Genomic DNA, 113,061 nt, shown 5'->3' on the forward strand with positions numbered 1-113,061 from the left:
ACCGCGGCCAAGCTGCTGTACGGCGAGATCCCGCAGCTGGAGAAGGAGCTGGAGGCCGCCTCCGCCGCCGAGGAGGAGGTCGCCCGCGGCGGCGGCCCCACCTCGTACGGCCCCGCCTCCGGCTCGACCGCGTACGGCGCGGCCCCGTACCGCGGCCAGGGCAACGGCCGGCCGGGCAGCGCCTCGAAGGTGGTCCCGTCCCCGGCGCCGGGCCGGTCACTCCCCGCCGTCCGCCAGCCGTGCCTCCGCCGTGGCCAGGATCTCGGTGACCCGGAGGCCGAACGCGGCGTCGCAGGCGTGCGGGCGGCCCGTGCGGGCCGCCCGCACCAGCGCGTCGGCGGCCCGGGCGAGCGCGGGGACCGCTCCCTCGGAACTCCCCGGCAGGACCGTCACACCCGCCTCGCCGCGCAGTTCCACGTCGGCCCCGGCCGCCGCCGGCGGGGCCGTCAGGCTCAGCGTGAGGGTGCTCGACGCGCCGGTGGAGTGGTCGAGCACCAGGTGCACGGTGTCCGCCGGACCGTGCGCCGCCGCCACGACCTGCCGTACGTCGCCGAGGACCGGGAGCAGCACCGACAGGGCGTGCGGGCCGACATCCCACAGCGCGCCCTTCTCCCGCCGCCACGGCGAGGCCGCGAACGGGCTGTCGCTCGTGAACACCGCCCCCAGCCACTGCGCCCGCGCCGTGAACCAGCCCGCCACGGCCGCCTGTTCGTCGATCCAGGCCTCCGGCTCCTTCTGGAAGCGCGCGGTGAAGAACACCACCGACGCCACCCCGGCCTTCTCCACCGCCTCCACGACGGCCCGCCCCTGCGCGGCCGTCACCGCCAGCGGCTTGTCCAGCAGCAGATGGCGGCCCGCCCGGGCCGCCCGCACCGCCAACTCGGCCTGCACGGACGGCGGCAGGGCCACCGCGACCGCGTCCACGTCGGCCAGCAGCGCGTCCACGTCGGCGTACGCGGCGACGCCGTACTGCTCCGCGAGCTCCGTGGCCGCCTCCGGCCGGCGCCCCCACACCCCGGCGAACTCCAGGCCGGTGTGCCCGGCGAGGGCGGGGGCGTACGCCGCCTTGGCCCACGGGCCCGTTCCCAGCAGTCCGATGCGCATGTCGCGTTCCTTTCTCCGAGCCGATGCCGGCACCCTCACGATGCCGCGCTGCGGTCGCCGTCCGCGCACCCGCGGCCGGCACCGCCCTCGTCCGCCAGCCACCGGGCGATGGCCGCGGCGATCGGCTGACCGGTGTCCATCTCCACGAAGCCGAACTGGCCCGACTGGTTGCACTCCAGGAACCACCAGATCCCGTCGGCGTCCTCCGCGAAGTCGAATGCCCCGTAGGCCAGTTCCGCGCCCGCCATGTAGCGCCGCACGCCCTCGGCGACGCGCGGCGGCACGTCCGCGGGCAGCCAGGGGGAGACCGACGGGGCGAAGCGGACGTCCACGTCGTCCGGGTGGGCGTCCGGGTCGGCGGGCTTGCGCGCGGCCAGCAGCGTGCCGCCGACGACGGTGAGCCGGATGTCGGCCCGCTTGGCGATCCGCCGTTGCAGCAGGGTCGGGCCGAAGGCGACCGCCGTGAAGTCGGCGTCCGGCGCGACCCTGCTGGTCGGCACCGCCCGGGGCGGCTCCTGCGGGTGCGCTCCGGAGACCGGCTTGACCACCAGGTCCGGGAAGCGCTCCGCGAACTCCCGGGCTGCCTGCGGGAACGTCGTGATGAGCGTGGCCGGCACCGCGAGGCCGCTGCGCTGGGCCAGGCGCAGCTGCCAGGGCTTGTGCCGGGCCCGGCGCGCGGCGTCCGGGTGGTTCATCCAGCGGGCGTCGGTGCCGCGCAGCATGCCGTACAGCGCCTGCGAGGACTCCTCGGTCAGCCAGGCCGACGGCTGGGCGGCGCGGGCGGCCGGGTCGCCCGGTCTGCGCACCCAGACGGAGCGCAGACCGTTGATGCTCACCAGGCGCCCGCCGACGGACAGATGCCCCCGGCAGGCGCCCCGCACGTACTCGCCCGACAGCGCCACCCCGTTGGTGAGATCGGCGGGGTCGAGCCGGACGACGGGCACGCCCGCCTCGCCCAGCCGGAGGACCACCATGTCCGCCGTCACGTCCTCTTCACTGGTCAGGATGAGCACGGTCATCTGTGGAAGCCCGCGGGTCAGTCGTCGAAGTGCGTCTTGGAACCGGCGGTCGAGGTCGTGGTCCCGAGTGCTCTGAGGGTCGCGTGGTCGGTGGCGGCGATCCGCCCGTCCGGGAGGACGTTCAACTGCAGTCCGGAGTCGTACGCATACGGAGCGGTGACGTCCAACTGCACTGTGGGCCGCGCGTAGTTGAGCGTGAACGGTTGCATGGTCTCTCCCTGATTCGGCCTTCACGTCCTTATACGAGTCGAACGGGTGATTGGTTTCCTCACGGTGCGTGAGCACGCTTCGGAGGCATTCCTTCGGGGTCATCGCGCGAGCGCGTCCCGTGCCGCCGCCAGCGCCTGTTCGGCGTATCCCCGCCCGAACAGCACCGCGTGCACCAGCAGCGGGAAGAGCTGGTGCAGCCCCACCCGGTCCCGCCAGCCGTCGGCCAGGGGCGCCGCTTGCCGGTAGCCGTCGAGGACGCGGTCGAGCTGGGGGCAGCCGAACAGCAGGAGCATCGCCAGGTCGGTCTCCCGGTGTCCGCCGTGCGCGGCCGGGTCGATCAGCCGGACCTCGCCGTCCGCGCCCCACAGCACGTTGCCGTTCCACAGGTCGCCGTGCAGCCGTGCGGGCGGCTCGGCCGGCCCCGCTAGCTCGGGCAGCCGCGCGCAGAGCTGTTCGAACACCGCCGCCTCGCCCGGCCGCAGCGTGCCCCGGTCGACCGCGCCGCGCACGTACGGCAGCACGCGGTGCTCGGCGTACCAGCGGGGCCAGTCGGTGCCCGGCGCGTTGCGCATGGGGGCGAGGCCGATGAAGGCGTCCTCGGGCCCGCCGGGCGGCGGTGCCCCGAAGCGGGGTGCGCCGGCCGCGTGCAGCGCGGCCAGGGCCTGGCCGAAACGCAGTGCCGCCGCGGGGTCCGGGGAGCCGGTGGGAACTCGCTCGGTCACCATCCAGTGCTCGTCGTGCCCGAGCACCGCCGGTACCCGGACCGCGTCCGCCGCGGCCAGCCAGCGCAGCCCCGCGACCTCGGCGCGCACCGCCCCGGGGCCGTCGCCCCGCTTGACCATCACCGGTGTCCCGCCGTCCAGCAGCACTTCGGCGGGCGAGCCCGAAGACCGCCGGGCCCCGCTGACCGGGCGCCCGGTCAGCCGGGCCGCCACCTGTCCTGGATCCTCGTCTCGGTTGACCACGGCCCCAGCGTACGACCCCCGTCGAGGCCGCTCACCAGGCGATTCACGCGGTGGTACGGCTGTTCTCGGCCGAAGCCGGGCGGTCGCTGCCCGTACCGGCCCCGCCCGCCGTCACCTCGTCGCGGTCGCGGACGCCCTCGACCTGTACACCGCCGCGCACCCCGCCGACGCCCTGTGGCCCCTGGTGCTCACCGGCCAGCGTGCTCGTCGACCTGTCCGGCGTCGGCTTCCCGGACTCCACCGGGCTCACCTGCCTGATCGCGGTCTACCGCACGGCCCGCACCGGCGCCCGCCTGGCGCTGACCGCACCAGGGAACGCATACGGTGGATGCTCGCGCTGACCGGTACGTCTGGTGCGGGGGGCGCCGCGTCACCGCACCGGGGCCCTGGGCGCCGGCGCCGTACCCCCGCCCGCGTCCCCCCGGCGCTGCCGGCCCTCGCACCCGCCGCCCCGCCGGGCACGTCCCCGGCCCGGCGCCCTCAGCCGCCGACGGGGTACGTCACCCGGGTCAGCCCCACCGGGTTCCCGGGCGGCAGCAGGCCCGACCCGTCGACCGTGCGGGCCAGCGGCTCCAGCAGCGCGGCCAGCCGCCCCGTCCGCTCGGTGCCCAGCGCGGTCCACGGTTGCCCGGCCGCCGCGTCGGTCAGCGCCTCGGCCTCCGCCCGCAGGGCCTCGCCCGCCGGCGTCGGCGTGCCGTCCGCCGTGAGCCGGCCGTCCGCGCGCAGCCGGGCCACGGCCGCCGCCCACTCGTCCCGCGGCCACTTCCGGGTCTCGCGCAGCAAGGCCCCGTCGGACTCGCCGGCCGCCGCCTTGAGCACCATGGCCTCCACCGGTCCGAGGCCCAGGCCGACCAGCACCGCCACATGGGAGTCGCCTCGCTGCTCGCGCAGGGTCGTCAGGGCCTGCCACAGGCGGGCGGCCGGCTTCCGCGGCCGTTCCAGCGCCTGGTTGGCGGCGCCGAGCACCCGGCCCGCGGTGTCCGCGCCCGCGGCGGCCTCCCAGGCGAGGTCCGCGGCCTCCGCGAACGCGGCGGAAGCGACGGTGTCCGCCCCGAACAGGCGGGTCATCGCCGCGTCCATCGCCTCCAGCCGGGCCGTCAGCGCCTCCGCCGGCGTGGCGTACGACCAGGCGTCCGGCAGCGCCCGCGCGACCCGGGCCGGATGGAAGACGTAGAAGCAGCTCGTCACCACGGCCGGGGACACGGTGCCGAGCGGGGCGGCGCGCAGCGCGAAGTAGCCCATCCAGAACCCGCGCAGTCCCAGGTCGTCGGCGGCCCGGCGCGCCTCCGGTGCGAAGTACACGAGGCCGTGCACCGGCTCGTACCGCTCCCACAGGGCCCGTGCCATCCCGTCCGCCATTGCTTCCTCCCACCGCGTCGGCCACGACGTGCTGTCGGCACCAGCCTGCGTTATGACAGTCGTCATAACAAGAGGGCGGAGGCAGGCGGAGGAGGGCCGTCACGAGGGCTCACCGGGCGGGGACCCGGATCCGGCCGACGGCGTTGCCGAGCAGTTCCGTGAACCACACGGTTCCGCCGGGCCCGGCCGTCACCCGCAACGGCACCTTCTCGCCGCCGTCCGGCACCGGGAAGGTGGTGACGGCGCCGGTCGCGGTGATCCGGCCGACGCGGCCGGCCTGGTCGGCGTACCAGACCTGGCCGTCGGGCCCGCGCGCGATGCCGCCGGGCAGGCTGTCCGCACCGGGCAGCGGAAACCGGGTGACGTGCCCGGAGTAGTCGACGCGGAGCACCGCACGCCCGCCGGACGCGGTGAGCCACATGCCGCCCGGCCCGGCGACGATGCCACCGGGGAAGCCGGAGGCCCCGCCGGGCAGCGGGAACTCCGTGAGCCGCCCGGCGGGCGTGATCCGCCCGACCTTGCCGCCGCTCAGTTCGGTGAACCACAGCGCGCCGTCGCCGCCCGCCGCGATGGAGTGGGGGGAGGCGTCCGGGGTGGGCACCGGGTACTCGGTGATCCGGCCCGCGGTCGTGATGCGGCCGATCCGGTTCCCGGCCGCCTCGGTGAACCACAGCGCCCCGTCCGGGCCCGGCGCGATCCCGTCCGGGCCGCTGCCGGCCGCCGGCAGCGGGAACTCGGTGAGCGGCCCGGCGGGAGTGACGCGGCCGATCCGCCCGGCGGTCGTCTCGGTGAACCACAGGGCCCGGTCCGGACCTCGGACGATTTCCGACGGACCGGTGTCCGGGCCGGAGGTCGGGACGTCGGTGACCGTGCCGTCGGCCGCCATCCGCCCGATCCGCCCGGCGCCGTGCTCCGCGAACCACAGCGCGCCGTCCGGACCGGCGGTGATGCCGACGGGCTCGGCACCGGCCGCCGTGGTCACCGGATACTCCGTCACCGTCTCCGCCCCGGCGCGGGCGGGAGGGGCGCCGGCGGTGAGGGCGGTGAGGGCGGTGACGGCGAGCAGGGCACCGGCCCGCCCGGCGGCCGGCCGCAGGCCCCGTCGCCCGCGGCGGGTGTTCCTGGGCATGGGCTGCCTCCTTCGGGCGTACGGCCGCGTCGGCGGTTGAGCCGGACGAGGGGCCCCGGAGCCGGTGCGCTGGGGCAGACGGGTGGCGTGGTGACCCGGCTGGGCGGCTCGGATGGTGGGAGTCAGGGGCCTCACTGACGGTGGTTCATGTCGGGGCCGGGTCCATCCAGCTGATGAGGTATCCGCTGCCCGGTCACGGCGGAAGGACATCACTATGCGCTCTGCCCGCATGCTCGTGGCAACGGCGGCTGCCGCCGCCGCCCTATCCTTCGCCGCACCCGGCGCCGCGTTCGCCGTGGCGGCCGGGCACGACAGCGGCGGCCGGGACGGCTCCTCGTACAGCAAGGAGCAGGACAACGGCTCCGACGAGGACGAGGGATCCGACGGCGACCAGGACAAGGGATCCGGCGGCGACCAGGACAAGGAGTACGGCAACAAGCGCGGCGGCGGCGGGGAACACGACCGGCCGCGCGGCGGAATGCACACGGGTGGCGGAGCTCTCGCCACGCTGCGCAGCGAGGGCTGGAGTTCGGGCGGCGACAGCCGGTTCGACCCCGAGAGCTACCGCGACAAGGACGAGGGCGGGAGCGAGAAGGGCGACAAGGGCGACCGCGGTGAGAAGGGCGAGAAGGGCGACCGGGGCGACAAGGGTGACAAGGGCGACTGGGGTGACGACCACGACAAGCCGCGCGGTGGCATGCACACCGGTGGCGGCGCGCTCGCCGCGCCCGGTGTCACCGCGGGCGGTCTCGCCGTCCTGGCCGTAGGCGCCACCGGTGCCTTGGCGCTGCGCCGCAGGAAGGCCGCCCAGCCGGCGTCCTGACGGGCCGTACGTCCCAGGGGCTGCGGACGCCGCCGGCGCGCCCCCGCGCCGGCGGCCCGCGCCCCCTGCGCCCCCGCCCCGGACGCCGGTCCCGGCGCCGTCTTCCCCGCCCTGATCCCCGTGCTGCCGTGCCCGAGTGAGGTGGTGTCCGATGGCAGCAGATCCCTCTTCCCCGACCCCGTCAGGACCGGCAGCGGACGAGCAGCGCGCCGGCTACGGCGGGCGGCTGACGCTGTGGGGTGTGGCGGCCGTCTTCCTCGCCGTCAACATGTTCGGCGGTCACCCGCAGCCGGACGACAAGCCGGAGGCGCACCCGGCCACGGGCACCTACGCCCCGCCCGCGGCCGACTCGCGGCAGCCCGACGAAACGCTGCCGAGGTCCGCACCGACCCGGCTGCGCATCCCGAAGATCTCCGTGGACGCCCCCTTCACCACGCTGGAGCTCGGCGACTCGGGCCAGTTGCAGCCGCCGCCCGCCGCCGACACCAATCTCGTCGGCTGGTACGCCGACGGGGCCGCGCCCGGTGAGCCGGGCACCGCGATCATCGCCGGACACGTCGACACCGTGACCTCCCCGGCCGTCTTCGCCGACCTCGACCGGCTGGAGCCCGGCGACCGCTTCTCGGTGCAGCGGGCCGACGGGCGCACGGCGCAGTTCGTCGTGGACAGCGCCGAGACCTTCGCCAAGGACGACTTCCCCAGCGAACGGGTGTACGCGGACGCGTCGCGCCCCGAGGCCCGGCTCATCACCTGCGCCGGGGACTACGACCGCACGGTGCGGGACTACACCGACAACCTGGTGGTCTTCGCGCACCTGGTGTGAGGGGGTTTCCGGCGCGCGCCGGGGCGCCGGTCCCCGCCGGTCAGGCGGCGCGGTCCGCGAAGGGCCCGTCCCCGGCGAACGCCAGCGCCGCGAACCGCTCGCCGATGCGGCGGTGACCGGCGGCGTCCGGGTGGAGGCCGTCGGGCAGCGGCAGCTCGGCGAAGTCGGCCTCCCCGTACAGCTCGCGGCCGTCCGCGTAGTGCAGGGCCGGGTCCCCGGCCGCCCGTTCGCGCACGATCCGGGCCAGCTCCTGCCGGACGACCTCCAGGGTGAGCTTCCCGGCCGCCCGCTCGGCCGGATCGCCGGCGGCCCGGTACCGCAGGCGCCCCTCGCCGAGGGCGGTCGGGTCCATGACGGTGGGACCGGGCGTGTCCTCGTGCAGCGGGCACAGCACCGGCGAGACGACGAGCAGCGGGGTGCGGGGGTGCCCCTCGCGGACGGTGTCGAGGAAGCCGTGCACGGCGGGGCCGAAGGCGCGCAGCCGCATCAGGTCGGTGTTGACCAGGTTGATGCCCAGTTTGACGCTGATCAGATCGGCGGGCGTGTCGCGCAGCGCCCGCGCGGTGAACGGGTCGAGCAGCGCGCTGCCGCCCAGCCCGAGGTTGACCAGCTCCACCCCGCCCAGGGCCGCGGCGAGCGCCGGCCAGGTGGTGGTGGGGCTCGCCGCGTCCGAACCGTGGCTGATCGAGCTGCCGTGGTGCAGCCACACCCGGCGGCCCCGGTCCGGTACGGGCTCGACGGGGGCGTCGGCGCGCAGCGCGACCAGCTCCGTCGTCTCGTTGTGCGGCAGCCAGATCTCCACGTCCTTGACGGTGCCCGGCAGGCCCGTGAAGCGCACGGTGCCCACCGGGCCGGGCCGGTGCTCGGCCGAGCCGGTGCCCAGGTCGATGGTGAGGGTGTCGCCCTCGGTGAGGGAGGCGCTGCCGGCCGGCCGTCCGTCGACGAGCAGGTCGTACACGCCGTCCGGGCGCGGCGGTGCGCCGGCGTACACCCGCTTGGTCGGCACGGTGTCCAGCTCCACGGTGGTGGCGCGGGTGCGCAGCGCCAGCCGTACGCCGGAGGGCTGGGACTCCGCCAGGGCCAGCTGGGGGTCGGCGCACTGGGCGCGGGCCCGGGCGGGCAGCCGGTGCGGCAGCAGGCCGCGCGCGGTGCGCTCCAGTTCGAGGGCACCGCGTATCAGGCCGGCGGTGAGGGGGATGGTGAGCATCGTGTCTGCCTGCGTTTCGAGGGGGATCGCCGTGGGGGAGCCGCGCGGTCAGGGCTGGGCGGGCCAGTCGCGCAGCAGGGAGTCGAGGGCGTCCAGGATCCGGGTCCAGGACTCCTGCGGGTCCGGCGCGCTGTGGCTGAAGCCGCCGGCCGCCTCCAGGCTGACGTAGCCGTGGAAGACGCTGCCGAGGAGGCGGACCGCGTGGGTCTGGTCCGGCTCGGTCAGGTCGTAGCCGCGCAGGACCGCCCGGGTGAGCTGCGCGATCCGCACGCCCGCGCTGCCGGCCGCCGTCTCGGCGTCCAGCGGGTGCCGGGCCGCCGCGTAGCGGCCGGGGTGCGCGCGGGCGTAGTCGCGGTAGACGTTCGCGAAGGCGCCGAGTGCGTCCTTGCCGGACCGGCCGGCCAGGGCCTCGGCGGCTCGGTCGGCCAGCTCCGCGAGGGCGAGCAGCGCGATCCGCGTCTTGAGGTCCTGCGAGTTCCTCAGGTGCGAGTACAGGCTCGCGACCTTGACGTCGAACCGCCGGGCCACCGCGGACACCGTCACCTGGTCGAAGCCGACCTCGTCGGCCAGCTCCGCGCCCGCCCGCACCAGGCGTTCGGTGGTCAGCCCCGCACGCGCCATCACTGTCTCTCCCGTCTGCCGGAAAGCCATTGTGCAGCTTCCTAAAGCCTTTAGGCAAACAGGATAGTCATTTAGGTCGACTCGGCCGCCCGCCAGGAACTCCCTCAGGAGCGGGCACGGTGCCGAACGCCCACTTATTTGTGGGTACTTGGCAGCTCACGTCCGTCCGGGAGAAGCTGTTTCCCGAGGCCGGGGGCCGCCGGAGAACGGACGGGAGGCGACAGCGGCAGCGGCCTCAGCATGTCGCGGCGCACCTCAGGAGGCCGCTTCGCGCTCGCGGAGCCGCTCCAGGCGCCGGTGGCCCCACTCGGCCAGCGGGTCCAGCGCCGCCGCCAGATCGCGGCCGAACCCGGTCAGCGAGTACACGGTCTTCGGCGGCAGCACGTCGTGCGCCTCCCGGTGCACCAGACCGTCCTCCGTCATCTCGCGCAGCGCCTGGGTCAGCACCTTCTCGCTCAGCCCGGGCAGCCGGCGGCGCAGTTCGGCGGGCCGGTGCGGGCCCGACTCCAGCAGCCACAGCAGCGACGTCTTCCACTTGCCGTCGATCACGGCGATCGCCGTGGTCACTCCACAGACGTTCGGGTCCTGGGCACGGCCGCGCGTCATCCTCGTCCTCTTCGTTTCCGTCGCGTCTCTTGTTCTTCCTTACCGACCAAGGAGCTGCAACATGTCCACACCTTCCGGTCTTCCTGCCGTCACGGTGCTCGGTCTCGGCCCGATGGGCCGCGCGCTGGCGGGCGCCTTCCTGACGGCCGGGCTGCCGACCACGGTCTGGAACCGCACACCGGGCAGGGACCGGGAGCTGACCGGGCGCGGGGCGAACGCCGCCGGGTCGGCAGCGGATGCGGTCTTTGCCGCCGAGCTGACCGTCGTCTGCGTGATGAACCATGACGCCTCCGACGCGGTCCTGCGCCCTGCCGACGTCACCCGCGCGCTGGAGGGCCGTACCGTCGTGAACCTGACCGCCGGCACCCCGGAGCGTGCCCGGGACACCGCGCAGTGGGCGGCGGCCCACGGCATCGGCTACCTGGACGGCGCGATCATGACGCCGGCGCCCAGCATCGGCACCCCGCAGGCCGTCTTCCTGCACAGCGGCCCGCGCGACCTCTACGAGCGGCACCGGCCGGTGCTGGAGGCGCTCGGCGGGACGCACACCCACCTGGGCGAGGAGATCGGGCGCGCCGCCACCTACGACATCGCGCTGCTCGACATCTTCTGGACCGCGATGGCGGGGTACGCGCACGCCGTGGCCGTCGCCCGCGCGGAGGGCGTCACCGCCGGGGAGCTGGCCCCCTTCGCCCGGGGCATCGCCGCGATCCTGCCGCCGCTCTTCGAGAAGTTCGCGCAGGACGCCGACAGCGGCACCTACTCCGGCGAGATCAACCCCGTCACCTCCGCCGCCTCCACCATGGCCCACGTCATCGACGTCTCCGAGTCCCACGGCATCGACGCGGGCGTCATGCGGTCCGTGGAGGGGCTGGCCCGCCGTGTCATCGGCCTCGGCCACGGCACGGACGGGTTCATGCGGGCGGCGGAGGTGCTGGGCCGGCACTGAGGCGGTGCGCCCAGGGTGAGGAGGCTCGCTCTCGTCCGGCGGGAGCCGGTGCAGGGCTGCCGCTGCCCGCGGAATCTCCGCCGCGCCGAGTCGGCGTTCCGGCACGGGCGCCTGCCGGCGGGATGTCCGCCGGCTCGGGCTCCTGCCGGCGCGGACGTCGAGGTGCGGCCGGGGCCCGGACGCCGGGCGTCCGAGGAGTGGGCCGCCTCGCGGCGCGGCGGCCGCCGGCAGGCGTCCGTGCCGGCGGATCTGCGGCTTGTGTCCGGGAGGGCACAATGGAACGCTGCGGTCCGCCGGTCGTGAGCGCGGCCGGCGACGGCTGGGGCGGACCGGAGTGATCGGCGGCCGGTGCGCGGGCGCACCGGGAACCGGCGGGGAGTGGAGCGATGGAGCTGGAGCTGCGGCACCTGCGGGTGCTGTGCGCGATCGCCGACGCGGGCAGCGTGGGCCGTGCCGCCGCGCTGCTGGGCTACTCGCAGCCGGCCGTCAGCACCCAGCTGCGGCGCATCGAACGCCACCTCGGCGAGCCGCTCTTCGAGCGCGGTCCCGGCGGGGTCCGGCCGACCCGGTACGGCGCCGAGGTCGTCGAGCAGGCCCGGGACGTCCTCGCGCGGGCCGCCGCGATCGGGCACCGTCCGCCCGCCGACCGCCCCCGCCGCCCCCTGCGCGTGGCCGCGACGAACTCGCCCATGCTGTCCGGCACGGTCTCCCGGGTCCGTGCGCGGCTGCCGGAGCTCTCCCTCTCGGTCACCAGCGTCTACGCGTCCTCGCGGATCGTCGAGCTGCTGGAGGAGGGCGCGGTGGACGCGGCCATCGCCGCCGACTACCCGGGCATGGAGCTGCGGCACTCGGCCGCCGTCCGGCACCGCGGCATCGTCACCGAGCCCACCTTCGTCGCCCTGCCCGCCCGGCACCGGCTCCGGCAGAGCGCCCAGGTCCAGCTCGCCGACCTCGCCGAGGACGCCTGGTTCGTGACCCCGGACGACGGGGCCGGCTGGCCGGGGGTGTTCTACGACGCCTGCGCCGCGGCCGGGTTCACCCCGATGACCGTCCACGAGTGGCTCGGTGACCAGACCCAGCTGCAGAGCATGATCGCCGATGGTCTCGGGGTGTCCCTGGTGCAGCCGACGCTGCGGCCGATCCCGCACGTCACGGTCAAGCCGCTGGTGGGCTCCCCGCTGTGGTGCCGCTATGTGCTGGCCTGGCGGCCGGCCACCGTCACCGACGACGTCGTGGAGACGGTGTTCCGGTCCGCCACGGACGCGTACCGCGACCTCGTCGTCCAGGCCCCACACCTGCGCACCTGGGCCTCGCGCACCTGGAGCGCCACCGGGACGTAGCGGCGGGTCACGGGTGCGCCGCGATGTTATGAGCGCTCGGTGCCATGTGCTATGTCACACGCCATTGTTGGCGGGTGCGGCGCGCTGAGACAGTCCCTCACACGCCTCGCACCCCACAGAGGCGCATCCCTTCGTGGAGGAATCCCGATGCGCTATCGCTTCGCGCTGCCCGGACGCGTGCCGAGGGGCACGGCCGGCCGCATCGCCGGCGCCGCCGCCGTCTGCGTCACCCTGGCCGGCCTGCTGTCCACGCCGGCATTCGCCGCGCCCCGCCCGCACACCGCCCCGGCCACCGCACCCCGGGCGCACCTGCCCGTGCCGTCGCCCGCCGCCGCGTCCACCGTCGCGACCGAGTACCCCGCGACCCAGGCCAGGAGGCTCAGCCCGGCCCAACTCCCGCCTCGGCAGCCCGCGTTCGCGCAGAGCACAGGGCCGCGTACGGCGACGGCGGCCTCCTGCGCCCCGGCCGACTTCGGCAGCCGTACCGGCTCCGCCCTCGTCTCCTACGTCAGGGCCGCGACCCCGGACTGCGTCGACACGCTCTTCGCGGTCACCGGCACCGACGCGCGCGCCGTCTTCCGCCAGGCCCAGATGCTGAGCGTCGCCCGGGCGTTCACCCGCACCGCCGGGCGGTACCGGGGCGACAACTCCGGCGGCCTGCTGCAACTGGTCCTCTTCCTGCGCGCCGGCTACTACGCGCAGTTCAACCACCCCGGGGACGTGGGCCCGTACACCTCCCGCCTCACCACCGCCGTCACGAGCGGCATGGACACCTTCTTCGCCCGCGCCCACTCGCGTGACGTCACGGCGGCCAACGGCGACATCCTCGGCGAGACCGTCATCCTGACCGACAGCGCCGACCGGCAAGGCCGCTACCTGGACGTCTACCGGCGGCTGCTGAACGATTACGACAGCTCCTACGACGCGGTCGGCAGCATGGTCAGGGCCGTCAACGACGTCTACACCCCGCTGTGGCGCGGCAACTGGAACCCGGCGTACGTGCGGGCGGTCGAGGACGACCCGCGGATCGCCGGCACCCTGCACGACTTCGCGCTGGCCAACACCGGCCGGCTCGGCACCGATCTGGCCTACCTGGACTCCAACGCCGGGATGAACCTCGCCCGTTACACCGAGCACCCCGGACTGCGGGACAGCGTACGCCCGTTGGCCAAGGACCTGCTGGACCGGACGGCGGTCACCGGCCCGACGGCCGCGCTCTGGGTGGCCGTAGCCACCCAGGCGGACCACTACGACTCGGCCGACTGCGACTACTACGACGTCTGCGGCCTGCCGGAGAAACTGGACAAGGCCGTTCTGCCCGTCACCCGGCACTGCGACGCCGATGTCACCCTCCGCGCCCAGGCGCTCACCGCCGCCGACCTCGACGCCGCCTGCGCCAGCGTGCTCCGCCAGGACGCCTGGTTCCGCTCGGTCGTGGGGGCCGACGGCGCGATACCCGGCCAGTACGCCTCCACGGTCCGGCTCGTGGTGTTCGCGAGCCGCGCCGACTACCAGACGTACGCCGGCGCGATGTACGGCATCAGCACCGACAACGGCGGCATGACGCTGGGCGGCGACCCGGCGGACCCGGCCAACCAGCCGGTGTCGGTCATGTACCAGAAGGACCACGACGACGGCTTCCCGGCCCGGATCTGGAACCTCAACCACGAGTACACGCACTTCCTGGACGCCCGCGACGACATGCGGGGCGACTTCGCGCGGCAGATCTCCGTACCGGACGTGTGGTGGATCGAGGGCATCGCCGAGTACGTCTCCTACGGCTACCGCGGTCTCGCCGACGACCAGGCGGTCCAGGAGGCCGGCCGGCACACGTACCGGCTGAGCACCCTGTTCGACAGCACCTACGACAACAGCGACGTGACCCGCACCTACCCGTGGGGCTACCTCGCCGTGCGCTACATGGTCGAGCGGCACCCCGACGACGTCCGGCGCATGCTCGCCCGCTTCCGCGTCGGTGACTACGCCGGCGGGCACGCCGTCTACCACGACGGCATCGGCACCCGCTACGACGGCGACTTCGACCAGTGGCTCACGGCGTGCGCCGCGGGCGCGTGCGGCGGGCCCGTCCCGGCCTGAGCGCACCCGCCCGGTGGAGCGGCCGCCGGCCGGGGTCCCGGCCGGCGGCCGTACGCGTCACCAGGGCCCGGGGATCAGACCGCCGGCGCGGGGTACGTCGGGTACTCCACGCCCGACACGTGCTGGACGACGCGGACGACCTGGCAGGAGTAGCCGAACTCGTTGTCGTACCAGAGGTAGAGGATCGCGTTGTCCCCGTCCACCTTCAGCGCGCCGGCGTCCACGATCGAGGCGTGGCGCGAGCCGATGAAGTCGCTGGAGACCGCGTCGGGCGCCGTGATGAAGTCGATCTGGCGCTTCAGCGGCGAGGTCAGCGACACCTCGCGCAGGTAGTCGTGGACCTCCTCGCGGGTGGTCTCGCGGGCCAGCTGGAGGTTGAGGATCGCGATCGACACGTCCGGCACCGGGACGCGGATCGAGCTGCCGCTGATCTTGGCCTTGAGGCCGGGCAGCGCCTTGGCGACGGCGGAGGCGGCGCCGGTCTCGGTGATGACCATGTTGAGCGGCGCGGAGCGGCCCCGGCGCTCGGACTTGTGGTAGTTGTCCAGCAGGTTCTGGTCGTTGGTGAACGAGTGGACGGTCTCCACGTGGCCGCGCAGCACGCCGTACTCGTCGTCCATCGCCTTCAGCGGCGGGACGATCGCGTTGGTGGTGCAGGAGGCGCAGGACAGGATCTGCTCGTCCGGCTTGATGGTGTCGTGGTTGACGCCGTGCACGATGTTGGGGACGTCGCCCTTGCCCGGCGCGGTCAGCACGACCTTCTCGATGCCGGGGCGCAGGTGCTTCGACAGGCCCTCGCGGTCGCGCCACTTGCCGGTGTTGTCGATGAGGATGGCGTCCCGGATGCCGTACTCGGTGTAGTCCACGTGCGACGGGTCGTCGGCGTAGATCACCTTGACGGCGTTGCCGTTGGCGACGATCGTGCTGCTGTCCTCGTCCACGGTGATGGTGCCCTGGAACTGGCCGTGGATGGAGTCGCGGCGCAGCAGCGAGGCGCGTTTGACGAGGTCTTCGGCGGCCCGGCCGCCGCCGCCGCGCACGACGATGGCCCGCAGCCTGAGGCCGTTGCCCGAGCCGGCCTTCTCGATGAGCAGGCGGGCGACGAGCCGGCCGATGCGGCCGAAGCCGTACAGCACGACGTCGCGCGGCTCACGGCGCTCGATCTTGTTCGCGCCGGTGGCTCCGGCAACCGCCTCCGCGGTGAACTCCGCCACGCTCAGGCCGCGCTCGTCGGTCTGGTAGGTGGTGGCCAGCATGCCGAGGTCGATCTGCGACGGACCGAGGTCGAGGGCCGTCAGGGCCTGGAGGAACGGCATGGTCTCGGTGACCGACAGCTCGGCGCCGGCGATCTGCCGGGCGAAGCGGTGCGTCTTCAGGATGCTGACCACCGACTTGTTCACCAGGGAGCGGCTGTGCAGCAGGACCGTCACGTCCCGTTCGCGGTGCAGCTTCCCGATGAGCGGGATCATCGACTCCGCGATCTCCTCGCGGATCTTCCAGTTGGTGAACGAGTCGTCGTTGACAGTCACAGATCCATCTTTCGAGCTAGGCAGCGCTCATATGATAACCACACCCTTTGAGGGGCCCTTTTGAGGGGGTGAGCGGTGTCTGAGACGCGTCCGGACGCGTGAAAACCGGGGGCGGGGCGGCGGAAACCCGGGTCGCGCGTTGCACCTCCCCACCGGTGTGCCCAAGGTCGACGCCGTGAGCACCTCCTCCGTCCCCCGGCCCGAGCCGACGGCGCCCTCCGGGCCCCTCGGGCGCCTCCGGCCGCCCCGGCCGGCCGGACCCGGCCGGCCGCAGGGCGTCCTGCCGGCGCTCGTCCTGTTCGCGGCCGTCCGGCTCGCCGGGATCCTCACGGTGATCCTCGCGAACGCACTCCGGGGACACCCGCTGGTCAGGAACCTGGCCCACTCCTGGGACTCCCGCTGGTACCTGCACATCGCCGGCCACGGCTACGGCCGCCTCGTCTGGATCTCCCCGGAGGGCGCCGTCCAGACCGACTGGGCGTTCTTCCCCCTGTATCCGGCGCTCATCCGAGCGCTGACCACCGTCCTGCCGCTCACCCCGGGCCGGTCCGCCCTGCTCATCGCCTGGACGGCCGCGGTCGTGGCCGCGTACGGCGTCTACCTCGTCGGCCACCACCTGTACGGCAGGGGTGTCGCCACCACCCTGGTCGCCCTGTGGGCCGCCCTGCCGCACGCCGTCGAGCTGACCATCGCCTACACGGAGTCGCTGTTCGCCGCGCTCGCCGCGTGGGCGCTGTACTGCGTGCTCAGGGGCCGCTGGCTGTGGGCCGGAACCCTGGCCGCGCTGGCGGGTCTGGCGCGGCCCAGCGGATTCGCGGTGGCGGTGGCCGTCGTCCTGGCCGCCGGGCAGCAGGTGCTGCGGCAGCGCGGCCGGGCCCCGGCGCGGCTGTGGGCCGGGGCGCTGCTGGCCCCGGTGGGCTGGCCGGCCTACGTGCTGTGGGTGGGGAGCCGTACGGGAGACCTCCTCGGCGGCTACTTCACGGTCCAGCGCGCCTGGGACTCCCGCTTCGACTTCGGCGCCGGCTCGCTGCGCTTCCTCAAGTCCCTGCTCCTGCACGGCGGGGCCGTCGTGTACCCGGCGGCCCTCCTGGTCGTCGTGGCGGGCGTCCTGCTGTTCGCCCTGCTCTGCCTGGACCGCCCCCCACTGGCCCTGGTCGCCTTCTCCGGCGTCCTGGTCCTGCTCGCGGTCGGCGGTTCCGGCTCCTTCTCCTCCAAGCCGCGGTTCCTGCTGCCGGCCTTCCCGCTGCTCGTGCCGGTGGCCCGCGCACTCGCCCGTACGTGGTGGCTGCGTCCGCCGGCGGCGATGGTCGTCTACGGCGCCCTCGCCCTGGTCTCCCTGCTGTTCGGCGCCTATGTGACGGCGGTGGCGCACTCCCCGCTGTGAGCCGCCGGCGCGGCCGTGTGAGCGGTTCCCCCGGGACCTGGTCTCAGCACCGCGGGGTCTGGCGGCATCCGATCCCGTCCGCGTGGCCCTGGGCGGACATGGTGCCCGGTGACGGTTCCGGTTTCGGCGAGGGGGTGGTGGCCGGGCCGGGGTGGCGCAGTTCGATGTGCGGCGGGTCCGGCGGCGTGAACAGCTCCTGCGCTCCGAGGAGGCCGAGCAGCCTGTCGAGCATGGGGCTGCCGACACGGATGACGACCGTCTTGCCCTGGCTGCCGGCCCGCTGCCGCAGCTCCATCAGGACGCCCAGGCCGGCGCAGTCGCAGAAGCCGAGCCCGCCCAGGTCCAGGTCGAGGCCGCGCTTCGACGTGGCGAGCGCTTCGTACAAGCCGGGGCGGAGCCGGCTCGCGGAGTCGCAGTCCAGCTCACCCAGGATCCGGACGCGGACCCGGTCCCCGATCGGCGTGCAGGAGGCGGTGGCCAGGCCGGTCGGCAGGGTCGCGTCCGGGGCCTGCCGGCTTCGCGGGCGGGGCAGATCGGCCCCGCCCGCGAGCCGGGGCCGGTGGATGCTGTTGTACATGGCTTGCTCCCGCCTGTGTGCGCAGGGACTGGACTCAACGTTGCCCCCTCACCCTGATGTACGTCAACTAATACACGAATGGCAATACGTGTTTTTGGGTGCATGAAAGTTTTGTCGGTAGACTCGGGGCATGGATGGAGTGCCTGAGTCGCACAGCGGGTGGACCTTCCTCACGAACCATGCCCGCGTACTTGCGGCCATCGCGGACAACCCACACGCGCGCATACGCGACATCGCCGCGCGCTGTCGGCTCACCGAGCGCGCTGTGCAGAAGATCATCGCGGATCTGGAGCAGGATGGTTACCTGTCTCACACCCGGGAGGGGCGAGGCAACACCTACCGGATCGATCCCAGCAAGACCCTGCGGCATCCGGCCGAAGCCGGAATCGGCCTGACGGTGGCGTCGCTCCTGTCGATGCTCGTCCAGGACGAGGCGGAACGTTCGGGTCAGAGCGATTCGACCAGTGTGATGACCGCCTGAGCGCGGCCGCCGCACTCCGGCCGGGACCGGGCCGGTCGAAGCCGGGTCCGTCCGCGCCGGCGGTTCGGCGTGCCCCGGCGGGCTCGGCCGGGGCGCAGGGCAGGGCCCGAGCCGCCGTGCCGGCCGTCGCGCGGTCAGGCCCCGCGCCGTGGCGTACTCCGGCATGCGCCGGATCGCCCGGGGCCGGGGCGAGTGGGTGAAAGCCACCGGGCGGCCGGTGGCCGCCGTCCGGATGCCCCGGGCCGGACGTGCCGGTACGCCGACGTGCGGACACGGGCCCGCGCCACCCGGATTCCCGCGTCACGCGCGGGACGAGGGACGCCGGCCGGCCACCGGTGTGGCGCGGATCCGGCACGCGCCGTGATGACATGATCGGCCGGAGGACGACGGGGAGGCGGCGCCGATGAGGCTGCACACGCACGAGTGGGGTACCGGCGACCGGATCGCCGTCCTCGTGCACGGAATCATGTCCGACCACCGCACCTGGCACCGGGTCGCACCGGTCCTCGCCGGCAAGGGATACCGGGTCGTCGGCGTGGACCTGCGCGGGCACGGCGCGAGCGGCCGGGGCGAGTACAGCCCCGAGGCCTGGGCGGGCGACCTCGTCGACACCCTGCCCGAGCGGCCGGAACTGGTGATCGGCCACTCGCTCGGGGCCTTGGCCCTGGCCGGCGCCGTCGAACGGCTGGTGCCCGCCCGGGCCGTCTACTGCGATCCCGCCTGGGACATACGGCCCAGGGTGGTCGAGGCGTCCGCGTACTTCGCCGTCTTCAAGTCCGCGAACCGCGCGATGGTCAAGAGCCTCAATCCGCGCTGGGACGAAGCCGACGTGGACGTGGAAATGGCCACGCTCGCCGACTGGGACCCCGCCTCGGCCCGGGTCCTGCCGGGCATCTACGCGGTCAGCCGGACACCGGCGCGCCCGGTGGTGCCCTCCCTGGTGGTCCTGGCCGGCGCCGGCGACCTCCTGCGGCCGGGCCTGGACGAGGAGCTGGTGCGGCGGGGCTTCGAGGTCCGGACGGTCGAGGGAGCCGGGCACTGCGTCTACCGTGACGACTTCGACGGCTTCATGGGCGCGCTCGACGGCTGGATCTGAGGGGCCCACGCCTCCCCGGGGAGTGTGCGGAACGGTCAGCGCGGGTTGAACACCACGCTGGCGAAGCGGGCGTTCGCGGGCGCCGACCGGCCGGGGGCGAGCCGCAGCGCCGCCCCCCGGCACTTCTTCCTCGGGTAGACGACGAGCGGCTTCCTCGTCCCGTTGCGGGCGCCGCGCGCCTCCTGGGCATGGGCGTGGCCTTCCTGACACGGGCGAGTCCTGCGTCGAGCGGGGCGGGGGAGAGGCGGTCCGAGGGGCCGCGGCCGTAATCTCCCACCCCGCCGCACCGGGCCCCGGAGCCGACATGGGCACGTCCACCGTCCGGGCGACGCCGGCGGTACCCGGGGTGGCGCGTCCCGCCGCCCGCTGTGCGAAGTCCGCGAATCGGGGTAGACGGGCGTACGCCCGAGGAAAGGACCGTCTCATGACGACCTACGTGATCAGCGTCCCTGGCACCTTCACCACCGGGATCGAGGCCGACACCCGCACCCGGCTGGCCCAGGCGCTCCGGCCCGCCGATCCGCACGGCACGCACATGGGCAGCGCGGAGGACCTGGACGCGCTCAGCGTCAACGACGACAACACCTTCACCCTGCGCCTGACCGTGGACGCGGACACCGGCCGGAACGCAGAGGAGGAGGCCCGCAGGCTCGCGGACTCCGCGCTCCAGCAGGCGGGGCTGGACGAGCGGGCGGCACCGCTCGGGCCCGCGGTGATCACCGGCATCGACTCCGAGGTCCGCTGACGGCACGTACGGCCAGGACACCGGGCGGGCCGGGGCCGGGCCCGCCCGGCCATTTCGTCGGAAGTGATGCCGTCGCCCTCCAGCGCGGCATGCTCCCCCGGGACCTGCCGGCCGCGCCCGGAGTCCACCTCGCGGTGCGGTACACCCCCGCCAACCTCGTTTTAACGTGGGCGGCGACTGGTACGACGCCTTCACCCTGCCCGACGGCCGGACCGGGCTGGCCATCGGCGACGTACAGGGCCACGACATCGAGGCCGCGGCCTTCATGGGCCAGGTCAGGGCCGGACTGCGGGCGCTCGCCTCGGTCACCGGCGATCCCGGGGAACTGCTGGCCCGCACCAACGGCCTGCTGCTCTTCCTGGGCGGCGACCTCTTCGCCACCTGCACCTTCATGCGGCTCGACCCGGCCACCGGGGTGCTGGAGAGCGCCCGGGCCGGTCACATCCCGTTCGTCTGGGGTCGTGGGCCTGGACGGCCCGGCCGCCCTGGCCTGATGACCACCCGTGTGCGCGGCCTCTTACTCGTTCAGCGGTTGTCGTAGGCCGTGCGAGCGGCGTCGATGTGCGGCAGGTGCGTGATGCTCCATTCGAGCAGCGGCGCGGTGGCCTCGCGCAGGCTGCGGCCCATCGCGGTCAGTTCGTAGCTGACGTGCGGCGGCATGACGTTGCGGACCGTGCGCGTCAGGATCCCGTCGCGTTCGAGGTCGCGCAGCGTCACGGTGAGCATGCGCTGGCTGATGCCGTCGATGGCCCGCTTCAGTTCGGTGAAGCGCAACGGCCCGTCCTTGAGCATGCGCACGATCAGCAGCGCCCACTTGTCCCCGACGATCCCGAGGACTTCGCGGGCCTGGCACGGGTCCTGCACGGTTACCTCCTGAGAACCGGGGCACCGAAAAGTGCCGTATTGCCCGGGGAGCGTCGTGGGGATCACGATGTTCGCGGTTACCAAAGAGTACCGGGGCACGAGGAGGAACCACACGACCATGACCACATTCCTACTGGTACACGGCGCCTGGCACAGCGGGCGAAGCTGGGACCGGGTGGTCCCGCTGCTGGAGGCGGCCGGGCACCGGGCGCTCGCGCCGTCGCTGACCGGCCACGGCGACAAGGCACACCTGCTGAGCCCCGAGATCGGGCTCAGCACCCACATCGACGACGTCGCCGGCCTGATCGGGGACGAGGACCTCCACGACGTCGTGCTCGTCGGGCACAGCTACGCCGGGATGGTCATCTCCGGAGTCGCCAACCGGGTCCCGGAGCGGATCGCGCATCTGGTGTTCCTCGACGCGATGGTCCCCGAAGACGGCGAGAGCGCCGTCGACGTCCTCCCTGTCACCAAGCAGCTCATCGACCACGCCGTGGACGGCTGGCGGGTTCCGCCGATGCCCGAGCAGCCGCCGCCGCTCGGCTTGTTCGGCGTCACCGATCCCGACGACCTCGCCTGGCTGCGCTCGATGCTGTCGGACCAGCCGGTGCGGTGCCTGCGGGAGCCAGTCAAGCTGGACGACCCGGCCGCGCGTACGATCCCGCGCACACACATCCACTGCGTCGAGGGCCGGCCGGCGGGCATCACCCGGCGTCCCGTCCCGGCAGGCGAACGAGTACGCGAGCTGCCGACCGGCCACGACTGCATGATCACCATGCCCGTCGAACTCAGCGCGCTGCTGCTCGAGACGGTTTAGACGTGCCGTCCCGGGACGTCGGTGACACGCGTGCCGGGTGCTTGAACAGGTGAGGGCCTTCTCTGGGATCGGTGTGCAGCCGGTCCCGTTTCGAGGAGCTGCGCCGGTGGCCGTCCAGCTGCCGGCCGTCGCCGCCTGCTACTACGCGGCGGCCCGGCTCGGTCTGCTGCGCCGGCTGACCGTCGAGGGCGCCGTCGTCACCCCGATCTGGCCGCCGACCGGCGTGGCCGTCGCCGCGCTGCTCATCCTGGACCTGCGCTGCCGGCCCGGCATCACGCTCGGCGCCTTCTTCTCCGTCCTGTCCCTGACCGCACCCGGACCCGACGTGCTCGGCATCCTCCTCGGCAACACCGCCGCACCACCGCCGCACCCCTGTGCGCGGCGGTGCTGCTGCGCCGGGCCGGGTTCCGCACCGACCTCAGCCGGCTGCGCGACGGCCTCGCCCTGGTGTTCCCTGGGGCGCTGGGCGCCATGCTGGTCAGCGCGTCCGTCGGCGTTCGGAGCGGTTCACCGGCCCCTCGTCGTCGCTGCCCGGCTCCGCGGCCGGCGTCCCCGCCGACGTGGTGCGGTGCTCACGGGACGGCGGGTGGGCGGCACCGGCGGCGCCGGGCTGGCCGCCACCCGTCGTGCCGTAGCCGCCGGGAATCCCCGGCGGTGTGTCCGCGGCGGCCTGCGCCTCGCTGATGTGCCGCCGGGCCCGGACGTTCGCCCGGCGCTCCGGGTACGGGTAGTCGAACGGCTGGGACGCGGCGCGCTCGCGGTCCGCCTCGCGCTGCCGGCGCGCGGCCCGCTCGGCCGCCGTCGCGTTCTCGTCCTGTCGCTTGTCCTCATGGTCCTTCATGCGGCGCCGGGTACCCGGGCGACGGCCACCGCCAACGTCCGTTCCGGCGTGTCGGACGGCCCGCCGGGGGCACTGGGAGACGATGGGCCGAGTCCGTACGGGCACAGGGCCGGACCGGGAGGACAAGGGCGGAATGGAACAGCGGCCGGCAGCAGGGGGGACAGCCGAGGACGGCCCGCGCGGCGCGCCCGTGACCACGGACCCGCCCCGGCAGCGGGACGCGGCCGGCGACGCGCGCCGCCGCATCCCGCGCACCGACGCCCTGCTGCGCGACCCCCGGCTCGCCGAGGCGGTGGAACGGCTCGGCGCGCACCGGGTGAAGGCCGCCGTACGGCAGGCGCAGGAGCGGGCCCGCGCGGGCGGCATCCCGCCCGAACAGGTTCCGCGGACGGCCCTGGACCTGCTGCCCGGCACCGCGAGCGGGCTGCGCCCGGTGCTCAACGCCACCGGCGTGCTGCTGCACACCAACCTCGGCCGGGCCCCGCTGTCCGAGGCAGCCCGGCGGGCCGTGCGGGAGGCGGCCGGTCCCACGGACGTCGAACTTGACCTGACGACCGGTGTCCGGGCCCGCAGAGGACGCTCCGCGCTCGCCGCCCTGCGCGACGCGGTGCCGGCCGCCGGCGCCGCGCACGTCGTCAACAACGGCGCCGCCGCCCTCGTCCTCGCCGCCACCGCCCTCGCGGCCGGCAGGGAGATCGTCGTCAGCCGGGGCGAGATGGTGGAGATCGGCGACGGCTTCCGCCTGCCCGACCTGCTCGTCTCCACCGGCGCACGGCTCCGCGAGGTCGGTACCACCAACCGCACGGTCCCCGCCGACTACGCATCCGCCATCGGGCCGGACACCGGGTTCGTGCTGAAGGTCCACCCGTCCAACTTCCGGATCACCGGCTTCACCCGGTCCGCCGAGGTCGCCGAGCTCACCGGCCTCGGCGTGCCGGTCGTCGTCGACATCGGCTCCGGGCTGCTCGCGCCCCACCCGGCCCTGCCCGAGGAGCCCGACGCCGACACCCAGCTGCGCGCCGGTGCGGCGCTCGTCACCGCGAGCGGCGACAAACTGCTCGGCGGACCCCAGTGCGGGCTGCTGCTCGGCCGGGAGGACCTGGTCCGCGCCCTGGCCCGGCACCCGCTGGCCCGTGCCCTGCGCGTCGACAAGCTGACCCTGGCCGCCCTGGAGGCCACCCTCACCGGCCCGCCCACCCCGACCGCGCTCGCCCTCACCGCCGACCCGGCCCTGCTGCGGGCCCGCGCCGGCCGGCTGGCCGCCGGGCTGGCCGCCGAGGGGATCGACGTCCTGGCCGTCGAGAGCGCCGCGACGGTCGGCGGCGGGGGCGCCCCCGGCGTCACCCTGCCCAGCGCCGCCCTCTCCCTGCCCGAACCGTACGCCGCCGCGCTGCGCACCGGCTCCGCCCCGGTCGTCGGCCGTCTGGAGACGGGGCGCTGCCTGCTGGATCTGAGGGCGGTGCCACCGCAGGACGACGACCGGCTGGCCGGGGCCGTACGGGCGGCGCGGGCCGCCGTGGAAGGGCGGGGGCGGTGATCCGTGCGGCGCGGGGGACACGGTGCCGGGTCCGCGCGGAGGGACGAGGGGCGCCGATGGCCCCGTGGAAGCGTGGACGGTGTGATGCTGGTCGTGGTGGGGCGCGGAAGGCCGGCCGGCACGCCCCGGTGCCCGCGTGAGGTGAACGGCGCGGCGCCGAGCGTCCGGGGCGGGACGCCGGCCCCCTGCGAACGGGAGGTGTGATGCACGTTCTGGCCACCGCCGGGCACGTCGATCACGGCAAGTCCGCGCTGGTCCGGGCCCTCACCGGGATGGAGCCCGACCGGTACGAGGAGGAGCGGCGCCGCGGGCTCACCCTGGACCTGGGCTTCGTGTGGACCCGGCTCGGCACGGACCACCTCGCGTTCGTCGACGTACCCGGTCACGAGCGGTTCGTGCCGACCATGCTGGCCGGTGTCGGCCCCGTACCCGCCGTGCTGTTCGTGGTCGCCGCCGACCAGGGCTGGCAGCCCCAGTCGCAGGAGCACCTCGCCATCCTGGACGCGCTCGGCGTCCGCCACGCGGTCCTCGCGGTGACCCGCAGCGACCTCGCCGACCCCGAGCCGGTCCGCGCCGACGCCGTCGAGCGGCTGGCCGGCACGTCCCTCGGCAAGGTGCCGCAGGTCGCGGTCAGCGCGGTCACCGGCGCGGGACTGGACGACCTCCGCGCCGAACTGGCCCGGATGGCCGCCGAGCTGCCGGCGCCCGACACCGAGGCCGACGTACGCCTCTGGCTCGACCGGGCGTTCACCGTCCGGGGCCACGGGACCGTGGTGACCGGCACCCTCGGCGCGGGCACCCTGCGCGTCGGCGACCGGCTGGTCACCCCGGACGGATCGGCCGTGCGGGTGCGCGGCCTGCAGAGCCTGCACGAGGAGCGGACGGCCGTCGGCGCGGTGGCCCGCGTGGCCGTGAACGTCCACGGCCGGCAGGACGCCGCCCTGGGCCGCGGCCAGGTGCTGCTCACCCCGGACCGCTGGCTGAGCACCGAGGTGGCCGACGTACGGGTCACCGGGGAGCCGGTGGCCGACCTGCCCCGGAACGTCACCCTGCACATCGGGACGGCCGCCGTGCCGGTGACCGTCCGCCCGCTCGGCCCGGACACCGCCCGGCTCACCCTGCGCCGCGGGCTGCCCCTCCGGGTCGGCGACCGCGCGGTGCTGCGCGAACCCGGCGGCACCCGCCCGCCCTGCGGCGTCACCGTCCTCGACGTACGGCCGCCCCGGCTGACCCGGCGCGGCGCCGGCCGGGCCCGCGCGGCCGAGCTGGAGACGATGACCGGCCGTCCGGACGGCGCCGCCGAACTGCGCCGCCGCAAGCTCGTCCGCCGCGCCGACCTGCGGGCGATGGGCGTCCCGGCGCCCGCCGACCCCGTCGCCGGGGACTGGCTCGCCGACGCGGCGCACTGGAGCCTGCTGAAGGGCCGGCTGGCCGGCCACGTCCTGGAGCACGCCCGCGCCCACCCGCTGGACCCCGGCCTGCCCGCCGAGGCGGCCCGCCGGCTGCTCGGCCTGCCCGACCGCGCCCTGGTCGACGCGCTGGCGGCGGCACAGCCCCGGCTCCGGGCGGGACAGGGCCGGCTGTACCCCGCCGACAGTCCCGGACCGGCCCTGCCCGCACCCGTCCGCGCCGCCGTGGACGCCCTGCGCCGGGACCTCGCCCGCACCCCGTTCCGCGCACCCGAGGCCGGGCGGCTCGCCGAACTGGGTCTCGACCGCCGGGCGTCGGCCGCCGCCGAGGCAGCGGGAGCCCTGCTCCGGATCGCCGACGGGATCGTGCTGCTGCCCGGGGCGGACGCCGACGCCGCCGCCGTCCTGCGCGCGCTGCCGCAGCCGTTCACGCTCAGCGAGGCGCGGCGCGCGCTCGGCACCACCCGCCGGGTGGCCGTACCGCTGCTGGAGTTCCTGGACGCCCGCGGGTACACGGAACGCGTCGACGACCAGCGCCGGCGCTGCCGTACCGCGCCGGGGGAGGGGGACGGAGGCGGACGGGAATCGAACCCGCCTGCCCGAGATCCTCGGGCACCTCGGTTTTGAAGACCGGGAGGGCCACCAGGCACCCACACGCCTCCACCGCTCGCCAGGCTAATGCCCCAGGAGACCACAGGTATGACCACGACACCGGCCCGTCAGGCGCCCGTACGGCTCACGCAGTTCGCCCACGGTGGCGGCTGCGCCTGCAAGATCCCGCCCGGGGAGCTGGAGGAGGTGGTCGCCGGGCTGACCGCACCGCCGCTCGCCGGCGGCGACACCCCGCTGCTCGTCGGCCTCGCCACCGGCGACGACGCGGCCGTCGTCACGCACCGGGGGACCGCCCTGGTGGCCACGGCCGACTTCTTCACCCCGGTCGTGGACGACCCCTACGACTGGGGCCGGATCGCCGCCGCCAACGCCCTGTCCGACGTGTACGCGATGGGCGGCCGGCCGGTGCTGGCCGTCAACCTGCTCGCCTGGCCGCGCGACCGGCTCCCGTTCGACCTCGCCCGTGAGGTGCTGCGCGGCGGACTGGACATCGCCACCGAGGCGGGCTGCCACGTCGGCGGCGGGCACAGCGTCGACGACCCCGAGCCCAAGTACGGCATGGCCGTCACCGGCATCGCCGATCCGGAGCGGCTGCTGCGCAACGACGCCGGCCGGCCCGGACTGCCGCTGTCGCTGACCAAACCGCTCGGCATCGGCGTCCTGAACAACCGGCACAAGGCCACCGGCGAGCGGTTCGCGCACGCCGTCGCCACGATGGCGGCCCTCAACCGCGACGCGTCCGAGGCGGCGCTGGCCGCCGGCGCCGAGTGCGCCACCGACGTCACCGGGTTCGGCTTCCTCGGCCATCTGCACAAGCTGGCCCGCGCCTCGGGCGTCACGGCCGTGGTCGACACCGCCGCCGTGCCGTATCTGGAGGGCGCCCGGGAGGCCGTACAGGACGGGTACGTCAGCGGTGGCACCCGGCGGAACCTGGAGTGGGTCGCGCCGCACACCGACTTCGGGGACACCGACGAGGACACCCGGCTGCTGCTCGCCGACGCCCAGACCTCCGGCGGGCTGCTCGTCGCCGGGGAGGTGCCCGGCGCGCCGGTGGTCGGGGAGCTGGTGCCGCGCGGGGCCCACTCCGTCGTGCTCAGGTAGGACCGGCCCGGCCGCCACCCGGCCACACCGTTCACCGCGCTCACGGTTCCGTGCCCGTGTGCTCGTCGATGCCCGCCCGGATCCGGTAGGCCCGCACCAGCGCCAGGGCCGCCGGACCCCGGGGCCGCCGGCCCGGGCGGATGTCGACGGCGAACGCCTTCGTCTCCTGGATGTGCGTGTTCGGGTCCAGCGACAGGTGCAGCAGCTCGTTGGCCGCGTCCCCGGTGCTGTAGCCGTTCGGACCCCAGTGGTACGGCAGCCCCACCTGATGCAGCCGGCGTCCGTGCACCGTCAGCGGGGACATCCGGTCGGTGACCAGCACCCGCGCCTCGACCACGCCCCGCGCGCTGACGATCGTCGCCCAGCCGGTGTGCGCCAGGCCCCGCTCGGCGGCCAGCTCCGGGGAGACCTCGCAGAAGAACTCCGGCTGGAGTTCCGCGAGGTACGGCTGCCAGCGGGACATCCCGCCCGCCGTGTGGTGCTCGGTGAGCCGGTAGGTGGTGGCCACGTACGGGAACACTCCGGAGCCGGGCTCGTCGCCGCTCGGCTGGTAGCGGTTGTCCGGGTGCGGCGGCAGCAAATGCCGTACCGGATTGCGCTGCTGGTCGTAGAGCAGGTTCGGGAACGGGGAATCCTGCGGTTCGTAGTGCGCCGGCAGCGGTCCGTCGGTGAGCCCGGACGGCACGTACAGCCAGGCCTTGCCGTCGGCCTGCATGATGAACGGGTCCGTGCCGGACAGGGCCTCCGGCCCGGACGCGTCCTCGGGCGGCTCGTGGTCCGGCGCCTTGTCCTTCGTGAAGTCGGGGACGTCGTGCCCGGTCCACTCGCCCTGCTCGCCCTTGTCCGGGTCCCACCACACGAGCGCCTTGCGCTCGCTCCACGGCCTGCCCTCGGGGTCGGCGGAAGCCCGGTTGTACAGGATCCGCCGGTTGGCCGGCCAGGCCCACGCCCACTCGGCCGCCACCCAGTCCTGCTCCCGGCCCGGCTTGCGGCGGGCCGCCTGGTTGACGCCGTCGGCGTACACACCGCAGTAGATCCAGCAGCCGCACGCGGTGGAGCCGTCGGCCTTCAGCTGCTCGTACGACGACAGCGGGTCGCCGTCGGCGTCATGGCCGTTGACCTCGGCGAGGACGGCCTCCGCGTCCGGCTCGGCGAGCCGGCCCCTCGTCGGGTAGTCCCAGGCGAGGTCGAGCACCGGCCGGTCCATCTCGTCGCCGGACCCGGCGAGCTTCTGCCGGATGATCCGCCCGAGGTGATAGGCGAACCACAGGTCGCTGCGCGCCTCGCCGGGCGGCTCGACCGCCTGGTGGTGCCACTGGAGCAGCCGCTGGGTGTTGGTGAAGCTGCCGTCCTTCTCGGTGTGCGCGGCGGCCGGCAGGAAGAACACCTCGGTGCCGATGTCCTCCGTGCGCATCTCCCCGGTCTCGATCTCCGGGCCGTCCTTCCACCAGGTCGCCGACTCGATCAGGGAGAAGTCCCGGACGACCAGCCAGTCCAGGTTGGCCATGCCGAGCCGCATCAGCTTGGAGTTGGCGTTGCCCACGGCCGGGTTCTCGCCGACGAGGAAGTAGCCCTTGCAGACGCCCTCCAGCTGGGCCATCGTCGTCTCGTACGTCGAGTGCGAGCCGGTGAGTCGCGGCAGGTAGTCGAAGCAGAAGTCGTTCTCCGCCGTCGCCGCGTCACCCCAGTACGCCTTGAGCAGGCTCACCAGGTAGGAGCGCATGTTGCCCCAGTAGCCCTTGTGCGCGGCCTCGGCCTCGACGAAGGCGTCCAGGTCCTGTCTCTGGTGGGCGTGCGGCATCGGGATGTAACCGGGCAGCAGGTTGAACAGGGTCGGGATGTCCGTGGACCCCTGGATGGAGGCGTGCCCGCGCAGCGCGAGGATGCCGCCGCCGGGCCGGCCGATGTTGCCGAGCAGGGTCTGCAGCACGGAGGCCGCCCGGATGTACTGCACGCCCACCGTGTGCTGGGTCCACCCGACCGCGTAGGCGAACGCGGTCGTGCGGTCGCGCCCGGAGTTCTCCGTGACCAGTTCGCACACCTGCCGGAACACGTCCTGCGGCACCCCGCAGATCCGCTCCACCATCTCCGGCGTGTAGCGGGCGTAGTGCCGCTTCAGCACCTGGAACACGCACCGCGGATGGGTGAGCGTCTCGTCGCGCTCCGGCTCGCCCTCGCCGATCACCGCGCCACCGGAGCCGTGCGCCTCACCGCGGGCCGCCTCGGTCACCGAACTGCCGCCGTCGCCGCGCTCGCCGTACTCCTGGTCGCGTTCGCCGGAGGCCGCCTGGACCTCGGAACCCTCGTACTGCCAGCTGCCGTTGTCGTAAGAGCGGCTGTCGGTGTCCAGGCCGGAGAAGACGCCGGCCAGGTCCTCGGTGTCCCGGAAGTCCTCCCGCAGGATCATCGGGGCGTTGCTGTACGCCACGATGTAGTCACGGAAGTACTTCTCGTGCCGGAGCACGTAGTTGATGATCCCGCCGAGGAAGGCGATGTCCGTGCCCGCGCGCAGCGGCACGTGCAGGTCGGCGAGCGCGCTGGTGCGGGTGAAGCGCGGATCGACGTGGATCAGCTTCGCACCGCGGGCCTTGGCCTCCATCACCCACTGGAACCCGACCGGATGGCACTCGGCCATGTTCGAGCCCTCGATGACGATGCAGTCCGCGTTCTGCAGGTCCTGCTGGAACGTGGTCGCGCCGCCGCGTCCGAACGAGGTTCCCAGACTGGGAACGGTGGAGGAGTGTCAAACGCGCGCCTGGTTCTCGATCTGGATCGCTCCGAGCGCGGTGAACAACTTCTTGATCAGGTAGTTCTCTTCGTTGTCGAGCGTCGCCCCGCCCAGGCTCGCGATGCCCAGGGTGCGCCGGGTGCGGGCCCCGTCGACCTCCCACTGCCAGCCGTCCCGGCGCGCCGCGATCACCCGGTCGGCGATCATGTCCATCGCCGTGTCCAGGTCCAGCCGCTCCCACTCGGTGCCGTGCGGGCGCCGGTAGAGGACCTGGTACTCGCGGGCGTCCCCGGTGGTCAGCTGGAGGCTCGCCGCGCCCTTGGGGCACAGCCGGCCGCGTGAGATCGGGGAGTCCGGGTCGCCCTCGATCTGGGTGACCTTCTCGTCCTGCACGTACACGTTCTGGCCGCAGCCGACGGCGCAGTAAGGGCAGACGGACTTCACCACCCGGTCGGCCGAGGCGACCCGGGGCGTGAGCCGTGCGCTGTGCCCGCTCTTCGCGGCGGCGCCGCGGCCGAGCGGATCCGTGCCGGTGAGCTGGCGGTAGACAGGCCAGGAGCCGATCCAGGTACGCACGCCCACGACTCCTCCTCCCGCTCGGTGCCTCGATTGTCCCGCACTCCTGCGGTCATGGCATCCCCGGCCGTGACCGGCGACGGGGAACCCCCGCCGCGCCCGGCCGAACGGAACCGCAGGTGTGAGTGACGCGTCCCGGGGGACCTCGCCGCTTGCGGTGTGTCGGCGGACGGGCCGGACGGAATGACCGTAATGTCCGGGTGGTCACGGTCCCGAACGAGTGACGGGAGCGATCGCGGTGACGGTCAGGGGCAACGAGGCGGCGGTGGTCTCACGGTGAGGCAGCGGCACGTCTTCGGGACCGTGTTCACACTCGAAGTCATCATCGCGGGCGGGGTGTTCCTCGCCGTCCTCACCGTCCTGGCCTGGTCGCTGCTGCGCCGGGGGGCCCGGACGACCGGGCGGTCGGAGCGGCCGCGCGTGGAGGCCTTCTACGTCGGCGCCCTCGCCGCCTTCGCCGTGTTCCTGGTCGCCTGGACGGCCTGGCAGAACCACGAGGAGCACCGCGCCGCCGGCCGGCAGCCCCTGCGCGTCGACGTCACCGGCTTCCAGTGGTGCTGGGACTTCCGCTATCCGCAGTCCGCGGGCCACCGCCGGGTCACCGGCACCTGCAAGGGCAGGGACATGCCCACCCTCGTCGTCCCGGCCGGCCGCACCGTACAGCTCCGGCTCACCTCAAAGGACGTCATCCACTCCCTCTGGGTGCCCGGCCTGCGCTACAAGATGGACGCCTTCCCCGACCACGTGAACACCTTCACGCTCACCCTGGACCGGGCGGGCCGCTGGCGCGGCCGGTGCGCCGAGTTCTGCGGACAGCGGCACTGGACCATGGACTTCTGGATCAAGGCGGTCTCCCCCGAGGAGTACGACCGCTGGGCGCACGGCGGGACGGCCACGGCATGACGCTCGCTCCGGACACCGGCACCCAGCGCGACGACGCCGGCCGGCCCGTCCCGCCCGGCAGCTGGCTCGGCTGGATCTCCACCACCGACCACAAGCGCATCGGCCTGCTCACCGTCGGCACCTCCCTGGTGCTCCTGCTGGTGGACGGCGTGTTCGCACTGCTCATGCGCGCCCAGCTCGCGCAGCCCGAGGAGACCTTCCTCGCCGCCCACCCGTACAACCAGCTGTTCACCATGCACGGCTCGGGCATGATCTACACGGTCATGACGCCGTTCGCCATCGGCCTGGGCGTCTACCTGGTCCCCCTGCAGATCGGCGCCCCCGGCATCGCCCTGCCCCGGCTGACCCTGCTCGGCTACTGGCTGTACGTGCTCGGCGCGCTCACCATGCTCGCCGGCTTCGCCACGCCCACCGGAGCGCACGCCGACGGCTGGTTCTCGTACCCGCCCATGGCCGACAGCGTGCACTCGCCGGGCACCGGCCCCGACCTGTGGATCGTGGGCGTCTGCCTCGCCGTGACCGGCAGCATCCTGATGGGCTGGGCGGTGCTGTGGACCCTCCTGCGCCGCCGCACCCGCGGCATGACCATGCTGCGCCTGCCCGTCTTCTGCTGGTCGATGATCGCCACCTGCCTGATGGTGATCGGCTCCTTCCCGGCGCTGCTGGCGGCGATGGTGCTGCTCGGGGTGGGCAGGGCCGACCCGGACGTCTTCGCGTCCAACGTCTGGAACATCGGCTACCAGCACATCTTCTGGTTCTACGGCCATCCGGTCGTGTACGTGATGTTCTTCCCGTACCTCGCGGCCGTCGCCGAGGTGCTGGCGGTGTTCTCCGGCCGCCGCTTCTTCGGCTACCGGGGCACGGCCCTGTCCCTGCTGGTGTTCGCCGCCCTGTCGATGAGCGTGTGGGGCCACCACATGTTCGCCACCGGGCAGGCCGCCAACGACTACTACTCCCTGACCTCCATCGCCCTGCTGGTGCCCGCGGGCGTGGAGTACTTCGGCATGCTGGGCACGATCCTGGGCGGCCGGCTGCGGCTGCGCGTCCCCATGCTGTTCGCGCTCGCCTTCGTCCCGCAGTTCCTGATCGGCGGACTCACCGGCATCATGGTCGGCACCCCGGTGATCGACTACCACGTCACCGACAGCTACTTCGTCGTGGCCCACCTGCACTACGTACTGTTCGCCGGCAGCGCCTTCGGCCTGTTCGCGGCCGTCTACTACTGGTTCCCGAAGGTTACCGGCACCCTGCTGGACGAACGCATGGGCCGCCTGCACTTCTGGCTGCTGGTCATCGGCACCAACCTCACCTTCCTGCCGATGTTCGCCCTCGGCTACCTCGGCATGCCACGCCGGGTCGTCACCTACGCCACGTTCGACGGCTTCGGCCTGCTGAACCTGCTCGCCAGCATCGGCGCGGCCTTCCTCGCCGCGGGCATGACGGTGTTCGTCGTCAACGTCCTGTGGACGCTGCGCCGCCGCTGTCTGGGCCGTGCCGAGGCGGCCGGCGACGACCCGTGGGAGGGCCATACCCTGGAGTGGGCCACCACCTCGCCGCCGCCGCGCCTCAACTTCCCCGCGGACCGCCCGCTGCCGCCCGTCACGAGCTTCGCCCCGCTGCTGGACCGCAGGACGGGAGGGAGCACCGCATGAAACGGCACCTTTCCGCCCTCCTGGTCGCGGGCTGGGGCGTGCTCAACGGCCTGCTCCTCGGGGTGCTGGCGATCTACCGCGAGAACTCGATGACGTACTGGCTGTGGGGCGGCGTCGTCCTCGTCCTGGAACTGTTCGCCCTGGCCGTCCTCGTGTCCTCCCGCGCGAGGCCCGACCAGCACGTCCGCTACCGGGTGCCCGACAGGGGCGCGGGCGGCGTGCTCCCCGGCGCGATCGGCCTGCTGCTGGCCGGGCTCTGCCTGGTCTACGGCCGCTGGCTGCTCGTCGTGGCCGTGCCGCTGCTCATGCTGTCCGTCGCCCTCGTGGTGCACGGGACGACGGCGCGGGAGAAGTGAGGCGCCATGGAGCACCCGGCGCACGCGTCCGTGGCGGCGATGGCCTGGTCGGCCGTCCTCGTCGCCGCGGCGGTCCCGGCCGCCGTCCGGTGCCTGCGGAACTCCCCGCTCTGGGAGCGGATCAGCGTCCCGGCGGGCGTGGCCCTGCCCCTGCTGGTCCTCACGCACGCCTGGGCCGTCCTCGGCGATCCCGTGGGCCTCGCACCGCCCGGCGGCGCGGGGGTCACCGCACCCGTCCTGCTCGCTACCGCGGTGCTGTTCTGGCTGCCGGCCGTCGCCCGCACCCGGCACCGGCTGGACGACCCGGGCCGCTGCCTGTACCTGTTCCTCGCGGCGCCGCTGCTCGACCTCCCGGCGGTGGGCATGGTCGCCGCCGGCCACACCGCGGCCGGGCTCGGCATGGTCGTCGGCATGCTGCCGGTCGGCGTCGCGGCAGCGGCGGTCACCTGGTCGTGGGTGAACCGCGAGGAACGTGAGGCCCTGGCCGGCCCGGCCGGCCACCTGGGAGGAGGCGATCCCCTTGTCCGGTGACGGACGCCCCCGCGTTCTCGTGTTCGACGTCAACGAGACGCTCACCGACCTGTCCCCGCTCGCGGCCCTGATGGCGCGGGCCGGGCTGCCGGAACAGTCGCTTCCGGCCTGGTTCGCCGGTGTCCTGCGGGACGGGATCGCCCTGAGCCTGGCCGGGGGCCACGCGTCCTTCGGCGACGTGGCCCGTGACGGGCTGCGGACGCTCGCGGCCTCGGCGCGGGGCGTGGCCGACCCCGAGGAGGCGGCGGAGCGCGTCCTCGCCGCGCTGCCCCGGCTGCCCCTGCACCCGGACGTCCCCGACGGCGTCCGGGCGCTGCGCGCCGCCGGGTACCGTCTGGTCACCCTCACCAACGGCTCCGCCGGCACCACCCGCGCGGTCGTCGAACAGGCAGGACTGACCGACTGTTTCGAGACACACCTCGATGTCGAGGCGGTGGGCCGCTGGAAGCCCGCCCGGGAGGCCTACGCCCACGCCGTGGCGGCCGCGGGCGTCCCGGCCGACGAGGTCGCGCTGGTGTCGGTGCACCCCTGGGACATCGACGGCGCGGCCCGCGCCGGCCTCGCCACCGCCTGGCTGCGGCGCACCCCCCAGCCCTACCCGGCCACCTGCCTCCCCGCGGCCATCGAGGCCACCAGCCTGCCCGACCTGGCCGAACGACTCGTCGCCCAGGGGCAGCTGATCGATGGGGAGGACATCGATTAGGTCTCGGCCGACGCGCCCGCGCGGTACGCCCAGGGGCGGGGGCGGAGGCGGTCGGTGCCCGTGTGGTCTGCGCGTCCGGCACGCGGGCGTGCCGGCAGTGGCTTCACATCTCCGCATGCCGTCAGCCGTCCGCCGCCCGGAGCCTTTCCCGCTGTGGGACGACCGTGTACCGGGGGTCCTCCGCGGAGGCCACCCCGGCGTGGAAGACGCCGAAGCGCAGCGCCGCCGAACCGGTGAGCAGGGCCGCTCCCGCCGCGACGGCCAGCCGCCGGTCCCGTACCCGGGCCGAGAGCAGGGCCAGGGCGGCTCCGCCCGCGGTCAGGGCCTCCGACGCGCGCAGCAGCCGCTGCGGCTTCCCCTGCTCGAAGGGCTCCGCGGTCAGCCCCATCCGCCGCTTCATCATCTGGAAGGCGCCCAGTTCCAGCACGGCCCCCAGCGCCGCCATCCGCCGGGCGGGCCCGGCCTGTGCGGGGGGCGCCGCGGCCAGGGCGAGGCCGGCCGCCGACGTGGCCGCCGAACCCGCGAACACGAACGGCAGCTGCCGGTAGCCCTCGTGCCAGGACGGCACCGCCGTGTCCGACAGCAGCACCGCGGTGTACGTCGCCACGGCCGGGCCGAGAACGGCGGCACCCGCCGTCGCGGCCGAGCCCACCAGCCGGTACCGGCCCGCCACCTCGGTCGCCGCGGCCGTCAGGGCCAGCGGCGCGTACCCGCTCAGGATCCAGGAGCCGACGCTCATCGGCGAGGTGGGCTTGAACACCCGGAGCATGTTCAGGAACCGGGCCGGACGCCCCAGGTCGTGCACGAGTGCCGCCAGCGACAGCGTGATGCCGCCGGCCGCGCCCAGCCTGGCCACCCTGCCGAGCGCCGGCCGCCCCGTGGCCCCGGCTCCCGCCGCCAGCAGCGAGGAGGCCCCGGCCAGCCCGCCCAGGTACAGGTACCCGGCGATGTCCAGCGGCTTCCACGTCGGCTTGTTGAGGACGGGTTTGCCGTAGTACGACGAGAACTCGGCGTCCGGCACCATCGGCTGCTCGCCCCGCCCGCGCCGGCGCCGGCGACGCCCCGCGTGCACCCCCGTCGGCGCCTCCCGGTCGGGGCGCGCGTGCCGCACGCCCTCGCGTGTCACGTCGGATTCGCTCATCGCGGCCTCCGCAGGAAGCTCCCGGCGGCGAGCGCGACCAGCGAGACGGCGGCCAGCGCCGCGTGCCGCCACATGTCGGGCAGGTCCCGGGTGGTGACCACCGGGTCCGGCGGCAGGCCGTAGACCTCGGGTTCGTCCAGCAAGAGGAAGAACGCGCCGTCGCCGCCGACCCCGTCGTCGGGGCTCTCGCCGTACAGGCGGGCGTCGGTCACACCGGCCGCGTGCAGCTGGGCCACCCGGGCCTGCGCGCGCTCCCGCAACTCCTCCAGCGGGCCGAACTGGATGGACTCCGTCGGGCAGGACTTCGCGCAGGCCGGTTCCATGCCGACGCCGAGCCGGTCGTAGCACAGCGTGCACTTCCACACCCGGCCGTCGTCCTTGCGCTGGTCGATCACGCCGTACGGACACGCCGGCACGCAGTAGCCGCAGCCGTTGCAGATGTCCTCCTGGACGACGACCGTGCCGAACTCGGTGCGGAACAGCGAGCCCGTCGGGCACACGTCCAGGCAGGCGGCGTGCGTGCAGTGCTTGCACACGTCGGACGCCATCAGCCAGCGCAACTCCGTCCGCCCGTCGGGGGAGACGGGCGAGATCTCCCCGGCGGGCGCGCCGGCGGGAGCCCGCTCCGGCGGGGGAGCGGTGGCGCCCGGCCCCGGGGAGGCGGGGCCGGTGCCGAGCCGGGACGCGGCGGCGAAAACGTCGACGTCGTCGTGCGCGACCCCCGGTTCCTGCCCGGCGAGCGGCTTTCGCTGCTCGATGAAGGCCACGTGCCGCCAGGTGTCGGCGCCGAGGCCCTGGGTGTTGTCGTAGGACATGCCGGTCAGCAGCAGTCCGTCCTCCGGGACGGCGTTCCACTCCTTGCACGCGACCTCGCAGGCCTTGCAGCCGATGCACACCGAGGTGTCGGTGAAGAAGCCCATCCGCGGCGGGGCGTCCGGATAACCGGCCGCCCCGGCCACGTCCGGCTGCGGCCCGTACAGGAGGTTCCGGTGGCCCTCAGTGCCGTCGCTCATGCGGTGCCTCCTCGTTCATGACGCGTCCCCTTGCCCGGCCGCCTCGCCCGGCGCGGCCCGTACGACCTCGACCCGGCGCCTCTCCCACGCGGTGGCCGGCATCTCCACGCTCTTGGCGAAGTACCAGCGGCTGAGGGCGTTGCGCAGCCGGTGCCGGTGGAACCAGCGCCAGGCCTCCGTGCCCTCGGCGCGCGGCCGGGGCGTGTCCCGCACGAGGATGAGGTAGGCCTCCTCGCGGGACAGCAGCGTGTGCGCCTCCTCGTAGCCTCCGCCCGCCGTGCGCCGCACCTCGCCGGTCGCCCCACCCTCCAGGATCCTGCGCCGGTCGGCCGCCTGCAGCCCGAGGCAGGCCCGCTTGGTGATGTGGTAGGTCACGAACGGCACCGCGAACAGCGCGGTCCGGAAGGTCCGGGCCAGAAAGTCCACGTCGAGGGAGAACCGGTAGGCCAGCACGTCCTGCCCGCCCGCCAGCAGCAGCACGCCGTACGCCGAGACGGCGGCCGCGCCCAGGGCGGTGCGCGTGGGCTGGTTCCGCGGCCGGTCGCACAGGTGCTGTTCGGGCCGTGGGCCGGTGAGCCAGCGCTCGAAGTACGGATAGCCGTACAGGACCAGGAACAGCACCGCGGGCAGCACCGCACCGGGCAGGAGCACGTCCCAGACGATCGTGTGCCCGGCGAAGTCCGTCTCCCAGCCCGGCATCAGCCGCAGCGCGCCCTCCAGATAGCCCACGTACCAGTCGGGCTGCGCGTCCACCGAGACCTGGTCGGCGCGGTACGGGCCGAAGCTCCACACCGGGTTGATCTGGAACAGCGCGGACATCGCCGCCAGCACAGCCGACAGGATGAAGAACAGGCCCACGGACTTCGCCGTGTACTGCGGGACCAGGGGCTTGCCGATCACGTTGCGGTTGGTGCGGCCGGGCTTCGCCCACTGGGTGTGCTTGTGGTAGACGACGAACGTCAGGTGCGCCGCGACCAGCGCCAGCAGCAGCCCGGGCACCAGCAGGATGTGGGTCACGTAGAGCCGAGGGATGATCTCGTGCCCGGGGAACTGGCCGCCGAAGACGAAGAACGACAGGTACGTGCCGATGACGGGGATCGACAGCACGATGCCCTGCGAGGTGCGCAGACCGGTGCCGGACAGCAGGTCGTCGGGGAGCGAGTAGCCGCAGAACCCCTCCAGCAGGGCGAGCAGGAACAGCGTCACCCCGATGGTCCAGTTGACCTCCCGGGGCCGCCGGAACGCCCCGGTGAAGAAGATCCGCAGCAGGTGCACGCCGATCGCCGCGACGAACACCAGTGCCGCCCAGTGGTGCAGCTGGCGGACCAGCAGCCCGCCGCGCACGTCGAAGCTGATGTGCAGCACCGACGCGTACGCCTCGCTGGTGCGGGTGCCGCGCAGCGGCAGGTACGAGCCGGTGTACGGCAGTTCCGTCATGCCCGGGTGGAAGAACAACGTCAGCCAGACGCCCGTCAGCACCAGCAGCACCAGGCTGTACAGCGCCAGCTCGCCCAGAAGGAACGACCAGTGGTCGGGGAACGCCTTGCGCAGGAACTCCTTGCAGGCGGACGCGACCGGGAGCCGCCGGTCCAGCGCGGTCACCAACCGCTCGCCTCGCCCCGCCTGCCGCTCCTCGGACACCGCCACCGCGCGCTCGCCCTCCGCCCCGTGCTGGGGCCCTCACTCTCGGTGTTCTGCTCCGAGCCTGGCACGGGTGCCCCCGCTCCGCGCGTCCGGAACGGTCCGGCCGGAGCGCGCGGCCGTCGTTTGCGGGGACCCGGGTGCGGCTACCCGGTGGTCCGGACGGGAGGGCGCCGTGTCCCCAGGGAGGCCTTCGTGGTGAACGTGTCCGAGGTGGTCGCCACCCGGCTGCGGCACATGGGTGTGGACCGGGTGTACGGCACACCGGGACTCGCGGTGGACCCGCTGATCGGTGCCCTGCGCGCCGCGCCCACGGCCCCCGGTTTCGTGCAGGCACGCGGCGAGGAGTCCGCCGCGCTCATGGCCTGTGCCCAGGCCAAGCTCACCGGCGGCGCCGGCTGCTGCCTCGCCCCGCCCGGCGCGGGGACACTGCGGCTGCTGGGCGGGCTGTACGACGCGGCTGCCGACCGCGCCACGGTGCTGGCCCTCGTCGGCGCCGACCCCGCCGCGCGGCACCTCGGCTGCCAGGCGGTGCGCCATCTGGCGGAGGTCTCCGTGTACTGCGAGGAGGTGTCCGCGCCGGAGCTCATGGACGACGCCCTGCACCGGGCGGCGCGGGCCGCGCTCACCGACCGGGGAGTGGCGAGCCTCGTCGTACCCCGCCATGTCCTCGCCGCCCCGGCCCCCGGGGCACCGCCCGCCGCCCCGCCCGGTCCGCCGTCCCCGCGGCCGCCCGCCGAGGAGGACCTGCGGCGCGCGGCCGGCGTGCTGGACGGCGCCGGGAAGACCGTCGTCGTCGTGGGGAACGCGGGCCGTCCGGCGTCCGGCCAGGTGGCCGAAGCGGCACGGCTGCTGGGCGCCGGTGTCGTCACGACGGCCCTGGCCCGGGACGCGCTGCCCGACGACCTGCCGTATCTGGCCGGGGTGGCGGGACCGCTCGGCAGCGAGGCCGCCGCGACCCTGCTGCGGGAGTGCGACACGCTGCTGCTCGCCGGCGCCGAGGACCTGGACCCCGCCCTGCTGCCCGGCCCCGGCCGGTGCCGGATCGTCACCGTGGACCCGCAGCCCGACGACTGCCCGCTGCCGGGCGGGACATCGGCCGTCCGGGTGACCGGCGACGTCACGGCCTGCCTGAGCGCACTCGTCCCGCTCCTGCGCCACACCGCCGACCGCGCCTGGCGCACCCGGGTCGAGCGGCTCGTCGGCGCCTGGCGGGACGAGGGGGCGGCCAGGTCCCGCCGCTACTTCGGCACGTCGGTCAACCCCCGCTCGGTCGTCGCCGAGCTGTCGGACCGGCTGCCCGACCGGGCCGTCGTCGTCACCGACTCCGGCACCTCACTGGACTGGTGGACCCGTCACCTCCGGCTCCGGGCCGGCATGCGGTCCCTGCTCTCGGCGCACCTCGGCCTGCCCGGCGCGGCCGTCCCCTACGCCCTGGCCGCCCGGTTCGCCGCCCCCGACCGGCCGGTGATCGCCCTCGTCGGCGACGGCGCCCTCCAGGGCGGCGGCCTGAACGAACTGCTCACGGTGCGACGCCACCTCGAACAGCTGGCCGGGCTGCCCCCGCTGGTGTTCTGCGTCTTCAACAACGGCGACCTGAACCGGCTGACCTGGCAGCGCCGGGCCGCCGCCGGCGACCCGCTGATCCCGCTCTCCGCCGAGGTCCCCGCCTTGCCGTACGCAGAATGGGCGCGCCTGGCCGGACTGCCCGCCGTCCGCTGCGACCGGCCCCGGCACGTCGGTTCCGTCTGGGCCGACGTCCTCGCCGGGCGCGGGCCGCTGCTGCTGGAGTTCGTGGTGGACGGCGAGACGCCGCCCGACTGGGCGTCCGCGGTGGGCCGGGCGGACGAGCCGCGCCCGGCCCCGCTCGGCGCGCCCCTGACGAAGTTCCTGCGCGTGTCCGGCTGAGCGCACCCATGGCTAAACCGTTTCGGATACCCACTCGACGCGCCTTCACTCCTGCGTGGAGCCGGTGAAATCCGTGGAGGCCGAGGGTTGGCCGGATGCTTTGTCCGAGGCCGTGCCGGTGGGTTAGCCTGCGACGTATTTTTCTCATCATGCAAATCCGTGAACTGCGGAAATGCACACACCACCGGCCGGGCCGCGCTGTGCTCCCGGCCGCGGTTCCGAGCCCTCGCCGCGAGGGCTCTTGGGGAGCGGATCGAGGGTGCGCATGGCCGGCAAGGCGACCGGGACGACCGAGGTTGTCCCGGGTGACCACGAACTGAGAATGCTGCTCGCGGGACTGACCGCGGTGCGCGACGGTGACTTCGGCACCCGGCTGCCGGACGACTCCACCGGGCTCATGGGCGACATCGCCACCGTCTTCAACGGCATGGTCGACCAGCTGTCCGTGTTCACCTCCGAAGTCACCCGGGTGGCCCGCGAGGTGGGCACCGAGGGCACCCTCGGCGGGCAGGCCCAGGTGCCGGGCGTCTCCGGCACCTGGGCCGACCTCACCGACTCCGTGAACGCGATGGCGGGCAACCTCACCACGCAGGTGCGTGACATCGCGCAGGTCGCCACGGCCGTGGCCAAGGGCGACCTGTCCCAGAAGATCGACGTGCCCGCACGCGGCGAGATCCTCCAGCTGAAGGAAACCGTCAACACGATGGTGGACCAGCTGTCCGCCTTCGCCGACGAGGTCACCCGGGTCGCCAAGGAGGTCGGCACCGAGGGCCGGCTGGGCGGCCAGGCCCAGGTCCCCGGCGTCGCCGGCGTGTGGCGCGACCTGACGGACTCGGTCAACTTCATGGCCGGGAACCTGACGGCGCAGGTGCGCAACGTCGCCCAGGTCACCACGGCGGTGGCGCAGGGTGATCTGTCGCAGAAGATCACGGTGGACGCGCGGGGCGAGATCCTGGAGCTGAAGAGCACCATCAACACGATGGTCGACCAGCTCTCCGCGTTCGCCGACGAGGTGACCCGGGTGGCCCGCGAGGTGGGCACCGAGGGCCGGCTCGGCGGACAGGCGGACGTCAAGGGGGTCAAGGGCACCTGGCGGGACCTGACGGACTCGGTCAACTTCATGGCCGGGAACCTGACGGCCCAGGTGCGCAACGTGGCCCAGGTGGCCACGGCGGTGGCGCAGGGTGATCTGTCGCAGAAGATCACGGTGGACGCGCGGGGCGAGATCCTGGAGCTGAAGAACACCATCAACACGATGGTCGACCAGCTCTCCGCGTTCGCCGACGAGGTGACCCGGGTGGCCCGCGAGGTGGGCACCGAGGGCCGGCTCGGCGGACAGGCGCAGGTGCGCGGGGTCGCCGGCACCTGGAAGGACCTCACCGACAACGTCAACGTGATGGCCTCCAACCTCACCGGCCAGGTCCGCTCCATCGCCCAGGTCGCCACCGCCGTCGCCAAGGGCGACCTCTCGCAGAAGATCACCGTGGAGGCCAAGGGTGAGGTCGCCGCCCTCGCCGATGTGATCAACACCATGGTCGACACCCTGTCGGCGTTCGCCGACGAGGTGACCCGCGTGGCCCGCGAGGTGGGCACCGAGGGCCGGCTCGGCGGACAGGCGCACGTGCCGCACGTGGCCGGCACCTGGAAGGACCTCACCGACAACGTCAACTCCATGGCCAACAACCTCACCGGCCAGGTCCGCAACATCGCGCTGGTCACCACGGCCGTGGCCAAGGGCGACCTGTCGAAGAAGATCGACGTCGACGCCCGCGGCGAGATCCTCGAACTGAAGACCACCATCAACACGATGGTCGACCAGCTCTCCGCCTTCGCGGACGAGGTCACCCGTGTCGCCCGGGAAGTGGGCACCGAGGGCCGGCTCGGCGGACAGGCCGAGGTCGAGGGCGTCTCCGGCACCTGGAAGCGGCTCACCGAGAACGTCAACGAACTCGCCGGCAACCTCACCCGTCAGGTTCGCGCCATCGCCGACGTCGCCAGCGCCGTCGCCGAGGGCGACCTGACCCGCTCCATCACCGTCGACGCCTCCGGTGAGGTCGCCGACCTCAAGGACAACATCAACTCCATGGTGGAGTCTCTGCGCGAGACCACCCGGGCCAACCAGGAACAGGACTGGCTCAAGACCAACCTCGCCCGGATCTCCGGCCTCATGCAGGGCCACCGCGACCTGCCGGTCGTCGCCGAGCTCATCATGGACGAGCTGGTGCCGCAGGTGTCCGCCCAGTACGGCGCCTTCTACCTCGCCGAGGAGCACGACTCCGGGCCCGAACTGCGGCTCGTCGGCTCCTACGGCCGGCCCGAGGAGGACACCCGGCCCGTCCGCATCGCGTTCGGCCGCTCCCTGGTCGGGCAGGCCGCGCGCAGCCGCCGCACCATCGCCGTGAACGAGCTGCCGCCCGGATACGTCACCATCTCCTCCGGGCTCGGACAGGTCGAGCCGACCGCGCTGCTGCTGCTGCCGATCGTCTTCGAGGAGCAGGTCCTCGGCGTCATCGAGCTCGCCGCCGTCACCCCGTTCACCACCGTCCAGCGGGACTTCCTGCAGCAGCTGGTGGACACCATCGGGATCAACGTCAACACCATCGTCGCCAACGCCCGCACCGACGAACTTCTCGAGGAGTCGCAGCGGCTGACCAGCGAACTGCAGTTCCGCTCGGAGGAGTTGCAGGCCCGGCAGGAGGAGCTGCAGCGCTCCAACGCCGAACTGGAGGAGAAGGCCTCGCTGCTGGCGGAGCAGAACCGGGACATCGAGGCCAAGAACCTCCAGATCGAACAGGCCCGGCAGGAACTGGAGGCGCGCGCCCAGCAGCTGTCGCTCGCCTCCAAGTACAAGTCCGAGTTCCTCGCCAACATGAGCCACGAGCTGCGCACGCCGCTCAACAGCCTGCTCATCCTGGCCCAGCTGCTCGCCCAGAACCCCTCCCGCAACCTCACCCCGAAGCAGGTCGAGTACGCGGGCATCATCCACTCGGCCGGCTCCGACCTGCTCCAGCTCATCAACGACATCCTGGACCTGTCCAAGGTCGAGGCCGGCAAGATGGACGTCAGCCCCGAACGGGTCCCGCTGCGGCAGCTGATCGACTACGTCGAGGCCACCTTCCGCCCGATGACCTCGCAGAAGAGCCTGGACTTCACCGTCACCACGGCCCCCGGCGCCCCCGCCGACCTGCTCACCGACGACTCCCGGCTCCGGCAGATCCTGCGCAACCTGCTGTCCAACGCGGTGAAGTTCACCGAGCAGGGCGGCGTCGAGCTGCGCGTCGAACCCGCCGGTGACGACGAGGTGCCCGACGGCGTCGTACGCGGCGGAGCGGTGGTCGCCTTCCGGGTGAAGGACACCGGCATCGGCATCCCCGAACAGCAACTGGAGACCATCTTCGGCGCGTTCCAGCAGGCGGACGGCACCACGAGCCGCAAGTACGGCGGCACCGGGCTCGGTCTGTCCATCACCCGGGAGATCGCCCACCTGCTCGGCGGCGCCGTCACCGTGGACAGCACCCCCGGCCGGGGCAGCACCTTCACCCTCTTCCTCCCCGTGGCCCGGCCGGACTTCGACGAACTCCTGCGCAACGGCCGCGCCGTCCCGAAGGCCGGGCACGGGGCCACGGACGCGCCGGACGGCGGCCCCGTCCAGCAGCGGCCGCCGATCCTCGCGCGGCGGGAGCGGCCACGCCGGCTGCTCGTCGTCGAGGAGCGCCCGCGCGGACTGCTGACGCTCGTCGCCGAGAGTGTGGTCCGTGACCTGGAGACCGGCCGCACCGACGGCGACGGCGCGCCCGTCGACATCATCACCGCGGTCGGTGCCCAGGAGGCAGCCGGCGCCCTCGCCGCCGAACCCTGCCACTGCGTCGTCGTGGAACTCGGCGTGCCCGACGGGGAGTCGGCCCGGTTCCTGGAGGCGCTGCGCGCCGACTCGGCCCTGACCGGCGTCCCGGTGCTGGTGCACGGCTCGCAGCGCACCGAGCCCCTCGTGGAGGACACCGCGGGCGGTTCGCTGGAGTACCTGTTCAGCCTGGACGAGCTGCGCGAACGGATCGCGCTGCACCTGTCCGCCGAGGAACCCGGCGAGGTGCTCACCCTGGTCCGCGGGGACGAGACCCAGCACACCGCACCCCAGCCGGTCGACGAGCACACCCGCGGCCGTACCGTCCTCGTCGTCGACGACGACGCCCGGAACCTGTTCGCGCTCAGCGGCATCCTCGAACTGCACGGCTTCCGCGTCCTGCACGCGGAGAACGGCCGCAAGGGCATCGAGACGCTGGTGCACAACCCGGAGGTGGAGCTTGTCCTGATGGACGTGATGATGCCCGAGATGGACGGCTACACCGCCACGGCCGAGATCCGCAGGATGCCGCAGTACGCCGACCTGCCGGTCATCGCCGTGACCGCCAAGGCCATGCAGGGCGACCGGGAGAAGAGCCTCGCCTCCGGCGCGAGCGACTACGTCACGAAGCCGGTCGACACGCACGACCTCATCGCCTGTGTCCGGCGCTGGCTCCCCGCATGACCACGGCCATGAGCACGGCACAGCGCGCCCGCCCCACCGCAGGCCGAGGAGTAGCGATCACGTGAACGCGTACGAACCGGGCACACCGGCTGGTGTGCCCGCCCAGCTCCCCGCCGCCGACGAGGCGTCGTCCGACGTGCCCGCCACCACCCCGGTCGGCCGGCTCGCCGCCACCGTGGAGCGGCTGCGCCACGAGGTACGGACGGCGCAGGCCGAGGCGGAGGGCCGGGCGCTGATCGAGCTGGCCAAGGGCATCCTGGTCGAACGCCTCGGCTGCGGCCCCGCCCAGGCCGCCCGCCAGCTCGGCGAACTCGCCGAGCAGGCACAGGTGACCCCGCTGGAGTTCGCGGTGGACGTCATCAACCAGGCGGCCCGGGACCGCGTCGCCGAGGTCACCGAGGCGTTCCTGTCCGTCGCCGCGGACCCGTCCGGGCCCGTCGCGGAGTCCGCCGCCGTACGGCTGCGCGCCGCCGAGAGCGGTGTCCTGGCCGCGCACGACACCCAGGCGATGGCCGACTCCCTGCTCGACCACGCCCTGCGTCCACTGGGCGCGGTCGCCGTCGCCATCTGGTCGGCCGGCTCCGACGGCTCGCTGACCCTCGCGGGCAGCGCCGGTTTCCCGCCGGCCGAGGCGGCCCGCTGGCACTACGTCCCGCCCGACGTGGCCACCGTGGCCCGGCGGGGCCTGACCGAGCCCGACGGGCAGTGGCTGCCGTCGCTCGCCGGGTCCGGGCTGCCCACGATCGGCCGCCGCGAGTACGCCGACGGCGCCCGGATCGCCGTACCCGCGGGGGCGGGCGGCCGGATCCACGGCGTCCTGGAGATCGCCTGGCCCAAGCCGGAGGAGCCGCTGCCGCGCCCCGTCGTCCGGCAGGTGGAAGCCCTCGCCGAGCTGTGCGCGCACTCCCTGGAGAGCTTCCTGCCGCCGCCCGGCGCCGGACCGGAACCCGGACTGCTGCCCGACGTGGTCGAGCTGATGGACCTCGCCGACGGGCTGCACGACCCGGCCCTGGTGCTCGTGCCGCACCTCGACGACACCGGACAGCTGGTCGACTTCCGCATCCAGCACGTCAACAGCCGCTTCCTGGACCCGGCGGGCCGGCCCCGGGCGGTCGTGGGCGGAGCCCTGCTGCTGGAGGCCTACCCGATGGCGGCCGGTGACAGCGAGCTGTTCCAGCGGGTCGAACGGGTCTACGCCACCGGCGAGCCGTTCCGCGCCCGCCGGATGCGGCTGACCGCCCTGGTCGACCAGGTGCCGCTGTCCGCCGTCGCCGACATCAGCATCAGCCGGCACGGCACCAGCCTGCTGCTGATCTGGCGCATCGAGGACGAGACCGCGCGGCTCGCCAGCCTGCTCCAGCACGCCCAGCGGCTCGGCCGGATCGGCGGTTTCGAGGAGAACCTGCTCACCGGCGAGATCACCTGGAACGGCCAGCTGTTCAGCCTGTACGGCCGCCCGCCCACGAGCCCCCCCGTCCCGCTCCAGGACCTGCCGGCCCACGCCCACCCCGACGACGCCGTCGTCCTGCGGCGCTTCCTGCGCACCGTGCTGCACCACCGCAGGCCCGCCTCCGCCGCGTTCCGGCTGGTGCGCCCGGACGGCGTGACCCGGCACATCCGGGTGGTCGCCGAGCCCGTCCTCGACACCGGCGGCCAGCTCTTCGGCCTGCGCGGCGCCTACCAGGACATCTCCGCCCAGCACTGGACCGAGGTCGCCCTCGCCGCCACCCGCGACCAGCTGGCCCACACCGAGCAGCAGGCCCTGGAGCGCAACCGGCTCACCCTCCAGCTCCAGCACGCCATCATGCCCCCGGCCCAGGCCCCGCTTCAGGTGTCCGGTCTCCAGGTGGCGGTGCGCTACCGGCCCGCGGAGACCGAGCACCTGGTCGGCGGGGACTGGTACGACGCCGTGGTGCTGCCCTCCGGGCTGGTCCTGCTGTGCGTCGGCGACGTCGCCGGGCACGGCATCGAGGCGGCGACCAGCATGGTCGTCCTGCGCAACGCGCTGCGCGGCCTCGCGGTGACCGGCGCCGGGCCGGCGCAGCTGCTGTCCTGGCTGAACATCGTCGCCCACCACCTGACGGGAGCCGTCACCGCGACCGCCGTGTGCGGCCTGTACGACGGCGAGCGGCGGACCCTGCGCTGGGCGCGGGCGGGCCATCTGCCGCCGGTGCTGGTACGGGAGGCGGACGCCACCGCGCTGCCCCCGGTCAAGGGGCTGCTGCTGGGGGCCGTCCCGGAGGCGCGCTACGAGGAGACGGAGCTCCAGCTGGCCGCCGGGGACACCCTGCTGATGTACACCGACGGCCTGATCGAGCGCCGGGACCGCTCGGTGGAGGAGTCGGTGTCGCATCTGCTGGAGACGGCGCGCGCGGCCCCCAGCACCCTGGACCAGCAACTGGACCGCCTGCTCACCTACAGCAGGTCGGACACCGACGACGACACCTGCATCGTCGGCATCAGGGTCGCCTGACGGCCCGGCGACCGCCGGGCCGTCAGGCGGTCGCCGGGCCGAGCGGCACGGTCGCGGTGACCCGCTTGCCGCGGGTCAGCCAGGTCACGTCCAGACCGCGGGAGAGCATCGTCACGAGGTGCAGGCCGTGGCCGCCGACCCGCCGGGGATCGGGGGGACGCCGCCGCGGCGGTTCCCCTGAGGTGTCCGTGACGGAGATGCGCAGCGCGGTGGCGTCCGGCAGCAGCTCCAGGCGCAGCGCGCAGGGGCCGGGTGCGTGCTTGGCCGCGTTGGTGACGAGCTCGCTGACGACGAGCTGGGCATCCTGCAGCGGGCGGCGTCCGGGCCTTGGCCGCGCCCGCGCCAGAAGGGCCGCGACGGCGTCTCTCGCCTCGGCGATGCTGCAGACGCCGGTGTCCCAGGTGCGGCTGTAGCGCAGCGGCCTGGCGCGGTCCTGCGTCGTCACGTGGGTCCTGAGCGGGATGTCCATACCTCGTTGCCCTTTTCCTCTGGGGTCAGGGGCCCTTCCTGTGCACAGGGGGGTCATGCCGTCCCTGCCCGGTTACCCGCTGGACCGCCGGTCAAGGGGACGACCCCGAGGAATCCTCCGGATGCTCACGAACGCCTGATGGGGGCGGTGCGCGCGCACAGGGCAACGGGCCCGGAGGCCCGCTCGCGCGGGATCTCCGGGCCCGTTGCCCTGCCGGACCGCCCTCGATGTCCTTCTCAGTGCTTGAAGACGTCCTTGACCTTCTCCTTGGCCTCCCGGGCGTCGCCCTTGGCGCCCGTCGCACGGCCCTCGGCCTCGACGCTCTCGTTGCCCACGGCGCGGCCCGCGGCCTCCTTGGCCTTGCCCTTCGCCTGCTCCGCCTTGGCCTTCGCCTTCTGGTTGCCGGCCATCACATGTCACATCCCCACATCGACGTGGTCTTCGGTCGCCCTCCGACTTGCCGCTGTGCCGCCGTCCAAACCACTGCCCGGGTCAGGTCTCGCGGCGCCGCCGCACGACGTGCCGCAGGACGAACGCCGCGACGAGGACGGCGACGGCGACGAGGACGTACAGCTCGTAGCGCCGGATCTCGTCGTAGATCGCGGTGATGTGGCTGCCCGCGAGGTAGGCCAGGGTCGTCCACAGGCCGACCCACAGGGCCGCGCCGAGGGCGTTGAAGGCGAGGAAGCGGCGCCAGTGCATGCCGGTCGTGCCCGCGATGACGCCGTTGGCCTGGCGCAGGCCCTCGACGAACCGGGCCACCGTCACGATCTTGCCGCCGTGCCGGGTGAAGAACGCCTCGGCGGCCTCGAACCGCTTGGGCGTCAGGAAGACGTACTTGCCCCAGCGGTGCACGAAGGCCCGCCCGCCGACCCGGCCGATCAGATAGCCGAGGTTGTCCCCGGCGACGGCCGCGACGAACGCGATGGCCGCCACGGCCACGATGTTGAGCCGCCCGGTGCCCGCGTACACGCCGGCCGCGAGCAGGATGGTCTCACCCGGGGCAGGGACGCCGAAGTCCTCGACGAGGACCACCGCTCCCACGGCCCAGTAGCCGTAGTGGCCGAGCAGTGGCGCCAGGTGGGCCAGCGGACCCGGAAGCGGAGGCGACATGCCTCCACGGTACGTCGGTGCGGCCGTGTGGCGATCAGGGCCGGCTGACGGAGGCTTCCTGGTCGTGCTGGTCGTGACGGTCCTGCCCGGCGGTGTCGGTGTCCGGGCCGGCTTCGGTCTCCGGTGCCGTGGGCCGGTCCCGGCGGCCGGTCAGGAGCCGGACGAGCGGTTCGGTGTACCGGGCGGTGAGGGGGCCGAGCACGACCAGGAGCAGCACGTAGGCGGTGGCCAGCGGGCCGAGGTCGGAGTCGATGCCGGAGGTGACGGCGAGTCCCGCGATGACGATGGAGAACTCGCCGCGGGCGACCAGGGTGCCGCCGGCCCGCCACCGGCCGCGGGCCGATATGCCCGCGCGGCGGGCCGCCCAGTAACCGGTGGCGATCTTCGTGAGGGTGGTGACGATCGCCAGGGCAAGTGCGGGCAGCAGCACCGGCGGGATGCTCGCCGGATCGGTGTGCAGTCCGAAGAAGACGAAGAACACCGCCGCGAACAGGTCCCGCAGCGGGGCGAGGAGGTGGTGGGCGCCCTCGGCGACCTCCCCGGACAGGGCGATGCCCACGAGGAACGCGCCGACCGCCGCCGAGACCTGGAGCTGCTGGGCGACTCCGGCCACCACCAGCGTCAGCCCGAGCACCACCAGGAGCAGCTTCTCGGGGTCGTCGGTGGAGACGAACCGGGAGATGTGCCGCCCGTAGCGGACCGCGACGAGCAGCACCAGGCCCGCCACGCCGAGCGCGATGGCCAGCGTGACGCTGCCGGCCGCGAAGCCGGTCCCGGCCAGCAGGGCCGTCACGACGGGCAGGTAGACCGCCATGGACAGGTCCTCCAGCACCAGGATGCTGAGGATCACCGGTGTCTCCCGGTTGCCGATCCGGCCGAGGTCGCCGAGGACCTTGGCGATGACGCCGGAGGAGGAGATCCAGGTGATGCCGGCCAGGACGACGGCGGCGATCGGGCCCCAGCCCAGCAGCAGGGCCATGGCGGCGCCGGGCAGCGCGTTGAGGGTGGCGTCGACGATCCCGGCCGGGTACTGGGTCTTCAGGTTGGAGACCAGATCGCCGGCCGTGTATTCGAGGCCCAGCATGAGCAGCAGCAGGACCACGCCGATCTCGGCGCCGATCGCGACGAACTCCTCGCTGGTGCCGAGCGGCAGCAGACCGCCCTCGCCGAAGGCGAGTCCGGCCAGCAGGTACAGCGGGATGGGCGAGAACCGGAGGCGGGCGGCGAGCCGGCCCAGCAGCCCGAGGCCCAGGATGATCGCGCCGAACTCGATGAGGAAGACCGCGGAGGAGTGCATCCGGATCACTCCCGCCCGAGTATCGCGGCGGCGGCGTCGACACCCTCGCGGGTGCCGATGACGATCAGCGTGTCCCCGCCGGCCAGCCGGAAGCCGGGGCCGGGGGAGGGGATCGCCTCGGCGCGGCGCAGGACGGCCACGATCGACACGCCGGTATCGGTGCGCATCCGGGTGTCGCCGAGCAGCCGTCCGTTCCAGTGCGAGGTCCCGGACAGCTCGATCCGCTCGGCCACCAGGCCCAGCTCGGTGGTGGAGAGCAGGGTGGGGCTGTGGTGGGTCGGCTTCAGGGCGTCGACCAGCGCCTCCGCCTCCTGGCCCGTGAGGTGGACCGACAGGGCGCAGGCGTCCGGATCGTCACGCTGGTAGGCGCTGAGGGTGCGCGAACCGTCCCGGTGGGCCACCACCGAAACGTGGCGGTGTTCGCGTGTCGTCAGGTCGTACCGGACTCCGATACCCGGCAACGGTGTCCTGCTGGTGCGTGCGGCGCTCATGGTGCCCCCCTGTCCGGCTTGAATGTTTCTTGGTGAAACTTTTAGCCGAACCCTACCCCGCACTCCCATCGTGCGGGGGAGGAGGCCCGAGCGGGCGGGGGGCGAGCGGGCGGCGGGGGCGGGCGTCAGGTTCCGGAGGCCGCTGCCCCCTGGTCGCCGGAGGAGTCGGGTTGGCACGCGTGGCACAGTTCGTGGGTCCCGTCGCGGGTGACGACGGTTCCCCAGCCGAGGCACTGCTCGCAGTCCCGGGCGAGGGTCAGATCGGGGTGGGGAGGCAGAAGGGGGTCGCGGTGGGCTCCGTGCGCCATACGGTGAGCGGCTCCTTGCGGTCGCGGGGCGTGGTGCGCGAGGGGCGGTGGACTGGGGAGAACGCCGCCCATTATGTCCTATTTATTCCCCCATGTCAGTGACACATGTCATGCAGTGCCACCGCAACGCCCCGCCGGGCGCGACCGGGAGCCGCCCCCGGCGCCTCAGCCGAGGTTCCCCAGCCGGGCGTCCCGCCACAGGTCAACGCCGCCCTCGGTCGCGTACCGGTCGATCTCGGCCAGCTCCTCGTCGCCGAAGGAGAGGTTCTCCAGCGCGGCGACGTTCTGCTCGAGCTGCTCGACCCGCGAGGCGCCGATGACGAGCGAGGTCACCCGCTCGTCCCGCAGCGCCCAGGCCAGCGCCAGCTGGGCCAGGGTCTGTCCGCGCCGGGCCGCGATGTCGTTCAGGGCGCGCAGCCGGCCGCGCAGGTCGTCCGTCAGCCAGGAGGCGTCCAGGGACGTGCCCCGCGCGGCCCGGGAGTCCGCCGGCACACCCTCCAGGTAGCGGCCGGTGAGCAGGCCCTGGGCGAGCGCCGTGAACCCGATGACCCCGAAGCCCTCCTCCTCGGCGGCGTCGAGCAGGCCGTCGGTCTCGATCCAGCGGTTCAGCATGCTGTACGACGGCTGGTGGATCAGCAGCGGGGTGCCGAGCTCGCGCAGGATCGCCGCCGCCTGCCGGGTGCGTTCGGCGTCGTAGGAGGAGATGCCGACGTACAGGGCCTTGCCCTGGCGGACGGCGGTGTCGAGCGCGCCCATGGTCTCCTCCAGCGGCGTGCTCGCGTCCAGCCGGTGGGAGTAGAAGATGTCGACGTAGTCCAGGCCCGTGCGGGACAGCGACTGGTCCAGCGAGGCCAGCAGGTACTTCCGGGAGCCGCCGCCCTGTCCGTAGGGGCCGGGCCACATGTCCCAGCCGGCCTTGGTGGAGATCACCAGCTCGTCCCGGTACGGCGCCAGGTCCCTGTGCAGCAGCCGTCCGAAGTTCAGCTCCGCCGCGCCGTACGGCGGGCCGTAGTTGTTGGCGAGGTCGTGGTGGGTGATCCCCAGGTCGAAGGCGCGCAGCGCGATCTCGCGCTGGGTCTCGAAGGGGCGGTCGTCGCCGAAGTTGTGCCAGTAGCCGAGGGACAGGACCGGCAGGTCCAGTCCGGAACGGCCGGTGCGCCGGTAGCGCATGGTGCCGTCGTAGCGAGCGGGGTCCGCGACGTACGTCATCGGGTCTTCTCCGGGTGGTGCCGTAGGGGGGTGCCCCGCGGGGGCGCGCGGGCCCTCCACCCTGCTCCGCGGCGCCGCGCAAGTCCAACCGCCGTCCCGGATGGGATTGAGCGGTTCCGTTTCTGAATCGGCCACAGGGGCAGGCGGTGATCAACAGCAGCGGGAGCAAGGAGGTGCTCATGAGCGGTGCGCGGACCGGTGGGGAAGGGGAGGACCGGGACAGGCGGCGGGTGACCGGGACGGTGGCGCGGCTGCCGCGCCAGGTCCGCGAGGAGCTGACCCACAGGCTCCGCCGCAACCGGGGGGCCTTCCGCCCGGACGACGTCCAGGTCGTCGAGCGCCCGCTGCTCCGGCGCGCCGTCGGCGCCTCCGCGCTCGGCAACTGCATGGAGTGGTTCGACTTCGGTGTCTACAGCTACCTCGCCGCCACCATCGGCAAGGTGTTCTTCCCCGGAGCCTCCCCGGCCGCCCAGGTCATCTCCTCGTTCGCGACCTTCGCCGCCGCCTTCGTCGTACGGCCCCTCGGCGGGCTCGTCTTCGGGCCGCTCGGCGACCGGATCGGGCGGCAGAAGGTGCTCGCCACCACCATGATCATGATGGCCGCCGGCACCTTCGCCATCGGCCTGATCCCCGGCTACGCCACCATCGGCATCGCCGCGCCCGTGCTGCTCCTGCTGGCCCGCATGGTCCAGGGCTTCTCCACCGGCGGCGAGTACGGCGGAGCCACCACCTTCGTCGCCGAGTACTCCCCGGACCGCCGGCGCGGCTTCCTCTCCAGCTGGCTCGACTTCGGCACCTTCACCGGCTACGCCCTCGGCTCGGCCCTGGTCACCCTGCTCAACCTGGCCCTGACGGACGCCCAGATGCTCTCCTGGGGGTGGCGCGTGCCGTTCCTGATCGCCGGGCCGCTCGGCGTGATCGGCCTCTACATGCGGCTGAAGCTGGAGGAGTCCCCGGCCTTCCAGCAGCAACTGGACGAACACGAGAAGGCGCTGGCGCAGGAGTCGGCGGGCAGCGAGTTCAAGGACATCATCAGGAACCACTGGCGGGCCCTGCTCGTCTGCATGGGCCTGGTGCTGCTCTACAACGTCACGAACTACATGGTCACCGGCTATCTGCCGACCTACCAGACCGAGACCCTGCGCCGCTCCAGCGGTTCCGCGGACGTCCTGGTGCTCGTCGGGATGGTGTGGATCGTCGTGCTGATCACCTTCCTCGGGCGGCTCAGCGACCGGGTCGGCCGGCGCCCGCTCTACGCCGTCGCCGCGGCCGCGATGATCGTGCTCGCCGTCCCCGCCTTCCTGCTCATCAAGGCGCACGGCACCTGGCCGCCGATCCTCGGGGTGCTGCTCCTGTCCACGCTGCTGGCCTGCTTCGCCGCCCCCAGCGCGGCCACCCTGCCCGCCCTGTTCCCGACCGCCGTCCGCTACGCGGCCATGGGCATCGGCTTCAACATCGCCGTCGCCGCGTTCGGCGGCACCACCCCACTGGTCACCGCCGCGCTGGTCGACCTCACCGGCGACGACCTCATGCCCGCCTACTACCTGATGCTGGCCGGCGCGATCGGCCTGCTCACCGTCCGGTTCCTGCCCGAGAGCGCCCAGGTCCCGCTCAAGGGCTCGCAGCCGATGGTCGGTTCACGGGAGGAGAGGCGCGAACTCATCACCACCTCCCGTGAGTTGTACGCGCTCGCGCAGGAGCGGGGGAAGGCGCGGCACGGCTGAGCCACGGCCCGTGCCGGGGGGCTTGTCCGATCCTACGAACTTCTCGTCCGCCGGGTTACCGGCCCGCCCCGCGTTTGATAGGAAACTTTCCTACCAGTACCGGTACGGACCAACCTCCCACCCCCCACTCCCCTTGGAGTCCCTGTGGTGTACGCAGACCGCGAAGCGGCAGCCCCCGCGAGCCCCGCCGGCCCCACCCGTCTCTCCCGCCGGACCGTCGTCGCCGCCCTCGGCGCCGTCGCCTCGGGCGCCCTGCTCGGGGTCTCCCGCGCCGGCACGGCCTCCGCCGCGGCGCCGGGGCTGGACGACCCGGCGAAGAAGGAGATCGCCATGAAGCTGGTGTCGAGCGCGGAGAACTCCTCGCTCGACTGGAAGGCCCAGTACAAGTACATCGAGGACATCGGCGACGGCCGCGGCTACACGGCCGGCATCATCGGCTTCTGCTCCGGGACCGGCGACATGCTCGACCTCGTCCAGCTCTACGCCGACCGCAAGCCCGGCAACGTCCTGGCCAAGTACCTGCCCGCCCTGCGGAAGGTCAACGGCACCGACTCGCACCAGGGCCTGGACCCCAATTACCCCGCGGACTGGCGCAAGGCCGCCCAGGACACCGCCTTCCAGCAGGCCCAGAACGACGAACGCGACCGCGTCTACTTCAACCCCGCCGTCGCCCAGGGCAAGACCGACGGGCTGCGCGCGCTCGGCCAGTTCATCTACTACGACGCCATCGTCATGCACGGCGACGGCGACGACCCGACCAGCTTCCGCAACATCCGCAAGCGCGCCCTGCGCAGCGCCAAGCCGCCGGCCCAGGGCGGCGACGAGACGGCGTACCTGAACGCCTTCCTGGACGCCCGGGTGTGGGCCATGAAGCAGGAGGAGGCCCACAGCGACACCAGCCGCGTCGACACCGCGCAGCGGGTCTTCCTGCGCAAGGGCAACCTCGACCTGAACACCCCGCTCGACTGGAAGGTCTACGGCGACAGCTACCACATCGGCTGATCTCCGCCGGGAACACGGCAGGCCGGCGGGCCCGGACTCCGGTGCCGGAGCGCGGTCCGGCGGCCTGCCGTGCCGTGCCGTGCCGGATCGCGGCGGAGCACCGCGCGGCCGGCCCGGACGGGCCCCTCCGTGACGGCCGCCGCGGTGATCACCAGGGCCGGATCACAGGCCCGGCGGGCCGGGTGTGTCCCACCTGTCAGGGGCGCACTCGCATGGCACGCCCCTGACAGGAAAGATGGGCGGTGAGCGAACGACCCCATCGAGGAGGAACCGACTCATGGCGCACGAGCGCGCCGGCCGGCCGGCCGGTCCCGAGGACCTTGTCGACGTGGCCCGGCTGGTCACGGCGTACTACACGCTGCACCCCGACCCGGCGGACCCGGGACAGCGGGTGGCGTTCGGCACCTCGGGCCACCGCGGTTCGTCCCTGGCGAGCGCCTTCAACGAGGACCACATCGCCGCCACCAGCCAGGCCATCTGCGAGTACCGTGCCGCCCAGGGCACCGACGGGCCGCTCTTCCTGGGCGCCGACACGCACGCCCTGTCCGAGCCGGCCAAGGCCACCGCGCTGGAGGTGTTCGCCGCCAACGAGGTGACCGTCCTCATCGACAGCGCGGACGGCTACACGCCCACGCCCGCCGTCTCGCACGCGATCCTGACGTACAACCGGGGCCGCACCACGGGCCTGGCCGACGGTGTGGTCGTCACCCCGTCGCACAACCCGCCCGCCGACGGCGGCTTCAAGTACAACCCGCCGAGCGGCGGCCCGGCGGCCTCCGACGCCACCTCCTGGATCCAGGACCGCGCCAACCAGATCATCACGGGCGGCCTGAAGGACGTACGCCGCCTCCCGTACGCCCGCGCGCTCGCCGCGGAGACCACCCAGCGGTACGACTTCCTCGGCACGTACGTCACCGACCTGCCCAGCGTCCTGGACCTGGACGCCGTCCGCGCCTCCGGCGTGCGCATCGGCGCCGACCCGCTCGGCGGCGCCTCCGTCGCCTACTGGGGCCGGATCGCGGAGCAGCACGGCATCGACCTGACGGTGGTCAACCCGCACACCGACCCCACCTGGCGGTTCATGACGCTGGACTGGGACGGCCAGATCCGCATGGACTGCTCCTCGCCGTACGCCATGGCCTCCCTCATCGAGCAGCGCGACCGCTTCCGCATCGCCACCGGCAACGACGCCGACGCCGACCGGCACGGCATCGTCACCCCGGACGCGGGCCTGATGAACCCCAACCACTACCTCGCCGTCGCCATCTCCTACCTCTACCGGCACCGCGACCAGTGGCCGGCCGCCGCGGGCATCGGCAAGACCCTCGTCTCCTCCACCATGATCGACCGGGTCGCCCGCGACCTCGGCCGCCGGCTCGTCGAGGTTCCCGTCGGCTTCAAGTGGTTCGTGGACGGACTGGCCGGCGGCGACCTCGGGTTCGGCGGCGAGGAGTCGGCCGGAGCGTCCTTCCTGCGCCGGGACGGCTCGGTGTGGACCACCGACAAGGACGGCATCATCCTCGCCCTGCTCGCCTCGGAGATCACGGCCGTCACCGACAGGACCCCCTCGGAGCACTACGCCGGCCTGACCGCCCGCTTCGGCGCACCCGCCTACGCCCGCATCGACGCCCCCGCGACCCGCGAACAGAAGGCGCTGCTCGCCAAGTTGTCGCCGGCGCAGGTCACCGCGGACACGCTGGCCGGGGAGCAGGTCACCGCCGTCCTCACCGAGGCGCCCGGCAACGGCGCCAGGATCGGCGGGATCAAGGTCACCACGGAGAACGCCTGGTTCGCCGCCCGGCCCTCGGGCACCGAGGACGTCTACAAGGTGTACGCCGAGTCCTTCCTCGGCGCCCGCCACCTCGCCCGGGTGCAGGAGGAGGCCCAGGCCGTGGTGCTGGGAGCGCTCGGCGGCTGAGCGGACGGCGGGGCGGCCTCCCGGCCCGGCGGACCGCCCCGCCGCCCCGGCCCGGTTCCGTCCGCCTCCCCGGCTCAGCCGCGTCCGCGTCCCCGGTCCAGGCGGTCCAGCACGGCCTCGGCCATGGCGGCCTCGCCCTTGGCGTTGGGATGGGCCGGGGCGCCGGGGGAGGCCGGCTGAAGGGGCTCGATCCAGCGGTCCGCCGGCGCCTTGCACATGTCGTGGCCGACCGTGGGTCCGTAGGTGTCCACGTACTCGGCCCGGTTCACGCCGGCCACCAGCCGCAGCATGAGGTTCAGCCGCTTCTCGGTGTCCCGCAGGTAGGCGAAGTCCTGTTGGGCGAAGGGGACCTGGGGGAAGCAGCCGCTGCCGTCGTCGGGCAGGAGGTCCGGGTAGCCGACGACGACCACCCGGGCGTGCGGCGCGCGGGCGTGCACGGCCCGCAGCACCCGGTCGACCTTCGGCGCGGTCCGCACGATGGTGAGGGCCAGCTGGTCGTGACCGGAGGCCGAGTAGGAGCGCTCACAGGGGTTGCCCGCCGGGTCCTGGGCGGCCAGGCGGGCGCAGGTGGCGATGATGGAGCCGAAGCCGACGTCGTTGCCGCCGATCTGCACCGTCACCAGGTCCGTGTGCCGGTCCAGGGCGTCGAGCTGGGGCGGGTTGGCGCCCTGCGCCTGCCACATCTCGGCGGTCGTCGCCCCGCCGCAGCTCACGTCCGTGAAGGCGGCCGCCTGCCGTCGGCCGGCCACGAGCGAGGGGTAGTTGTGGTCCGAGCGCGCGCAGCCGACGTCCACCTGCCGGGGGATGCCCGGGCCCGAGGTGTAGGAGTCGCCGAGCGCGGCATAGGCGCTCGCGCGGCCGGGTCCGCCCGGGTGCGCCGTGGCCGGTGCCGTGCCGGCGGCGACGAGGGCGCAACCGCCCAGTACCGCTCCGAGCACGGCGTTGCGCCGCCGGCCTGCCGCCCCGTCCGCCATGAGTCCTCCCCCTGAGCCCGCTGCGGCGCGCGGCGGCACCACCGCAGAGCGGCCCTCGCGCGTTCGACCGGGCCTGTATACCGTCCGGTAGGTCCCGCCGACCAGAAGCGGGACGCGACGAGTTCAGGGGGAGGGGCGGCGACAGCCCCGGGGGAGGGGCGGGTTCAGACGGCGGACACCTGTTCCACGGGGGCGGACGGCTGGAGCGTGGACGACGGCTCGGGCGTGGCCGGAGCCTGGAGCAGGGAGTCGTCCTCCGGGCGGGCGCCGGAGAGACGGTGGCGGGCGGCGATGAGGGCCATGTCGACGTCCCGGGTGCCGGTGGCCACGCACAGCGTGTAGGAGATGTCCGCCAGCCGCTGCCGGGCCTCGGGTGTGCTCTCCTCGGCCCCGAGCAGTGTGAGGGCCTCGTACTGGGCGATGAGGTCCTGCAGTACCGCGGGGTGGGCCATGAGCATGCGATCCGCCTCCCTGAATGGGGTCGCCGATGTACGAAGTCGCAGCGCGAATACCCCCGCATCCGCCACGCATTCCCCGCGGTCCCGGGCGGCTCGGCTGGTCCGGGGCGTCCCCTCCGCCGGCCTCACCGGCCCCCCGCGTCGCCGTCCTCCCCGAGGGCACCGCACCTGCGGCCCATACGGGTCCGGCAACGGGCTCGCCGAGCGGCGCTCCGGCACGCCGTCTGCTTCCCCGGCCAGGACGGCCGCGGCGGTCTCTGCAGCGTCAGGTACGGCCGGCGAACCGGCGCCCGCCCGCCCGGCGGCGCCCGGCTGACCGGCGGAGCCGACTTCGTGCCCGCCGCGGGCGGCACCGCCGAGGACGACGGCTGCCTCCTCGCCGTCGTCTCCGGCCTCGTCGGCCCGCCCCGCCGGGTGACGGCGGGCATCCACGGCTCCTGGACCGCGGACAGCGCGCTCCCCGGGGAGAACGGGAAGGGCTGACCGGAGGGACTCGGGGCGCCGGGATGCCCGGCGGTGTGCCGGCGCGTCACCCGGTCGGGTGCTCTCTGCCCGGGATGTGCCGGATCACGGCACGCCGCCGTGATCCTTCCGTGATCATGCCCCCTGTGAGTCTGCAACGTCGAGGTGCCCTGGGCCGGCGGGTCGTTCCGGCCGTACTCGGCACCCTCAGTGTCCTGTCCCTGCTCTCCGCCCTGCCGGCCGCAGCCCAGCCGGCGCGGCGGGACCACCGGCCCGCCGCACCACCGCCCCGGCAGGTCACCGCCGCGGAGGCGCGCACGGACGCCCGTCTCCGCTCCCTCCACGACCGGCCCGCGGCCCTGCGGGAGTTCTTCCGGCAGCTGCCCAAGGGCGGAGACCTGCACAACCACCTCTCCGGCGCGGTGTCCACGGAGTACCTGATCGAGCTGGCCGCCGAGGACGGGCTGTGCGTCGACACCGCGACGCTGACCGCGGTCACCCCGCCCTGCGGCGCCGGAACCCGGCCCGCCGCCGACGCGCGCACCGACCGCGCCTTCCACGACGCGCTGGTGCGCGCCTGGTCGATGGAGGACTTCCCGCCCGGTGAGAGCGGGCACGACCACTTCTTCGACACCTTCGGCAAGTTCGGCGAGGTCACCTGGCGGCACCGGGGCAAGCTGCTCGCGGAGGTCGCCGACACCGTCGTCCGCAACAACCAGTCCTACCTGGAGACGATGGTCACCCCGGCCTCCGACGGCGCGAAGAAGCTCGCCGCCGAGGTCGGCTGGGACGACGACCTCGCCGCCCTGCACCGCAGGCTGGTCGCGGGCGGCAGGCTGGACAAGCTGGTCGCCCAGGCCCGCGCGGAGGCGGACGACGGCGACGCGGAGTTCCGCGCCACCGAGCGGTGCGGCACCCCGCGGGCGCGGCCCGGGTGCGGCCTCACCGTCCGCTGGATCTCCCAGGCGTCCCGGGGCAGTGCGCCGGAGCGGGTCTTCACCCAGCTCGCCCTCGGGCTGCGGCTGGCCGAGGCCGACCCGCGGTTCGTCGCCGTGAACCTCGTCCAGCCCGAGGACTCGGACGTCTCCCTGCGCGACTACGGCCTGCAGATGCGCATGGTCGGCTACCTGCGCACCCAGTACCCGAAGGCGCACGTCACCCTGCACGCCGGCGAGCTGTGGCCGGGGCTGGTCAAGCCCAAGGACCTGAAGTTCCACATCCGGGAGGCCGTGGAGGTCGCCCGCACCGAACGGGTCGGGCACGGCGTCGACCTGGTCCACGAGGACGACTGGCGGCGCACCGCCCGCACGATGGCGGACCGTCAGGTGGCGGTGGAGGTGCCCTTCTCCAGCAACGCCCAGATCCTCGGCGTCAAGGGAGCCGACCACCCCTTCGGCACCTACCGCCGCTACGGCGTCCCGGTCGTCCTCGCCACCGACGACCCCGGGGTGTCCCGGACCGACATCAGCCACGAGTACCAGTACGCCGCCGCCACCTACGGCCTGAGCTACCCCGAGCTGAAGGACCTCGCCCGCGCCTCCCTGGAGTACGCCTTCCTGCCGGGCGCGAGCCTGTGGCAGGGCAACCCCGCCGCCACGGGCTACCGGCCGGTCCCGGCGTGCCGTGCCGAGCGCCCCGGCCTGCCCGTGCGCGGCGCGGCCTGCCGGCACCTGCTCGCCGACAGCGCCAAGGCCCGTCTCGAATGGCGCCAGGAGGCCGCCTTCGGCGCCTTCGAAAGGACGCACGGGGGCTGACGCCACCCGCCCGGCACCCCCGAGGCCCCCGGGGGTGCCGGGCGGACGAGGGAGCCTGGCAGGGGGTCCGGGTACGTGGCGCACGGCCGTGCGCACCTCGCCCCGGGGCAGCCGCCCTGTTCTCAGGCCCGGTTGAGTCCGGCGGTGTCCGGCGGGGAGGGTGTGGAAGGCTGGGCGGGTCCGCGTCCGCGCTACGGGAGGCAACCACCCGCATGGCCGTCATCCACCGCACGACCCTCAAGCCCGGCAAGACCGAACTGCTCGCCGACTGGCTGCCCGGCCGCCCCTGGTACCGCGGCGGCCCGGACGCTCCCGTGCTGGAGAAGTCCGGCGGCTTCCGGCTGGACGACCCCGAGGGCGAGGTCGGCATCGAGTTCATGGTGGTCACCGACACGTCGGGCCCCGGCCGTACGGCCTATCTGGCGCCGCTCACCTACCGGGGGGCGCCGCTGGAGGGCGCCGAGCACGCGCTCGTCGGCACGACGGAGCACGGGGTGCTGGGCACGCGCTGGGTGTACGACGGCTGCCACGACCCGGTGCTGGTCGCCGAACTGCTGGCGCTGATCGAGGGCAGGGCGCAGGCGATGGCCCAGAGCGTCACGGACACCCCCGACCACGAGGTGACCCGCTCCTACGACGGCGCGCCCCTCGTCCCGGACGGCTTCAGGCCCGAACCGTCCGAGGACGAGGACGGCACCCGCCTCCCGGTGCCCGGGGGCCTGACCCTGCACGTCCACCGCGTCCTCACCCCCGTCGCCGGGAACGCGCCGCTGCCGCCGCGGGACGCCCTCGGCCATGTGGCGACCGGCTGGCCGGACCCGGACGGCACCCGTCCGCACGCCGTCTTCATGACGCTGCGCGCCCTCTGACCCCGGCGGGCGGTGCCGGCGGGCCTGCGGGCGCGCCGGCCCACTCGGGGCCACCCTCTTCGCCGGTCTGGCATGACCCGGTCAAATCTGTCACTCTTTCGGCAGCCCGCGCCCCGACCCACAGGGGCGCGCGCCGCACCTGTGCACAGCGATCGCGCAAGCCCCACCCGGACCGCCCCGGCGCACCCCAGCCGGCCGGGCGGTCTTCGAGCAGGCCGGACCCCGGCCGCCGCAAAGGAGTAGCGTGTGAGACCGACCCCCCACAGGGCCCTCGGCGCCGGCGCGGTCACCGCCGCCGCGCTGGCCGCCCTCGTCCTCCCCGGCACCCCCGCCGCCGCCCGGCCCGCCACGGCTCCCGCCGCCTGCACCCCGGCGCAGGTGATCGCCAACGGCGGCTTCGAGAGCGGCACTTCACCGTGGACCCAGTCCGCGTCCACCGTGATCACCAGCCGCTCCGGGCAGACCCCCCACGGCGGCACCTCCTACGCCTGGCTGGACGGCGTCGGCGGCACCCACACCGACACCCTCGGCCAGAGCGTCACCGTCCCGTCCGGATGCGGCGCCGCCACCCTCACCTTCTGGCTGCACGTCGACACCGCCGAGACGACCTCGTCCACCGCCTACGACACACTCACGGCCAAGCTCGGCGGCACCACGCTGGCCACCTACTCGAACCTGGACAAGAACACCGGCTACGTGAAGAAGTCGGTCGACGTGTCCGCGTTCGCCGGCCAGACCGTGAACCTGTCCTTCACCGGCACCGAGGACTCCAGCCTCCAGACGAGCTTCGTCCTGGACGACATCGCCCTCGACACCTCGGACGGCACCACACCACCGCCGGCCGACTCCGCACGGACCCCGGCGGCCCCGTCGTACACCGTGAACCTGAGCAGCGACACCAGCGGCACCGTCTGGACCGGGCGCGAGAGCGTGACCTTCACCAACGCCTCCGCCACCGCGCTCGGCGAGGTCTACCTCAGGCTCTGGGACAACTACCACGGCAGCTGCGACGCGATGCCCGTCAAGGTCGGCAACGTCACCGGCGGCACCGCCGGCGCCCTCTCCGTCGCGTGCACCGCCCTGAGGATCGACCTGCCGAGCCCGCTCGCCCAGGGCCAGAGCACCACCATCGGCTTCGACCTCGGCATCACCGTGCCCAGCGGCGCCGACCGCTTCGGCCACGACGGCGCGTTCAGCTTCGTCGGCAACGCCCTGCCCGTCCTCGCCGTCCGCGACAGCGCCGGCTGGCACCTGGACCCGTACACGAACAACGGCGAGTCCTTCTACTCCCTGGCCGCCGACTTCCGTGTCACCCTGGACCACCCCAGCACCCTGCTGGTCCCGGCCACCGGCACCTCCACGGACACGCCCGGCTCCAGCGGCCGTACCGTCACCACGGCCACCGCCTCCAAGGTCCGTGACTTCGCCTGGGCGGCGGGCCCCTTCACCAAGATCTCCGGCACCTCGGCCGCCGGCGTCCCGGTGAACGTCTACTCCGTCTCGGGGATCAGCTCCACCAGCGCCCAGTCGATGCTCAGCACCGCCAAGAGCGCGGTCGACGCCCACGCCTCCCGGTTCGGCGCCTACCCGTACGGCGAGCTGGACGCCGTCATCGACAACAACTACTGGTTCGGCGGCATGGAGTACCCCGGCTTCGTCCTCGACCTGGTCAGCACCACCGCGCTCACCCACGAGATCGCCCACCAGTGGTGGTACGGCATCGTCGGCGACGACGAGTACACCAGCCCCTGGCTGGACGAGTCGTTCACCGACTACGCCACCGACCTCGCCCAGGGCAAGACCGGGACCAACTGCTGGAGCGGCGTCTCCTGGGCCTCCAGCACCGAGAAGATCACCAACTCGATGGCGTACTGGGACGCGCACTCCTCCCGGTACTCCACCGTCGTCTACGGCTACGGCAAGTGCGCCCTGCACGACCTGCGCCGCGTCCTCGGGGACACCGCCATGGCCAAGCTGCTGAAGGACTACGCGACCGCGCACTGGTACGGCGTGTCCACCACGGCCGAGTTCAAGGCGGCGGCCCAGGCGGCCACGAGCACGGACCTGACCTCCTTCTGGACGCAGCACCGCATCGAGGGGTGACGGACGCCCACACGGGTTGAAACCGGCCGCGGACGGCCTCGTTGGGCGCAGTCCGACGTGCGCGGGGATCGGGCCCCGGGTCGGATGGATCCCGTGCGAATCCCCATATTCCGCTTCCGTGGCCGGTCCCGCCCGTGCCTCACCGGCGCCCTGACCTGCCTGCTGCTGTTCCTGTCCGGCCCCCCGGCCGCGTCCGACGCGACCGGGGGCGCGCCCGAGCGCGGCAGCGCCTACATGGGCATCGGCGTCCTCGCCCACGACGGCGAGTCCGGCGCCCCGCCGCCGGACCCCCGCGCCTCCCAGACCGAGGGGGTGGACGTCTCCAGCCACCAACGCGACGTCGACTGGCCGACGCTGTGGAACAGCGGCACCAAGTGGGCGTACACCAAGGCCACCGAGGGGACGTCCTACACCAACCCCTACTTCACCCAGCAGTACGACGGCTCGTTCGACGCCGGCATGGTGCGCGGCGCCTACCACTTCGCCACCCCGGACACGGCCGGCGGCGCCGCCCAGGCCGACTGGTTCGTGCAGCACGGCGGCGGCTGGTCGAACGACGCCCGGACGCTCCCCGGCGCCCTCGACATGGAGTGGAACCCGTACGGCGACTCCTGCTACGGCAAGTCCAAGAGCGGCATGGTCAGCTGGATCCGGGACTTCCTGGAGCGCTACAGGTCCCGCACCGGCCGGGACGCGGTCATCTACACGGCGACCAACTGGTGGACCGAGTGCACCGGCGACTACGCCGGCTTCGGCGCGACCAACCCGCTGTGGATCGCGCGCTACGCCTCGACGCCCGGGCCGCTGCCGGCCGGGTGGACGTCGTACACGATGTGGCAGTACACCTCCAGCGGCCCGACGGTCGGCGACCACGACCGCTTCAACGGCTCCCAGGACGGGCTGCGGGAGTTCGCCACCGGTGACGCACCGGACGCGCAGGCGCTGCGGACCCCCGGCTCCGGGACGGCGTCACGGTCCTGACCTCCGGGTCACGGCCGGATGGCCGGGCGCCGGGGACCGGGAACGGGCCGGCGCTGGTTAGGCTCGGAGCGTGCCGCACGTCGAGATACTCCAGCTGCTGGTGTCCCCGGTGCACCGCCTCGCGGGCCGGCCGGGCGACGGCCCGCCCGAGCTGCCGCCCGGCGAACTCGTGACGAGCGCCGAGGTCCGCGCGGGCCTCGGCATCGTCGGGGACCGCTACTTCAACCACCCCGCCCACCGCAACGCCTCGATCACCCTCATGGCCGCCGAGCGGCTGCCGCAGCCGTACCCGGCCGACCTGCTGCGGACCCGGCGCAACGTCCTGCTGCGCGGGGTCGACATCGACGCCTGCATCGGCAGGACCGTCTTCCTCGACTCCGGTTCCGGACCGGTCGAACTGGAGGTGCGCAGCGCCGCCCGGCCCTGCGCCTGGATGGACACCACCCTCGGCCCCGGCGCCCAGCGAGCCCTGCGCGGCGGCGGGGGAGTGCGCTGCCGGCCGCTGACCGACGGCGTCCTCACCGTCGGCCGCGCCGTGTTCGGCGTCCGCGGACCGGCGGACCCGGCGCCCGGCGCGTGAGCGGCCGCGCTCACCCGGCCGAGGCGGCCAACTGGTCGGCCAGCCGGTGGGCCTGGGCCAGCAGCGCGCCGTAGGTGGCGACCTCGTCGGGGTCGTCCGTCGTGGAGCGGACCAGGTCCCGGCGCAGCTCGCCGAGCGTGTCCCGCAGCCGCCGCACCGCCTCGCACAGCTCGTCCTCGCACTCGTCGCCGAACCGGCTGTGGCTGTAGAGCCGCAGCGCGCGGGCGGTCTCGTACAGGAAGTCCGCGTACCGCCGGGCGAGTTGCGGGTGCGGCCGGGGCGCCGAGCGGTCCTCGGCGGCGGCCTCCAGCACCGTGCGGGTCACCCCCGCGGTGTGCACGGCCGCGTAGTCCAGCACCACCAGCGCGTCGTCGTACCCCTTCCCGGGCAGCGGCAGGGCCGGCTTGCGGCGCCCGCGCAGGTTGACGCGCAGGCTCTCCCGGCTCCAGTCGACCGCCGAGCGGGCCTCCTCCACGAGCCCGTGCAGCCGCAGCGCGCGCTGGTGCCAGGCGTCCGCCTCCTCCGCGTCCCAGCGGCTCGCGGCCAGTCCGTCGGCCACGTCCCGCAGGATGTCGTGGGCCTCCTCGGTCGCGTCCCGCAGGACGGCACGGGTGTCGCGCAGATACAGCGGCGGCCGGACCAGCGCGTTCACGGTGATGCCGACCACCGCCCCGAACAGGGCCTCGGTGAGCCGGGCCGCGGAGGTGGCGACGGTGACCGATCCGTTGGTCAGGACGAACAGGGCGCCCGTGGCCGCGTAGATGCCCTGACTGCCCAGGCGGCGCCACTGGCCCAGCAGCATCACCAGGGGGAGCACCACCGCCATCGCCGCCACCGTGCTGTGCATCAGCAGTCCGACCGCGGTCGCCGCGACCGTGCCGGCCGCGATCGCCGCGAGCTGTTGCAGGCCGTGCGCGATCGAGCGGTACACGGTCGACTCCACCAGGACGACCGCCACCCACGGCGCGACGAACGCGACCGGCGCCCGCAGCCACCAGCCCGCGACCGCCCACGCCACCCACGCGGCCAGCGCCGCCTTCACCGCCTGGACGGCCAGGTCCCGTTCCCGGCACGGTCCCGCCCAGGCCCGCCGCACCGCACCCGCGGCACCCGCCACGTCACTCCGTACTCCTTGCCAGGTCAGTCGTATCCCACGCACGGCGCCCCGGGTGCCACCGTCGGCCCCACCTCATGCCACCGGGGCGCTGCCGAATGTGGCGGGGCCGGGACGGGGGCGGCCCTCGGCGTGGGCGCCGTACGGGGCGGCCGGCGACGGTGGGTCAGGCGGAGGACGTGTCCGTCCGTGCCGCCCTCCTCCAGGCGGCCTCGCGCAGCAGGCGCAGACCGTTCAGGCCGACGAGGACCGTGGAACCCTCGTGGCCGAGGACGCCCAGCGGCAGCGGCAGCGTGCCCGCGAGGTCCCAGACGACCAGGCCGGAGATGAACGCCGCCGCGATGACGAGGTTCTGCACGACCAGGCGGCGGGCGCGGCGGGAGAGCGCGACGACAGCGGGCACCGCGGCCAGCTCGTCGCGCACGATCACCGCGTCGGCGGTCTCCAGCGCCAGATCGGACCCGGCGCGGCCCATCGCGACACCGCTGTGCGCGGCGGCCAGCGCGGGCGCGTCGTTGACGCCGTCGCCGACGACCAGTACCCGGCGGCCGGCGTCCTGCCGCTCCCGCACGGCGGCCACCTTGTCCTCGGGCAGCAATCCGGCCCGGACGTCCTGGATGCCGACCTCGCCGGCCAGCCGGGCGGCGGCGCGCGCGTTGTCCCCGGTCAGCAGCGTCGGACGGGTCCCGGTCAGCGCGGTGAGCGCGGCGACGGTGACGGCGGCGTCCGGCCGCAGCCGGTCCGCGATCCCGAGCACCCCGGCCGGAACGCCGTCCACCACCACCAGCACGGCGGTACGGCCACCGGCTTCGAGCCGTGCGACGAGGGACGCGGCGGCGCGGCCGGCCGCCTGCCGGGTGGTGACCGGGGAAGCGGCGACGGGGGAGCCGTGCCGGTCCGTGTGCGACGGCCCGGTCGGCGCGCCGTCGTCCGGCGTCCCGCTCGTCCCGTCCAGCAGCCGGGCCGGCGTGCCCACCGCGACCGCGTGCTCCCCGACCGTGGCGGTGACGCCGACACCCGGTGCGGAGCGGAAGCCGCGGGCGATCGGAACGTCGAGGCCACGGGCGCGCGCGGCCTCCACCACGGCCCGGGCGAGCGGGTGCTCGCTCGGATGCTCGGCCGCCGCCGCGAGCGTGAGCAGCTCGCGCTCGCCGGGACCGGCTCCGGGCAGCGGTACGACGTCCGTCACCTTCGGCGTGCCCTCGGTCAGGGTGCCCGTCTTGTCCAGCGCCACCGCGTCCACCTGCCCGAGGCGTTCCATCACCACCGCCGACTTCACCAGCACCCCGTGCCGGCCGGCGTTGGCGATCGCCGACAGCAGCGGCGGCATGGTCGCGAGCACCACCGCGCACGGCGAGGCGACGATCATGAACGTCATGGCCCGCAGCAGCGACCCGGTCAGCGCGGCGCCGAAGGCGAGCGGCACCGCGAACACGGCGAGCGTCGCGGCGACCATGCCCAGCGAGTAGCGCTGTTCGACCTTCTCGATGAACAGCTGGGTCGGGGCCTTGGTCCCGGACGCCTCCTGCACCATGTGCACGATCCGGGCGATCACCGAGTCGGCGGCGTCCCGGCCGACCCGCACCCGCAGCGCGCCGGTGCCGTTGAGGGTGCCGGCGAAGACCTCGTCGCCGGGCTCCTTGGCGACGGGCAGCGGTTCACCGGTGATGGTGGCCTGGTCGACCTCGCTCGTCCCGTCCAGCACCCGGCCGTCGGCGCCGATCCGCTCGCCGGGCCGCACCAGGACGGTGTCGCCGACGGTGAGGTCCGCCGGCGTGACCGTCTCCTCGGTGCCGTCCGCGCGCAGCCGGGTGGCGGTGGCGGGGGCGAGGTCGAGCAGGCCGCGCACCGAGTCGGCGGTCCGGGCGGTGGCGAGTGCCTCCAGCGCCCCGGAGGTCGCGAAGATGACGATCAGCAGGGCGCCGTCCATCACCTGGCCGACGGCCGCCGCGCCCAGCGCCGCCACGATCATCAGCAGGTCCACGTCCAGGGTCCGGCCGGCCAGCGCCCGCAGCCCCGCCCACGCGGGCTCCCAGCCGCCGGCCGCGTAGGCGAGCGCGTACGGCACGGCCCAGGCCCAGCCGGGCGCGCCGGTGAGCTGGAGGGGGAGGGCGAGCAGGAACAGCACCGTGGCCGCCGCCGCCCAGCGGGCCTCGGGCAGCGCGAGGACCCGGGTGCGGCGCCGGGGCGCGGCGGGCTCGGCGCCGGATGCCCCGGTGGGGAGGGGGCGGCGGTCGGTGAGGACGGAGGGCATGGCGGGGAACCCTTCGGCAGGGTGGACGGCAGTGCAGCATGGCCACCATACAGGTACATATGAAGAATCTTTCAAGTGTCGTCTGTATGATGGCCCGCATGGGCCATGGAGCAACTCCCGCGCGGACGGCGGTTCCCCGTACGCGCCTGGACGCGGACAGCGCCGCGCGCGTGGCGACCACGCTGCAGGCCCTCGCCACGCCGTCCCGGCTCCTGATCCTGTCCCGGCTGCGGGAGGGGCCGTGCGCGGCCACCGAACTCGCCGCCGAGGTCGGCATGGAGCAGTCCGCGTGCTCACACCAGTTGCGGCTGCTGCGCAATCTCGGCCTGGTCGTCGGCCGCCGCCAGGGCCGCTTGGTGATCTACGCCCTGTACGACGGCCATGTCGCCGAACTCCTCGACCAGGCCGTCTATCACATCGAGCACCTGCGCCTGGGCCTGAGCGACGGCGCGGACGCCGGTCTGCCGGAGGAGGCGCCGTCCGGCGCCGCGCGTTAGGGATTCACCGGAAGCACTGCGCGGGAGGGGGACCGGGCGATGGGCTGGGGGACACGCAGCGCCGAAGCGGGCGAGGAGGCGCTGCGCAGGGCGGAACGGGCCGCCGCCGCCCACGGGCTGGGCGAGCGGACGCACACACAGCGCATCGGGAGCCGGACCACCGGTCTGGGCTGCGCGTCGCTGATGCCGGCGCTGCTCTGTCTGCTCTTCGGTGCCGGCATGGTGTCCGGCCCCTACGGTCCCGGGGTGAAGGCCGCCGCCGTCGACCTCCTCGTCCTGGCGGTCGCCCTCCCCGTGGCCGGCTTCGTCGTCGAGGGCCGGCTCACCCACCGGGACACCCGCCTGCACGTGTTCGCCGGGGGCGTCGTCGTGACCGTGGGCGTGACCCGTACCCACGCCCTCGCCTGGCCCGAACTGTCCGTCACCGAGCGGACCGAGACCACCTCCTACGGCCGGAACAGCCACGGCCCCACCATCCACTGGCTGTACCTGGCCGGCCCGGACGGCACCCCGCCGGCCCGGATCAGCACCCGCCACCCCGCCGGCGCGGCCGTCGCCCGCGCGAAGGCCGAGCGGACCGGGACCTGATCGGTCGCACCGGTGCGGGGCGGCCGTGCGGGGGGCGGCCGTGCGGGGGCCGCCGGCTGTCCGGCCCGGGACGAGGCGGCTGCGCCCGTCACCCGAGAGGAGACGGCTGCCCGTCATCCCAGGCGCGGCGGCGTCCAGTCGGCGTGGCGCAGGATCGCCCGTATCGTCACCCGGGACGGGGCCAGGCGCAGCCCGGTGTCGCGCAGGGCCACGGCCAGTGGCTGGGACAGTCGCTGGCCGAGCCGGCCCGCCTGCCGGGCCGCGCGGGCGACCGCCTGGGCGCGGGGGCGGCGCTCGGCGTCGTACCGGGCCAGCGCCGCGCCGACCGAGGCCTCACCGGCCAGCGCGGCGGCCAGGGTGACCGCGTCCTCCAGGGCCTGGCAGGCGCCCTGGCCGAGGTGCGGCGTCATGGCGTGCGCCGCGTCGCCCAGCAGCGCCACCCGTCCCGCCGCGAACGACGGCAACGGCGTGGCCAGTTCGTGGATGTCGTGGTGCAGCACGGCCTGGGGCCGGGTGGCGGCCAGCAGCGCCGGAACCGGGTCGTGCCAGTCGCGGAAGCGGTGGCGGAGCATGCCGAGCGGGTCGGCGTGGCGGACGCCGGGCGGCGCGTTGAGCACCGCGTGCCACTCGGCGCGGCCGTCGGTGAACGCGATGTGCCCGAATTCGGCGCCCCCGCCCCAGGTCAGCTCGAAGTCGGTGGCCACCTCCAGCGGGCCTTCGGTCAGGGCCCGCAGCACCGTCGAACCGGCGTACACCGGACCGGGATGCTCGGGGAACAGCTGCCCGCGCAGCCGGCTGTGCACGCCGTCCGCCGCGACGACCACGTCGGCCTCCAGGACGCCGTCGCCCACCGGCACGCCCACCCGGCCGGGGGCCGAGAGGTCGAGCGTGTCCACGGTCGCGCCGACGAGCAGGCACTCCTCGGGCAGCGCCGCGCGCAGCAGCCGGTGCAGGACCGCGCGCGGGATGCCGACGATGGGGGAGCCCAGCTCACGCTCCAGCAGCGTCCCGTCCATGCGGGACAGCCACCGGCCCGCCGGGGTGCGCGTACCCCCGGTGTACTGCGGGCGCGCCGCCGCCCGGACCGCCGCGCCGACGCCCACCGCGTCCAGCGCGCGCAGCCCGTTGGCGTGCAGCGAGATGCCCGCGCCCGCGTCGGCGAGGACGGCGGCCCGCTCCACCACCCGGACCTCCCAGCCGACCCGGTGCAGGCCCAGTGCCGCGGCCAGCCCGCCGATACCGCCCCCGACCACCACCGCCGTACCGCCCATGCCGGTCCCCTCCCGTGGGTTTCTGCACCTGGGTTTCTACAGCTGTAGAAGCCGTAGGGGCACCCTAGCGCGCCGTTCTACAGACGTAGAAGGCGGGTGTAGAAAGAGGAGGTGGCCACAGACCGACGTACCCTCCTCGCCGACACGGCGATCACCGTGCTCGCCGGCAGCGGCATGCGCGGGCTGACGCACCGCGCCGTGGACCGCGCGGCCCGGCTGCCGTCCGGCACCACCTCCGCGTACTACCGCACCCGTCAGGCCCTCCTCACCGCCCTGGTCCGGCGACTGGTGGCGCTGGACCAGGCGGAGCTCGAGGAGAGGGGCGCCGCCACGCCCGTGCCGCGGACCGCCGGTGAACTGACGGCCGGCATCGCCGCGCTGGTCGAAGCGCGGCTCACCGGAGAGGGGCGCCGGCGGTCCCTCGCCCGCTACGCCTGCGCCGTCGAGAGCGCGCACCACCCCGAACTGCGCGAGATCCTCGTGCCGCGCGAGAACCAGGGGCGGCGGGTCGTGCGCGCGTTCCTCGCCGCGCAGGGCGTCGCGGACCTGGAAGAGCGCACGGTGACCCTGCTGACGTGCGTGGACGGGCTGGTCTTCGACCGCCTGGTGAACGGCGGCAGCGTAGGGGAGGAGGAGATCAGCGGCCTCGTCACGGCAGCGCTCCGCTGAGCGAGGGTGTCGGGGGGTTCTCGGCGCCGTGGTGTGTGGGGTCGGTTCTGGGTCGCCTCGGCGCCTACCGGGTGCCGGGTGCCGGCGTGGTGGTACGGCGAGCGGTGTCCGCGCAGCCGCTCCCGGACGAAGGGGTTGGTCGGCCCTGGGGTTCCGGCATCGTCGCGCGCCGGGTCGCGTCAGGGTGGCACCGCGCGCAGTGTCCGCAGGACCGCCCAGACGACGGAGACCAGGGGGACCGCGACGACGGCGCCGATCACCCCGGCGACGATGCTTCCCGCGATGACCGACACGGCCACGACGAGCGGGTGCAGCCGTACCGCCCAGCTCATCACCACCGGATGCAGCACGTGCCCCTCCAGCTGGCCGATCACCACGATCAGCACCAGCACGCCGGCCGCCGTCAGCGGACCCCGGCCGGCGAGCGCGACGATCGTGGCGACCCCGAGCGCCACCGGTGAGCCCACCAGCGGCACGAACGCCGCGAAGAACTCCAGCAGCGTCAGCGGCAGCGCGAGCGGTACCCGCAGCACCAGCAGGACCACTCCCACCAGGACGGCGTTGGTGGCGGCCACGATGATGATGCCGCGCGTGTACCCCGCGAAGGTCCGCCAGGCCGCCCGCCCCGCCCGGTCCCACACCGGGCGGGCACCGCTCGGCAGCAGCTGGTCCCGTGCCCAGCTCCACAGGCGCTCGCCCGAGTGCAGGAAGAACACCGAGGCGAACAGCGCGAGCGCGACGCCGGTGATCAGCTCGACCACCCGGCCCAGCTCGTTGACCGCGCTGCTGAGCAGGGCGGCCCGGTGCGTGGAGATGTAGTGCGTCACCTGGCTCTGCAGCCCGGAGAGCGCGTCGGAGCTGAGCCGGAACGGCGGCCGGCGCAGCCACTGCTCGATGCGGTGGACCCCGCCCCTGAACTCCTCCGCCAGCCGGGCGGACTCGCCCGCCACCGCGCTGCCCACCAGCGCGAACAGGCCCAGCAGCAGCGCCAGACTGCCCACCAGCGTGATCGCCACGCTCAGCGGTCTCGGCAGGAACCGGCTCAGCAGATCGGTCAGCGGGTGCAGTACGGATGTCACGACCAGCGCCAGGAACAGCGCGACGGCGATGAGCTGGAAGCTGCCGAGGATGCTGAAGACGCCGTAGACGACGATGCCGACGAGGATCAGCCGCCAGGCGTAGGCCGCGGCGACCCGCAGCCATTTCACCGTGCGCTCGGCCGGCGCCGCCCGCTGCTCCGGGCGGGTCACGGACGGCAGCCGCACGGAGTGCGCCGGCCGGCTGCCCAGCACCGCGCGCCCGGCCCGGCGTCCGCCGCCCCGCCCGGCCGCCCGTCGGTGCGCGTCGTCCACCACCGCTCCCGCCTCCTCTCCGCACCGAGCGGCGTCCCCACTGACAGCCGGTCACCTCCACAGCACCGTAAGCACACGACGCGTGAAGGGGCGCGCGGAACGCACCCGGGGTCGGGTCGGGGTCGCCGGCAGGGGCGGGGCGGGTACCTCTAGTGATCGGTCCCGTCACCGTCGGCCGACGCGTGCAGGCTCCCGTTGAGCACCGCGGGCTCCCCGCCGCGGCGGTAGCGGGCGATCGCCTTCCCGAGCTCGATCCGTTCCGGCTCGGGAAGCGTGCCTCCCTGGGCGTAGGCCAGGATGTGCTCGGCGACCGTGCGCAGCTTGACGTTCGTGCGCTGGGAGACGTCCCGCAGCGCACGCCAGGCCTCTTCCGGGGCCATCCGCCCGAGGACGACGACGGCGCCGATCGCCTGGTCGATCAGGGCGTGCGAGGTCACGGCGCGTTGGAGCTGCCGGTTCTCTTCCTGCAACCGGTGGTACTCCGACGCCAGCTCGGTGGCGGAGAGCAGGACCAGCGGCTGATGCCGGGAGAGGGCGAAGAAGGCCATGGAGCACCTTTTCGGGAGGGGAGCGTCACTGCTACGCCTGCCCCCGGTGGGCGCTTGCACACGAATGGAACCGGGCTCGCCCGCCCCGGTCACGGTGGGCGGCCCGCGGTGCGGCGCACGCCGTCCAGGGCGTCCTTCGCCCGGCGCCGCCCTGACGGCCGCGCCGCCTCAGCCCGTCCCGGCCCCGTCAGCCCGGCTGCTCGTGGACCCCGCTCACTGCCGGCCCGGCTCCCTGCCGGCCGGCGACCACGGCATCCCTGTCAGTCCGGCCCCCTCGTGTCCTCGACCGCGCGCTCCACCGGCAGCAGTTCGCGGATGTCGGCCGGCAGCGCCCCGTCCATCCGCTCGGTCAGCTCCGGGGCGAGCGCGGCGTCCAGCACCTCCATCACGGCGGCGGCCTCCCGCAGCGCCGTCTCCTCGTCGGTGCCGGCCCGGACGGCGATGCGTCCGGCGAACGCCGTCAGCCCGAACGGCTCGGCCGCCGTGCCGGAGTCCGGCCCGGCGGACGCGTCGGCCGCCTCCCGCATGGCCGCCGCCATGTCCGGCGGCAGCTGGGCGGCCACGTGCCGTGCCAGCCCGGCCGGCAGCCGTTCCGCCAGGGTGCTCACCACCGCGTGCGCGGCCCGCTCGGCCGCCCCGCGGTCGGGCAGCTGGGCCAGTGCCTGCACCTTTCCGATCATCTCGTCGTGCCGCATGAGACCGGTCCCTTCCGCGCGAAGTGCCGACGGTGCGCCCGCCCGTCCCCCCGGCGCAGCGGCACCGGGCGAGTACCCCGCACCCGCCGGACTACGAACGGCCGGCACCGCCGCCGCCCGGCCTCAGCTCTCCGCCGTCTGCTGCGTCCACGTCCACGCGTACTGCAGCCAGTCCGCCACCGTCAGCGCGCCGAAGCCCCCGCACACCAGCCGGGTGAGGCGGGGAGCCGCCGCGTAGGAGCAGACCAGGGCGCCGGTGGTCCAGGCGGCGACGCAGAACGGGCAGGACACCAGGTCGCCGACCGCGCGCCGGAGGCCGTCGCCGCGGGGCTCGTCCATGACCTCGCTCGCCTCGCCCTCGTCCGCGCGGCGGGTGAACGGCGCCCGCAGGAAACTGGTGATCTTGTCCTTGGCCAGGACCCGCGAGGTCTTGTACGCGGCGGCGCCCAGCAGTGCGACGTCCCAGGGCGGCACCTGCTGCGGCAGGCGTACGCCCCGGCGCCGGGCCAGCAGCGCGAAGGCGCCGGTGCCGGCGAGGAACACGGAGGCGAGGACGGCATAGCCTCCCAGCGGTACCTCGCCCTGGTCGTCGTAGCGTGCGGCGTCCGTGGCCATGCGACCTCCCAGCTCCCGGTGCGTCCCCAGTCCTCCTCAAGGCGCGCAACGGGTTCCCCCGTCCACCGCGGCGACACGTGACGATCCGGTCCGCGAGGGAGTACCCTATTCATCCAGTGATGAATTACTGAGCCGATCACTGCTCTCGACGAGGAAGGGCGGGACCGCCATGGAGAAGACCACCTGCTGTGTCATCGGCGGAGGCCCCGCGGGCATGGTGCTCGCCCTGCTGCTGGCCCGGGCCGGGATCGCGGTGACCGTGCTGGAGAAGCACGCCGACTTCCTGCGCGACTTCCGCGGCGACACCGTCCACCCGTCGACCCTGGCGCTGCTGGACGACCTCGGCCTGGCGGGGGAGTTCGCCCGGCTTCCGCAGCGCCGGGTCCGCACCCTCCAGCTCCCGCTCGGCGCCGGCCGCTCGCCGGTCACCGTGGCGGACCTCTCCGCACTGCCCGGGCCCCACAACTACGTGGCGATGGTGCCCCAGTGGGACCTGCTCGACCTCCTCGCCGACCAGGCCCGCCGCGAGCCGTCCTTCGAACTGAGGATGAACACGGAGGCCACCTCCCTCGTCGTCGAGTCCGGACGGGTCACCGGGGTCCGCTACCGCGGCTCCGACGGCCGCACCGGCGAGCTGCGCGCCCTCCTCACCGTGGCCTGCGACGGCCGCGGTTCGCTGGCCCGCGCCCTCCCCGAACTGGGCCTGCGCCACTTCGCCTGCCCGATGGACGCCTGGTGGTTCCGCCTGCCGCGGCGCGAGGACGACCCGAGCGGGCTCGTCGGCGGCGCCGGCGAGGGCTTCCTCACCGCCATGATCGACCGCGGTGACTACTGGCAGTGCGCCGCGCTCATCCCCAAGGGCACCGACGCCGAGCGCCGCGCCGCCGGCCTGGACCGGTTCCTGGCCGCCTTCGCCGACGCCGTCCCCTGGATCGCCGACCGGACGCACGCGCTGCGCTCCTGGGACGACGTCAAGCTCCTCGACGTCCACCTGGACCGGCTGCGCCGCTGGCACCGCCCCGGTCTGCTGTGCATCGGCGACGCCGCGCACGCCATGTCCCCGGTCTTCGGCATCGGGATCAACCTCGCCGTGCAGGACGCCGTGGCCACCGCCCGCCACCTGGCCGGGCCCCTGAGCCGCGGCACCGTGGGGCCGCGTGACGTACGCGCCGTGCAGCGCCGCCGCCGTCCCACCACGGTCGTCGCCCAGGCGCTGCAACGGGCGGCCCACGCCCGCGTCATCGCGCCGGTCCTGGACGGCCGGCCGCCCCTGGGCGACGCTTGGCGCGCCGAGCGCCTCGCGGCCCTGCTCGGCGACGCGCCGTGGCTGCGCCGCGTCCCCGCCTACTTCATCGCCTACGGCGCCCTGCGGGAACGCCCGCCGAAGGAAGCGGTGCGCCGACGCCCGGCGGGCACACCGGCACGTGGGTCCTCCCGGTGAGGGGTGGGTGGGGTGAGTGTTCGGGGTGAGTGGGTGAGGGTCTCACCTGTCGGTGCGCGGGGCTTCCCGGTGGGTGCGTGGGGGTGCGTGGGGGTCCCCACCGGAGAGGGGCGCACTGGCGGGCGGGTTTTCGCGGTGACGTGGGTGAGGTGGGGGCGGGTGCTCTCGGTAGGTGGCGGCATCGGCTCGCGGATCTTCCCGCTGAGCGCGCGAGGCGCGGGCAGGTGCTCCCGGCGGGCGCGTGATGCGGGGGAGGGTTCTCCCGGTCGGTGCGGGGGGCGGGGCGGCGGGTGCTCCCGGTGAGTGGGGGAGGCGGGGACGGGGCCTCCCCGTGAGTGGCCGCATCGGCACGTGGCTCCCCCCGGTGAGCGCGTGGGGCCGGGGTGAGTGGGTCAGGTCACATATGACCTGGTACGCACCCCCTCCCGGCCGTGACCGGCACCGGGCTACCGTTGCGTGGAGCCCTGAACCCCTTCGCACCTCGGACGGCCCGGCTGTGCTCACTGATCTGTCCCCCCTGATAGCCGCGACGGCACGCTGGCTGACGGTCGCCTACCCGCCGTGCGGCGGCGCGCTGGCCTCCGCGCTGTGCGAGGCGCAGGCCCGGCAGGCGGTGACGGTCGCCGCCTGGCTGCGGTACCCCACGGCGATCGACGCCGGCCTGGTCACCATGGCGGGCCCCGGAGGCGCGGCCCGCCTCGACTGGATCGCCGGCGCCGAGCGGGCCGGCGGGCACCCCGCCGAGGACTGGGCCTGGCGCACCTGGGTGGACGAGGTCGTGGCCAGCTGGGCCGCCGCCCTGCTGACCGACCCCGAGCTGGCCGTCCTGGCCGTCGCCGCACTCGCCGGGAGCGAGCACGCGGCGACGCCGGTCGAGTTCCGCCGGCTGCTCGCCCCCGACGACGGCGACCGCGGCGCGGCGGCCCTGCTCCGCCACCCCGATCTGCTGTGGCCGGTGGCCGAGCTGCACCACGACCAGCTCGTGGACCGCCTGGCGCCCGGGGACACCCTCGCGGCCTGAGACGGCCGGACCGGCCCCCGGGCACGGCGCCGCACCCGGCCGGGCCCCGGTGTCGTACGCCCCCACCGGGGTAGTGCGGAGCTGACGCGTCAGCCGCCCTTCGCGGGAAAGGCTCGGCCATGACGTTCAAGAACCCCGTCCACCGCGGCGGCCCGCGCCGCGGCCGGTTCGAGCAGCTCGCCGAATACGCCTCGAACTTCACCAGCTCACCGCTGTTCTTCCTGTTCTGCCTGGGCCTCGTCAGCTTCTTCGTCGCCTCCCACGTCGCCCACCTGCCGCTGGAGGTGCTGCTCCTCGCGGGCGAGTCCATGACGGCCGTCGCCCTGCTGCTCCTGGCCCTGCTGAAGAACGCCGAGATGCGCGCCGAACACGCGATCCAGCGCAAGCTCGACGCGATCGCCGCCGCGTTGCTGGAGGCGCACCAGGACGACCGCAGCCAGGCCTTCGAGGATCTGCGGAACGCGATCCGGATGGAGGAAGAGACCTGAGCCGGGCCGGTGAAACGCCGCCGCGGTACTTCCCGGCACCCGGGCGAGCGGCGACCATGCCGTGGCATGGACATTCTGCTCGTCGCCAGCGCGTTCAACAGCCTCTCCCAGCGCCTGTACGCCGAACTGTCGGACCTCGGGCACCAGCTGGACGTCGTGCTCGCCGCGCACGGCCCCGACCCGGTCCGGGCCGCCGTGCGCGAGTCGCGCCCCGACCTGATCATCGCGCCGATGCTCCGGACGGCCCTGCCCGAGGACGTGTGGCAGCAGCACACCTGCCTGATCGTGCACCCCGGCCCGCCCGGTGACCGGGGCCCGTCCTCGCTGGACTGGGCCATCGCCGACGGAGCCGGGCAGTGGGGCGTGACCGTGCTCCAGGCCGAGGCGGCGATGGACGCGGGCCCGGTCTGGGCGGCCGAGCCGTTCCCCGTGCCCCCCGTCGGCAAGAGCGACCTGTACCGCAACGAGGCCTCCGACGCCGCCGTCACCGCCGTCCTGACGGCCGTACGGCGCTACGCCGACGGCGGGTACAAGCCGCTGCCGCAGACCGACGAGTCGGTCACCGTCGTCTGGCGGGACGCCTTCCGGCAGGAGCGGCGGCGGATCGACTGGGAGCGCGACGACACCACCACGGTCCTGCGCAAGCTGCGCGGCGCCGACTCCCAGCCCGGCGTCCTGGACGAACTCCACGGCCACGAGGTGTTCCTGCACGGCGGGCACCCCGAGGACGAACTGCGCGGCCGACCCGGCACCCTGCTGGCCCAGCGCGCGGGCGCCGTCTGCCGGGCCACCCGCGACGGCGCGGTCTGGATCCCGGAACTGCGCCCCCGCAAGAGCTCCGGCGACCCGGCGCCCTTCCGCCGCCCGGCCGCCTCCGTCCTCGCCGGGTACCGGCCCGGCCTCGCCCTCCCGGAGGTCCCCGCCCCGCTGGAGCTCCCGGCCGGCCGGCGCACCTGGACCGACATCCGCTACCGGCAGCACGGCGACACCGGCTTCCTCGCCTTCTCCTTTCCGGGCGGCGCGATGAGCACCGACCAGTGCCGCAGACTGCTCGCCGCCTACACCGAGGCGCTCACCCGCCCCACCCGCGTCCTCGTCCTCGGCGGCACCCGCGACTTCTTCTCCAACGGCATCCACCTGAACGTCATCGAGGCGGCCCCCGACCCGGCCCAGGAGTCCTGGACCAACCTCAACGCCATGGACGACCTCGTGGAGGCCGTGCTGCGCACCACCGACCGGCTGGTCGTCGCCGCGCTCGGCGGCAACGCGGCGGCCGGCGGCGCCATGCTGGCCCTCGCCGCCGACGAGGTGTGGTGCCGCGCCGGCGTCGTCCTCAACCCGCACTACCGGCGCATGGGCCTGTACGGCTCCGAGTTCTGGACGTACACCCTGCCGCGCCGTGTCGGCCCGGAGCAGGCCGGGCGGCTGACGACGCAGGCCCTGCCGGTCAGCGCCGCCACCGCGGCACGGCTCGGCCTCGTGGACCGGCTGGTGCCGGCCGCGCCGGGGGACTTCGCCGCCGAGGTCGGGCGACTGGCGACGGGGCTCGCCGCCGCCGGGGACCTGGACCGGCGGATCGCCGCCAAGGCGGCGGCCCGCGCCGCCGACGAGCGGGACCGGCCCCTCGCCCGGTACCGGGAGGCGGAACTGGCCCGTATGCACGCCCTCTTCTTCGACCCCGAGGCCCCCTACCACGCCCTGCGCTCGGCCTTCGTCCGCAAGACACCGGGCGGCTCCGCCCGGCCCCTCGCCCCGGCCGCCGCGGGCGCCCGGTGACGGCGCGCCTGCTGGTGGCCGGTGTCGGCAACATCTTCCTCGGCGACGACGCCTTCGGCCCCGAGGTGATCCGCGCACTGGACCAGCGCCCGCTGCCCCCCGGGGCACGGGTCCGCGACTACGGCATCCGCGGCCTGGACCTCGCCTACGACCTGCTGTCCGGCTGCGCCACCGCCGTCCTCGTCGACGCGGCCCCGCGCGGGCACCGCCCCGGCGCCCTCTCCCTGATCGAGGCCGAACCCCCCGACGGGACCGTCGTGCCCGAGGCCCACGGCATGGACCCGGCGAAGGTGCTGGCCCTGGCCGCCCACCTGGGTGACGAGCCCCTGCCCCGGGTCCTCGTCCTCGCCTGCGAACCCGGCGTCCTGCCGGACGGCGACGACCTCCTGCCCGGACTCAGCGCGCCGGTGCGGGAAGCAGTCGGCCGGGCCGTCGACGCGCTGCACGCGCTCGTCCCCGCCCTCCTCACCGACCCCGCCGGACCCCTGCCCCCGTTGGGCTGCCCGGTGGAATCCGGGACCCCGCACGCGGCTGCGCTGCCGGGCACGGCGCCCGGCGCGGCCCAAGATCGGTGACACCCCCGGGCCGCACCGCACGCGGCCCGGGCACCACCGCACCCGAGGAGCACCGCCCATGTGCCGGTCCGACGTCAAACAGGCCGTGCTGGCGAAGAACGACGGCCTGGCCGCGAGCCTGCGCGACGACCTCGCCCGGCAGGGCGTCACCCTCGTCAACCTGCTGTCCAGCCCGGGCAGCGGCAAGACCGAACTCCTCGCCCGGGTGCTCGCCCGCGCCGGGGAGCGGGGCGTCCCGGTGGCCGCGCTCACCGCGGACCTCGCGACCGAGAACGACGCCGTCCGGCTCGCCCGGTCCGGCGCGCCCGTCCAGCAGCTGCTCACCGACGGCCTGTGCCACCTGGAGGCCCGCCAGGTCGGCGCCCGGCTCACCGGCTGGCTGCCGCCGGACACCTCCGTGCTCTTCGTGGAGAACGTCGGCAACCTGGTCTGCCCGGCCGCGTACGACCTCGGGGAGACCCTGCGGATCGTGCTGATGGCGGTCACCGAGGGCGAGGACAAGCCGCTGAAGTACCCGACCGCGTTCGGCTCCGCGCACCTCGTCGTGATCACCAAGACCGACCTCGCCGGACCGGCCGGCTTCGACGAGAGCCTCTTCCACGAGAACGTGCACCAGGTCAACCCGGGCGTGGAGATCATCCGGTCCTGCGCCCGCACCGGCACCGGCGTCGGCGCCCTCCTCGACCGCGCCCTCGCCGCCCGCGACGGCGCCCCGCCGCACCGCCCGCCGCTCGCCCCGCACCCGCACCACCACCCCGCCTCCGCCCCCGTCTCGTGACCGCGCCCGTCACCCGTCCGGTCCGCCGCCGGATCACGGTGCGCGGCACGGTCCAGGGCGTCGGCTTCCGGCCGTACGTGCACCGGCTGGCCGCCGGGCTCGCGCTGACCGGGTTCGTGAGCAACACCGCGGACGGCGTCCTCATCGAGGTCGAGGGCCCGCCGGACGACGTGGACCGGTTCGCCGTCCGGCTGACCGAGCAGCCGCCCCCGCTCGCGACCGTGACCGGCGTCGGCAGTGAGGACGTCCCCGCCACCGGCGCCACCGCCCCCTTCACCATCCGCCCCACCGAGCGCTCCCCGGGCCGCACCCAGCTCCCGCCCGACACCGCGACCTGCGCCGACTGCCTGCGCGAACTCGCCGCCCCCGGCGACCGACGGCACCGCCACCCCTTCGTCACCTGCACCCACTGCGGCCCCCGCTTCACCATCGCCACCGGGATGCCGTACGACCGGCCGGCCACCACCATGGCCGGCTTCCCGATGTGCCCCGCCTGCGCCCGCGAGTACGGCGACCCGGCCGACCGCCGCTTCCACGCCCAGCCCGTCGCCTGCCCGCACTGCGGCCCGCGCCTCTCCCTCGTCCCGGCCGCGGGCCTCGGCGTCCGCCCGGCCCGGGACGCGAAGGCCCTCGCGACGGCACGGGCACTGCTCGCCGCCGGGCACGTCGTCGCCGTCAAGGGCGTCGGCGGCTACCACCTGGCCTGCGACGCGACCGACCCCCGGGCCGTCGCCACCCTGCGCCGCCGCAAGGAGCGGGGCGAGAAGGCGTTCGCCGTGATGTGCGCCGACCTGGAGACGGCGGAACGCGTCGCGGTGCTCCGCGCCGCCGAACGGGCCGCGCTCACCAGCGCCCGCCGCCCCATCGTCCTGCTGCGCCGCCGCACACCCCCGGACGGCCTCCGCCTCGCCGACCAGGTCTGCCCCGGCAGCCCGCACGTGGGCCTGCTGCTGCCCTACACCCCCCTGCACACCCTCCTGCTCGGCCTGCCCGGCGACCCGCCCGGCCCCCGCGCCCTGGTCATGACCAGCGGCAACCGCTCCGGCGAGCCCATCGTCACCGACGACGCCGAGGCGCTGACCCGGCTCGCCGGACTCGCCGACGCCTGGCTCACCCACGACCGGCCCATCGCCTCCCCCTGCGACGACTCCCTGCTGCGCGTCCGCCCCGACGGCACCGAACAGGTCCTGCGGCGCTCGCGCGGCTACGTCCCGCGCCCGCTGCGCCTCCCGCTCCCGGTCCGCCCCACGCTCGCCACCGGCGGCGACCTGAAGAACGCGCTGTGCCTCGGAGAGGGCGACCAGGCCTGGTTCGGCCCGCACATCGGCGACCTCGGTGACCTGGCCGGCCTCGCCGCCGCGGAACGCGCCGAACGGCACCTCACCGTCCTCACCGGGGTCGCCCCCCGGCTGGCGGCCGCCGACCGCCACCCCGGCTACCACTCGACCCGCCGGGCCGCCCGCCTCGGCCTCGGCGCACCGGTGCTGGTCCAGCACCACCACGCCCACATCGCCTCGGCGATGGCCGAACACGGCCTCGACGGCCGCACACCCGTGATCGGCGTCGCCTTCGACGGCACCGGGTACGGCGACGACGGCACGGTGTGGGGCGGCGAGATCCTGCTCGCCGACTACACCGGCTACCGCCGCTTCGCCCGTCTCACCCCCGCCCCGCTGCCCGGCGGCGACACCGGCGTCGCCAACCCCTGCCGGCTGGCGCTGGCCCGGCTGTGGGCGGCCGGACTGCCGTGGGAACCCGCACTGCCGAGCGTCCAGGCGTGCACCGCGACCGAACTCAACGTACTGCGGCAGCAGTTGAGGCGCGGACTGGCCTGTGTGCCGACCTCCGGCATGGGACGGCTCTTCGACGCCGTGTCGTCCCTCGTGGGGCTGTGCCACCGCGCCGGCTACGAGGCACAGGCGGCGCTGGAACTGGAGGCGGCGGCACTGAGGGCCTGGGACGCGGACACCGGCGCCTACGCGTTCGGTCTCACCCCGCTCTCCGGCACCGGCACCGGCACCCCGTGGCGCCGGTCGCCGGGCCGGCGGACCCCGGCCCCCGCCTGGGAGATGGACCCGGCCCCCGCCCTCCGCGCCCTGCTGCACGACCGGGCCCGCCACACGCCCGTGCCCGTCCTGGCCGCCCGCTTCCACCGGGGCGTCGCCCGGGCGGTGGCACACCTCAGCCGCCGGGCCCGCGCGGAGACCGGCCTCACCACCGTCGCCCTGACCGGCGGTGTCTTCGCCAACGCCCTGCTGGAGGCGGAGACCGCCGCGCTGCTCATCGCGGCCGGCCTCACCGTCCTCCGGCACGGCGAAGTCCCCCCGAACGACGGCGGTCTGGCACTCGGCCAGCTGATGGTCGCGGGAACAGCAGTCCACCACGAGACGGAGTGACCCATGTGTCTGGCAGTGCCCGGCAAGGTCGTGTCCATCGACCACCGTGCCGACCCGCTCACCGGCCTGATCGACTTCGGCGGCGTACAGAAACAGGCCTGCCTGGAGTACCTGCCCGACATCCAGGTGGGGGAGTACGTCATCGTCCACGTCGGCTTCGCGCTCCAGCGCCTCGACGAGGAGTCGGCCCGCGCGTCCCTGGAGCTGTTCGGCCAGCTGGGACTGCTGGAGGAGGAGTTCGGTGACGCCTGGGAGCAGGCGGCACGTCAGGAGAGCGGCACGGAGGCCCGGTGAAGTACATCGACGAGTTCAACGACCCTGAGCTGGCGCGGCGGCTGCTGGACGAGATCCACGCCACCGTCACCCGGCCCTGGGCCCTGATGGAGGTCTGCGGCGGCCAGACCCACTCCATCATCCGCCACGGCATCGACCAACTCCTCCCGAAGGAAGTCGAGTTGATTCACGGACCCGGCTGCCCGGTGTGCGTGACCCCCCTCGACGTCATCGACAAGGCCCTGGAGATCGCCGCACGCCCCGACGTCGTCTTCTGCTCCTTCGGCGACATGCTGCGCGTGCCCGGAACCGGCCGGGACCTGTTCCGGGTCAAGGGCGAGGGAGGCGACGTACGGGTCGTCTACTCACCGCTGGACGCCGTGGAGCTGGCCCGCAGACACCCCGACCGGCAGGTCGTGTTCTTCGCCATCGGCTTCGAGACGACCGCCCCCGCCAACGCCATGGCCGTCCACCAGGCCCGCCGCCTGGGCCTGGCCAACTTCAGCCTGCTGGTGTCCCACGTCCGGGTCCCCCCGGCGATCGAGGCCATCATGGCCGCCCCCGCCTGCCGGGTGCGGGGCTTCCTCGCCGCCGGGCACGTGTGCAGCGTGATGGGCACCGCCGAGTACCCGGACCTCGCCGAACGGCACCGCGTCCCGATCGTCGTCACCGGCTTCGAACCACTCGACATCCTCGAAGGCGTCCGGCGCGCCGTCCACCAGCTGGAGCGCGGCGAGCACCGGGTGGAGAACGCCTACCCCCGCGCCGTACGCGACCAGGGCAACCCGGCAGCGGTCCGCATGATCGAGGAGGTCTTCGAGGTCACCGACCGCAACTGGCGGGGCATCGGCCGCATCCCGGCCAGCGGCTGGCGGCTGTCCGACGCCTTCCGCGCCTACGACGCCGAACACCGCTTCGACGTCACCGGCATCCGCACCGAGGAACCCGCCGTGTGCCGCGCCGGCGACGTCCTGCAAGGGCTCATCAAGCCCACCGAGTGCGCCGCGTTCGGCACGGCCTGCACCCCGCGCACCCCGCTCGGCGCCACCATGGTCTCCAGCGAGGGCGCCTGCGCGGCCTACTACCTGTACCGCAGGATGACCGACAGCCCGGCACCACAGGGATCCCGCATCCCGCGCGAGGAGATGAACCCCGTTGGCTGACCTCGCCACCCCGGACACCGCCCCCGTCGACCCCGCGAACTGGACCTGCCCCGCACCCCTGCGCGACCAGCCGGTCGTCGTCATGGGCCACGGGGGAGGCGGCGCCCTGTCGGCGGAACTGATCGAGCAGGTCTTCGCCCCCGCCTACGGCAACCCCACGCTCGCGGCGCTCACCGACTCGGCCGTCCTCGGCCTCGGCGGCGCCCGCCTGGCCTTCTCCACCGACTCCTACGTCGTACGCCCGCTGTTCTTCCCCGGTGGCTGCCTCGGTGACCTCGCCGTCAACGGCACGGTCAACGACCTGGCGATGAGCGGCGCCCGGCCCACCCACCTCTCCGCGGCCTTCATCCTGGAGGAGGGCGTGGAACTGGCCGTGGTCGAGCGCGTCGCCCGCGCCATGGGCGACGCGGCCCGGGCCGCAGGCGTCACCATCGCCACCGGCGACACCAAGGTGGTCGAGTCCGGGCACGGCGACGGCGTCTACGTCACCACCGCCGGCGTCGGCCTCGTCCCCGAGGGAGTCGACATCCGGCCGCAGCGCGCCCGGCCCGGCGACGCCGTCCTCGTCAGCGGACCGATCGGCCTGCACGGCGTGGCCGTCCTGAGCGTCCGCGAGGGCCTGGAGTTCGGCGTCGAGATCACCTCCGACACCGCACCGCTCGCGGACCTGGTGGCGGCCATGCTGGCGGTCACCCCGGACGTCCACGTGCTGCGCGACCCCACCCGCGGCGGCCTCGGCGCGTCCCTCAACGAGATCGCCCGCGCCTCCGGCACCGGCGTACGGCTGCGGGAGCGGGCCGTGCCGGTCCCGGACGAGGTCGCGAACGCCTGCGGCTTCCTGGGCCTCGACCCGCTGTACGTCGCCAACGAGGGACGGCTCGTCGCCTTCGTCCCCGCCGAGCACGCCGAGGCCGTCCTGGCCGCCATGCGCGCCCACCCGCAGGGCAGCGGCGCCGCCCGCGTCGGCGAGTGCGTCGCGGACCACCCCGGCATGGTCGTCGTCGCCACCGGCCTCGGCGGCACCCGCGTGCTGGACCTGCCGCTGGGCGAGCAGCTGCCCCGGATCTGCTGAGGAAGCCCCCGGCCCCGCCGTCAGGCTGGGGCCGGGGCCGCCTCCACGTCCGTGATCTCCAGCTCCCTGCCGCCGAGCAGCTCCTGCGAGGGCCGGTCGCAGCGCGGGCACCAGAAGAACGGCGGCATGCCGAGCGCGAACTCCTCGGCACACCCGCCGCACCAGGCCCGCGCCGTCACCTGCTCCACCACGAGCCGGGCCCCGGCGAGCGCCGTGCCGTCGCGGGCCACCTCGAAGGCGAAGTGCAGCGCGTCCGGCACGACACCGGCCAGCTCCCCGACCCGGACGGTCACCGAGGCCACACCGGTCACGCCGTCCGCGCGGGCGATCTCCGCCGCCTGTTCCACGATCGCGGTCGCGATCGACAGCTCGTGCACGGCCGGCTCAGCGCGGGCGCCTGGCGCCGGAGCGCAGGTTGACCATGCGCCAGATGCGCACCTCGCGGACGATGCCGGGGAGTTCGAGGACGAGCAGCCCGAGCGTGAGGGCGCCGAGCGCGGCGCCCTGTGCGATCAGCACGCGCCGCGCCGTCGTTCCCGTCCGCACCGGCCCGGCCGCCGTGTCCGCCGGCCGCCTCCTCATCGCGATGCCCTTGTGCTGTCTCATCCTGTCCTCATCCCGGGGAGATGTTCGGCATGATCTTCATGATGGCGTTGTGCCGCTTCCAGTGGACCCCGGTGGAACGGCGCGCGTCGGACGTGCCGTCCTCGTGGTGTCCCGTCTGGTCCTCGTAGGGCCCCTTGTTGCCCTGGTGCAGCCCGCGCACATGGACCGGTGTGTCGGGCCTCGCCTGGGGGCGGCCCACTCGGATGGCGCTCATCGGTTCTCTCCTCTCCTGCCGGGCCCTCACGGCCGCTCGGTGAGCTCCGCGAAGAACCGCTCCACGGCCGGCCAGACCCGGCCGCCTCCGGCGAGGCCGCGCCACTCGCGGCGGACCAGCGCGACCATCCGGAAGCAGTCGTCCACCGGCACGATCCAGTGGTGGTCCAGGCCCCGCACGGTGTTCACCAACAGAGCCTCCACCTCGGGTGCCATGGTCGCCAGCGGAGGACACGCGCCGCACATCTCGGCCCAGCGGTCCGCCTCCACCTCCCAGCGCATCGCCCCGGCCGGGCTCGGGCCCTGCGCGGTGACCGTGCCGTCGGCACGCGGGACGAAGAACACCAGCCCGACCGGCACCCCGAGCGGCTCGGTGTCCACCGGGGCCAGCCGCACCCGGCGGCTCGGCACCATCAGGTACCGGCCGCCGCCCGCGCCCTCACCGGCGAACAGCACCGCACACGCCCGGCAGGCGCACAGCAGCTCCTCGCGGTCGGCGGCGTACAGATGGCGGTGCTCCTCCGGCACGGCCTGTGCGCACAGGTCGCACCGCTCGGGGCCGTCCCGTCCGGCGGCCGAGCGGATGACCCGGGCCAGCGCGCCGTCCGCCCTCACCGCGCCTCCCGCACCATCAGCGAGTGAAGCGGTACGAAGGCGGGCGCGGCCGGCGCGGTCAGCTGCTCGACCGCCGTCAGCTCGGGGGCGGCCGCCAGCACGGCCTCCCGTACGGCGTCGGCGACCGTCGGCCCGCCGCCGCAGCCGGACCCGCAGCCACCCGCCTCCGTGACCCGCACCCGGGCCACCTGCCCGTCGACGCCGACCAGTTCGACGTCGCCGCCGCGCTCGCGCACCGCCGGCCGCAGCCGGTCCACGGCGCGCTCGGCCCGCCGCGCGGGCGGCTCGGGGTGCAGCCCGTGCAGCACCAGCAGATGCCCCAGCAGCTCGTCCTCGGCCAGCCGCCCGGCCGGCTGTCCACCGGTCGCGTCGAGCACCCGGGCCAGGGCCTCGCCGTACACCTCGGTCAGCAGGCGCACGGCCTCGACGGCGTTGCCCGCCGCGGGGCCGGGCGCGGACTCCAGCCCGGCCAGCAGCTCGTCCAGCCGGGCCAGCCGCGCCTCGACCGCCGGGTCCGCGAGCCGGCCCGCGTCGGCGTCAGCCATGGTTCGCCCCGTACGTCGGCGAGTGCACGGTGGTGAGCGTCCTGCCCTTGCCCATGTACATGTGCACTCCGCACGGCAGACAGGGGTCGAAGCTGCGCACGGTGCGCATGATGTCGACGCCCTTGAAGTCGTCGGGACCGTTCTCCTCGAAGATCGGCTGGCCCTGCACGGCGTCCTCGTACGGGCCCGGGGTGCCGTAGATGTCGCGCGGGCTGGCGTTCCACGGGGTGGGCGGGTACGGGTGGTAGTTGGCGATCTTCTGGTCCCTGATCACCAGGTGGTGCGAGAGGACACCGCGCACCGCCTCGTGGAAGCCGCAGCCGATCGCCTCGTCCGGCACCTCGTAGTTCTCGAAGATCTTCGTTTCGCCGGCCCGCAGCAGCGCCATCGACTCCTCCAGGAACTGCAGGGCCATGGCGGCGGCGTAGGCGACGAAGTAGGGCCGGGCGCGGTCCCGTTCGATGGTGTTGCTCCACTTGGGGATGCGCCACTCCAGGGTGGTCTCCGGCAGTTCCTGCCCCCGGGGCAGGGAGATGCGCACGCTGTCGCCGGTGGCCTTGACGTACGGCGTGTCGACCAGGGCGTTCAGCGCGGTCGACCACAGCCGGGCGAGCGGGCCGCCGCCGGTGTCCAGCGCCAGGTGCTGACCGGTCTCGGGGTGGTACCAGCGCGGGCTCATCACCCAGCTGTAGTTGCCGGCGAAGTCCCGTTTCTGCGGCACCGGGACGGTGGTCTGGTTCCAGGGGTGCCGCATGTCGACGGGGTTGCCGAGCGGGTCGTGGGTGACGAACGGCTGCTCGTTGACCCAGTCGTCGTAGAAGGAGCTGCCCAGCAGGACGCGCAGGCCGAGGTTGATGTCGATCAGGTTGTTGGTGACGAGCTTGCCGTCCACGATGATGCCCGGGGTGACGTACATCGCCTTGCCCCAGCGGTCCATGTTCTCGTACCGGTAGTCGACCACGTCCGGGTTCTGCCAGGCGCCCCAGCAGCCCAGCATGATGCGGCGCCTGCCGACCTCCTCGTAGCCCGGCAGGGCCTCGTAGAAGAAGTCGAAGACGTCGTCGTTCATCGCCACCGCCTTCTTCACGAAGTCGATGACGCGCATCAGCCGGGCGAGGTAGTCGGTGAAGGTGTTCGGCTGCGGCATCGTGCCGACGCCGCCCGGGTACAGCGTGGAGGGGTGGACGTGCCGCCCCTCCATCAGGCAGAACATCTCCCGGGTGACCCGGCTGACCTTCAGCGCCTCCTTGTAGACCTCGCCCTCGAAGGGGTTGAAGGCCCGCATGATGTCGGCGATCGTCCGGTAGCCGTGGATGTCCCCGCGGGGTGCGTCGGTGCGCTCGGCGCGGGCCAGCACACCGGGGTTGGTCGCCTTGACCATCGCCTCGCAGAAGTCCACGAAGACCAGGTTGTCCTGGAAGATCGTGTGGTCGAACATGTACTCGGCCGCTTCGCCCAGGTTGGTGATCTGCTCGGCCATCCGCGGCGGCTTGACGCCGTAGGCCATCTGCTGGGCGTAATTGGAGCACGTGGTGTGGTTGTCGCCGCAGATGCCGCAGATCCGGGAGGTGATGAACCCGGCGTCGCGCGGGTCCTTGCCCTTCATGAACACCGAGTAGCCCCGGAAGAGCGACGAGGTGCTGTGGCACTCCACGACTTCCTGGTTGGCGAAGTCGATCTTCGTGTAGATGCCGAGGTTGCCGATGATCCGGGTGATCGGGTCCCAGGACATGTCCACGATCTGCGCGGGCTTGCGCCCCGTGACCCGGGTCGGGTCCTCGGTGGTCGTCATGTCGCTTCCTGCCCCTCGTTCGTCGTAGGCGTGGGTGGGTGCCGGCGCTCAGGCACGCCAGTGCGGGTCGTAACCCGTGGTCAGTTCCGGTCCGTTGTGGTGCCACTTCGGTTCGCGGTTCACCGCCATGCTGGTCAGGCCGCGCAGCCGGCGGACGACGGCGCCGTACGGCTTGAGCAGCGCGGACGACAGGGCGCCACCGGTCGGCTCGTCCATGAACGGCATGAACGCGTCCGGGAAGCTCGGCATGGTGCAGCCGATGCAGATGCCGCCGACGTTCGGGCAGCCGCCGATGCCCGCCATCCAGCCGCGCTTGGGCACGTTGCAGTTCACGACCGGACCCCAGCAGCCGGTCTTCACCAGGCACTTCGGGGAGTTGTAGTCCTTCGCGAAGTCCGCCTGCTCGTAGTACGCGGCCCGGTCGCAGCCCTCGTGCACCGTCTTGCCGAACAGCCACTGCGGACGCAGCATGTGGTCCAGCGGGGGCGGCGGGGCGGCGCCGGCCGCGTGGTAGAGCACCCAGATGAGGGTCTCCATGAAGTTCTCCGGCTGGATCGGGCAGCCCGGTACGTTCACCACCGGCAGCGCGCCCTGTGACATGAAGTCCCAGCCCAGGTAGTCCGCGAGGCCCATGCAGCCGGTAGGATTGCCGGCCATGGCGTGGATGCCGCCGTACGTGGCGCAGGTGCCGGCGGCCACCACGGCCCAGGCCTTGGGCGCCAGTTGGTCGATCCACCAGTTGAGGGTCTGTGGCTCGCCCGTGTCCGGGTCGTTGCCGAACGACGTCCAGTAGCCGTCGCCCTCGATGATGTTCTGGTTCGGCACCGACCCCTCGATGACCAGGATGAACGGCGCCAACTCCCCGCGCGCCGCCGCCCGGTAGGGAGCGAGGAAGTCCTCGCCGCCCAGGCTGGGGGAGAGGACCTTGTTGACCAGGTTGACCTTCGGCAGGCCCGGGATGAGCCCGGCGACCAGGTCCTCGATGCCGGGCTGCCCGGCGGCCGTCATGGACACCGTGTCGCCGTCGCAGCTCATCCCCTCGGAGATCCAGAGGATGTAGATCTCGTCGAACCCGTTCCCGCGCGCCTCGGACCGGCTGGGTTCCCGCGTCACTTCGGTGGTGCCACTCTGCGTGGTCATGTCGTCGGCCTCCGCTGGAGTCGGTCTCGGAGTCGGTCGTAGGCCGCGGCCAGGGGGGCCGCGAGGGTCAGCGCGGGCGGCTGGTCGGGGGCGTGCGGGTGCGGACGGGTCGGCGCGCCGGCCTTGGCCTGCCCGATCAGCTCGCCCAGCCGGTCCAGGTCCTGCTGGGAGACGGCCTCCCGCAGCCGGGGCATGAGGGTGCCCTCCTCCTCCCGGATGTGCTCCGCCAGGTCACGGCGCAGCTCCGCCACCAGCTCACCGGTCCGCTGGTCGCCCTCGCCGAGCCGGTCGAGCGCGAGGAGGGTCTGCTTCACCCCCATGTGCTCGCTCAAGTGCTCGTCGATCTCCCGGTCGCCGTCCGGCAGAACCTTCCTGGCCAGCGGATACAGGAGCATCTCCTCCAGAGCCGCGTGCTTGGACAGCTCGCGCACCAACAGCTCCACGACACCGCGCCGCTGCCGGTCGGAGGCCGCGGCCTCGTAGTCGCGGAACAACTGCTCGACCATCCGGTGGTCGTGCATGAGGACGTCAAGGGCGTCCATCGAACCGTCCCTCCTCCGGCCCGCCGGCCGGACGCTCGGGTGGCCGCGGGGACTGCGGCCGGATCGGCCGGCCCGGACCCGGTGGGGCGTCGGGGCCGAGCGTTTCGACCTCGTCGGGCCGGAAGTAGTGGAAGCGGCCGTACCAGCCGTGCAGTTCGGCGGCCGGATCGTCGTCGACCGTGACCGCCAGGTGCGTACTTCCGTCCACGTCGTGGAAGACGGCGGCCACCCGCGCGGTGCGTCCGGCCAGGAACATGTCCTGGGCGTCGGCGCCCCGGCCGCGCGGACACAGCCGCACCCGGCTGCCGCTGCCCACGGGCACGCCGTCCACCAGCACGGTGTCCGTCGCCGGGGACAGCCCGTCGTCGCCGCCCTCCTGCCACCAGGCGGGCCGCTCGGCACAGGCGGCCGGGGGCCGTGCGGTGACGGGGGCCGGGGGCCGTTCGGCCGCGGGGGTGCGCGGGGTCAGGGAACGGATGGCGCCGTGCAGCCGGGAGAAGACCTCCCGGGGCATGGTGTCCACCCGGTCGAGGATGCGCGCGGCCCGCGGGTCGGTGGCCCGGGCCTCCGCCTTCTCCTCGTCGGTCAGCAGCATCGTGCGCAGCGTCAGGATCTCGTCGATCTCCGCCGCGTCGTGCAGGTCGCCCGGGCTCTCCGGCGCCACCTGGGGGTGGTCGGGGAGGATGATCGGCGCGGAGAGCAGCTGCGTGCCGGTCGCCCCGTCACCGCTGGTGGACCGGGGCGGGGCCCCGCCCAGCACCGGGAACGTGAACGCGTTGCGGCAGCCGCGGACCTGCTCGGCGTAAGCGGCCGGCGGGTCGATCAGCGACACGAACTCCACGCCGTCACCGGTGAGGAGGGTGTGCGTGGCGAGCAGCGCCTGCCCCAGCACCGTGTTGCGGGAGGCCCGCGGGTCCGGCGCGTCACCGGTGTTCTCGGTGCGCACCCGCAGCCGGTACAGCCCGGGCCCGAGCGGCTCCGCCGTGACCGTGGTCGCGGCCCGCACCTCGCGGCGCCGGCGCACCGTCCGCCCCGCCCCCGCCGGCAACGGCTCGTACTCCGCTCCGGCCGGGGCCCCTACGGCGACGGTCCGGCCGCCCGGCGGCGACTCCGCCAGCGGCAGCACCAGTTCCGTCTCGCGGGGCACGGCCTCCTCGAACGACAGGTGGGCGGTCCCGTCGGCCGTCCGCAACGACTCGACCGGGCGGTGCGCCCCGTCCCCGTCGGCCGCCTCCACCTGCTTGTGCTGGAGTTGCAGGTACCGCACCCGCACCCGGACGGCCGCACCGGCGCGCCGCACCCGCAGCAGACACTCGGTGTGCTGGTACCAGGAGTCGGCGGAGCCGGAGACACCGGGCGTGACCGGCCCGTCGCGCTCCACCCAGTTGCGGGGCAGCAGCACCCCGAACTGCCAGCGGACCCGGTTCTTCGCCGAGGACCTGCGATAGGGGTAGAGCAGATACCCCTCGTACAGCACGGCGTCCGCGACGGCACTCAGCTGCGCACAGGCCCCGCCGGTTCCGTTCGCCATGCCCTCTCCTCACCACTGGTGCGTCCGTGCACTCCACCCCCCACGGTCACACCGGTCACGCCCGCCCGCCCCTCCGGCGCACCGTCATTGCGCCGGACAGGGGAGAACACACGTCCGTCACGTGGCGCGGGCCAGCTCCAGGCAGCAGCGCACGAAGTCCCGCACGACCGGGTTGCTGTCGTCGGCCGGTGCCCAGGCCACGGCGACCCGGGTCGGGCCCACTCCGGTGACCGGGCGGTAGACCACGCCGGGGCGGGCGTAGAACCGGGCGGCGGACGCGGGCGCGAGGGCGATGCCGTACCCGCTGGCGATGGCGCTCAGCCAGTCGTCGGGCTGCTCGGTGACCGCGCCGATCCGGACCGGACGGCCCTCGCGCTCACCGGCGGCCAGCCAGTGGTCGCGCCAGGCGCCGGTCTCCGGCGGGGCGGCCACGAACGGCTCGTCCCACAGCTCCCGGAAGGCGATCCGCGCACGTTCCGCGAGCCGGTGCGTGCTCGGCAGCGCCACCCAGCGCTCCTCGCTGAACAGCACCTCGAAGCGCAGCGCGTCCTGTCCCGGGAACGGCAGCCGCAGCAGCGCCGCGTCCACCTCGCCGTCGGCCAGGCCCGCGCTCGGGTTCGTCCAGGGCGCCTGCCGCAGCTCGGCCCGCCATCCGGGCCACCGCCGGGCGAACTCGGCGACGATCCCCGGCGTCGCCTCGTTGGCCGCGCTGGCGACGAAGCCCACGCGCAGCACCCGGGCCGTGCGCCGGCCGGCGGCCCGGGCGGCGCGCAGGGCGTCGTCCCAGGCCGCGAGGACGTCCGGGGCGCGGCGCGCGAGTTCCCGGCCCGCGTCCGTCAGTGCCATGCCGGTGCGCGAGCGGTCGAAGAGCCGCACCCCGAGCCGGCTCTCCAGCTGCCGGATCTGCTTGGTCAGCGCCGGCTGGGACACGTACACCCGCTCGGCGGCGCGGACGAGGCTGCCCTCCTCGGCGACGGCCAGGAAGGAGCGCAGCAGACGTGAGTCGACGTCCATTCCAGAAGGTTATGGACGCCGGTATTGGACGTCGCGGCGACCCTCCGGCGAGCGTGGACGGCATGAACCTCGCCCTTCTCACCGTCACCTGTGCGACCGTCCTGGCCAACGCGGGCATCGCGGCGGCCGACCTCGCGAAGGCGCCGTTCGTCCTCGCCAACGCGGCCCGGGTCGGCGTGCCGCCGCGCCGGCTCCCCGCGCTGGCGCTGCTGAAGGCCGCCGGCGCGGCCGGGCTGCTCCTCGGGCTGCTGGGCGCGCACCCTCTGGGCATCGCCGCCGGCACCGGCCTGGTGCTGTTCTACGTCGGCGCGGTGGCCGCCCACGTACGGGCCCGGGCGTTGCGCACCCTCGCCTTCCCCGGTGTGTTCCTGGCCCTGGCGACCGGGTCCCTGGCCCTGGCGGCGGCCCGGTGACCCGGCGGCGGAACACCCGGCCGGCGCGGGCCTGCCACGGCCGCCTCCCGGGACCGGCCTCTGTCCGGTGTGCGCTCGTGCCCGTACACTGCGAACTCACAGACATGCGGGCGGAGTTGACCGGGGGGAGCCATCATGTCCGGAGATCCGTACGGTCCGGGTCAGGGTTTCGGCGGGCCGCCGCTGCCGCCCATGCCGCCTGGTCCGCCACCCGTACCGGCGACTCCGCCGCCCGCGCCGCCGGACGCCCGGCGGGCCGCCGCGGTCGCCCTGCTCAACCTGAGCGGGCTCGGCGTCGGTTACGCGCTCCTGCGCCGCTGGGCGCCGGCGGCGGCCTGCTGGGTCGCGACCGGGCTGCTCCTGGTCTTCGCGCTGCCCGTCGACGCCGGCGGGCTGCCCGCGGCCGTGCTCGCCTGCTACGCCGTGGTGCTGCTGGTGGCGGCCGTCCACGGCGCGGTCGCCGGACTGCGCACCCGGCTCGCCCGGCCCCGCGGGGCGCCGCTGGCGCTGCTGCTGGGCGTGGTGCTGCTCGCCGTTCCGGCCGGCGGCGCCCTGTGGTACGAGGACGCCCACGACGAGGCCGTGGAGCAGGCACTCCTCGGCCGCCTGGAGCGCGCCGACGACCTGGTGGCCGAGAGCGGCCGCCAGTCCTTCAGCGCCGCCCGGTCCGGCTACGGGACGGCCCTGGGGGTCTACCGCGACATCGCGCTGCACCACCCCGGTTCCCGCGCGGCGCGGGAGGTCCCCGACCGGCTGCGGACCTACTACGCGACGGTCGGCGCGGCCTACGGCCACCAGCGGTACTGCGACGCCGTGGAGCCGCTGAAGTACCTCCGCACCGTGCCGGACACGATGCCCGGGGAACAGCTCGGCCCGCTGGCGCGGTGGCCCGACGACCGGCTCGCGAACGCCCTGTACGAGTGCGGTGCGCGGCACCTGGCGAGCGGCGACACGGACTGGGTGGGCCGCTTCGGCGACCTGCTCGGCACCTTCCCGCGGTCCGGGGCGGCGGCGAAGGTGGCGCCGGCCGTGGACGCGGCGGTGGCGAGGACGGAGAAGGCCGTCGGCGGGAACGCACCCTGCGCGGCCGTCGAGACGCTGCGCGGCCTCGACACCCGGATCGCCGACCTGTCCAGGTCGGCCGGTGACGCGGACGGCCGGCTGGCGAAGGCCGCGGCCCGGGCCGGCCGCAGCGGCGACGCCGGCGCGTACGCCTGCGGTGTCGACCAGTACCGGGACGGGGACTTCGACGCGGCGCAGAAGACCATGGAGCGGTTCGCCGCCGGTCACAAGCACGACAGGAACCGCGCCCGCGCCCAGAAGATCGCGATAGCCGCCGAGGTCGCCCAGACCCTCCCGGCGGCCGGCAAGAAGCTGCCCACCCTGGCCTCCGGCGGCAGCATCTCCGTCACGGTCAAGAACGACAGCCCGGACGACATCACCGTCCTCTACACCGGCCCGGTCACCGGCAGCTTCACCCTCAAAGGGTGCGGCGGCTGCACGGCGTACTCGCTCGTCGACACGGCGTTCTCCACCTTCAAGCCCTGCAACGACAGCGGCAGGAACTACCCGCAGCGCACCATCAGCCTGCCCGTCGGCACCACGTACTTCGTGCACGAGCCGCACGGCGACAGCACCGCGACCCCGGCCTCGGACACCGCCAGGCTCCGGTCGGGCTACGTCTACACGGAGTGCGCGTACTCCACCCGGCGGCTGGGCTCCGGCTACTGACCGGCGGGCCGCTCGGGGGCGGGCCGTGCCCGCAGTCCCTCGCCGAGGGCGGCGATCGCGGCCGGTCCGTGGCCGGCGGCCGTCAGCGGGGCCCGGATGTCACCGTCGAGGTCGGGGACGTAGCCGAACAGGACGTCGGCGGGTCCGCTCACCCGCACCTGCCCGAGCGCGGCGGGCAGCAGCAGGGTCCTGGCCCGGCCGAGCCGGCCGGTCCAGCCGCCGCAGGTGACGGTCACCGGGGCGCCGGCGTTGCTGAGGACCTGCGCGGTCGCGAACGCGCGGACGAGGGGTGCGGTGCCGCCGGCCGTCCAGCGTTCCAGCGCGAAGTACGGCCCCGCGCACAGCACCGTGCGCTCCACCGAGTCCTCCAGCGGCACGCTGAGCCCCGGCTGGAACCGCGGCCGGGGCTCCGGACGCCACTCGTCCAGCAGCCGCCCGATGTTCGCCTCCCGCTCCTCCTCGGCGAGCGGTGCGCCGTCCTCCATCCGCCAGGGCATGGCGTGCTGCTGGATGTCGGAGGTCTGCTCGATCTCGTACACCAGGGTGCCCGGCCCGAAACTATGCAGGGTCCCGCCCGGTACATACACGGTCTGCCCGGCGCGCACCGGCAGACGGCGCATCACCGCGTCGAAGTCCTGCGCGAGCAGCGCCCGGCGCAGCCGCTCCCGGTCCACCCCGGGCCGCACGCCGACCAGGGCGGTCGCGCCGGGTACGGCGTCCAGCACGTGCCACGCCTCGGTCTTGCCGTTCGGCTCGCCCTCCAGGCGGCGGGCGGTGGCGTCGTCGGCGTGCAGGTGCACGGGCAGCGCGCCGGTGCCGTCGATGAACTTGGTGAGCAGGGGGAAGCGCGGACCGTGCGGGCGGTCGCCCAGCAGCCCGCCGGGATCCCGCGCCATCAGCTCCCGCAGCGACCGCCCGGCCAGCGGCCCGTCGGTCACCGTGGCGCCCTCCCCGTCGACGTCGCTGACCTCCCAGGTCTCGGCGACCGGGCCGTGCGGCAGGTCCGTCCGGCCCAGCCGGTCGGCGAGGGCCCGGCCGCCGAAGACATGCTGCTTGACGGGCGTGCTGAGGCGCAGCGGGTACCAGCTCACCGGGTGCGCCATGTCAGCCGGCCGCGTTGTCCACCCGCATCCGCACCTGTTCCTCCAGCCGGCGCAGGCTGCCGTCGAGTGCGTCGCCGACCGCGCGCTCGCCCGGGTCGTGCCCCTCGTCGAAGAAGGACAGGTGCACGGTCACCTCGCTGGCCCCGCTGCCGATGCCGGCCACCTGGAGCCAGCCGGCGTAGCCGCCCTGCTCGCGGGTGCCCCACTCCAGGCGCATCTGGTCCGGTTCGGAGCGCAGCAGGGCGGGCGTGTCCTCGCCGGAGCGGTCCTCGTGGACGGTCACGGCGGGCGGTTCCTGTACGTCCACGTGCAGCTCGCCCGGGAGCCAGGCGTCGAGCTGGGCGGTATTGGCCGCCTGGTCGAAGACCTGCTCGGGCTGTGCGGGCATCGTGCGGGAACGTTCGTACTCGGCCATCGTGGTCTCGCCCTTCCGGTCGGAAAGCCGTACCCCGACCGCGTGCCCCTTCCACGGCGGCCGAAAAGCCCCGGCGGCACCTCGCTCCCCGGACGCCCGGCCGATCCCGGGGTGAGGGCGGTGGCCGCGCGGGGACCGCTCACCCCACGGCCGCGCGCGCCGTCCGCTCCACCAGGGACACGCCGTCGTCCATGGAGGCGCTGCCGTCCGACAGGACCGCGACGAGGTACCGGTGACCCTTCACGGTGATCTGGCCGACGCTGTTGACGTCCCACAGGCCCGTCGTGTCGCGCTGGAGCCAGCCGTTCTTCAGGGCCTTGCGGGAGCCGTCGGCGCCGGCCGCCGGGACGCCCCAGGTCTGCCCGGGCACGACCTGGCCCATCAGGGTGCGGAGGTAGGCGCGGGAGTCCGCGTCGAGTCCGCCGGAGCCCGCGCGGACCGTTGCGCCCGTGTCGAACACGGCCCGCAGCAGCCGGATCTGGTCGCGCACGGTCGTCCGGGTCAGGCCCCACTTGGCGCCGGGCCCGCCCGTCGTCGAGGTCAGGCCGAGGCGCTTGTTGGCCGCCGCCAGTCCGGGGGCCCGGCCGATCTGCCGCCACAGGGCGTTGGCCGCCGCGTTGTCGCTGCGCCGGATCATCGGCTCGGCGCGCTCCCGCTCGCTCGCGGTGAGGTGCCGTCCCGCGTCCTGCGCCTGGAGCAGCAGGGCCGCGAGGATGTCGACCTTGACGATGCTGGCGGTGTCGTACGCCCGGTCCTCGCCGTGGACCACGGGCGTGCGGCCGGCGCCGTCCAGGTCGAGCACGGCAGCCGTGGCCTGTGCGGACGCGGAGGCGGAGGCGGCGGCGGCCGGGGTGGGGTGCAGGAGCCCGGTGGCGAGGAGGGCGGTCGCCGAGGCCACGAGGGCGCAGGCCTTGGCGCGTGCTGTGCGGGAGAGGCGGGACGACATGGGTCACGAACGTAGACAACTACGACGTCCGGCGACGTGGCGCCCGTCACCTCGAGGCCCGTTCGGCCCGGATTGTGACAAGAACCACCGATGGGGCGCATTGTTCCGGCCGGTTCGCCGGGGCGGCGGCGTGTGCGCGCGGCCCGGCCGTGCTCCTCGCTTATCGTCGGCCCGACACCGACATCCGGAGTGAAAATGGATAAATCGGATGAGCTGGTTGGTGTGACGGAGGGCGTGGCGGCCGTACCCCACCCCGGCCCGCCCGCGCGCCGCGTCCGGCCGTGGCCACCGGGCGCCGGCTCCAGGCCCCGGCCGCCCGGCGCCGTCCCCCGGCGCCGGCCCCGCGGTGCCGCTCTCACGCTCGCGGGCTTGCTCCTCCTGGCCGGCACGCCGTGGCTGAACCACCCCGCCGTCCAGGCCTGGCGCACCGTCTGCCTGGCCATCACCGTCCAGGCGCTCCCCTTCCTGCTCCTCGGCACCGCCCTGTCCGGCGCCATCAACGCCTTCGTGCCGGCCGACCTGTTCACCCGGGTGATGCCGAAGCGGCCGGCCCTCGCCGTCCCGGTCGCCGGCGTGGCCGGCGCGGTCCTGCCGGGCTGCGAGTGCGCCTCCGTGCCCGTCGCGAGCAGCCTGATCCGCCGGGGCGTCACCCCGGCCGCCGCCTTCGCCTTCCTGCTCTCCGCGCCCGCGATCAACCCCGTCGTCCTCACGGCCACCGCCGTCGCCTTCCCGGGCGACCCCGCGATGGTCGTCGCCCGGCTGCTCGCCTCCCTCGCCACGGCGGCCGTCATGGGCTGGCTGTGGCTGTGGCTCGGCAAGGAGGAGTGGCTGCGTCCGCTCCTGCGCCACCGGCACACCGGCCACCGGCCCGGCCACAGCCGCCGGACCGAGTTCCGGCTCGGCTTCCAGCACGACTTCCTGCACGCCGGCGGCTTCCTCGTCCTCGGCGCCATGGCCGCCGCCACCTTCGACGTCACCGTGCCGGGCTCCGTCCTCGACGCCTTCTCCGGCACGCCCTGGCTCTCGGTGCTCTTCCTGGCCCTCCTCGCCGTACTGCTGGCCGTCTGCTCGGAGGCCGACGCGTTCGTCGCGGCCTCGCTCACCGGCTTCCCGCCGACCGCCCGGCTCGCGTTCCTGGTGGTCGGGCCCATGGTCGACCTCAAGCTGATCGCCCTCCAGGCGGGCACCTTCGGCCGCGCCTTCGCCTGGCGGTTCTCCACGGCGACCACCGTCGTGGCCGTCACCGCGAGCGTCCTGACCGGAGGCGCGCTGCTGTGAAACGCCCCCTCCAGGCCCTGCTCCTGGCCCTGACCGGCACCGGCCTGCTGCACACCGCCCTCCTCACCGACACCTACCTGCGCTACGTCAAGGCCGGACTGCGCCCGGTGCTGATCGCCTCCGGCGCCGTCCTGCTGCTGCTCGGCCTGGCCGGAGCGCTCACCCGGGACCGGCAGCACACGGCCGGCACCGGGCACGGCCACGACCACACCGGCATGCCGCGCGTCGCCTGGCTGCTGTTCCTGCCCGCGCTCAGCCTGCTCCTCGTGCCTCCGCCCGCGCTCGGCGCGTACACCGCGGCGCGCGCCGACACCAAGCCCGTCGCCGTGCAGAAGGGGTTCGGGCCACTGCCCGCGACCTCGCCGCTGCCGCTGACCCTCACCGACTTCACCAAGCGGGTGCAGCAGGACCGCGGCCGGGCCATCGAGCACCGCACCGTCCGGCTGACCGGCTTCGCCACCCCCGCCGGCGCGGGCGCGGGCTGGTACCTGACCCGGATCGTCTTCTCCTGCTGCGCGGCGGACTCGCAGACGGTCAAGGTGCGCGTCTACGGCGGCGAGGCACCGCCCGCCGACACCTGGCTGGAGGTGACCGGCACCTGGCACCCCCGCGGCACCCTCGGCACGAAGACGGCGGAGGCGGCGCTCGACGTCCGGGAGGTCCGCCCCGTCGCCCAGCCCGTGAACGCCTACACCGACGACCTGCCGCTCACGCCCTCCTAGGTCCGGTCGTCGAACTCCCGTCGTCCGCCCGGAGGGTGGGCCGCGCGCCACCAGGTGCGTGCTCTGGGGGTCCCGGGCCGAAGGCCGCGGGAGTGCCGGGCCCGGCCCTCGTACCGGGGGCCCGGTGCGGCGCGGGCCGCCGGGCGGCAGCGGTCCGCCACGGCCCGTTCGCGGCGCGGCCGCCCGCCGCTCCCCAGGGCCCCGCGGACCGGTTCCCCCGGCCGCTCGACGAGACAGGCCCGGCCCCCGGCGGACGACCGGCCGGGACAGGTGCAGGATGGTGTCATGACCCTCGCCCGGGCGACCGGGTCCGGGAGACCGCGGGGGCCACCACGGTCCCGGCCGCCGGTGGGCGGGAGGAGGCGGTGACGATGACACGGACACCTCCCACGACGGTCACCCGGGTACGCCTGTGGCGGTGGCGGCGCAACCCGCTGCGGCGGCACAGCGATGTCGTCGAGGCATGGATCGTCCTCGCCGGCTGGGTGCTGGCCCTGGTCGTCGGGGCCTGCGCGGGCCTGTGGGCGGCCCACGCCTCCGAGTCCGCGTTCGCGGCACGGCTGGCCCACGTGCACCCCGTGTCCGCGGTGCTCACCGGCGACGCGGCGCGGACCCCCGCCGCGGGCAGCGGCTACGACGACGGACGGGTCTGGGGCGCCGTGCGCTGGACGGACCCGGACGGCTCGGCGCACACCGACCGGGCGAAGGTCGTCCCGGGTACCCCCGCCGGCACGCGGATGACGGTGTGGACGAACCAGGCGGACCGGATCGTGCCCGCCCCCCTCGCCGGAACGACGGCCGACCTGCAGTCGGCGCTCACCGGCGTCCTCGTCGCCCCGGCGGCCGGGGCGCTGGTCTGGGGCGCGGGCCGGCTGGTCCGCGGCCGGCTCATCCAGCGGCGGCTGGCCGAGTGGGACGAGGAGTGGAGGCAGATCGGACCCCGGTGGGGGAACCTCAGCGGAGGGCGGGGCTGACGGGCGCCCGCGACCGGCGCGCGCCCCCCGTGTGCCTACCGCACAGGTTGTACACCGGTCCGGCCCTACCGCGGCCGTTGGAGCCGGGCGTCAACTCCCGGGTTGGCGACGTGCGCACCCCCGGCACGTAGCTTGTGTGCCGTGCCGAGAGGCACTCGTCAACCAGGGGGAAACACATGCGGACGAACATCCTCACCAGGACCCTCCTCGCCACCGCGACCACGGTGGCGCTGGCCGCGGGCAGCCTCGCCGCCGCGGGCACCGGCTTCGCGGCGCCCGCGGCGCACCCGGCGGCGGCCACCGAGGCCGTCACCCCGCAGGCGGTGAACAACCTCGGCCTGAGCGCCACCCAGGCGAAGAAGGTCCAGCGCTGGCTGAAGACGTACTGGAACTACCGGAACTCCGTCGACGGCAAGCTCGGCACCAACAGCTGGAAGGCCTTCCAGCGCTGCCTGAAGAAGTACTGGGGCTACACCGGCCCGATCGACGGAGTCGTCGGCAAGGGCACGGTCAAGGCGCTCCAGCGGCTCCTGAAGGACAGCTACGGCTACCGCGGTCCCATCGACGGCATCGCCGGCTCCGGCACCAAGGCCGCCTTCAAGCGGTTCGCCGACGCGCACTGAGCCCCGGCACGGCGGCCCGGCCGCACGCCCTCCGTCCCGCCGCCGGGGCGGAGGGCGCCGGGCGAGGCGGCCCGCGCGACGAGACCGGCGGATGGACCGGACGCGTGATCACGCCCCGCGGGGTTACCCGACGGACATGGCGAAGCTGCACGTACCACGGCCGCACCACAAGCGGGCCGCAGACGAGACCCCGGCGCCGCGCATCCCCGCGCCGGACGAGGCGGGACCCGGTGAGGACGTCGAGCGACGGGCACCGGACACCCCCGTGAAGCTGCCCCGGCGCGCATGGCCCGCGGTGTTCAAGGGCTCCCTGCGCGAGTTCCGCGACGACGAACTCGGCGACCGGGCCGCAGCGCTCACGTACTACGCCGTGCTGTCCCTGTTCCCGGCCCTGCTGGTACTGGTCTCCCTGCTGGCCGTCGCCGGCCGGTCGGTCACGGACAAGGTCCTGGCCAACCTGCGGAACCTCGCCCCCGGCCCCGCCCGCGACATCATCACCCGGGCGGTGGAACAGCTCCAGCACGGCTCCGGAACCGGCTCCCTCGTGGCCATCCTCGGCCTCGTGCTCGCCGTGTGGTCGGCCTCCGGCTACGTGGCCGCGTTCATCCGCGCCGCCAACGCCGTCTACGACATGCCCGAGGGCCGCCCGGTCTGGAAGCTGCTGCCGGTGCGCGTCGGCGTCACCGTCGTCCTGGTGGTCCTCGCCGTGGCCAGCGCGCTCATCGTGGTCTTCACCGGCGGCCTGGCCCGCCGGGCCGGGGACGCGCTCGGGCTCGGCGACACGGCGCTGACCGCGTGGTCCATCGCCAAGTGGCCCGTGCTGGTCCTGCTCGTCACGGTGATGATCGCCATCCTGTACTGGGCGACCCCGAACGCCAAGGTCAAGGGGTTCAGGTGGATCACCCCCGGCAGTGTCCTCGCCCTGCTGATCTGGATGGCCGCCTCCGCCGGATTCGCGTTCTACGTCGCCAACTTCGCCTCCTACAACAAGACCTACGGCACCATGGCCGGCGTCATCGTCTTCCTGGTGTGGCTGTGGATCACCAACCTGGCCATCCTGCTGGGGCTGGAGTTCGACGCGGAGACCGTGCGGCAGCGGGCCATCGCCGGCGGACACCCGCCGCGGGCCGAGCCGTACACCCAGCCCCGCGACACCAGGAAGTGGGACGAGGAGGACGTACGCCGCCTGGACGAGACCTGACGCGGCCGCCCTCCCCGCTCCGTCAGGCCGCGTACCCGCCGTCCACCGAGAACTCCGCGCCCGTCACGTACGCCGCCCCCGGCCCCGCCAGGAACGCCACCATGGACGCGACCTCCTCCGCCGTACCGAACCGGCCGAGGGCGGTCGCGGCGGCCTGACCGGAGGCGTACGGGCCGTCCGCGGGGTTCATGTCCGTGTCCGTCGGCCCCGGGTGCACGACGTTCGCCGTGATCCCGCGCCCCGCCAGCTCCCGCGCCAGAGCCTTCGTCAGCCCCACCACGGCCGCCTTGCTCATCGCGTACAGCGTGGCCCCCGGCCCCGGCACCCGCGTGGTGACACAACTGCCGACCGTGATGATCCGCCCGCCGTCGCCCATGACCGCGGCGGCGGACCGGGCGGCCAGGAACACCCCGCGCACGTTCACCGCGAGGAGCCGGTCGACGTCGGCGGGGGACAGGCTCTCCAACGGTCCCATCAGTCCGACGGCCGCGTTACCCACCAGCACGTCCAGCCCGCCCAGTTCCTCCGCCGCGCGCCGTACCGCGTCCGCCGCCTCCGCCGCGTCCCCGGAGTCCGCGCGCAGGGCCACCGCCCGCCGCCCCAGCGCCTCGATGTCCCGCACGACCTCCCCGGCCGCCTCCTCGCCCCGCACATAGGTCAGGGCCACGTCCGCGCCCTCCCGCGCCAGTCGCCGTGCCGTCGCCGCGCCGATGCCCCGGCTGCCGCCGGTCACCAGCGCCGTCCTGCCCCGCAGATCCGTTCTCGAAGTCATGCGTCCATCCCAGCCGACGGCCCCCGGGAGCACCGGCGGCGAACGGACATCGACCTCGGCGTGCGGCAGGACCGGCCGGGCACACCAGCCGGGCCTGCCGTAAGCGGATGGCGCGTCCGGGTGTCTTTCGGCAGGCTGACGGCATGACACAGCCACAGCCACTGCTGCTGCCCCCTGCCCCGGCGCGGTTCACCGGGCAGCTCCCGTACCACCGACTGGCCCGCCTCTCACCGCGCCACCGGTGGTGGCGCCCCCTCCTCGGGACCCTGGTCGCGGCCGTGGCGTACATGATCACCACGGTCGTCCTCATGGTCGTCCTCGCGGCCCTGGGCTCGAACCTGGGCTACCCCCAGGACGACGACGGCTGGCCGGAGTTCGGCCCCGTCAGCGGCACCGCCGTGGACCTGCTCTGCATCGCGGTCGGCATACCCGTCCTGCTGCTGGTCGTGCGCTGGATCGGACGGCGCCCGGCCGGCACGGTGTCCTCCGTGACGGGCCGGCTGAGATGGCGCTGGATGCTGCTGTGCGCGCTGACCGCCGTGCCCATCCTGGGCCTCGCGATGGTCTGCGCGTCCCTGTTCCCGGCGGACGGGGAGCCGGAGGGCCAGTGGGTGGGCTGGCCGGCCTTCGGACGGGCCCTGGTCATGCTGGTGCTGCTGGTGCCGGTGCAGGCCGCCGCCGAGGAGTACGTGTTCCGCGGCTGGCTGACGCAGACCGCCGGGGCGTTCCTGCGCTCGCCGTGGGCCGCGCTGCTGCCCCAGGCGGTCCTGTTCGCCGCCGCCCATGGCTGGGGCACGCCCTGGGGCTTCGCCGACCTCGTGGTGTTCGGCGTGGCCGCGGGCTGGCTCACCTGGCGCACCGGCGGACTGGAGGCGTCCATCGCGCTGCACACCGTCAACAACCTGCTGGCCTTCGGCGTCTCGGCCGCCGTCGTCGACGGACTCAACAGCGACGACACCGCGGCGGACGCCGGTTGGCAGCTCGTCGTGTTCGACGTGCTGAGCATCGCGCTGTACACGGCGGCCGTGGCGTGGTGGCTGCGCCGCCGCCGACTGGACCGCACGGCTCCGGCCCCACAGCCACCGGCTCCCCTGCCGTGGCCCCCGTACGGCAACGGCGTTCCGCTGCCGCGGCAGTGGGCGGGGCAGCCGGGATGGGGTCCGGGCGTGGTGGGTGCTGCGCCGTGGGCGGGGCAGCCGGGGCCGGGCACGGGCGCGGGCGGCGTCGGGCCGTGGGCCGGGCAGCCGGGATGGGGTCCGGGTGTGGTGGGTGCTGCGCCGTGGGCGGGGCAGCCGGGGCCCGGTGCGGCCGGTGACGGGCCGTGGGCGGGGCAGGCCGGGCCGGGGGCGGGTGTTCCGTTGACGGCACCTGAGGGGGCCGCCCCGCCAGCGTCCTCGGGCGGTCGGCCGGAGGCCGGTCCGGGGCTTCCGTCGACCTCTCCGGGCACCGGGGGAGGCGACGGTACGGACCGTCCGTAGGCCGCGGCCGGCTCGAGCGCGCCGCGCACTTGTCGGCGTACGCCTCGCCCTGGTCCCGCAGGCTGCGGACTCGGCCAGGGTGCGGTCGGGCTGGGGTGTCTCCGGTTCCGCTCCTCTCACGGCCCCGCGTCTTCGGCGAGGTCGGCGGCCAGGGCGGCCAGCGGGAACTCCCTGCGGGTCGCCGCACGCGCGGCGACCACGGCCAGGGCGGAGGGCAGCCGGCCGCACCGGCGGAGGATCTCCGTCACGGCCTCCGGCTCAGCGGCCAGCCGCGCTGCGCCGATCCGCCGGGCGAGCAGCTCACGGGCGTCTTCCGCGGAGGGCAGCCCCAGGCACAGCGTACGAAGGCCCGTGACGGCCCGCTCCCGGGGCTCGGTCAGCCCGAGGGGCCCGGCTGGCCCGGCGGGGGCGCCCACGGCGGGTGTGGCCGGTCCGGTGGCTCCGGTCGCCCCGGTGGCTTCCGCCTGCCCGCCGGGTCCGGTCGCCGCGGGGCCGGCACACGCGGCCGACCCGGTCTCCCGAGCGGCCCCGGCCGTTCCGGCCGCCGCGCTCGGTCCGGTCGACCCGCCCCGGCTCGTGACCACCGTCAGGCAGCCCGGCACCTCCGGCAGCAGCGGACGGATCTGTCCGAGACAGGCGGCGTCGTCCAGCAGGACCAGCAGCCGGCGCCCCGCCAGCGCACCGCGGTACTCCGCGGCGAGGGCGGTCACGCCCGCGTGCGTGCTCCGCGCGGGCACCCCGAGGGCCGCCAGCAGCCGGCACAGTGCCTCGGCCGGCTCCAACGCGGCCTGACCGAGCGCCGATCCACCCAGCTCCAGGTGGAGCCGGCCGTCCGGGAAACGGTCGGCGACCCGGTGCGCCCAGTGGACCGCCAGCGCGCTCTTGCCGACACCGGCCGGACCACTGATCAGCACGGCCGGCGCGGGGTGGGCACCGGTCAGCGGGGCCGGCGCGGCCAGGATGCCCCGCGCACCGGGCACCGCGTCGGCGTCGCACAGGGCATCCGGCGCTGCCCGTGCGGACCCCCTGTCGCCCCAGGGGCCCGGCCGTGCGCTCACCGGTTTCCCGTCCAACAGCGTGTCCAGCGCGGCCAGTTCCCGCTCGCGTCCCGTGAAGACAGGCAGGTCCGGGGGGAGTTGTGCCGGGGCGACGAAGGGCCGGACGGGGGACGGTGGGCCGGCGGGGAGCCGGTGACGGGCGGGGCGTATCTGCTGGCGCAGGACCCGGGCGTGGGCCGCGGCCAGTTCGGCGCCGGGCGCGACCCCCAGCTGTGCGGCGAGGTCGCGGCGCGCGCCCTCGTAGGCGGCCAGCGCGTCCGCCTGATGGCCGCACGCCGCCAGCGACAGGATCAGGCGGGCCAGCAGCGGCTCGTCGAGCGGGTTCAGGGCGGCGGCCCGGCGCAGGCCCGGCAGCACCTGGTCCGCGCGCCCGCACAGCAGCGCGGCGTCCGCCGCCATCCGCGCCGTGCGGAGGACCTCGCGGTCCACGGCCGCGAAGTGCGGATGCGCGCGCACCGGTCCCGGCAGGTCGGCCGCCACCGGGCCGCGCCACAGCCGCAGGGCCGCGGCGAAGTGCCGTACCGCCTGCTCGGGGCGCCCGGTGGCGGCGGCCCGCATGCCCCGCCGGCCGAAGGCGCGGAAGCGCAGCAGGTCGGCCTCGTCGGCCGCCGCCTCCAGCAGGTAGCCGCCCGTGCGGCCCAGCAGGCGCCGCCCGGGCGCCCGCGGCGGCAATCCGGGCTCCAGCAGCCTGCGCAGCGTGCCGACGTGGCGCCGTACCGCGTTCGGCGCGCTGACGGGCGGCCGGCCGGGCCAGAGCACGTCGACGATCGTGCTGGTCCGCACGGGCCGCCCCGGCCACACCATGAGCACGCCGAGCAGGGCCCGTGCCTGCGGATAGCCGAGATCCAGCTCGCTGCCCGCGCTCAGCACCCGCAGCGGGCCGAGCACCTCGAACCGCAGCGTCCCGGACCGCGTCCCGTCACCGGGCCCGTCGGGCACGCGCACCACCCGGTCGCCGGTCGCCGGTCAGCGGACGCGGGCCGCGATGGTCCGCGCGCACATCAGGGACTCGGTGTGGGTGGTGTCCACCTCCAGGTCGTACGACACTCCGTCGTGCACCACGCCGGCCTGGGCCGCCGCCATGCCCCGGGGCCGGTCCCCCCGGGCGATCTCGCGGGCCGCGGCGACCTCGGCGTCGCACCGCACCCCCACCCACAGGACGTCCAGTCCGGCGAGGGCCGTGCGCCACCGCTGCTGGGAGGCCGCTCCGCCGAGGAAGACGTCGTCCACGACGACCCTGGCGCCGGCGCGGGCCGTCGCCGCGATGCCCTCCATCCAGGCCGCCTCCAGCGCCCGGAAACCCGCGCCGACCCGCACCCCGCCGTCCTCGGCGAACTCGATGCCCCCGTCGTCCCCTTGGAGCCGCGGGGGCAGCGCGTCGACCAGCGAGTCGATGCCGAACACCAGCCAGGGGTCGGGCAGTACGGCCTGCAGACACCGCCCGATCCCCGACTTGCCCGCGCTGGAACCACCGTTGAGAAGGATCACCCGAGTCGTCACCGTGCCAGCCTACGGAGCCGTCCGGCCGATCGGCCAACCCGTTCCGCGCCCCGGGCGCCGTCATCCCGCACCGGACCGCTCCTCCCGCCCGGCGAGCCGGTCCCGGACCCGTTCCGCGTCCGGATGGCCGAGCCGGGTGAGCAGGGCGAGGGCCTGCTCCCAGGCGGCCCGCGCACCCTCCCGGTCACCGGTGGCCAGGTGTGTGTCGCCCATGCGGGTCAGCGTGTCGGCCTCCGGGTACGGCGCCCCGAGCGCCCGGTACAGCGTGAGCGCGTTGCGGTAGCCGAGCAGGGCGTGCGGGTGCCGGCCGAGGCAGTGGTAGGCGTAGGCGATGCTGTCCCAGGTCGCCGCCTGGCCGTACCGGTCGCCCAGGTCCTGGAGCAGGGCCAGCGCCTCGAAGCAGCGCGCGAGGGCCGGCCGGTACTCACCGCGCAGCGCGTGGTACCAGCCCACGGAGTTGAGGACGCTGGCCTGCGCCGGCCGGGATCCGGCGGTGCGGTACAGCTCCAGCGCGAGCTGGTTGTGCCGCAGGGCCCCCGCCAGGTCGCCCTCCTGCTCGCACGCCCAGCCCAGACTGCGGTGCGTGCCCGCCCGGCCGACGGTGTCCGCGGCGAGGGTGAACAGCGTGAGCGCCCGCCCGAGATGGGCCCGGCTCTCGCCGGACAGGCCCAGCCTGCCCTCCGCCCGGCCGAGCCCGCGCAGGGCGCGCGCCTCCAGGACGGGGTCGGCGAGCCGCAGCGCGGCGCCGAGCGCGGTGCGCTGGGCGGCCAGTCCGTCGTGCCAGTGGCCGCGCCGCTCGAAGTACGGCTCCAGGGCCCAGGCCAGCAGGCACGCGTACCGGTCGTGGCCGGTCGCGGCCGCCGCCCGGACGACGGCCGGCAGCGCCGGGTGCTCGGCGGTGAGCCAGGCGAGGGCGGCGCTGTCGTCGGCGAACGGAGCGTCCCCCGGGTCCAGAGGCGCGGCCGGCGGTGCCGGGGCGTCCCCGCCGGGGTCGAGCAGCGCGCCGGCGGCGTGGGCGTGCTCCGCGTAGTGCCGGAACAGCCGGTCGCGGGCCTCCTCCCGCTCGGCCTCGGTGTGGTGCTCGGCGAGGAGGTCACCGGCGTGGGCGCGGAGCAGGTCGTGCAAGCCGTAGCGCCCGGGCGCCGGTTCGGTGACGAGGTGGACGGCGGCGAGTTCGCCGAGCAGTGAGCGCGCCCGGCGCCGCGGCAGCCCGGCGAGCGCGGCGGCGGTGGGCGCCGACACGTCCGGGCCGGGGTGCAGGGCGAGCAGCCGGAACAGCCGGGCGGCGGCGGACGACACGGCCCGGACGGACCAGGAGAAGACGGTGGCGACGTCCACCGGGGTGCCGGGCCGGGTGAACCCCTCCAGGGTGCCGCGGGTCGCGCGCAGTTCGGCGGCCACGGCCGCCAGCGGGAAGTCCGGGCGCAGGGCGGCGCGGGCGGCCACGCAGGCCAGGGCGAGGGGCAGCCCGGCGCACCGGGCGACGATCTCGTCCACCGCCCGCGGCTCGGCGGCGATCCGGCCGGCGCCCAGCCGTGCGGTGAGGAAGTCCCGCGCCTGGCCGGCGTCGAACGGCCGCAGGGTCAGCGAGCGGGCGCCGTGCGCGGCCACCAGCCCCGTCAGGTCGTCCCGGCTGGTGACGATGGCGAGGCAGCCGGGCGTGCCGGGCAGCAGCGGCCGTACCTGCTCGGCGTCCCGGGCGTTGTCCAGCAGCACGAGCACCCGGCGTCCCGCGAGCACACTGCGGTACAGCGCGGCCTGCGCGGACAGGCCCTGCGGGACGTGCTCGGGCGGCACCCCGAGCGCGTGCAGGAAACCGCGGACGGCCTCACCGGGGTCGGTGACCGTGCCCGAGGGGGCGAAGCCGCGCAGGTCGACGTAGAGCTGCCCGTCCGGGTACCGGTCCGCGACGCGGTGGGCCCAGTGGACCGCCAGCGTGGTCTTGCCCACCCCGGCCATCCCGCCGAGCGCCGAGATCAGCACCGTCCCGACGGGCTCCCCGGCGGCGAACGGGTCCAGCAGTTCGGCCAGTTCGGTGTCCCGGCCGGTGAACGCGGGCAGGTCGTGCGGCAGTTGGGCGGGTACGACGGGACGCGCGGCGACGGCATGAGCGGGCGGCGGCTCCGCCGGGTCCCCGTCCCCTGCCCCGCCCAGCGCCGTCCGGTGGACCTCCTGGAGTTCGGGACCGGGGTCGATGCCCAGCTCCTCGGCGAGACGGCGGCGGGCGTCCCGGGACACGGCGAGCGCCTCGGCCCGCCTGCCGGTGGCCGCGAGGGCCAGGACCAGCCGGGCCAGCAGGGGCTCGTCCAGCGGGTGCGCGGCGGTGGCCTCCCGCAGCCGGGCCAGTACCGCGCCGGGGACGCCCGCCTGCGAGGCCGCGTCGGCCGCCTCCCGCAGTACGGCGAGCCGCTCGCGCTCCAGCCTGTCCGCCCCGAGCCGTTCGCGCACATCCGGGGCGACGCCGGAGGCGACGGGACCGGCCCACCGTGACAGCGCCCGTTCGAACAGGTCCACGGCCCGTGCGGGCGCACCCTCGGCGACGGCCCGCCGGGCCTCCTGCCGCAGCTGCCGGAACCGTACGAGATCCACGTCGTCCCCGTCGGTGAGCAGCCGGTAGCCGCCCGCGCCGCGCACCAGCCGGCTCCCCGGCGTCCGCGCGGGCAGCCCCGGCTCCAGCAGCCGCCGCAGCGAGCCGACGTGCCGGCGCACCACGTTGACGGCGGTGGGCGGCGGGCCCGGTCCCCACAGCACGTCGACGATCTCGGGCACGGGGACCGGCTGACCGGCCCGGAGCAGCAGCAGGGCCAGCAGCGCCCGCGCCTGCGGCCCGCCGGCGTCCAGCTCCTCGGCCCCCCGCCAGACCCGCACCGGCCCCAGCACCGCGAACCGCACCGGCACCCCCTGTGGCATCCCGCCCCCTCCGCTCACTCCTTCGGCCCCCGACTGTACGTGTCCGGAGAAAGCCGGCAGGAACGGCGGACCCCGGGACAGCGGCGCGCTACCGGTCCCGGACTCCGCGCCGGGGCGCCGGACGAGCGACAGGCAGGTCGGCGGGGGCACTTCCGGTTCGTGGAGCGGGGCGAGCCGGCGGTCCCGGGTCCGGCTGCGGGCCGCGCGGGGACTGCCCGAGCCGTTGCCGGGGGAGACGCGGACCGGCAGGCGGCAGGCGGCAGGCGGCAGGCGGCACCGGCTCCGGGGACCGGCCCCGTATGCGCCCGGTGGCGGCGACCAGGGCGTACGCACGCACGGCAGCTCCGCCGGGCCGGCCGGCCGGACGCACGGCACGGCCCGCCCGGCCGGCGGACCGGTGCCCTTCAGGGCCGCGGGCTCGTGGGCGAGCGGGGTGGGTTCCCCACCGCGCGGCAGCCGCGGGCACCGGCCGGGCACCGGCCGGGGACGTGCCGGGCCGGCCGAGTCCGTCGGTGCGCACGCCGTGGGCGGTGAGGGCCGTCCGGACGCTCGTTCCCGGACGGCCCGGCAGGGCGGCACGCCGGAGGAGCGCCTCGGCGTGCCGCACGCCGGGCGGGTGGAAGATCTTCCTGGCGGGCGGGTCCGTATCCTCACCCGGAGACGCGGATCGGCCGGCCCGCCGCCGAACCGGCCCGGAAGACGCCGTACCCGATGCCGCATGCCGACAGACCGCCGGGCGGGGCCGGACGGCCCGGTCCGCGCCGCCAAAGCCGCACAGCCACCTGGGAGTTGACGTCATGACCGACAAGCTCACCGTGAGTGTCCTGGGCACCGGCATCATGGGTGCCGCGATGGCCCGCAACCTCGCGCGGGCCGGACACACCGTCCGCGCCTGGAACCGTACCCGCGCCAAGGCCGAACCGCTCGCCGCCGACGGCGCGCACGTCGCCGGCACGCCCGCCGAGGCCGTCGAGGGCGCCGATGTCGTCCTGACCATGCTCTACGACGGCCCGGCCACCCTCGACGTCATGCGCGAGGCGGCCCCCGCGCTGCGCTCCGGTACCGCGTGGGTGCAGTCCACCACCGCCGGTGTCGCGGCCGTCCGCGACCTGGCCGCCTTCGCCCGCGAACACGACCTCGTCTTCTTCGACGCCCCGGTGCTGGGCACCCGCCAGCCCGCGGAGGCCGGCCAGCTCCTCGTCCTCGCCGCGGGGCCGAGCGAGCACCGCGCGACGGTGGCCCCGGTGTTCGACGCGGTCGGGTCCCGCACCGTGTGGACCGGCGAGGACGGCGCGGCCGGTACGGCGAGCCGCCTGAAGCTCGTCGCCAACAGCTGGGTCCTCGCGATCACCGCCGCGGCCGGTGAGGTGCTGGCCCTGGCCCGGGGGCTCGACGTGGACCCGCAGAACTTCTTCGACGCGATCGAGGGCGGCCCGCTGGACATGGGGTACCTGCGCGCGAAGTCGCAGCTCATCCTCGAGGACCGGCTGACGCCGGCCCAGTTCGCGGTGGCGACCGCGGCCAAGGACGCCCGGCTCATCGTCCAGGCGGGTGAGGAGAGCGGTGTGCGCCTCGACGTGGCCGCCGCGAGCGCCGAGCGCATGGAGCGTGCCGCCGGACAAGGCCACGCCGACGAGGACATGGTCGCGGCCTACTTCGCCAGTTTCGGCTCCGCCGAGCGGTGACGGCCTCCCCGCGTGCCGGTGGCACACCGGTGTCCCCGGCGAGGCCGGGCGCCGGCGCGGCGGGGGCCCGCTGAGGGGCGGCGACGGGGTTTCCGTCCGGCAGCCGGCGCCCGGCCGTGGAGGCCGGCCGAGGCGCGGATCTCCGCGTGGCCTCCCTCGGCCGCCACCGGCCACCCGCAGTGGCGGGCGGTCACGCGCCCGCCCCGGCGCCCTCCGTCGTCTCCTGTGCCGCTTCGCCCGGCACGACGTAGAAGACGGACGTGCCCTGCTTGGTGCGCTGGGCGCCGTTCCTCGCCACGAGGCTCTCCAGCGTCGTGCGCACGACCTTCGCCTGGATCCCCCGGTCGGGGTACGCCTTGCCCAGGGCCTCGCTGATCTCCGCGGCCGAACGGGGCTCCGTCTGCTCCGACAGGTGCCGGCGGACGAGTTCGACCAGGGTGGGCTGAGCGGGCTCGGACGGCGCGGCCGTCGTGGCCGCGGACTTCCCGGCGGCCGCCTTCTTCGCCGTCGCCTTCTTGGCTGTTGCCTTCTTCGGTGCCGCCTTCTTGGCCACCGTCTTCG

103 protein-coding genes, 1 tRNA gene and 3 pseudogenes (1 of these 107 only partly in view) are annotated in these 113,061 nt (G+C 74.5%); 54 read left to right on the top strand and 53 right to left on the bottom strand.

Features of this window, described 5'->3' with window-relative positions; translation table 11 throughout:
* Positions 1–216: 216 nt before the first annotated feature.
* From AB0947_RS29560 to AB0947_RS29590, 7 genes are all read right to left on the bottom strand, one after another.
* Entirely contained in the window at positions 217–1,104 is an 888-nt protein-coding gene (locus AB0947_RS29560) for a Gfo/Idh/MocA family oxidoreductase (protein ID WP_366753406.1), read from the bottom strand.
* Positions 1,105–1,139: 35 nt separating this feature from the next.
* The gene (gene tgmB / locus AB0947_RS29565) at positions 1,140–2,123 is read right to left on the bottom strand and encodes an ATP-grasp ribosomal peptide maturase (RefSeq protein ID WP_366753407.1); all 984 of its coding nucleotides are present in this window, start codon (positions 2,121–2,123) and stop codon (positions 1,140–1,142) included.
* Positions 2,124–2,140: 17 nt separating this feature from the next.
* On the bottom strand, positions 2,141–2,332 hold the full coding sequence (gene tgmA / locus AB0947_RS29570; protein WP_366753408.1) for a putative ATP-grasp-modified RiPP: 192 nt from the start codon (positions 2,330–2,332) through the stop codon (positions 2,141–2,143).
* 99 nt (positions 2,333–2,431) lie between these two features.
* The gene (locus AB0947_RS29575) at positions 2,432–3,298 is read right to left on the bottom strand and encodes a fructosamine kinase family protein (protein ID WP_366753409.1); all 867 of its coding nucleotides are present in this window, start codon (positions 3,296–3,298) and stop codon (positions 2,432–2,434) included.
* A 43-nt stretch (positions 3,299–3,341) separates the two neighbouring features.
* On the bottom strand, positions 3,342–3,539 hold the full coding sequence (locus AB0947_RS29580) for a hypothetical protein (RefSeq protein ID WP_366753410.1): 198 nt from the start codon (positions 3,537–3,539) through the stop codon (positions 3,342–3,344).
* Positions 3,540–3,778: 239 nt separating this feature from the next.
* Complete coding sequence (locus AB0947_RS29585; protein WP_366753411.1) at positions 3,779–4,657, bottom strand: hypothetical protein; 879 nt, start codon at positions 4,655–4,657, stop codon at positions 3,779–3,781.
* A 109-nt stretch (positions 4,658–4,766) separates the two neighbouring features.
* Entirely contained in the window at positions 4,767–5,786 is a 1,020-nt protein-coding gene (locus AB0947_RS29590) for a hypothetical protein (protein WP_366753412.1), read from the bottom strand.
* 214 nt (positions 5,787–6,000) lie between these two features.
* On the opposite strand from AB0947_RS29590, the gene AB0947_RS29595 reads away from it, so the two are divergent.
* Positions 6,001–6,609 (top strand): hypothetical protein, encoded by a 609-nt coding sequence (locus AB0947_RS29595; RefSeq protein WP_366753413.1) that lies wholly within the window; start codon positions 6,001–6,003, stop codon positions 6,607–6,609.
* A gap of 151 nt (positions 6,610–6,760) precedes the next feature.
* Positions 6,761–7,432, top strand: a complete 672-nt coding sequence (locus tag AB0947_RS29600; RefSeq protein ID WP_366753414.1) for a class F sortase — start codon at positions 6,761–6,763, stop codon at positions 7,430–7,432.
* 40 nt (positions 7,433–7,472) lie between these two features.
* Here the strand turns inward: AB0947_RS29600 and AB0947_RS29605 are convergent, their stop codons facing one another.
* From AB0947_RS29605 to AB0947_RS29615, 3 genes are all read right to left on the bottom strand, one after another.
* Positions 7,473–8,639, bottom strand: coding sequence for a GDSL-type esterase/lipase family protein (locus AB0947_RS29605; protein WP_366753415.1), 1,167 nt, complete (start codon positions 8,637–8,639; stop codon positions 7,473–7,475).
* A gap of 48 nt (positions 8,640–8,687) precedes the next feature.
* On the bottom strand, positions 8,688–9,260 hold the full coding sequence (locus AB0947_RS29610; protein ID WP_366753416.1) for a WHG domain-containing protein: 573 nt from the start codon (positions 9,258–9,260) through the stop codon (positions 8,688–8,690).
* Positions 9,261–9,515: 255 nt separating this feature from the next.
* Entirely contained in the window at positions 9,516–9,866 is a 351-nt protein-coding gene (locus AB0947_RS29615; RefSeq protein ID WP_366753417.1) for a helix-turn-helix domain-containing protein, read from the bottom strand.
* A gap of 61 nt (positions 9,867–9,927) precedes the next feature.
* Here AB0947_RS29615 and AB0947_RS29620 point away from each other — a divergent pair, with 61 nt between their 5' ends.
* The 3 genes from AB0947_RS29620 (at position 9,928) to AB0947_RS29630 (ending at position 14,252) form a co-directional block, all read left to right on the top strand.
* The gene (locus tag AB0947_RS29620) at positions 9,928–10,815 is read left to right on the top strand and encodes an NAD(P)-binding domain-containing protein (protein ID WP_366753418.1); all 888 of its coding nucleotides are present in this window, start codon (positions 9,928–9,930) and stop codon (positions 10,813–10,815) included.
* A gap of 386 nt (positions 10,816–11,201) precedes the next feature.
* Positions 11,202–12,155 (top strand): LysR family transcriptional regulator, encoded by a 954-nt coding sequence (locus tag AB0947_RS29625; protein ID WP_366753419.1) that lies wholly within the window; start codon positions 11,202–11,204, stop codon positions 12,153–12,155.
* Between the two features lie 147 nt (positions 12,156–12,302).
* Positions 12,303–14,252 (top strand): collagenase, encoded by a 1,950-nt coding sequence (locus AB0947_RS29630; protein ID WP_366753420.1) that lies wholly within the window; start codon positions 12,303–12,305, stop codon positions 14,250–14,252.
* A 74-nt stretch (positions 14,253–14,326) separates the two neighbouring features.
* Here the strand turns inward: AB0947_RS29630 and AB0947_RS29635 are convergent, their stop codons facing one another.
* A complete protein-coding gene (locus AB0947_RS29635; protein WP_366753421.1) occupies positions 14,327–15,781 on the bottom strand; it encodes a glyceraldehyde-3-phosphate dehydrogenase in 1,455 nt (484 codons plus the stop codon).
* Between the two features lie 157 nt (positions 15,782–15,938).
* Here AB0947_RS29635 and AB0947_RS29640 point away from each other — a divergent pair, with 157 nt between their 5' ends.
* Complete coding sequence (locus tag AB0947_RS29640; RefSeq protein WP_366753516.1) at positions 15,939–17,165, top strand: hypothetical protein; 1,227 nt, start codon at positions 15,939–15,941, stop codon at positions 17,163–17,165.
* Between the two features lie 43 nt (positions 17,166–17,208).
* Here AB0947_RS29640 and AB0947_RS29645 read toward each other — a convergent pair whose 3' ends face one another.
* A complete protein-coding gene (locus tag AB0947_RS29645; protein WP_366753422.1) occupies positions 17,209–17,742 on the bottom strand; it encodes an STAS domain-containing protein in 534 nt (177 codons plus the stop codon).
* A 130-nt stretch (positions 17,743–17,872) separates the two neighbouring features.
* Between AB0947_RS29645 and AB0947_RS29650 the strand changes: the two genes are divergently transcribed.
* The 4 genes and pseudogenes from AB0947_RS29650 to AB0947_RS29665 form a co-directional block, all read left to right on the top strand.
* Positions 17,873–18,223, top strand: coding sequence for a helix-turn-helix domain-containing protein (locus tag AB0947_RS29650; RefSeq protein WP_366753423.1), 351 nt, complete (start codon positions 17,873–17,875; stop codon positions 18,221–18,223).
* A 403-nt stretch (positions 18,224–18,626) separates the two neighbouring features.
* Complete coding sequence (locus AB0947_RS29655) at positions 18,627–19,319, top strand: alpha/beta hydrolase (protein WP_366753424.1); 693 nt, start codon at positions 18,627–18,629, stop codon at positions 19,317–19,319.
* A 424-nt stretch (positions 19,320–19,743) separates the two neighbouring features.
* Positions 19,744–20,064: a hypothetical protein gene (locus tag AB0947_RS29660; RefSeq protein ID WP_366753425.1), complete on the top strand. Its 321-nt coding sequence runs from the start codon at positions 19,744–19,746 to the stop codon at positions 20,062–20,064.
* A gap of 68 nt (positions 20,065–20,132) precedes the next feature.
* Positions 20,133–20,521: pseudogene (locus AB0947_RS29665) on the top strand (PP2C family protein-serine/threonine phosphatase); the annotation flags it as partial.
* Positions 20,522–20,589: 68 nt separating this feature from the next.
* Here AB0947_RS29665 and AB0947_RS29670 read toward each other — a convergent pair.
* Positions 20,590–20,928, bottom strand: coding sequence for a helix-turn-helix domain-containing protein (locus AB0947_RS29670; protein WP_189293137.1), 339 nt, complete (start codon positions 20,926–20,928; stop codon positions 20,590–20,592).
* Positions 20,929–21,046: 118 nt separating this feature from the next.
* Here AB0947_RS29670 and AB0947_RS29675 point away from each other — a divergent pair, with 118 nt between their 5' ends.
* Together AB0947_RS29675 and AB0947_RS29680 are read left to right on the top strand one after the other, a co-directional pair.
* Entirely contained in the window at positions 21,047–21,745 is a 699-nt protein-coding gene (locus AB0947_RS29675; protein ID WP_366753426.1) for an alpha/beta hydrolase, read from the top strand.
* A 73-nt stretch (positions 21,746–21,818) separates the two neighbouring features.
* Positions 21,819–22,243: pseudogene (locus AB0947_RS29680) on the top strand (MASE1 domain-containing protein); the annotation flags it as partial.
* On the opposite strand, the gene AB0947_RS29685 reads toward AB0947_RS29680, so the two are convergent.
* Entirely contained in the window at positions 22,224–22,586 is a 363-nt protein-coding gene (locus AB0947_RS29685; RefSeq protein WP_366753427.1) for a hypothetical protein, read from the bottom strand. The pseudogene AB0947_RS29680 and the gene AB0947_RS29685 overlap by 20 nt on opposite strands.
* A 133-nt stretch (positions 22,587–22,719) precedes the next feature.
* On the opposite strand from AB0947_RS29685, the gene selA reads away from it, so the two are divergent.
* Together selA and AB0947_RS29695 are read left to right on the top strand one after the other, a co-directional pair.
* Positions 22,720–24,123 carry an L-seryl-tRNA(Sec) selenium transferase gene (selA, locus tag AB0947_RS29690; protein ID WP_366753428.1) on the top strand — a complete coding sequence of 468 codons (1,404 nt, stop codon included), beginning with the start codon at positions 22,720–22,722 and terminating at the stop codon, positions 24,121–24,123.
* A 203-nt stretch (positions 24,124–24,326) separates the two neighbouring features.
* Positions 24,327–26,060, top strand: a pseudogene (locus AB0947_RS29695) (SelB C-terminal domain-containing protein); the annotation flags it as partial.
* Between the two features lie 41 nt (positions 26,061–26,101).
* Here AB0947_RS29695 and AB0947_RS29700 read toward each other — a convergent pair.
* Positions 26,102–26,194: transfer RNA gene (locus AB0947_RS29700), tRNA-Sec, on the bottom strand.
* 37 nt (positions 26,195–26,231) lie between these two features.
* On the opposite strand from AB0947_RS29700, the gene selD reads away from it, so the two are divergent.
* Positions 26,232–27,245, top strand: a complete 1,014-nt coding sequence (gene selD / locus AB0947_RS29705; protein ID WP_366753429.1) for a selenide, water dikinase SelD — start codon at positions 26,232–26,234, stop codon at positions 27,243–27,245.
* Positions 27,246–27,285: 40 nt separating this feature from the next.
* On the opposite strand, the gene fdh is transcribed toward selD, so the two are convergent.
* On the bottom strand, positions 27,286–30,555 hold the full coding sequence (gene fdh, locus AB0947_RS29710) for a formate dehydrogenase (RefSeq protein ID WP_366753430.1): 3,270 nt from the start codon (positions 30,553–30,555) through the stop codon (positions 27,286–27,288).
* A 297-nt stretch (positions 30,556–30,852) separates the two neighbouring features.
* Here fdh and AB0947_RS29715 point away from each other — a divergent pair, with 297 nt between their 5' ends.
* Genes AB0947_RS29715 through AB0947_RS29735 form a run of 5 tightly spaced genes read left to right on the top strand, consistent with a single transcriptional unit; the run spans position 30,853 to position 34,694 of the window.
* A complete protein-coding gene (locus tag AB0947_RS29715; RefSeq protein ID WP_366753431.1) occupies positions 30,853–31,452 on the top strand; it encodes a cytochrome c oxidase subunit II in 600 nt (199 codons plus the stop codon).
* Complete coding sequence (locus AB0947_RS29720; RefSeq protein WP_366753432.1) at positions 31,449–33,104, top strand: cbb3-type cytochrome c oxidase subunit I; 1,656 nt, start codon at positions 31,449–31,451, stop codon at positions 33,102–33,104. The genes AB0947_RS29715 and AB0947_RS29720 overlap by 4 nt, the downstream gene beginning before the upstream one ends.
* Positions 33,101–33,460 carry a hypothetical protein gene (locus AB0947_RS29725; protein WP_366753433.1) on the top strand — a complete coding sequence of 120 codons (360 nt, stop codon included), beginning with the start codon at positions 33,101–33,103 and terminating at the stop codon, positions 33,458–33,460. Before AB0947_RS29720 ends, AB0947_RS29725 begins: the two co-directional genes overlap by 4 nt.
* A gap of 6 nt (positions 33,461–33,466) precedes the next feature.
* Complete coding sequence (locus AB0947_RS29730) at positions 33,467–33,991, top strand: hypothetical protein (protein ID WP_366753434.1); 525 nt, start codon at positions 33,467–33,469, stop codon at positions 33,989–33,991.
* Positions 33,981–34,694: a haloacid dehalogenase type II gene (locus AB0947_RS29735; RefSeq protein WP_366753435.1), complete on the top strand. Its 714-nt coding sequence runs from the start codon at positions 33,981–33,983 to the stop codon at positions 34,692–34,694. Before AB0947_RS29730 ends, AB0947_RS29735 begins: the two co-directional genes overlap by 11 nt.
* A gap of 121 nt (positions 34,695–34,815) precedes the next feature.
* On the opposite strand, the gene nrfD is transcribed toward AB0947_RS29735, so the two are convergent.
* From nrfD to AB0947_RS29750, 3 genes are read right to left on the bottom strand one after another with little or no spacing between them, the layout of a single operon-like run.
* Positions 34,816–35,835 carry an NrfD/PsrC family molybdoenzyme membrane anchor subunit gene (nrfD, locus tag AB0947_RS29740; protein WP_366753436.1) on the bottom strand — a complete coding sequence of 340 codons (1,020 nt, stop codon included), beginning with the start codon at positions 35,833–35,835 and terminating at the stop codon, positions 34,816–34,818.
* Entirely contained in the window at positions 35,832–36,848 is a 1,017-nt protein-coding gene (locus AB0947_RS29745; RefSeq protein ID WP_366753437.1) for a 4Fe-4S dicluster domain-containing protein, read from the bottom strand. The genes nrfD and AB0947_RS29745 overlap by 4 nt, the downstream gene beginning before the upstream one ends.
* 15 nt (positions 36,849–36,863) lie before the next feature.
* Positions 36,864–38,495, bottom strand: coding sequence for a ubiquinol-cytochrome c reductase cytochrome b subunit (locus AB0947_RS29750; RefSeq protein ID WP_366753438.1), 1,632 nt, complete (start codon positions 38,493–38,495; stop codon positions 36,864–36,866).
* A gap of 189 nt (positions 38,496–38,684) precedes the next feature.
* On the opposite strand from AB0947_RS29750, the gene AB0947_RS29755 reads away from it, so the two are divergent.
* The 3 genes from AB0947_RS29755 (at position 38,685) to AB0947_RS29765 (ending at position 47,395) form a co-directional block, all read left to right on the top strand.
* The gene (locus AB0947_RS29755) at positions 38,685–40,397 is read left to right on the top strand and encodes a thiamine pyrophosphate-binding protein (RefSeq protein WP_366753439.1); all 1,713 of its coding nucleotides are present in this window, start codon (positions 38,685–38,687) and stop codon (positions 40,395–40,397) included.
* A 265-nt stretch (positions 40,398–40,662) separates the two neighbouring features.
* Positions 40,663–44,922, top strand: coding sequence for a HAMP domain-containing protein (locus tag AB0947_RS29760; RefSeq protein WP_366753440.1), 4,260 nt, complete (start codon positions 40,663–40,665; stop codon positions 44,920–44,922).
* Positions 44,923–45,016: 94 nt separating this feature from the next.
* Entirely contained in the window at positions 45,017–47,395 is a 2,379-nt protein-coding gene (locus tag AB0947_RS29765; protein WP_366753517.1) for a SpoIIE family protein phosphatase, read from the top strand.
* 22 nt (positions 47,396–47,417) lie between these two features.
* Here the strand turns inward: AB0947_RS29765 and AB0947_RS29770 are convergent, their stop codons facing one another.
* The 7 genes from AB0947_RS29770 to mgrA form a co-directional block, all read right to left on the bottom strand.
* Positions 47,418–47,840 carry an ATP-binding protein gene (locus tag AB0947_RS29770; RefSeq protein ID WP_366753441.1) on the bottom strand — a complete coding sequence of 141 codons (423 nt, stop codon included), beginning with the start codon at positions 47,838–47,840 and terminating at the stop codon, positions 47,418–47,420.
* A 260-nt stretch (positions 47,841–48,100) separates the two neighbouring features.
* Positions 48,101–48,274 carry a CsbD family protein gene (locus AB0947_RS29775; RefSeq protein WP_366753442.1) on the bottom strand — a complete coding sequence of 58 codons (174 nt, stop codon included), beginning with the start codon at positions 48,272–48,274 and terminating at the stop codon, positions 48,101–48,103.
* A gap of 82 nt (positions 48,275–48,356) precedes the next feature.
* Positions 48,357–48,977: a DedA family protein gene (locus tag AB0947_RS29780; protein ID WP_366753443.1), complete on the bottom strand. Its 621-nt coding sequence runs from the start codon at positions 48,975–48,977 to the stop codon at positions 48,357–48,359.
* Between the two features lie 34 nt (positions 48,978–49,011).
* Complete coding sequence (locus AB0947_RS29785; protein ID WP_366753444.1) at positions 49,012–50,274, bottom strand: cation:proton antiporter; 1,263 nt, start codon at positions 50,272–50,274, stop codon at positions 49,012–49,014.
* A gap of 5 nt (positions 50,275–50,279) precedes the next feature.
* Entirely contained in the window at positions 50,280–50,765 is a 486-nt protein-coding gene (locus AB0947_RS29790) for a TrkA C-terminal domain-containing protein (RefSeq protein WP_366753445.1), read from the bottom strand.
* Positions 50,766–50,890: 125 nt separating this feature from the next.
* Positions 50,891–51,073, bottom strand: a complete 183-nt coding sequence (locus AB0947_RS29795; RefSeq protein WP_366753446.1) for a hypothetical protein — start codon at positions 51,071–51,073, stop codon at positions 50,891–50,893.
* Positions 51,074–51,238: 165 nt separating this feature from the next.
* On the bottom strand, positions 51,239–52,282 hold the full coding sequence (gene mgrA, locus AB0947_RS29800; RefSeq protein WP_366753447.1) for an L-glyceraldehyde 3-phosphate reductase: 1,044 nt from the start codon (positions 52,280–52,282) through the stop codon (positions 51,239–51,241).
* 179 nt (positions 52,283–52,461) lie between these two features.
* On the opposite strand from mgrA, the gene AB0947_RS29805 reads away from it, so the two are divergent.
* The 3 genes from AB0947_RS29805 to pgm all read left to right on the top strand — a co-directional run bounded on the left by AB0947_RS29805 (position 52,462) and on the right by pgm (position 56,926).
* On the top strand, positions 52,462–54,006 hold the full coding sequence (locus AB0947_RS29805) for an MFS transporter (protein ID WP_366753448.1): 1,545 nt from the start codon (positions 52,462–52,464) through the stop codon (positions 54,004–54,006).
* A gap of 144 nt (positions 54,007–54,150) precedes the next feature.
* Positions 54,151–55,008 carry a chitosanase gene (locus tag AB0947_RS29810; RefSeq protein ID WP_225810756.1) on the top strand — a complete coding sequence of 286 codons (858 nt, stop codon included), beginning with the start codon at positions 54,151–54,153 and terminating at the stop codon, positions 55,006–55,008.
* 277 nt (positions 55,009–55,285) lie between these two features.
* Complete coding sequence (gene pgm / locus AB0947_RS29815) at positions 55,286–56,926, top strand: phosphoglucomutase (alpha-D-glucose-1,6-bisphosphate-dependent) (RefSeq protein ID WP_366753449.1); 1,641 nt, start codon at positions 55,286–55,288, stop codon at positions 56,924–56,926.
* 74 nt (positions 56,927–57,000) lie between these two features.
* Here pgm and AB0947_RS29820 read toward each other — a convergent pair whose 3' ends face one another.
* Together AB0947_RS29820 and AB0947_RS29825 are read right to left on the bottom strand one after the other, a co-directional pair.
* Positions 57,001–57,900, bottom strand: a complete 900-nt coding sequence (locus AB0947_RS29820; RefSeq protein ID WP_366753450.1) for an SGNH/GDSL hydrolase family protein — start codon at positions 57,898–57,900, stop codon at positions 57,001–57,003.
* Between the two features lie 164 nt (positions 57,901–58,064).
* Positions 58,065–58,358: a DUF5133 domain-containing protein gene (locus AB0947_RS29825; protein WP_366753451.1), complete on the bottom strand. Its 294-nt coding sequence runs from the start codon at positions 58,356–58,358 to the stop codon at positions 58,065–58,067.
* Between the two features lie 333 nt (positions 58,359–58,691).
* Between AB0947_RS29825 and AB0947_RS29830 the strand changes: the two genes are divergently transcribed.
* The 6 genes from AB0947_RS29830 (at position 58,692) to AB0947_RS29855 (ending at position 65,107) form a co-directional block, all read left to right on the top strand.
* Positions 58,692–58,841 carry a hypothetical protein gene (locus AB0947_RS29830; protein ID WP_366753452.1) on the top strand — a complete coding sequence of 50 codons (150 nt, stop codon included), beginning with the start codon at positions 58,692–58,694 and terminating at the stop codon, positions 58,839–58,841.
* A gap of 125 nt (positions 58,842–58,966) precedes the next feature.
* Entirely contained in the window at positions 58,967–60,574 is a 1,608-nt protein-coding gene (locus tag AB0947_RS29835) for an adenosine deaminase (protein ID WP_366753453.1), read from the top strand.
* A 212-nt stretch (positions 60,575–60,786) separates the two neighbouring features.
* Positions 60,787–61,443 carry a 1,4-alpha-glucan branching protein gene (locus AB0947_RS29840; RefSeq protein WP_366753454.1) on the top strand — a complete coding sequence of 219 codons (657 nt, stop codon included), beginning with the start codon at positions 60,787–60,789 and terminating at the stop codon, positions 61,441–61,443.
* A gap of 246 nt (positions 61,444–61,689) precedes the next feature.
* Positions 61,690–63,546, top strand: a complete 1,857-nt coding sequence (locus AB0947_RS29845; RefSeq protein ID WP_366753455.1) for a M1 family aminopeptidase — start codon at positions 61,690–61,692, stop codon at positions 63,544–63,546.
* 84 nt (positions 63,547–63,630) lie between these two features.
* The gene (locus tag AB0947_RS29850) at positions 63,631–64,527 is read left to right on the top strand and encodes a lysozyme (RefSeq protein WP_366753456.1); all 897 of its coding nucleotides are present in this window, start codon (positions 63,631–63,633) and stop codon (positions 64,525–64,527) included.
* Between the two features lie 70 nt (positions 64,528–64,597).
* Positions 64,598–65,107: a molybdenum cofactor biosysynthesis protein gene (locus tag AB0947_RS29855; protein ID WP_366753457.1), complete on the top strand. Its 510-nt coding sequence runs from the start codon at positions 64,598–64,600 to the stop codon at positions 65,105–65,107.
* 10 nt (positions 65,108–65,117) lie between these two features.
* Here the strand turns inward: AB0947_RS29855 and AB0947_RS29860 are convergent, their stop codons facing one another.
* Both AB0947_RS29860 and AB0947_RS29865 read right to left on the bottom strand, forming a co-directional pair.
* Entirely contained in the window at positions 65,118–66,224 is a 1,107-nt protein-coding gene (locus tag AB0947_RS29860) for an aromatic acid exporter family protein (RefSeq protein ID WP_366753458.1), read from the bottom strand.
* Between the two features lie 163 nt (positions 66,225–66,387).
* Complete coding sequence (locus AB0947_RS29865) at positions 66,388–68,475, bottom strand: heavy metal translocating P-type ATPase (RefSeq protein ID WP_366753459.1); 2,088 nt, start codon at positions 68,473–68,475, stop codon at positions 66,388–66,390.
* A gap of 98 nt (positions 68,476–68,573) precedes the next feature.
* On the opposite strand from AB0947_RS29865, the gene AB0947_RS29870 reads away from it, so the two are divergent.
* Positions 68,574–68,972 carry a metalloregulator ArsR/SmtB family transcription factor gene (locus tag AB0947_RS29870; RefSeq protein ID WP_366753460.1) on the top strand — a complete coding sequence of 133 codons (399 nt, stop codon included), beginning with the start codon at positions 68,574–68,576 and terminating at the stop codon, positions 68,970–68,972.
* A 39-nt stretch (positions 68,973–69,011) separates the two neighbouring features.
* Positions 69,012–69,560: a hypothetical protein gene (locus AB0947_RS29875; protein ID WP_366753461.1), complete on the top strand. Its 549-nt coding sequence runs from the start codon at positions 69,012–69,014 to the stop codon at positions 69,558–69,560.
* A gap of 113 nt (positions 69,561–69,673) precedes the next feature.
* On the opposite strand, the gene AB0947_RS29880 is transcribed toward AB0947_RS29875, so the two are convergent.
* Positions 69,674–70,831 (bottom strand): FAD-dependent monooxygenase, encoded by a 1,158-nt coding sequence (locus AB0947_RS29880; protein WP_366753462.1) that lies wholly within the window; start codon positions 70,829–70,831, stop codon positions 69,674–69,676.
* Between the two features lie 111 nt (positions 70,832–70,942).
* On the opposite strand from AB0947_RS29880, the gene AB0947_RS29885 reads away from it, so the two are divergent.
* Complete coding sequence (locus AB0947_RS29885) at positions 70,943–71,500, top strand: TetR family transcriptional regulator C-terminal domain-containing protein (RefSeq protein WP_366753463.1); 558 nt, start codon at positions 70,943–70,945, stop codon at positions 71,498–71,500.
* Between the two features lie 179 nt (positions 71,501–71,679).
* Here the strand turns inward: AB0947_RS29885 and AB0947_RS29890 are convergent, their stop codons facing one another.
* The 4 genes from AB0947_RS29890 to AB0947_RS29905 all read right to left on the bottom strand — a co-directional run bounded on the left by AB0947_RS29890 (position 71,680) and on the right by AB0947_RS29905 (position 74,710).
* Entirely contained in the window at positions 71,680–72,855 is a 1,176-nt protein-coding gene (locus tag AB0947_RS29890; protein WP_366753464.1) for an AI-2E family transporter, read from the bottom strand.
* A gap of 146 nt (positions 72,856–73,001) precedes the next feature.
* Positions 73,002–73,400, bottom strand: coding sequence for an ANTAR domain-containing protein (locus AB0947_RS29895; RefSeq protein WP_366753465.1), 399 nt, complete (start codon positions 73,398–73,400; stop codon positions 73,002–73,004).
* A 260-nt stretch (positions 73,401–73,660) separates the two neighbouring features.
* The gene (locus AB0947_RS29900; protein WP_366753466.1) at positions 73,661–74,095 is read right to left on the bottom strand and encodes a DUF2267 domain-containing protein; all 435 of its coding nucleotides are present in this window, start codon (positions 74,093–74,095) and stop codon (positions 73,661–73,663) included.
* A gap of 123 nt (positions 74,096–74,218) precedes the next feature.
* The gene (locus AB0947_RS29905) at positions 74,219–74,710 is read right to left on the bottom strand and encodes a DUF1360 domain-containing protein (RefSeq protein WP_366753467.1); all 492 of its coding nucleotides are present in this window, start codon (positions 74,708–74,710) and stop codon (positions 74,219–74,221) included.
* 169 nt (positions 74,711–74,879) lie between these two features.
* Between AB0947_RS29905 and AB0947_RS29910 the strand changes: the two genes are divergently transcribed.
* From AB0947_RS29910 to hypE, 10 genes are all read left to right on the top strand, one after another.
* Complete coding sequence (locus tag AB0947_RS29910) at positions 74,880–76,151, top strand: FAD-dependent oxidoreductase (protein WP_366753468.1); 1,272 nt, start codon at positions 74,880–74,882, stop codon at positions 76,149–76,151.
* 496 nt (positions 76,152–76,647) lie between these two features.
* Entirely contained in the window at positions 76,648–77,172 is a 525-nt protein-coding gene (locus tag AB0947_RS29915) for a hypothetical protein (RefSeq protein WP_366753469.1), read from the top strand.
* Between the two features lie 119 nt (positions 77,173–77,291).
* On the top strand, positions 77,292–77,660 hold the full coding sequence (locus AB0947_RS29920) for a hypothetical protein (RefSeq protein WP_366753470.1): 369 nt from the start codon (positions 77,292–77,294) through the stop codon (positions 77,658–77,660).
* A 66-nt stretch (positions 77,661–77,726) separates the two neighbouring features.
* Entirely contained in the window at positions 77,727–79,436 is a 1,710-nt protein-coding gene (locus AB0947_RS29925; protein WP_366753471.1) for an enoyl-CoA hydratase-related protein, read from the top strand.
* The gene (locus AB0947_RS29930) at positions 79,433–80,011 is read left to right on the top strand and encodes a hydrogenase maturation protease (RefSeq protein ID WP_366753472.1); all 579 of its coding nucleotides are present in this window, start codon (positions 79,433–79,435) and stop codon (positions 80,009–80,011) included. Before AB0947_RS29925 ends, AB0947_RS29930 begins: the two co-directional genes overlap by 4 nt.
* Positions 80,012–80,069: 58 nt before the next feature.
* Positions 80,070–80,789: a hydrogenase nickel incorporation protein HypB gene (gene hypB, locus AB0947_RS29935; protein WP_366753473.1), complete on the top strand. Its 720-nt coding sequence runs from the start codon at positions 80,070–80,072 to the stop codon at positions 80,787–80,789.
* Positions 80,786–83,185: a carbamoyltransferase HypF gene (hypF, locus tag AB0947_RS29940; protein ID WP_366753474.1), complete on the top strand. Its 2,400-nt coding sequence runs from the start codon at positions 80,786–80,788 to the stop codon at positions 83,183–83,185. Before hypB ends, hypF begins: the two co-directional genes overlap by 4 nt.
* A gap of 3 nt (positions 83,186–83,188) precedes the next feature.
* On the top strand, positions 83,189–83,479 hold the full coding sequence (locus tag AB0947_RS29945; RefSeq protein WP_058079171.1) for a HypC/HybG/HupF family hydrogenase formation chaperone: 291 nt from the start codon (positions 83,189–83,191) through the stop codon (positions 83,477–83,479).
* On the top strand, positions 83,476–84,621 hold the full coding sequence (gene hypD, locus AB0947_RS29950; RefSeq protein WP_366753475.1) for a hydrogenase formation protein HypD: 1,146 nt from the start codon (positions 83,476–83,478) through the stop codon (positions 84,619–84,621). The genes AB0947_RS29945 and hypD overlap by 4 nt, the downstream gene beginning before the upstream one ends.
* Positions 84,614–85,693 (top strand): hydrogenase expression/formation protein HypE, encoded by a 1,080-nt coding sequence (hypE, locus tag AB0947_RS29955; protein ID WP_366753476.1) that lies wholly within the window; start codon positions 84,614–84,616, stop codon positions 85,691–85,693. The genes hypD and hypE overlap by 8 nt, the downstream gene beginning before the upstream one ends.
* Before the next feature lie 20 nt (positions 85,694–85,713).
* Here hypE and hypA read toward each other — a convergent pair whose 3' ends face one another.
* From hypA to AB0947_RS30005, 10 genes are all read right to left on the bottom strand, one after another.
* Complete coding sequence (gene hypA / locus AB0947_RS29960) at positions 85,714–86,070, bottom strand: hydrogenase maturation nickel metallochaperone HypA (RefSeq protein ID WP_366753477.1); 357 nt, start codon at positions 86,068–86,070, stop codon at positions 85,714–85,716.
* Between the two features lie 7 nt (positions 86,071–86,077).
* On the bottom strand, positions 86,078–86,299 hold the full coding sequence (locus tag AB0947_RS29965) for a hypothetical protein (protein ID WP_366753478.1): 222 nt from the start codon (positions 86,297–86,299) through the stop codon (positions 86,078–86,080).
* A 7-nt stretch (positions 86,300–86,306) separates the two neighbouring features.
* On the bottom strand, positions 86,307–86,513 hold the full coding sequence (locus tag AB0947_RS29970) for a hypothetical protein (RefSeq protein WP_366753479.1): 207 nt from the start codon (positions 86,511–86,513) through the stop codon (positions 86,307–86,309).
* A 26-nt stretch (positions 86,514–86,539) separates the two neighbouring features.
* Entirely contained in the window at positions 86,540–87,127 is a 588-nt protein-coding gene (locus tag AB0947_RS29975) for a DUF5947 family protein (protein ID WP_366753480.1), read from the bottom strand.
* The gene (locus AB0947_RS29980; protein ID WP_366753481.1) at positions 87,124–87,672 is read right to left on the bottom strand and encodes a NifU family protein; all 549 of its coding nucleotides are present in this window, start codon (positions 87,670–87,672) and stop codon (positions 87,124–87,126) included. Before AB0947_RS29980 ends, AB0947_RS29975 begins: the two co-directional genes overlap by 4 nt.
* On the bottom strand, positions 87,665–89,464 hold the full coding sequence (locus AB0947_RS29985) for a nickel-dependent hydrogenase large subunit (RefSeq protein ID WP_366753482.1): 1,800 nt from the start codon (positions 89,462–89,464) through the stop codon (positions 87,665–87,667). Before AB0947_RS29985 ends, AB0947_RS29980 begins: the two co-directional genes overlap by 8 nt.
* A gap of 48 nt (positions 89,465–89,512) precedes the next feature.
* The gene (locus AB0947_RS29990) at positions 89,513–90,604 is read right to left on the bottom strand and encodes a hydrogenase expression protein HypE (RefSeq protein ID WP_366753483.1); all 1,092 of its coding nucleotides are present in this window, start codon (positions 90,602–90,604) and stop codon (positions 89,513–89,515) included.
* Positions 90,601–91,146, bottom strand: coding sequence for a hemerythrin domain-containing protein (locus AB0947_RS29995; protein WP_366753484.1), 546 nt, complete (start codon positions 91,144–91,146; stop codon positions 90,601–90,603). Before AB0947_RS29995 ends, AB0947_RS29990 begins: the two co-directional genes overlap by 4 nt.
* Positions 91,133–92,677 carry a hypothetical protein gene (locus AB0947_RS30000; protein ID WP_366753485.1) on the bottom strand — a complete coding sequence of 515 codons (1,545 nt, stop codon included), beginning with the start codon at positions 92,675–92,677 and terminating at the stop codon, positions 91,133–91,135. Before AB0947_RS30000 ends, AB0947_RS29995 begins: the two co-directional genes overlap by 14 nt.
* A gap of 117 nt (positions 92,678–92,794) precedes the next feature.
* Entirely contained in the window at positions 92,795–93,691 is an 897-nt protein-coding gene (locus AB0947_RS30005) for a LysR family transcriptional regulator (protein WP_366753486.1), read from the bottom strand.
* 62 nt (positions 93,692–93,753) lie between these two features.
* On the opposite strand from AB0947_RS30005, the gene AB0947_RS30010 reads away from it, so the two are divergent.
* Both AB0947_RS30010 and AB0947_RS30015 read left to right on the top strand, forming a co-directional pair.
* On the top strand, positions 93,754–94,104 hold the full coding sequence (locus tag AB0947_RS30010; protein WP_366753487.1) for a DoxX family protein: 351 nt from the start codon (positions 93,754–93,756) through the stop codon (positions 94,102–94,104).
* A gap of 192 nt (positions 94,105–94,296) precedes the next feature.
* Positions 94,297–95,835, top strand: coding sequence for a hypothetical protein (locus AB0947_RS30015; RefSeq protein WP_366753518.1), 1,539 nt, complete (start codon positions 94,297–94,299; stop codon positions 95,833–95,835).
* Here the strand turns inward: AB0947_RS30015 and AB0947_RS30020 are convergent.
* The 3 genes from AB0947_RS30020 to AB0947_RS30030 form a co-directional block, all read right to left on the bottom strand.
* A complete protein-coding gene (locus tag AB0947_RS30020) occupies positions 95,829–96,938 on the bottom strand; it encodes a class I mannose-6-phosphate isomerase (protein WP_366753488.1) in 1,110 nt (369 codons plus the stop codon). The genes AB0947_RS30015 and AB0947_RS30020 overlap by 7 nt on opposite strands.
* Before the next feature lies 1 nt (position 96,939).
* Entirely contained in the window at positions 96,940–97,353 is a 414-nt protein-coding gene (locus AB0947_RS30025) for an SRPBCC family protein (RefSeq protein ID WP_366753489.1), read from the bottom strand.
* A 139-nt stretch (positions 97,354–97,492) separates the two neighbouring features.
* Positions 97,493–98,299, bottom strand: a complete 807-nt coding sequence (locus AB0947_RS30030) for a serine hydrolase (protein ID WP_366753490.1) — start codon at positions 98,297–98,299, stop codon at positions 97,493–97,495.
* 222 nt (positions 98,300–98,521) lie between these two features.
* On the opposite strand from AB0947_RS30030, the gene AB0947_RS30035 reads away from it, so the two are divergent.
* The 5 genes from AB0947_RS30035 to AB0947_RS30055 all read left to right on the top strand — a co-directional run bounded on the left by AB0947_RS30035 (position 98,522) and on the right by AB0947_RS30055 (position 103,097).
* A complete protein-coding gene (locus AB0947_RS30035) occupies positions 98,522–99,577 on the top strand; it encodes a permease (protein WP_366753519.1) in 1,056 nt (351 codons plus the stop codon).
* The gene (locus AB0947_RS30040; RefSeq protein WP_366753491.1) at positions 99,574–100,299 is read left to right on the top strand and encodes a TIGR03943 family protein; all 726 of its coding nucleotides are present in this window, start codon (positions 99,574–99,576) and stop codon (positions 100,297–100,299) included. The genes AB0947_RS30035 and AB0947_RS30040 overlap by 4 nt, the downstream gene beginning before the upstream one ends.
* A 371-nt stretch (positions 100,300–100,670) precedes the next feature.
* Entirely contained in the window at positions 100,671–101,273 is a 603-nt protein-coding gene (locus tag AB0947_RS30045) for a hypothetical protein (RefSeq protein ID WP_366753492.1), read from the top strand.
* Between the two features lie 176 nt (positions 101,274–101,449).
* Positions 101,450–101,896: a peptidoglycan-binding domain-containing protein gene (locus AB0947_RS30050; RefSeq protein WP_366753493.1), complete on the top strand. Its 447-nt coding sequence runs from the start codon at positions 101,450–101,452 to the stop codon at positions 101,894–101,896.
* Positions 101,897–102,032: 136 nt separating this feature from the next.
* Positions 102,033–103,097 carry a YihY/virulence factor BrkB family protein gene (locus AB0947_RS30055; protein ID WP_366753494.1) on the top strand — a complete coding sequence of 355 codons (1,065 nt, stop codon included), beginning with the start codon at positions 102,033–102,035 and terminating at the stop codon, positions 103,095–103,097.
* Between the two features lie 22 nt (positions 103,098–103,119).
* Here the strand turns inward: AB0947_RS30055 and AB0947_RS30060 are convergent, their stop codons facing one another.
* Positions 103,120–103,869 carry a 3-oxoacyl-ACP reductase family protein gene (locus tag AB0947_RS30060; protein WP_366753495.1) on the bottom strand — a complete coding sequence of 250 codons (750 nt, stop codon included), beginning with the start codon at positions 103,867–103,869 and terminating at the stop codon, positions 103,120–103,122.
* 143 nt (positions 103,870–104,012) lie between these two features.
* Here AB0947_RS30060 and AB0947_RS30065 point away from each other — a divergent pair, with 143 nt between their 5' ends.
* On the top strand, positions 104,013–105,347 hold the full coding sequence (locus AB0947_RS30065) for a CPBP family glutamic-type intramembrane protease (protein ID WP_366753496.1): 1,335 nt from the start codon (positions 104,013–104,015) through the stop codon (positions 105,345–105,347).
* 116 nt (positions 105,348–105,463) lie between these two features.
* Here the strand turns inward: AB0947_RS30065 and AB0947_RS30070 are convergent, their stop codons facing one another.
* Genes AB0947_RS30070 through AB0947_RS30080 form a run of 3 tightly spaced genes read right to left on the bottom strand, consistent with a single transcriptional unit; the run spans position 105,464 to position 110,815 of the window.
* Positions 105,464–107,344, bottom strand: a complete 1,881-nt coding sequence (locus AB0947_RS30070) for a BTAD domain-containing putative transcriptional regulator (protein ID WP_366753497.1) — start codon at positions 107,342–107,344, stop codon at positions 105,464–105,466.
* A 27-nt stretch (positions 107,345–107,371) separates the two neighbouring features.
* Positions 107,372–107,905 carry a chloramphenicol phosphotransferase CPT gene (cpt, locus tag AB0947_RS30075; protein WP_366753498.1) on the bottom strand — a complete coding sequence of 178 codons (534 nt, stop codon included), beginning with the start codon at positions 107,903–107,905 and terminating at the stop codon, positions 107,372–107,374.
* Between the two features lie 60 nt (positions 107,906–107,965).
* Positions 107,966–110,815 carry a BTAD domain-containing putative transcriptional regulator gene (locus AB0947_RS30080; protein WP_366753499.1) on the bottom strand — a complete coding sequence of 950 codons (2,850 nt, stop codon included), beginning with the start codon at positions 110,813–110,815 and terminating at the stop codon, positions 107,966–107,968.
* A 797-nt stretch (positions 110,816–111,612) separates the two neighbouring features.
* Here AB0947_RS30080 and AB0947_RS30085 point away from each other — a divergent pair.
* Positions 111,613–112,500 carry an NAD(P)-dependent oxidoreductase gene (locus AB0947_RS30085; RefSeq protein ID WP_366753500.1) on the top strand — a complete coding sequence of 296 codons (888 nt, stop codon included), beginning with the start codon at positions 111,613–111,615 and terminating at the stop codon, positions 112,498–112,500.
* A 190-nt stretch (positions 112,501–112,690) separates the two neighbouring features.
* On the opposite strand, the gene AB0947_RS30090 is transcribed toward AB0947_RS30085, so the two are convergent.
* Positions 112,691–113,061 carry the 3' portion of a hypothetical protein gene (locus tag AB0947_RS30090; RefSeq protein ID WP_366753501.1) on the bottom strand. 322 nt of this gene lie beyond the right edge of the window, so 371 of the gene's 693 nt are visible here — the last part of the coding sequence; its start codon lies off the right edge, out of view; it ends in the stop codon at positions 112,691–112,693.

The sequence above is a fragment of the Streptomyces sp. NPDC047841 genome, from assembly GCF_040704085.1.
GTDB classification, from domain to species: Bacteria; Actinomycetota; Actinomycetes; order Streptomycetales; family Streptomycetaceae; genus Streptomyces; species Streptomyces argyrophylli.

Bases quoted from the DNA above. Each gene is read 5' to 3' on its own strand.
- AB0947_RS30005 (WP_366753486.1), bottom strand. From the start codon at position 93,691: ATGGACGTCGACTCACGTCTGCTGCGCTCCTTCCTGGCCGTCGCCGAG.
- AB0947_RS29825 (WP_366753451.1), bottom strand. From the start codon at position 58,358: ATGCTCATGGCCCACCCCGCGGTACTGCAGGACCTCATCGCCCAGTAC.
- AB0947_RS29820 (WP_366753450.1), bottom strand. From the start codon at position 57,900: ATGGCGGACGGGGCGGCAGGCCGGCGGCGCAACGCCGTGCTCGGAGCG.
- AB0947_RS29655 (WP_366753424.1), top strand. From the start codon at position 18,627: ATGAGGCTGCACACGCACGAGTGGGGTACCGGCGACCGGATCGCCGTC.
- AB0947_RS29590 (WP_366753412.1), bottom strand. From the start codon at position 5,786: ATGCCCAGGAACACCCGCCGCGGGCGACGGGGCCTGCGGCCGGCCGCC.
- AB0947_RS30080 (WP_366753499.1), bottom strand. From the start codon at position 110,815: ATGCCACAGGGGGTGCCGGTGCGGTTCGCGGTGCTGGGGCCGGTGCGG.
- AB0947_RS29870 (WP_366753460.1), top strand. From the start codon at position 68,574: ATGGGCCATGGAGCAACTCCCGCGCGGACGGCGGTTCCCCGTACGCGC.
- AB0947_RS29805 (WP_366753448.1), top strand. From the start codon at position 52,462: ATGAGCGGTGCGCGGACCGGTGGGGAAGGGGAGGACCGGGACAGGCGG.
- AB0947_RS29880 (WP_366753462.1), bottom strand. From the start codon at position 70,831: ATGGGCGGTACGGCGGTGGTGGTCGGGGGCGGTATCGGCGGGCTGGCC.
- tgmA (WP_366753408.1), bottom strand. From the start codon at position 2,332: ATGCAACCGTTCACGCTCAACTACGCGCGGCCCACAGTGCAGTTGGAC.
- AB0947_RS29660 (WP_366753425.1), top strand. From the start codon at position 19,744: ATGACGACCTACGTGATCAGCGTCCCTGGCACCTTCACCACCGGGATC.
- AB0947_RS29620 (WP_366753418.1), top strand. From the start codon at position 9,928: ATGTCCACACCTTCCGGTCTTCCTGCCGTCACGGTGCTCGGTCTCGGC.
- AB0947_RS29625 (WP_366753419.1), top strand. From the start codon at position 11,202: ATGGAGCTGGAGCTGCGGCACCTGCGGGTGCTGTGCGCGATCGCCGAC.
- AB0947_RS29595 (WP_366753413.1), top strand. From the start codon at position 6,001: ATGCGCTCTGCCCGCATGCTCGTGGCAACGGCGGCTGCCGCCGCCGCC.
- AB0947_RS29600 (WP_366753414.1), top strand. From the start codon at position 6,761: ATGGCAGCAGATCCCTCTTCCCCGACCCCGTCAGGACCGGCAGCGGAC.
- AB0947_RS30065 (WP_366753496.1), top strand. From the start codon at position 104,013: ATGACACAGCCACAGCCACTGCTGCTGCCCCCTGCCCCGGCGCGGTTC.
- AB0947_RS29585 (WP_366753411.1), bottom strand. From the start codon at position 4,657: ATGGCGGACGGGATGGCACGGGCCCTGTGGGAGCGGTACGAGCCGGTG.
- AB0947_RS30055 (WP_366753494.1), top strand. From the start codon at position 102,033: ATGGCGAAGCTGCACGTACCACGGCCGCACCACAAGCGGGCCGCAGAC.
- AB0947_RS29615 (WP_366753417.1), bottom strand. From the start codon at position 9,866: ATGACGCGCGGCCGTGCCCAGGACCCGAACGTCTGTGGAGTGACCACG.
- AB0947_RS29980 (WP_366753481.1), bottom strand. From the start codon at position 87,672: ATGGCTGACGCCGACGCGGGCCGGCTCGCGGACCCGGCGGTCGAGGCG.
- AB0947_RS29970 (WP_366753479.1), bottom strand. From the start codon at position 86,513: ATGAGCGCCATCCGAGTGGGCCGCCCCCAGGCGAGGCCCGACACACCG.
- AB0947_RS29990 (WP_366753483.1), bottom strand. From the start codon at position 90,604: ATGACCACGCAGAGTGGCACCACCGAAGTGACGCGGGAACCCAGCCGG.
- AB0947_RS30000 (WP_366753485.1), bottom strand. From the start codon at position 92,677: ATGGCGAACGGAACCGGCGGGGCCTGTGCGCAGCTGAGTGCCGTCGCG.
- AB0947_RS29910 (WP_366753468.1), top strand. From the start codon at position 74,880: ATGGAGAAGACCACCTGCTGTGTCATCGGCGGAGGCCCCGCGGGCATG.
- AB0947_RS29720 (WP_366753432.1), top strand. From the start codon at position 31,449: ATGACGCTCGCTCCGGACACCGGCACCCAGCGCGACGACGCCGGCCGG.
- AB0947_RS29895 (WP_366753465.1), bottom strand. From the start codon at position 73,400: ATGGCCTTCTTCGCCCTCTCCCGGCATCAGCCGCTGGTCCTGCTCTCC.
- AB0947_RS29650 (WP_366753423.1), top strand. From the start codon at position 17,873: ATGGATGGAGTGCCTGAGTCGCACAGCGGGTGGACCTTCCTCACGAAC.
- AB0947_RS30010 (WP_366753487.1), top strand. From the start codon at position 93,754: ATGAACCTCGCCCTTCTCACCGTCACCTGTGCGACCGTCCTGGCCAAC.
- AB0947_RS30050 (WP_366753493.1), top strand. From the start codon at position 101,450: ATGCGGACGAACATCCTCACCAGGACCCTCCTCGCCACCGCGACCACG.
- AB0947_RS30045 (WP_366753492.1), top strand. From the start codon at position 100,671: ATGACACGGACACCTCCCACGACGGTCACCCGGGTACGCCTGTGGCGG.
- nrfD (WP_366753436.1), bottom strand. From the start codon at position 35,835: ATGAGCGAATCCGACGTGACACGCGAGGGCGTGCGGCACGCGCGCCCC.
- AB0947_RS29925 (WP_366753471.1), top strand. From the start codon at position 77,727: ATGGACATTCTGCTCGTCGCCAGCGCGTTCAACAGCCTCTCCCAGCGC.
- selA (WP_366753428.1), top strand. From the start codon at position 22,720: ATGGAACAGCGGCCGGCAGCAGGGGGGACAGCCGAGGACGGCCCGCGC.
- AB0947_RS29760 (WP_366753440.1), top strand. From the start codon at position 40,663: ATGGCCGGCAAGGCGACCGGGACGACCGAGGTTGTCCCGGGTGACCAC.
- AB0947_RS30060 (WP_366753495.1), bottom strand. From the start codon at position 103,869: ATGACTTCGAGAACGGATCTGCGGGGCAGGACGGCGCTGGTGACCGGC.
- mgrA (WP_366753447.1), bottom strand. From the start codon at position 52,282: ATGACGTACGTCGCGGACCCCGCTCGCTACGACGGCACCATGCGCTAC.
- AB0947_RS29785 (WP_366753444.1), bottom strand. From the start codon at position 50,274: ATGCACTCCTCCGCGGTCTTCCTCATCGAGTTCGGCGCGATCATCCTG.
- AB0947_RS29795 (WP_366753446.1), bottom strand. From the start codon at position 51,073: ATGGCGCACGGAGCCCACCGCGACCCCCTTCTGCCTCCCCACCCCGAT.
- AB0947_RS29645 (WP_366753422.1), bottom strand. From the start codon at position 17,742: ATGTACAACAGCATCCACCGGCCCCGGCTCGCGGGCGGGGCCGATCTG.
- AB0947_RS29850 (WP_366753456.1), top strand. From the start codon at position 63,631: ATGGATCCCGTGCGAATCCCCATATTCCGCTTCCGTGGCCGGTCCCGC.
- AB0947_RS29775 (WP_366753442.1), bottom strand. From the start codon at position 48,274: ATGGCCGGCAACCAGAAGGCGAAGGCCAAGGCGGAGCAGGCGAAGGGC.
- AB0947_RS30030 (WP_366753490.1), bottom strand. From the start codon at position 98,299: ATGTCGTCCCGCCTCTCCCGCACAGCACGCGCCAAGGCCTGCGCCCTC.
- AB0947_RS29605 (WP_366753415.1), bottom strand. From the start codon at position 8,639: ATGCTCACCATCCCCCTCACCGCCGGCCTGATACGCGGTGCCCTCGAA.
- AB0947_RS29730 (WP_366753434.1), top strand. From the start codon at position 33,467: ATGGAGCACCCGGCGCACGCGTCCGTGGCGGCGATGGCCTGGTCGGCC.
- AB0947_RS29675 (WP_366753426.1), top strand. From the start codon at position 21,047: ATGACCACATTCCTACTGGTACACGGCGCCTGGCACAGCGGGCGAAGC.
- AB0947_RS30015 (WP_366753518.1), top strand. From the start codon at position 94,297: ATGCCGCCTGGTCCGCCACCCGTACCGGCGACTCCGCCGCCCGCGCCG.
- selD (WP_366753429.1), top strand. From the start codon at position 26,232: ATGACCACGACACCGGCCCGTCAGGCGCCCGTACGGCTCACGCAGTTC.
- AB0947_RS29745 (WP_366753437.1), bottom strand. From the start codon at position 36,848: ATGAGCGACGGCACTGAGGGCCACCGGAACCTCCTGTACGGGCCGCAG.
- AB0947_RS29995 (WP_366753484.1), bottom strand. From the start codon at position 91,146: ATGGACGCCCTTGACGTCCTCATGCACGACCACCGGATGGTCGAGCAG.
- AB0947_RS30020 (WP_366753488.1), bottom strand. From the start codon at position 96,938: ATGGCGCACCCGGTGAGCTGGTACCCGCTGCGCCTCAGCACGCCCGTC.
- pgm (WP_366753449.1), top strand. From the start codon at position 55,286: ATGGCGCACGAGCGCGCCGGCCGGCCGGCCGGTCCCGAGGACCTTGTC.
- AB0947_RS29900 (WP_366753466.1), bottom strand. From the start codon at position 74,095: ATGCGGCACGACGAGATGATCGGAAAGGTGCAGGCACTGGCCCAGCTG.
- AB0947_RS30025 (WP_366753489.1), bottom strand. From the start codon at position 97,353: ATGGCCGAGTACGAACGTTCCCGCACGATGCCCGCACAGCCCGAGCAG.
- AB0947_RS29920 (WP_366753470.1), top strand. From the start codon at position 77,292: ATGACGTTCAAGAACCCCGTCCACCGCGGCGGCCCGCGCCGCGGCCGG.
- AB0947_RS29865 (WP_366753459.1), bottom strand. From the start codon at position 68,475: ATGCCCTCCGTCCTCACCGACCGCCGCCCCCTCCCCACCGGGGCATCC.
- AB0947_RS29945 (WP_058079171.1), top strand. From the start codon at position 83,189: ATGTGTCTGGCAGTGCCCGGCAAGGTCGTGTCCATCGACCACCGTGCC.
- AB0947_RS29610 (WP_366753416.1), bottom strand. From the start codon at position 9,260: ATGGCGCGTGCGGGGCTGACCACCGAACGCCTGGTGCGGGCGGGCGCG.
- AB0947_RS29630 (WP_366753420.1), top strand. From the start codon at position 12,303: ATGCGCTATCGCTTCGCGCTGCCCGGACGCGTGCCGAGGGGCACGGCC.
- AB0947_RS29560 (WP_366753406.1), bottom strand. From the start codon at position 1,104: ATGCGCATCGGACTGCTGGGAACGGGCCCGTGGGCCAAGGCGGCGTAC.
- AB0947_RS29985 (WP_366753482.1), bottom strand. From the start codon at position 89,464: ATGACGACCACCGAGGACCCGACCCGGGTCACGGGGCGCAAGCCCGCG.
- AB0947_RS29725 (WP_366753433.1), top strand. From the start codon at position 33,101: ATGAAACGGCACCTTTCCGCCCTCCTGGTCGCGGGCTGGGGCGTGCTC.
- AB0947_RS29790 (WP_366753445.1), bottom strand. From the start codon at position 50,765: ATGAGCGCCGCACGCACCAGCAGGACACCGTTGCCGGGTATCGGAGTC.
- AB0947_RS29685 (WP_366753427.1), bottom strand. From the start codon at position 22,586: ATGAAGGACCATGAGGACAAGCGACAGGACGAGAACGCGACGGCGGCC.
- AB0947_RS29965 (WP_366753478.1), bottom strand. From the start codon at position 86,299: ATGAGACAGCACAAGGGCATCGCGATGAGGAGGCGGCCGGCGGACACG.
- AB0947_RS29875 (WP_366753461.1), top strand. From the start codon at position 69,012: ATGGGCTGGGGGACACGCAGCGCCGAAGCGGGCGAGGAGGCGCTGCGC.
- tgmB (WP_366753407.1), bottom strand. From the start codon at position 2,123: ATGACCGTGCTCATCCTGACCAGTGAAGAGGACGTGACGGCGGACATG.
- AB0947_RS30085 (WP_366753500.1), top strand. From the start codon at position 111,613: ATGACCGACAAGCTCACCGTGAGTGTCCTGGGCACCGGCATCATGGGT.
- AB0947_RS29905 (WP_366753467.1), bottom strand. From the start codon at position 74,710: ATGGCCACGGACGCCGCACGCTACGACGACCAGGGCGAGGTACCGCTG.
- AB0947_RS29840 (WP_366753454.1), top strand. From the start codon at position 60,787: ATGGCCGTCATCCACCGCACGACCCTCAAGCCCGGCAAGACCGAACTG.
- hypB (WP_366753473.1), top strand. From the start codon at position 80,070: ATGTGCCGGTCCGACGTCAAACAGGCCGTGCTGGCGAAGAACGACGGC.
- AB0947_RS29780 (WP_366753443.1), bottom strand. From the start codon at position 48,977: ATGTCGCCTCCGCTTCCGGGTCCGCTGGCCCACCTGGCGCCACTGCTC.